This is a genomic window from Herbaspirillum lusitanum (assembly GCF_026127345.1).
Classification (GTDB): Bacteria; Pseudomonadota; Gammaproteobacteria; order Burkholderiales; family Burkholderiaceae_D; genus Herbaspirillum; species Herbaspirillum lusitanum.
Genome location: NZ_QXFG01000002.1, coordinates 57672 through 173014, shown reverse-complemented (window position 1 = coordinate 173014; position 115343 = coordinate 57672). Strand labels below are relative to the sequence as shown.

Annotated in this window: 94 protein-coding genes and 1 other RNA gene (2 of these 95 cut by a window edge); 34 read left to right on the top strand and 61 right to left on the bottom strand. The window is 61.9% G+C overall.

Features of this window, described 5'->3' with window-relative positions:
• The 4 genes from DXT88_RS01020 to DXT88_RS01005 form a co-directional block, all read right to left on the bottom strand.
• Positions 1-1010 carry the 5' portion of a TRAP transporter large permease gene (locus DXT88_RS01020; protein ID WP_265211083.1) on the bottom strand. Its footprint begins 901 nt before the window's first position, so the window shows 1010 of its 1911 coding nt (coding positions 1-1010); the start codon lies at positions 1008-1010; its stop codon lies off the left edge, out of view.
• A 37-nt stretch (positions 1011-1047) separates the two neighbouring features.
• Complete coding sequence (locus DXT88_RS01015) at positions 1048-2079, bottom strand: TRAP transporter substrate-binding protein (protein ID WP_265211082.1); 1032 nt, start codon at positions 2077-2079, stop codon at positions 1048-1050.
• 92 nt (positions 2080-2171) lie between these two features.
• Positions 2172-3050 carry an SMP-30/gluconolactonase/LRE family protein gene (locus DXT88_RS01010; protein WP_265211080.1) on the bottom strand — a complete coding sequence of 293 codons (879 nt, stop codon included), beginning with the start codon at positions 3048-3050 and terminating at the stop codon, positions 2172-2174.
• Positions 3051-3062: 12 nt separating this feature from the next.
• Complete coding sequence (locus tag DXT88_RS01005) at positions 3063-3890, bottom strand: NAD-dependent epimerase/dehydratase family protein (protein ID WP_265211136.1); 828 nt, start codon at positions 3888-3890, stop codon at positions 3063-3065.
• A 591-nt stretch (positions 3891-4481) separates the two neighbouring features.
• Between DXT88_RS01005 and DXT88_RS01000 the strand changes: the two genes are divergently transcribed.
• Positions 4482-4955 (top strand): nuclear transport factor 2 family protein, encoded by a 474-nt coding sequence (locus DXT88_RS01000; protein ID WP_016833790.1) that lies wholly within the window; start codon positions 4482-4484, stop codon positions 4953-4955.
• Positions 4955-5518 (top strand): TetR/AcrR family transcriptional regulator, encoded by a 564-nt coding sequence (locus DXT88_RS00995; protein WP_265211078.1) that lies wholly within the window; start codon positions 4955-4957, stop codon positions 5516-5518. Before DXT88_RS01000 ends, DXT88_RS00995 begins: the two co-directional genes overlap by 1 nt.
• A gap of 20 nt (positions 5519-5538) precedes the next feature.
• Here DXT88_RS00995 and DXT88_RS00990 read toward each other — a convergent pair whose 3' ends face one another.
• Positions 5539-6681: an enoyl-CoA hydratase/isomerase family protein gene (locus tag DXT88_RS00990; RefSeq protein WP_265211076.1), complete on the bottom strand. Its 1143-nt coding sequence runs from the start codon at positions 6679-6681 to the stop codon at positions 5539-5541.
• A gap of 74 nt (positions 6682-6755) precedes the next feature.
• Positions 6756-7088: RNase P RNA component class A (gene rnpB / locus DXT88_RS00985), an RNA gene on the bottom strand.
• A gap of 213 nt (positions 7089-7301) precedes the next feature.
• Between rnpB and DXT88_RS00980 the strand changes: the two genes are divergently transcribed.
• From DXT88_RS00980 to DXT88_RS00960, 5 genes are all read left to right on the top strand, one after another.
• Positions 7302-8462, top strand: coding sequence for a branched-chain amino acid ABC transporter substrate-binding protein (locus DXT88_RS00980; RefSeq protein WP_265211074.1), 1161 nt, complete (start codon positions 7302-7304; stop codon positions 8460-8462).
• Positions 8462-9643, top strand: coding sequence for a branched-chain amino acid ABC transporter substrate-binding protein (locus DXT88_RS00975; RefSeq protein WP_265211073.1), 1182 nt, complete (start codon positions 8462-8464; stop codon positions 9641-9643). The genes DXT88_RS00980 and DXT88_RS00975 overlap by 1 nt, the downstream gene beginning before the upstream one ends.
• Positions 9644-9831: 188 nt before the next feature.
• A complete protein-coding gene (locus tag DXT88_RS00970) occupies positions 9832-11100 on the top strand; it encodes a D-amino acid dehydrogenase (RefSeq protein ID WP_265211071.1) in 1269 nt (422 codons plus the stop codon).
• A gap of 98 nt (positions 11101-11198) precedes the next feature.
• Positions 11199-11954, top strand: a complete 756-nt coding sequence (locus tag DXT88_RS00965; protein WP_265211069.1) for an HpcH/HpaI aldolase family protein — start codon at positions 11199-11201, stop codon at positions 11952-11954.
• A 284-nt stretch (positions 11955-12238) separates the two neighbouring features.
• Positions 12239-12916: a hypothetical protein gene (locus DXT88_RS00960; RefSeq protein ID WP_265211067.1), complete on the top strand. Its 678-nt coding sequence runs from the start codon at positions 12239-12241 to the stop codon at positions 12914-12916.
• 45 nt (positions 12917-12961) lie between these two features.
• Here the strand turns inward: DXT88_RS00960 and DXT88_RS00955 are convergent, their stop codons facing one another.
• The 3 genes from DXT88_RS00955 to DXT88_RS00945 all read right to left on the bottom strand — a co-directional run bounded on the left by DXT88_RS00955 (position 12962) and on the right by DXT88_RS00945 (position 16857).
• Complete coding sequence (locus DXT88_RS00955; protein ID WP_016834221.1) at positions 12962-13969, bottom strand: aldo/keto reductase; 1008 nt, start codon at positions 13967-13969, stop codon at positions 12962-12964.
• Between the two features lie 76 nt (positions 13970-14045).
• Positions 14046-15050 carry an AraC family transcriptional regulator gene (locus DXT88_RS00950; RefSeq protein WP_265211065.1) on the bottom strand — a complete coding sequence of 335 codons (1005 nt, stop codon included), beginning with the start codon at positions 15048-15050 and terminating at the stop codon, positions 14046-14048.
• 787 nt (positions 15051-15837) lie between these two features.
• Positions 15838-16857 (bottom strand): LysR family transcriptional regulator, encoded by a 1020-nt coding sequence (locus DXT88_RS00945; protein WP_029363435.1) that lies wholly within the window; start codon positions 16855-16857, stop codon positions 15838-15840.
• A gap of 342 nt (positions 16858-17199) precedes the next feature.
• Between DXT88_RS00945 and DXT88_RS00940 the strand changes: the two genes are divergently transcribed.
• The 8 genes from DXT88_RS00940 to DXT88_RS00905 all read left to right on the top strand — a co-directional run bounded on the left by DXT88_RS00940 (position 17200) and on the right by DXT88_RS00905 (position 26460).
• On the top strand, positions 17200-18042 hold the full coding sequence (locus DXT88_RS00940) for an alpha/beta hydrolase (protein WP_016834217.1): 843 nt from the start codon (positions 17200-17202) through the stop codon (positions 18040-18042).
• A gap of 11 nt (positions 18043-18053) precedes the next feature.
• The gene (locus DXT88_RS00935) at positions 18054-19265 is read left to right on the top strand and encodes an efflux RND transporter periplasmic adaptor subunit (RefSeq protein ID WP_265211063.1); all 1212 of its coding nucleotides are present in this window, start codon (positions 18054-18056) and stop codon (positions 19263-19265) included.
• A 48-nt stretch (positions 19266-19313) separates the two neighbouring features.
• The gene (locus DXT88_RS00930; protein ID WP_265211062.1) at positions 19314-22538 is read left to right on the top strand and encodes an efflux RND transporter permease subunit; all 3225 of its coding nucleotides are present in this window, start codon (positions 19314-19316) and stop codon (positions 22536-22538) included.
• 29 nt (positions 22539-22567) lie between these two features.
• Positions 22568-24136: an efflux transporter outer membrane subunit gene (locus tag DXT88_RS00925; protein ID WP_321161086.1), complete on the top strand. Its 1569-nt coding sequence runs from the start codon at positions 22568-22570 to the stop codon at positions 24134-24136.
• A 42-nt stretch (positions 24137-24178) separates the two neighbouring features.
• Positions 24179-24358 (top strand): hypothetical protein, encoded by a 180-nt coding sequence (locus DXT88_RS00920; protein ID WP_265211060.1) that lies wholly within the window; start codon positions 24179-24181, stop codon positions 24356-24358.
• A gap of 36 nt (positions 24359-24394) precedes the next feature.
• On the top strand, positions 24395-24898 hold the full coding sequence (locus DXT88_RS00915) for a DUF1993 domain-containing protein (protein ID WP_265211058.1): 504 nt from the start codon (positions 24395-24397) through the stop codon (positions 24896-24898).
• A 275-nt stretch (positions 24899-25173) separates the two neighbouring features.
• Complete coding sequence (locus tag DXT88_RS00910) at positions 25174-25785, top strand: superoxide dismutase (RefSeq protein ID WP_265211056.1); 612 nt, start codon at positions 25174-25176, stop codon at positions 25783-25785.
• A gap of 36 nt (positions 25786-25821) precedes the next feature.
• Complete coding sequence (locus tag DXT88_RS00905; protein ID WP_265211055.1) at positions 25822-26460, top strand: DUF2325 domain-containing protein; 639 nt, start codon at positions 25822-25824, stop codon at positions 26458-26460.
• Here DXT88_RS00905 and DXT88_RS00900 read toward each other — a convergent pair.
• The 6 genes from DXT88_RS00900 to DXT88_RS00875 all read right to left on the bottom strand — a co-directional run bounded on the left by DXT88_RS00900 (position 26457) and on the right by DXT88_RS00875 (position 35271).
• Complete coding sequence (locus DXT88_RS00900; RefSeq protein ID WP_265211054.1) at positions 26457-27965, bottom strand: SulP family inorganic anion transporter; 1509 nt, start codon at positions 27963-27965, stop codon at positions 26457-26459. The two genes, DXT88_RS00905 and DXT88_RS00900, sit on opposite strands and share 4 nt — an antisense overlap.
• 242 nt (positions 27966-28207) lie before the next feature.
• Positions 28208-29830: a methyl-accepting chemotaxis protein gene (locus tag DXT88_RS00895; protein WP_265211052.1), complete on the bottom strand. Its 1623-nt coding sequence runs from the start codon at positions 29828-29830 to the stop codon at positions 28208-28210.
• Positions 29831-29863: 33 nt separating this feature from the next.
• Entirely contained in the window at positions 29864-30847 is a 984-nt protein-coding gene (locus tag DXT88_RS00890; RefSeq protein WP_265211051.1) for a M14 family metallopeptidase, read from the bottom strand.
• Positions 30848-30955: 108 nt separating this feature from the next.
• Positions 30956-32293, bottom strand: coding sequence for an MFS transporter (locus tag DXT88_RS00885; RefSeq protein ID WP_265211050.1), 1338 nt, complete (start codon positions 32291-32293; stop codon positions 30956-30958).
• Positions 32294-32583: 290 nt separating this feature from the next.
• Positions 32584-33498, bottom strand: a complete 915-nt coding sequence (locus DXT88_RS00880) for a LysR family transcriptional regulator (protein WP_016834204.1) — start codon at positions 33496-33498, stop codon at positions 32584-32586.
• A 132-nt stretch (positions 33499-33630) separates the two neighbouring features.
• Entirely contained in the window at positions 33631-35271 is a 1641-nt protein-coding gene (locus tag DXT88_RS00875) for a GAF and HD-GYP domain-containing protein (protein ID WP_407649249.1), read from the bottom strand.
• 429 nt (positions 35272-35700) lie between these two features.
• Between DXT88_RS00875 and DXT88_RS00870 the strand changes: the two genes are divergently transcribed.
• On the top strand, positions 35701-36474 hold the full coding sequence (locus DXT88_RS00870) for a 3',5'-cyclic-nucleotide phosphodiesterase (protein WP_265211048.1): 774 nt from the start codon (positions 35701-35703) through the stop codon (positions 36472-36474).
• A gap of 51 nt (positions 36475-36525) precedes the next feature.
• Here the strand turns inward: DXT88_RS00870 and DXT88_RS00865 are convergent, their stop codons facing one another.
• The 5 genes from DXT88_RS00865 to DXT88_RS00845 form a co-directional block, all read right to left on the bottom strand.
• Positions 36526-37278 (bottom strand): FecR family protein, encoded by a 753-nt coding sequence (locus DXT88_RS00865; RefSeq protein WP_265211047.1) that lies wholly within the window; start codon positions 37276-37278, stop codon positions 36526-36528.
• A gap of 23 nt (positions 37279-37301) precedes the next feature.
• On the bottom strand, positions 37302-41885 hold the full coding sequence (locus DXT88_RS00860) for a beta strand repeat-containing protein (RefSeq protein ID WP_265211045.1): 4584 nt from the start codon (positions 41883-41885) through the stop codon (positions 37302-37304).
• A 1-nt stretch (position 41886) separates the two neighbouring features.
• Positions 41887-43494 carry a ShlB/FhaC/HecB family hemolysin secretion/activation protein gene (locus DXT88_RS00855; RefSeq protein ID WP_265211044.1) on the bottom strand — a complete coding sequence of 536 codons (1608 nt, stop codon included), beginning with the start codon at positions 43492-43494 and terminating at the stop codon, positions 41887-41889.
• Positions 43495-44071: 577 nt separating this feature from the next.
• Positions 44072-46255, bottom strand: a complete 2184-nt coding sequence (locus DXT88_RS00850; RefSeq protein WP_265211133.1) for a CHASE2 domain-containing protein — start codon at positions 46253-46255, stop codon at positions 44072-44074.
• A 189-nt stretch (positions 46256-46444) separates the two neighbouring features.
• On the bottom strand, positions 46445-47695 hold the full coding sequence (locus DXT88_RS00845) for an Hsp70 family protein (RefSeq protein ID WP_265211042.1): 1251 nt from the start codon (positions 47693-47695) through the stop codon (positions 46445-46447).
• Between the two features lie 238 nt (positions 47696-47933).
• Here DXT88_RS00845 and DXT88_RS00840 point away from each other — a divergent pair, with 238 nt between their 5' ends.
• Together DXT88_RS00840 and DXT88_RS00835 are read left to right on the top strand one after the other, a co-directional pair.
• Positions 47934-49286: a sigma-70 family RNA polymerase sigma factor gene (locus DXT88_RS00840; protein WP_265211041.1), complete on the top strand. Its 1353-nt coding sequence runs from the start codon at positions 47934-47936 to the stop codon at positions 49284-49286.
• A gap of 85 nt (positions 49287-49371) precedes the next feature.
• Entirely contained in the window at positions 49372-51747 is a 2376-nt protein-coding gene (locus DXT88_RS00835; RefSeq protein ID WP_265211040.1) for a TonB-dependent siderophore receptor, read from the top strand.
• A gap of 48 nt (positions 51748-51795) precedes the next feature.
• Here DXT88_RS00835 and DXT88_RS00830 read toward each other — a convergent pair whose 3' ends face one another.
• The 4 genes from DXT88_RS00830 to DXT88_RS00815 form a co-directional block, all read right to left on the bottom strand.
• Positions 51796-53139 (bottom strand): sensor histidine kinase, encoded by a 1344-nt coding sequence (locus tag DXT88_RS00830; RefSeq protein WP_265211039.1) that lies wholly within the window; start codon positions 53137-53139, stop codon positions 51796-51798.
• On the bottom strand, positions 53136-53834 hold the full coding sequence (locus tag DXT88_RS00825) for a response regulator transcription factor (RefSeq protein WP_265211038.1): 699 nt from the start codon (positions 53832-53834) through the stop codon (positions 53136-53138). The genes DXT88_RS00830 and DXT88_RS00825 overlap by 4 nt, the downstream gene beginning before the upstream one ends.
• A gap of 9 nt (positions 53835-53843) precedes the next feature.
• A complete protein-coding gene (locus tag DXT88_RS00820; RefSeq protein WP_265211036.1) occupies positions 53844-54638 on the bottom strand; it encodes a MipA/OmpV family protein in 795 nt (264 codons plus the stop codon).
• A 167-nt stretch (positions 54639-54805) separates the two neighbouring features.
• Positions 54806-55510, bottom strand: a complete 705-nt coding sequence (locus DXT88_RS00815) for an SDR family oxidoreductase (RefSeq protein ID WP_265211034.1) — start codon at positions 55508-55510, stop codon at positions 54806-54808.
• 364 nt (positions 55511-55874) lie between these two features.
• Between DXT88_RS00815 and DXT88_RS00810 the strand changes: the two genes are divergently transcribed.
• Complete coding sequence (locus DXT88_RS00810) at positions 55875-57986, top strand: TonB-dependent receptor family protein (RefSeq protein ID WP_265211032.1); 2112 nt, start codon at positions 55875-55877, stop codon at positions 57984-57986.
• Positions 57987-58075: 89 nt separating this feature from the next.
• Here the strand turns inward: DXT88_RS00810 and DXT88_RS00805 are convergent, their stop codons facing one another.
• Together DXT88_RS00805 and DXT88_RS00800 are read right to left on the bottom strand one after the other, a co-directional pair.
• On the bottom strand, positions 58076-58315 hold the full coding sequence (locus DXT88_RS00805) for a hypothetical protein (protein WP_265211030.1): 240 nt from the start codon (positions 58313-58315) through the stop codon (positions 58076-58078).
• A 173-nt stretch (positions 58316-58488) separates the two neighbouring features.
• Entirely contained in the window at positions 58489-59346 is an 858-nt protein-coding gene (locus DXT88_RS00800) for an oxidoreductase (RefSeq protein ID WP_265211028.1), read from the bottom strand.
• 190 nt (positions 59347-59536) lie between these two features.
• Here DXT88_RS00800 and DXT88_RS00795 point away from each other — a divergent pair, with 190 nt between their 5' ends.
• Entirely contained in the window at positions 59537-60493 is a 957-nt protein-coding gene (locus DXT88_RS00795) for an AraC family transcriptional regulator (protein ID WP_265211026.1), read from the top strand.
• Between the two features lie 11 nt (positions 60494-60504).
• On the opposite strand, the gene DXT88_RS00790 is transcribed toward DXT88_RS00795, so the two are convergent.
• The 9 genes from DXT88_RS00790 to DXT88_RS00750 all read right to left on the bottom strand — a co-directional run bounded on the left by DXT88_RS00790 (position 60505) and on the right by DXT88_RS00750 (position 68598).
• Positions 60505-60801 (bottom strand): FmdB family zinc ribbon protein, encoded by a 297-nt coding sequence (locus DXT88_RS00790; protein WP_016834179.1) that lies wholly within the window; start codon positions 60799-60801, stop codon positions 60505-60507.
• Between the two features lie 89 nt (positions 60802-60890).
• Entirely contained in the window at positions 60891-62069 is a 1179-nt protein-coding gene (gene fmdA / locus DXT88_RS00785) for a formamidase (protein ID WP_265211023.1), read from the bottom strand.
• Positions 62070-62110: 41 nt separating this feature from the next.
• Positions 62111-63133, bottom strand: coding sequence for an aliphatic amidase (locus DXT88_RS00780; RefSeq protein ID WP_265211021.1), 1023 nt, complete (start codon positions 63131-63133; stop codon positions 62111-62113).
• 39 nt (positions 63134-63172) lie between these two features.
• A complete protein-coding gene (gene urtE, locus DXT88_RS00775; protein ID WP_016834176.1) occupies positions 63173-63862 on the bottom strand; it encodes an urea ABC transporter ATP-binding subunit UrtE in 690 nt (229 codons plus the stop codon).
• 31 nt (positions 63863-63893) lie between these two features.
• Positions 63894-64661, bottom strand: a complete 768-nt coding sequence (gene urtD, locus DXT88_RS00770; RefSeq protein ID WP_007884565.1) for an urea ABC transporter ATP-binding protein UrtD — start codon at positions 64659-64661, stop codon at positions 63894-63896.
• Positions 64658-65845, bottom strand: coding sequence for an urea ABC transporter permease subunit UrtC (gene urtC / locus DXT88_RS00765; RefSeq protein ID WP_265211016.1), 1188 nt, complete (start codon positions 65843-65845; stop codon positions 64658-64660). The genes urtD and urtC overlap by 4 nt, the downstream gene beginning before the upstream one ends.
• A 35-nt stretch (positions 65846-65880) precedes the next feature.
• Positions 65881-66798 (bottom strand): urea ABC transporter permease subunit UrtB, encoded by a 918-nt coding sequence (gene urtB, locus DXT88_RS00760; protein WP_016834173.1) that lies wholly within the window; start codon positions 66796-66798, stop codon positions 65881-65883.
• A 155-nt stretch (positions 66799-66953) separates the two neighbouring features.
• Positions 66954-68216 (bottom strand): urea ABC transporter substrate-binding protein, encoded by a 1263-nt coding sequence (gene urtA / locus DXT88_RS00755; RefSeq protein ID WP_016834172.1) that lies wholly within the window; start codon positions 68214-68216, stop codon positions 66954-66956.
• 19 nt (positions 68217-68235) lie between these two features.
• The gene (locus DXT88_RS00750) at positions 68236-68598 is read right to left on the bottom strand and encodes a hypothetical protein (protein WP_265211013.1); all 363 of its coding nucleotides are present in this window, start codon (positions 68596-68598) and stop codon (positions 68236-68238) included.
• A gap of 133 nt (positions 68599-68731) precedes the next feature.
• Here DXT88_RS00750 and DXT88_RS00745 point away from each other — a divergent pair, with 133 nt between their 5' ends.
• The 7 genes from DXT88_RS00745 (at position 68732) to DXT88_RS00715 (ending at position 77021) form a co-directional block, all read left to right on the top strand.
• The gene (locus DXT88_RS00745) at positions 68732-72196 is read left to right on the top strand and encodes a hybrid sensor histidine kinase/response regulator (protein WP_265211011.1); all 3465 of its coding nucleotides are present in this window, start codon (positions 68732-68734) and stop codon (positions 72194-72196) included.
• Complete coding sequence (locus DXT88_RS00740) at positions 72177-73202, top strand: response regulator (RefSeq protein ID WP_265211010.1); 1026 nt, start codon at positions 72177-72179, stop codon at positions 73200-73202. The genes DXT88_RS00745 and DXT88_RS00740 overlap by 20 nt, the downstream gene beginning before the upstream one ends.
• A 400-nt stretch (positions 73203-73602) precedes the next feature.
• Positions 73603-73890 (top strand): DUF4148 domain-containing protein, encoded by a 288-nt coding sequence (locus DXT88_RS00735; protein ID WP_016834169.1) that lies wholly within the window; start codon positions 73603-73605, stop codon positions 73888-73890.
• Positions 73891-74242: 352 nt separating this feature from the next.
• The gene (locus DXT88_RS00730) at positions 74243-75079 is read left to right on the top strand and encodes an ABC transporter substrate-binding protein (RefSeq protein WP_265211008.1); all 837 of its coding nucleotides are present in this window, start codon (positions 74243-74245) and stop codon (positions 75077-75079) included.
• Between the two features lie 81 nt (positions 75080-75160).
• Positions 75161-75913 (top strand): amino acid ABC transporter permease, encoded by a 753-nt coding sequence (locus DXT88_RS00725; RefSeq protein ID WP_265211006.1) that lies wholly within the window; start codon positions 75161-75163, stop codon positions 75911-75913.
• Positions 75913-76692: an amino acid ABC transporter permease gene (locus DXT88_RS00720; RefSeq protein ID WP_265211004.1), complete on the top strand. Its 780-nt coding sequence runs from the start codon at positions 75913-75915 to the stop codon at positions 76690-76692. Before DXT88_RS00725 ends, DXT88_RS00720 begins: the two co-directional genes overlap by 1 nt.
• Positions 76693-76763: 71 nt before the next feature.
• Positions 76764-77021 carry a hypothetical protein gene (locus tag DXT88_RS00715; protein WP_157137835.1) on the top strand — a complete coding sequence of 86 codons (258 nt, stop codon included), beginning with the start codon at positions 76764-76766 and terminating at the stop codon, positions 77019-77021.
• A 343-nt stretch (positions 77022-77364) separates the two neighbouring features.
• On the opposite strand, the gene DXT88_RS00710 is transcribed toward DXT88_RS00715, so the two are convergent.
• From DXT88_RS00710 to DXT88_RS00645, 14 genes are all read right to left on the bottom strand, one after another.
• Positions 77365-78762 (bottom strand): LLM class flavin-dependent oxidoreductase, encoded by a 1398-nt coding sequence (locus DXT88_RS00710; RefSeq protein ID WP_265211003.1) that lies wholly within the window; start codon positions 78760-78762, stop codon positions 77365-77367.
• Positions 78763-78781: 19 nt separating this feature from the next.
• Positions 78782-80242 carry an FAD/NAD(P)-binding protein gene (locus DXT88_RS00705; protein ID WP_265211002.1) on the bottom strand — a complete coding sequence of 487 codons (1461 nt, stop codon included), beginning with the start codon at positions 80240-80242 and terminating at the stop codon, positions 78782-78784.
• Between the two features lie 19 nt (positions 80243-80261).
• Positions 80262-81110, bottom strand: coding sequence for a TauD/TfdA dioxygenase family protein (locus DXT88_RS00700; RefSeq protein ID WP_265211001.1), 849 nt, complete (start codon positions 81108-81110; stop codon positions 80262-80264).
• Positions 81111-81126: 16 nt separating this feature from the next.
• On the bottom strand, positions 81127-82548 hold the full coding sequence (locus tag DXT88_RS00695; RefSeq protein ID WP_265210999.1) for an LLM class flavin-dependent oxidoreductase: 1422 nt from the start codon (positions 82546-82548) through the stop codon (positions 81127-81129).
• Positions 82549-82573: 25 nt separating this feature from the next.
• Entirely contained in the window at positions 82574-84040 is a 1467-nt protein-coding gene (locus DXT88_RS00690) for a hypothetical protein (protein WP_265210998.1), read from the bottom strand.
• A gap of 10 nt (positions 84041-84050) precedes the next feature.
• Positions 84051-85214, bottom strand: a complete 1164-nt coding sequence (locus DXT88_RS00685; protein ID WP_265210997.1) for an acyl-CoA dehydrogenase family protein — start codon at positions 85212-85214, stop codon at positions 84051-84053.
• Between the two features lie 41 nt (positions 85215-85255).
• Entirely contained in the window at positions 85256-86326 is a 1071-nt protein-coding gene (locus DXT88_RS00680) for an ABC transporter ATP-binding protein (RefSeq protein WP_265210996.1), read from the bottom strand.
• Positions 86323-87339: an ABC transporter ATP-binding protein gene (locus DXT88_RS00675; RefSeq protein WP_265210995.1), complete on the bottom strand. Its 1017-nt coding sequence runs from the start codon at positions 87337-87339 to the stop codon at positions 86323-86325. The genes DXT88_RS00680 and DXT88_RS00675 overlap by 4 nt, the downstream gene beginning before the upstream one ends.
• Positions 87339-88256 (bottom strand): ABC transporter permease, encoded by a 918-nt coding sequence (locus DXT88_RS00670; RefSeq protein WP_265210994.1) that lies wholly within the window; start codon positions 88254-88256, stop codon positions 87339-87341. The genes DXT88_RS00675 and DXT88_RS00670 overlap by 1 nt, the downstream gene beginning before the upstream one ends.
• A complete protein-coding gene (locus tag DXT88_RS00665) occupies positions 88249-89166 on the bottom strand; it encodes an ABC transporter permease (RefSeq protein WP_265210993.1) in 918 nt (305 codons plus the stop codon). The genes DXT88_RS00670 and DXT88_RS00665 overlap by 8 nt, the downstream gene beginning before the upstream one ends.
• Before the next feature lies 1 nt (position 89167).
• A complete protein-coding gene (locus tag DXT88_RS00660; protein WP_265210992.1) occupies positions 89168-90718 on the bottom strand; it encodes an ABC transporter substrate-binding protein in 1551 nt (516 codons plus the stop codon).
• Positions 90719-90823: 105 nt separating this feature from the next.
• Positions 90824-91771: a TauD/TfdA dioxygenase family protein gene (locus DXT88_RS00655; RefSeq protein ID WP_265210991.1), complete on the bottom strand. Its 948-nt coding sequence runs from the start codon at positions 91769-91771 to the stop codon at positions 90824-90826.
• A gap of 385 nt (positions 91772-92156) precedes the next feature.
• Complete coding sequence (locus DXT88_RS00650; RefSeq protein ID WP_265210989.1) at positions 92157-93923, bottom strand: diguanylate cyclase domain-containing protein; 1767 nt, start codon at positions 93921-93923, stop codon at positions 92157-92159.
• A gap of 81 nt (positions 93924-94004) precedes the next feature.
• On the bottom strand, positions 94005-94607 hold the full coding sequence (locus DXT88_RS00645) for a sugar O-acetyltransferase (RefSeq protein ID WP_050977701.1): 603 nt from the start codon (positions 94605-94607) through the stop codon (positions 94005-94007).
• Positions 94608-94929: 322 nt separating this feature from the next.
• On the opposite strand from DXT88_RS00645, the gene DXT88_RS00640 reads away from it, so the two are divergent.
• Positions 94930-96465 (top strand): FAD-dependent monooxygenase, encoded by a 1536-nt coding sequence (locus DXT88_RS00640; protein ID WP_265210988.1) that lies wholly within the window; start codon positions 94930-94932, stop codon positions 96463-96465.
• Between the two features lie 30 nt (positions 96466-96495).
• Here DXT88_RS00640 and DXT88_RS00635 read toward each other — a convergent pair whose 3' ends face one another.
• From DXT88_RS00635 to DXT88_RS00615, 5 genes are all read right to left on the bottom strand, one after another.
• A complete protein-coding gene (locus tag DXT88_RS00635; RefSeq protein ID WP_265210987.1) occupies positions 96496-99099 on the bottom strand; it encodes an autotransporter domain-containing protein in 2604 nt (867 codons plus the stop codon).
• A gap of 640 nt (positions 99100-99739) precedes the next feature.
• The gene (locus DXT88_RS00630; RefSeq protein ID WP_265210985.1) at positions 99740-100519 is read right to left on the bottom strand and encodes an SDR family oxidoreductase; all 780 of its coding nucleotides are present in this window, start codon (positions 100517-100519) and stop codon (positions 99740-99742) included.
• Positions 100520-100571: 52 nt separating this feature from the next.
• On the bottom strand, positions 100572-101399 hold the full coding sequence (locus DXT88_RS00625; RefSeq protein WP_265210983.1) for a DMT family transporter: 828 nt from the start codon (positions 101397-101399) through the stop codon (positions 100572-100574).
• A 74-nt stretch (positions 101400-101473) separates the two neighbouring features.
• Entirely contained in the window at positions 101474-102379 is a 906-nt protein-coding gene (gcvA, locus tag DXT88_RS00620; protein WP_265210982.1) for a transcriptional regulator GcvA, read from the bottom strand.
• A 106-nt stretch (positions 102380-102485) separates the two neighbouring features.
• Positions 102486-103460: a LysR substrate-binding domain-containing protein gene (locus DXT88_RS00615; RefSeq protein ID WP_265210980.1), complete on the bottom strand. Its 975-nt coding sequence runs from the start codon at positions 103458-103460 to the stop codon at positions 102486-102488.
• A 253-nt stretch (positions 103461-103713) separates the two neighbouring features.
• Between DXT88_RS00615 and DXT88_RS00610 the strand changes: the two genes are divergently transcribed.
• Complete coding sequence (locus DXT88_RS00610; protein WP_265210978.1) at positions 103714-106002, top strand: NADP-dependent malic enzyme; 2289 nt, start codon at positions 103714-103716, stop codon at positions 106000-106002.
• A 132-nt stretch (positions 106003-106134) separates the two neighbouring features.
• The gene (locus DXT88_RS00605) at positions 106135-107517 is read left to right on the top strand and encodes a hypothetical protein (RefSeq protein ID WP_265210976.1); all 1383 of its coding nucleotides are present in this window, start codon (positions 106135-106137) and stop codon (positions 107515-107517) included.
• 108 nt (positions 107518-107625) lie between these two features.
• On the opposite strand, the gene DXT88_RS00600 is transcribed toward DXT88_RS00605, so the two are convergent.
• A complete protein-coding gene (locus DXT88_RS00600; RefSeq protein WP_029363418.1) occupies positions 107626-107874 on the bottom strand; it encodes a DUF3297 family protein in 249 nt (82 codons plus the stop codon).
• A 165-nt stretch (positions 107875-108039) separates the two neighbouring features.
• Between DXT88_RS00600 and DXT88_RS00595 the strand changes: the two genes are divergently transcribed.
• Positions 108040-108483, top strand: coding sequence for a hypothetical protein (locus DXT88_RS00595; RefSeq protein ID WP_265210972.1), 444 nt, complete (start codon positions 108040-108042; stop codon positions 108481-108483).
• Between the two features lie 9 nt (positions 108484-108492).
• Here DXT88_RS00595 and DXT88_RS00590 read toward each other — a convergent pair whose 3' ends face one another.
• Both DXT88_RS00590 and DXT88_RS00585 read right to left on the bottom strand, forming a co-directional pair.
• A complete protein-coding gene (locus DXT88_RS00590) occupies positions 108493-109515 on the bottom strand; it encodes a TRAP transporter substrate-binding protein (protein WP_265210970.1) in 1023 nt (340 codons plus the stop codon).
• 34 nt (positions 109516-109549) lie between these two features.
• Positions 109550-110398: an alpha/beta fold hydrolase gene (locus tag DXT88_RS00585; protein ID WP_265210968.1), complete on the bottom strand. Its 849-nt coding sequence runs from the start codon at positions 110396-110398 to the stop codon at positions 109550-109552.
• Between the two features lie 219 nt (positions 110399-110617).
• Between DXT88_RS00585 and DXT88_RS00580 the strand changes: the two genes are divergently transcribed.
• Positions 110618-111544 carry a LysR family transcriptional regulator gene (locus tag DXT88_RS00580; protein ID WP_265210966.1) on the top strand — a complete coding sequence of 309 codons (927 nt, stop codon included), beginning with the start codon at positions 110618-110620 and terminating at the stop codon, positions 111542-111544.
• Between the two features lie 54 nt (positions 111545-111598).
• Here the strand turns inward: DXT88_RS00580 and DXT88_RS00575 are convergent, their stop codons facing one another.
• Positions 111599-111982 (bottom strand): nuclear transport factor 2 family protein, encoded by a 384-nt coding sequence (locus tag DXT88_RS00575; RefSeq protein ID WP_016834145.1) that lies wholly within the window; start codon positions 111980-111982, stop codon positions 111599-111601.
• Positions 111983-112211: 229 nt separating this feature from the next.
• Between DXT88_RS00575 and DXT88_RS00570 the strand changes: the two genes are divergently transcribed.
• Positions 112212-112730 (top strand): YgjP-like metallopeptidase domain-containing protein, encoded by a 519-nt coding sequence (locus DXT88_RS00570; protein WP_265210963.1) that lies wholly within the window; start codon positions 112212-112214, stop codon positions 112728-112730.
• 92 nt (positions 112731-112822) lie between these two features.
• Here DXT88_RS00570 and DXT88_RS00565 read toward each other — a convergent pair whose 3' ends face one another.
• Positions 112823-112972 (bottom strand): hypothetical protein, encoded by a 150-nt coding sequence (locus tag DXT88_RS00565; protein ID WP_016834143.1) that lies wholly within the window; start codon positions 112970-112972, stop codon positions 112823-112825.
• Positions 112973-113053: 81 nt separating this feature from the next.
• On the bottom strand, positions 113054-114592 hold the full coding sequence (locus DXT88_RS00560) for an FAD-dependent oxidoreductase (RefSeq protein ID WP_265210961.1): 1539 nt from the start codon (positions 114590-114592) through the stop codon (positions 113054-113056).
• Positions 114593-114642: 50 nt separating this feature from the next.
• Between DXT88_RS00560 and DXT88_RS00555 the strand changes: the two genes are divergently transcribed.
• Entirely contained in the window at positions 114643-115119 is a 477-nt protein-coding gene (locus tag DXT88_RS00555; protein ID WP_265210959.1) for a MarR family winged helix-turn-helix transcriptional regulator, read from the top strand.
• 136 nt (positions 115120-115255) lie between these two features.
• Here the strand turns inward: DXT88_RS00555 and DXT88_RS00550 are convergent, their stop codons facing one another.
• A protein-coding gene (locus tag DXT88_RS00550) for a transketolase family protein (RefSeq protein ID WP_016834140.1) crosses the window boundary here: on the bottom strand, positions 115256-115343 show its end. Its footprint extends 917 nt past the window's final position; only the last 88 of its 1005 coding nucleotides appear in the window; the start codon falls outside the window, past its right edge; its stop codon occupies positions 115256-115258.

The window sequence follows — 115343 nt, the reverse complement described above, 5'->3', positions numbered from 1 at the left end:
GTCTGGCGCACCGCCGGCATCAGGATGCCGCCCACCGCCGCGACGTCGGCCAGCTTGGATCCCGACACGCCCGAGAAGAACGCCATCGCCGTCACCATGATCAGGTTCAGGCCGCCGCGCAAGCGACCGAACATGCGCAGCAGCAGCTCGATCAGGCGCGACGACATGCCGTTGCACTCCATGACCATGCCGGCCAGGATGAAGAACGGCACCGCCAGCATGACGAAGTGGTCGCTGCCGGCCGCGACCTGCTGGGCGAACACCATCACCGACAAGGTCGGCTCCAGCAGGAAGAACATCAGCGCGCCGAAGGTCAGCGCAAAGGCAATCGGCACCCCCGCCACCAGGCAGAACAGGAAGCCGAACAGCAAGACGTGCATCGGCCGCAACGCATGATCCGGCCAGAACGTCTGCAACGCCAGCACGCCGCCGACCACCACCGCGCCGATCAGGCCCGAGACCAGCGCATGGCGGCCGAACTTCTTCAGCGCATGCGTGATGGCGAACACCGACAACAGCAGGCTGCCGACCAGCACCGGCAAGACGAAGATCGTCTGCGGCAGGCCCGACGGCGTGGTCTGGTCGTTGCTGATCTCAAGCAGCAGCCAGGTGGTGTAGGCCAGCGACAGCGAGACGAAGGCGATCACCCAGTCGCACAGCCGCAGCACGTACGGCAACCACGACTTCGGAAAAATGCCGCGCAGACTGTCGATGCCGACGTGGCGACTGCGGCCCAGCACGCTGGCGGCGCCAAAGAACACCAGCGTGATCATCAGGGCACGCGCCACTTCTTCCGACCATTCCAGCGGATCGTGCAAGGCGTAGCGCCAGATCACCGAGAAGAACACCACCAGCACGTCGACCGCCAGCACCGCCGCCGAGGCCAACTCCAGCACGCGTTGCAGGCGCGGGTAATCCACTGCATCGTTGGGCGACGCGTGCAGCGAATGGATCACATTCTCGGCTTCTGCAGCGTCCACCGGCGCCAGCGGCGCAGTCATCGTTTTCATCATGGATTCCTTTGGCTTCGCTCAGTTGCGCGCGTCATCAGCCGCGCGCAGCAACGATCTCGTCGACCACCGGCTTGACCGCCGGATATTGCGTGGTGAACTCGCTCCACAGCGGCGCGACGTCCTTGCGCAGCGCTTCGCGATCCACCGTCGACACGGTCAGGCCAAGCCCCTTGAGTTTTTCAAAGGCATCGCGCTCCATGTCGGCGGCGCGCTGGCGTTGATAGTTGGTCGCCTCGGCGGCGGCGTCGAGGAAAGCCTTTTGCAGGTCGGCCGGAATCCGGGCGAACGAGCGCTTGCTGATCACCGGTGTCTGCGGATTGTAGATGTGCTGGGTCAGCGCGCAGTACTTGGCGACTTCGAAGAACTTTCCGGCCAGCGCGGTCGGCGCATCGTGCTCGAAACCGTCGACCACGCCGGTCTGCAGCGAGGTGTAGATTTCGCCGAACGGAATCGGCGTCGGCACCGCGCCCATGTAGCGCAAGGTGCCGATGAAATTCTTGACCGGCAGCACGCGCAGCTTGATGCCTTTCAACTCGGCCACGCTGCGCACCGGATTCTTGGTGAACACATTGCGCGCCCCCAGCGAATAGGCCCAGCCCAGCACCTGCACGCCGACACGGTCATACATCATCTTGCTCAGGATGGCGCCGGCCTTGCCGTCCAGCGCACGGCCGGAATGATCCAGGTTGGCGAACAGGTAACCCATGTCGAGCACGCCGATTTCCGGCACGGTAGTGGACCAGATCGACGAGCCGGAGATCATCATGTCGACGCTGCCGATACGCACCTGATTGACGACGTCGGACTCCTTGCCGAGCTGGTCACTGGGAAAATAATTGACGACGATCTTGTTGCCGACCGCGGTCTTCAGGTTCTGCGCGAAGCGGCTGTACCAGACATAGTGTGCCGAGTTGGCGTCGAGCGGCAAGGTCGACGACATGCGCAGCGTGACCAGCGGTTTGTCCTGCGCGAAGGCGAGATTGCCGGACAGTCCGGCCGCTGCGGCGCCGCCGATGGCCAGGCCGGTCTTGAGGAATTGTCGTTTGGATGCGCTGGTCGTGTTCATCATGTCTCCTGTAGTTTTATGTGGGTCTACTTTTGGTGTATCTGATGCGTCTGATGCCGGTCCTTTGCTGCACGCTGCGTAGTCTGGCGGCGCTATCCTTTCGCAAACGGTGCGTCGCGCATGCCGGCGACGCCCGGGTTCAGCGTCCAGATGCGGCCCGCGCCGTCGTCGCCTGTCGGTGCGCCAAGACTGATGCTGGCGACGATCATGGTCTTCATGTCGTCGCCGCCGAAGGCGCACATGGATGGTTTTTTGGCGGGCAATTCGATGGTCCGGTCCAACTTGCCGTCCGGCGTGAAGCGCAGCACACAACCGGCGTCGTTGGCGCAAATCCAGTAACAGCCGTCGACGTCCATGGCCGCCCCGTCCGGACGTCCCCGATGATGATTGAGGTCGGCGAACACGCGCCGGCGTGAAGGCGTGCCGCTGTCGACGTCGTAGTCGAAGGCCCAGACCAAGCGTCTCGACGGATGCGAATCGGACAGGTACATGGTCTTGCCGTCCGGCGACCAGGCCAGGCCGTTTTGCACGATCAGGCCATCTGCCATCGGCGCCGACAAGCCCGCATCGTCGTAGCGATACAGCTTGCCGTCGGCGCGCGCCAGCGACATGTCGAGACACATCACCCCGCTCCAGAAACGCCCCTGGCGATCGCAACGTCCGTCGTTGAAACGCTGGTCGGCTTGCAATCCTGCCGGCTGCGCGAGCTTGCTCAATTGCGCATGGCCGTCATCCTGCAAGCGCACGCTGAAAATGCCGGTGTGCATGCCCGCGATCAAGCCACCGTCGTCATCGGGCGCGATGCACGCGACCATTTCCGGCAGTTGCCATTGTTGGCAGTCGCCATCGGCGGTCTGGCGGCAGATCAGCTTGCGCGGAATGTCGACCCAGTACCAGGCCGATTGGGCTGCGTGCCAGAACGGACTTTCGGCGACGTCGTAACGCTGATCGTTGAGCGGGAGAACTTGCATGGCGTGTGTTTTCTATTCGTATTGCGGACCGGCCAGGATGAACGGCCCGCCCTGGAAATTGCCGGCGTCGTCGGCTGCCGGCCAGGCGCCGCCGAAGGGGAAGCGTTCGGCAAATGCATCGGCGCTGTCCTGCGCCACGAAGCCGAGGTGGCCGGCCTTGCCGTTGTCCCACCAGGCTATGCGATTGTCGGAGACGCCGTAGACGATGGTGTGACCGACGCGCGGCGTGAACAGCGCGCAGCGCACCAGCTCGACGAAGTCGTCGTAGCTCAGGAAGGTCGCCAGCATGCGCGCGTTGCGCGGCTCCGGAAAACACGAACCGATGCGCAGGCACACCGTCTCCACGCCGAAGCGATCAAAGTAATAGCGCGACAGCGATTCCCCGAAACACTTGGTCAGTCCATACAGGCCGTCGGGCCGCAACGGACTGTCAGCGTCGATGCGCCGGGTGGTTGGGTAGTAGCCGACCGCGTGGCTGGAGCTGGCGTAGATCACGCGGCGGATGCCGCGCTTGTGCACGCCTTCGTAGAGGTTGTAGGTGCCCTGGATGTTGGCGTGCATCAGTTGCTCGAACGGCGCTTCCAGCGAACGTCCGCCGAAATGCAGCACGGCGTCGACGCCCTCCAGCATGTCGTACACGGCGGTCTTGTCGGCCAGATCGCAGGCGACGATTTCCTCACCGGACGCGGCCTCGCCGAGGTCGCCGATGTCGGACAGGCGCACCACGTCGGTCCAGGGTTTCAGCCGCTCACGCAGCACCCGGCCGAGATTGCCGGCGGCCCCTGTCAGCAGCAGACGTTTAAAGGGCCGTACCTGATCTTGCAAATCGCTCATGGTCATGCTCATGTCATGAATCGTCGCTGGTTGAACTGCCGACGCTGAGCAGACGGCGCGACACCACCCGGATTGAATCCGTGCAGGCGCGAAACGGCGCCGACTCAGCAAAGAAGGAAACAACAACACTTCGTGCGCCGTCATCGCGGCGCACGCAACTTCAGGTACTGGACAACGTAACAAGCAAGGCAAAAACAGTCATGGCGTGTCTCCGGCAGATCGTTATTTTTAATTGACAGTCATCGTACAACATGAAAATTTTGAACGCAAGGAGATTTATGGCGCTATTTTTTTCACCGCCAAGGCCACCCTACAGAGACAAGAGATCGCCTTGAAAGCCTTGCTGGGACTGTTATCCGGAAAAAGAATGACTTGCCTTAATGTCATCTGATGACTGATAACAATTTTCGCTCCTACGCCTTCCTGCAAAGTAGCCAAAGTACACAGTTCACCGCTGCCGGATGAAGCACAGTTCGACGCAGCGGCGATCAGGTTGATTCGGCTTGCTTCCGTGTCGAGGCCGCACTAGACTTTGTTTACCGATCGGTACAAAACCTTCATCCGCAGTCCAACTTCCATTCAACTACAGGTGTTCACATGACGACATCCCGCCCTCCGCTTCCGCCGTTCACACGCGACACCGCGATCCAGAAAGTCCGCGCCGCCGAAGACGGCTGGAACACCCGCAACGCCGAAAAAGTCTCGCTGGCCTATACCGAGGACAGCCGCTGGCGCAACCGCGCCGACTTCGTCCAGGGTCGCGCCGCCATCGTCGCCTTCCTCGGCAAGAAATGGGTGCGCGAGCAACAGTACCGCCTGATCAAGGAATTGTGGGCGTTCGAAGGCAACCGCATCGCCGTGCGCTTCGCTTACGAATGGCACGACGATTCGGGCAACTGGTTCCGTTCTTACGGCAATGAAAACTGGGAGTTCGACGAGCACGGCCTGATGCGCGCGCGCCATGCCTCGATCAACGACCTCCCGATCAAGGAGAGCGAGCGCAAATTCCACTGGGATCAATCGGCGCCGCGCCCGGCCGATCATCCCAGCCTGAGCGATCTCGGCCTGTAATGACGGCCAGATCGCAACGCGATGAACTGATTCCGGTGCTGGCGGAGATTTTTCGCGCCTACGGTTATGAAGGCGCCAGCCTGGCGCGCATCACCGAAGGCACCGGTCTCGGCAAAGGCAGCCTGTACCACCTGTTCCCGGGCGGCAAAGATGAAATGGCGAACGCGGTACTGAGCCACATCGACGGCTGGTTCCAGCGCGAGGTGTACGTACCGTTGCGCGAGAGCGCCGACGCCATGGCCGGCATCGATCGCATGTTCGACGAAGTGAAGCGGTATTTTCTGTCGGGCAGAAAGGTATGCCTGGTCGGCGTCTTTGCGCTGGTCAATGTGCGCGACCGTTTCGCCGACAAGGTGAAGAGTTACTTTGTGGATTGGGCGGCGGCGCTGCATGCGGCCCTGCAACGCAGCGGCTACGAGCCAGAGGAAGCCGCCGGTCTGACCGAGGAAATTCTGGCCGGCATCCAGGGCGCCTTGGTGCTGGCGCGCGCGGTCGACGATCCGCAGATTTTCGTGCGCACGCTGGAGCGCCTGCAGCAGCGGCTGCAGGCGTCTACGGTGTAATTGGAGTCAGAGAGGGTCGCTCAGACCAGGTCGGCCAGCGGATGCTCGCTCGTCGGCCACGGATCGGCGAAGAAACCATCCACCCATTGCGGCGTGGCGTCGGCCAGGCGCGCCGGATTCCATTTCGGCTGGTGGTCTTTCTCCATGATCAGCGCACGGATGCCTTCGACAAAATCCGGGCGCGCCGCGCAATGCAGCGTCACCACGAATTCCAGGCGGAACACTTCGGCCAGCGACATGTGGCGTACGCGCTGTTGCAAGGCCAGCGCCAGCGCAGCCGAACCGGGGGCGCCGGCGGTCAGCGTGGCGATGGCTTTTTGCAGCCACGGATTGTCGGTCTTGTGGGCCAGGATGGCGTCGACGATGTCGGGCACGGTCTGGCCGCTGCACAGCGCATTGATCAGATCGAAATTCTCGCGCAGCGCGGAAGGTGCAAATGTCACCTCGGCCGCGACGTCGCGCTCGGCTTGTTGCAATACGCGGCCGAGAACGGCAGCATCGTTGCCGTCGCCCCAATTTTGCAGTTGCAAGGCATCGATGACTTTTTGCTTGTCGGCGTGGGCGATGCGGTAATCGGCCAGCCCGGTGAACTTGGCGTCTTCGGCGTTCATCAGCGCGCCGGTCAGCGCCAGGAAGGCGCCCAGCTTGCCCGGCGTGCGGCTCAGGAACCAGCTGCCGCCGACGTCGGGATACAGGCCGATGGTGATTTCCGGCATGGCCAGGCGCGAGCGCTCGGTGACCACGCGGTGGCTGCAGCCGGCCATCAGGCCGATGCCGCCGCCCATGACGATGCCGTGGCCCCAGCACAGGATCGGCTTGGGATAAGTATGGATTTCGTAGTCGAGGCGATATTCGTGTTCGAAGAATTCAGCCGCATACTGATTGCCGCGGATGTCATCCCGCGCCGGCGAGGCGTGGTGCTCGCGCATGCTGGTGTAGATCTTCTGCAGGTCGCCGCCGGCGCAAAAGGCTTTTTCGCCCTGCGCCTGCAGCAGCACCATCGCAATGTCCGGATCCCTGGCCCATTGACGCAACTGCGGCGTCAGCAGATGCACCATGTCGAGCGACAGCGCATTCAAGGTTTTTTCGGAAGCCAGCGTGGCGACGCCGATACGGCGGCCATTCTGCGTGGCCAGTTCTTCAAACAAAACCGGTTGGCTCATGGGGATCCTGAAGTCTCTGATTTTTCACTGACCTCGCCGGCCTCGTGAGCCGGGAGATCGTTTTTGTATGAATTAAATGAAGCAAGCCGATAGGCCGGATTCTGTTACGACGGTTGCCCGTTATGACAGCCATTCCTCTAGGCGCCGGATTGCTCCGGCGCTCAAGCTCTCTACCCGCACGCTCCGCGAGCAACATCAACGCGTGCCTATTTGAGATTGCTCCGGGTGGAGGTTACCGCGTTTCACCGTAACTTAATACGCTCGTCTCTGTGGCCCTGTTCCTCGCCTTATACCGGCTTGCGCCGGCTTTCGGCGGACGGCCGTTAACCGTCACCCTGCTCTATGGAGTCCGGACCTTCCTCCCGCCATCGCATGACACGATGACCAGCGGCTGTCTGGCTTGCTTCGGGCGTCATTGTACCTCAGGCGCCGAGGTGGCCGGGAGCTTGCCTTGCAGCATGAATTTCGCCAAATAGTGGAAAAAATAGCAACACATCGAAAGAAAGTTTGCAGAAATTCAATGCTTGCACTTCAGAGTGGGAGCCTGGTTGTCGATAATCGAATCAAAACCTGCCTCCGGTAGCCGCTTCCAATGCTTGCTCCACGACAAGGCCGATACGATGAAAACAGCACGTCTTCGCCGCTGCTGCATTCTGCTCTGGCTGACCATGCCCGCCTGGCTGCCGGTGGCGGTGGGCGCGGCAGACATCACTGAAGTGCCGATCGGCATCGCCATGCCGCTGACCGGCCCGGCGGCGGCATTCGGCAAGAGCTTGGTGAACGCCGCTGAAATGGCGATCGACGACGCCAACCGGCGCCATCCTAAAGTCGCCGGCCGCGCGGTCCGCTTCAAACTGCTGGTCGTGGATGAACGCGGCAGCACGCGCACCGCTGCACTGGCGGCCAACTATCTCATCAAGCAGGGCGTGGTGGCCTCCATCGGCAACGGCAGCACCTTCACCACGCTCGCCACCGCCAGGATCTTCAGCGATGCCGGCATCGCCCAACTCGCCCCCAGCGCCAGCGCACCGTGGCCCGAAGGCGAGCGCCACACCACCTTCCGCATGATCGGCCATAGCGGCCAGGGTGCGCCGCTGCTGGCCGATTACCTGGTGGACAACCTGCATGCATTGAACGCCGCCGTCATCGACAACGGCACCCGCGCCGGCAACATGTTCGGCGCCGCTTTCAAGGAACGCTTCCAGGCGCGCAAGGGCAAGGTCGTGAGCAGCGACTCAATCCAGTTCCGCTCCTCGGATTTCAACACCATCCTGGAGGCGACCAGATTGAAGCGCCCCGACGTCATCTTCTTCGGCGGCCTGGCTGACCAGGCCGCCGCACTGGTGCGCAACGTGCGCCGGGTGGGCTTGCAGACGACGTTCGTGCACGGCATGAACGGCACCAACGGATTGAATTTCCTGCGCGACGCGGGCGCCGCCGCCGATGGCGTGCTGGCGATCAATCCCGGCATGCCCACCGACAAAATGCCGGGCTGGAAGAACTTTGAAAAGGAGTACCTGCAGCGCTTCGGCGGCAACATCAACGACTACGCGCCGATCACCTACGACGCTGTGCAGGTGCTGGTCGCCGCCGTGCGCGACGCGGATTCCTTCCTGCCCGCCAGGATCCTGGCCGCGCTGTACAAGGTGCGTTACAGCGGATTGACCGGGACCATTTCCTTCGACCGCAATGGCAACCTGCTCAATCCCATCTTCACGATTTACCAGATGAAGGACATGCACTGGCTACCGCTACAGACCTACGACGCCAGCAAATCATAATGATGATCATGATACTGACGACACTTTTGCGGCGTCATCGACCGACAGCAGTGCTGGGACTAGCCATGGTACTGGCGGGCCTGCTGACGGCCCCGCTGCAGGCCGCCAGCGACGTACGGCTGGTGCAGATCGGCTTCGCCGGCCCCTTGTCCGGCAGTTCTGCGCAAATGGGCCGGAGCCAGGTGCAAGCGGTGGAGCTGGCCCTGGCGGAGCTCAATGCACGCGGCATTTCCGTGGGCGGTCGGCCGCTGCTGTTCAAATTGCTGACGCAGGATGACCGCGGAGACATTCATACGGCAACGCTGGTGGCCAATTACCTGGTCAGATCCGAGGTCGTCGCCGTGATCGGCCATTGGAATACCGGCGCCAGCATACCCGCCGCCCGCATCTATCACGCCGCCGGCATCCCCCAGATCGCACCGGGTTCGACCGGCAGGCAATATACGCAAAACGGTTACGCCGACAGCTTTCGCATCGTCGGCCATGACGACGACGGCGGCCGTTACGCCAGCGCCTTTGCCTTGCAACAGCTCAAGGCCAGACGCATCGCAGTGATCCACGACGATACCGGCTTCGGCACCATGCTGGCGAACCAGTTCATGCAAGGCTTGCAGGACAAGGGCTCGGCCGTCGTGACGCAACAGACCATCAGCAGCAAGACTTCCGACTTCAATGCCGCGTTGACTGCAGTGCGCAACACCGACGCCGACCTGATTTTCTTCGGCGGCCTCGGACCGCAAGCCGCTGCGCTCAAGCCGGCGATGCGGCGCGCCGGCGTCAACGCCACGCTGCTGGCGGCGGATGGCATCGTCAGTCCGACCTTCCTGCGGCTGACGGGCGCCGACGGCGAGGGGACATTCGGCATCGCGCCAGGCCAGGCCCAGGAAAAAATGGCTGGCTGGAAAAAATTCCAGGACAAGTTCGCCGCGACCTATGGCGGTCCGATCGAACTGTTCGCACCGTTTGCCTATGACGCCGCATATGCCATCGCCGCAGCCATCCAGCAGGCCGACTCGCTGGAACCGCGGCGCATTGCCGCCTCGCTGCACCAACTGAAATACAAAGGCTTGACCGGAACAATTGCCTTCGACGGCGAAGGCAACCTGCTCAATCCGGCTTATACGGTTTACCGCGTGCGCGGCGGCAAATGGACACCGGTGCAAACCTTCGGCGGCAAATGATCCGATAGCAGGACCTCGCTCACGATGCCGATTCGGCATACGACAGGAAAACGGAAATTGCGTATAGTCGCCGCTATCATTGATCAGTATCGGCGACGACTATCCTGGCCGCGATTTTGCGGGCGCAAGCCGGCATTTAACAACGATAGCCCCGTGCCAGGAATATCTCCGCCCAACAGGAACAAGCAATGCAAATCTGCGTACTCGGCGCCGGCGTCATCGGCGTCACCTCAGCGTATCGTCTGCTCGAAGACGGCCACCAGGTCACCTTGCTCGATGCATGCGCTCAAGCCGGCGCCGGCACCAGCCTCGGCAACGGCGCCCAGCTGAGTTATTCCTACGTCGCGCCGCTGGCCGATCCATCGGTGTGGACGCATTGGCCGCACTACCTGTTCAGCGCCGATTCGCCGCTGACGCTGAAACCGAAGCTGGATCCTGCGCAATGGCGCTGGCTGATCAGATTCCTCGCCGCCAGCAACGCCGCGCGCGTGCAGCGCACGACCATCGAACTGCTGCAACTGGCGTTCTACAGCCGCGACGAGATGACGCACGTCCTGCAGGCTGCGCCAGTCGAATTCAACCATCGCACCGCAGGCAAGCTGGTGATGTACACCGATCCTGCCGGACTGGCGTCGGCGCGCAAGCAGATCGCCTTCCAGGCGCAGCACGGCTGCCAACAGGAAGTGATCGACGCCGCGCGCTGCCTGGAAATCGAACCGGCGCTGGGCAAGGCGCGCCGCAACTGGGCCGGCGGCGTCTATACGCCGAGCGAAGAAGCCGGCGACTGCGCGCAGTTTTGCCAGGCGCTGGTTGAGCGCATGCAGGCCAATCCGAACTTCCGCTTTCTGCCCTCCACCACGGTCACCGGCGTCACGCTGCGCGACGGCGCCATTCAGTCGGTCGGCACGGGTTCGGGGCCAATCGATGCCGACGCATTTGTGCTGGCGCTGGGCGCCGACAGTGCGGACTTCGCGCGCCGGGCCGGTTTCAGCTTGCCGCTGTATCCGCTGAAGGGCTACAGCATCACCGTGCCGCTCGACGACGCGTTGTCGCAAGCCGCCGCGCCGCAGGTATCGATCACCGACATCTCGCGCAAGATCGTCTATGCGCGCCTGGGCAACCGCCTGCGCGTGGCCGGCCGCGTCGAGCTGGTCGGCATGGACACAAGCATTCCGCAACGCGCCGTCGATGAACTGAGCAACGGCGCCGACGAGCTGTTCCCGGGCAGCATCCATGCCGGCAACGCGGCACGGTTGTCGCCGTGGGCCGGCTTCCGTCCTGCCACGCCGAGCGGCGTGCCGGTCATCGGTGCGTCGCCGGTCAGGAATCTCTATCTGAACATCGGCCAGGGCGCGCTCGGCTGGACGCTGGCTTGCGGTAGCGCGGCCCTGCTGGCGGCGCAGATCGGCGGACGCAAGACGGCGATCGACGACGCGCCGTTCCGTTACACGAGATAATTTCAGCGCCGCTCTCCGGCGATTCATCCGTTGCCCTGCATCATCGGCGGAATCCGCATACCATGTCCGGACTACCCAATAACGATATGGAGACCGGAATGCGGCAAAACCCCCTGCGCACCTTGTTCGCGCAAAAGAAACTGGCCCTCAACGGCTGGGCGTCCATCGGCAATTCTTTCCTCGCCGAAGTGGTTGCCGATTGCGGCTATGACGCCGTCACCGTCGACTTGCAGCACGGCCTGTTCTCGATCGAATCGGCGGTGCCGATGCTGCAGGCGATCTCCACCACCAACGCCGCGCCGCTGGTGCGCTGCTCCGAAAACGGCCTGGGTGAAATCAACAAGCTGCTCGACGCCGGCGCCTACGGCGTGATTTGCCCGCTCATCAACAGCAAGGAAGACGCCGAACGTTTCGTGCGCGCCTGCCATTACTCGCCTCGCGGCGGCCGCAGCTACGGACCGGCGCGCGGCGTACTGTACGGCGGTAAGGATTATTTCGAACACGCCAACCGCACCGTGCTCACGCTGGCCATGATCGAAACCCGCCAGGGCCTGGCGGCGGTGGAAGAGATCCTGTCGGTGCCGGATCTCGACGGCATCTTCATCGGCCCCAGCGACCTCGCCATCGAACTCGGCCTGACGCCGGATTCGTGGAGCGACGACAAGGTCGACCAGGCCATCAAACACCTTATTGAAGTCTCCCACGCGCGCGGCAAATACGTCGGCATCTTCTGCGGCTCGGTGGAAATGGCGGAACGCATGAAGGCCTACGGTGTCGACATGCTGACGCCGGGCACCGACGTGCAACTGCTGCGCGCCGAAACCAGCCGCCGCATCAACATCCTGCGCGGCTGACCCGATTTCCCTGCGGCCGCCGTCAACTCACGACGACGGCCGTCGTGGTTCCCGCAAGAACCCAAAAACTACCCCCATCTCCTCCCGATTCGATACGTTCGTCGTAAGACAAAGATCTTGCGATGGAAGTTATTTTGTTTTTCAAGCGAAAAACGGATTTTTGAGAATTGTCCTATTTAAGCGTCCTGCACTAACTCGCATAATCGTGTCCGCTACATCGATGAACGGCGCGCCCATCTCGGGCCGAAGCTGCGTCATCACAAGGGAAACGAAGGGGTAACATCATGACGCTATCCAGGAATAAAATCATTCTCGCCGCGGCGGCCGCGCTGGCGGCGAGCGTATTGCTCAGTACTTGCCGCGACCACGAACGCGACAGTGCGCTCGCACAAGCGGCCGCGACCGCGCCGGAAGAACAGCACAGCGCATGGGAGCGGATCAACGACAGCGACGCGCAACGCCAAGCCGAGCTGGCGTACCGCGCCTGTGCGCGAGAAGCGGCGCTGCGCCGGATGCCCGTCAGGGAGTTTCCCGAAACCAGCGAGCGCGTGACTTATCTCAATGAACACGGCAAGCGCATCAAGCGCTCGGAGCACGTCGGCGTCGCCATCGACAACATGCAGGTCGACAACGGCTGCGCCACGCAGATCGTGCGCAGCGTCAGCATCGACGTGTTGTCGGATCACGAATACGGCGGCCTGACGCCGGATGAAACCGGCCGCACCGTCGTCGACGATTCCAGCCGGCGCGCGTTGCCCGACGGCGAAGCGCGGATGCAACTGGCCATCAGCCGCAAAGCACTACCACCCGCGAGCTGCACCTTCACGCGCGACATCGGCATACAGAGCCATTTCATGATGCTGAATTTGTGCTGGCACGAAGAAAAGCGCGCCGAAGCGACGCGCCAGGAAGAAATCCTGCTGCAGCCGAAAAAAGCCGCACGACCCGCGGCCGCCAGCTGACACAAGCCTGGCAGCGAGCGGGGAAAATCCGAGGGTCGGTCCGACTTACTTGACCGCGACGCGGCCGAAGAACGGATAGCTCGGATCGTTATAACCCGGCGTCGATGAATGGCCCGGCGTCACCAGGCTGTCGATCAGCGCTTCTTCTTCCGCGCTGATTTTCAATTCCACCGCATCGTAATAATCTTCCATCTGCGCCAGGGTGCGCGGGCCGGCAATCACGCTGCTGATCGCTGAATTTGCCAGCACCCACGCCGTCGCAAATTGCCCCAGCTTGACGCCGCGCGCAGCACAATGCTGCTGCAGGCGCTCGGCAATGACCAGCGACTCTTCACGGAATTCAGTTTCGAGAATGCGCTTGTCGCCGCGACCGGCGCGCGTATCTTCCGCAGGCTTCTGGCCCGGCTTGTATTTGCCGGTCAGCACGCCGCGTGCGATCGGGCTGTACGGCACCACGCCGAGGCCGTAGTTGGCGCAGGCCGGCAGGATTTCCACTTCGGGCATGCGATTCAACAGGTTGTAATACGGCTGGCACACCAGAGGCAGCGGCACATTGTTCTTCTCGCACAGACGGGCGATTTCGGCGATGCGCCAGCCACGGAAATTCGACACGCCGAAGCCACGGATCTTGCCGGCGCGGATCAGGTCGCCCAGCGCCTGGATCGCTTCTTCCAGGTTTTCTTCGTGGTAATCGCGGTGCATGTACAGCACGTCGAGGTAATCGGTGTCGAGGCGGCGCAGGATGTTGTCGGTCTCCGTCACGATCCAGTGGCGCGAATAGTGCGACTGGTTCGGCGCGCCGGTCATGGCGTTGCCGAGCTTGCTCGCCAGCACCCAGTCACCGCGCTGGCCTTGCAGCAGCTTGCCGACCATTTCTTCCGACTTGCCCTTTGAATAGACGTCGGCGGTATCGATGAAGTTGACGCCATGCTCGCGCGCCGAGGCGACGATGCTGCGCGCTTCGTCGATTGGCGTCTGGTCGCCGAACATCATGGTGCCCAGGCACAAGGCCGAGACTTTCAGGTTGCTTTTGCCGAGGCGTCGATATTGCATGGAAGTCTCCGTTGGGAAGGTGAGCCTGTAAAGGAAGATGATTCTAGCCTCTTGCCGGGAATCGCGTCGGCGACTCCTACAGCGCCGGCGCCTCTTCTTCCAGCCAGCGCCGTTTGTCGCGCAGCGGCGGCGCGCCGAACATGCGACTGTACTCGCGGCTGAATTGCGACGGACTCTCGTAACCCACGGTCTGCGACGCCGTCGCCACGCTGACGTCGTCGGCCAGCATCAGCCGGCGCGCTTCCTGCAGGCGCAGGTTCTTTTGATATTGCAGCGGACTCATCGCCGTCACCACCTTGAAATGATGATGCAGCGACGACACGCTCATGTGCACGTCACGCGCGATGTCGTCCACGCGCAGCGGCTGCGCGAAGCTTTCCTTCATCATGCGGATGGCCTTGGCGATGCGGTTCATCTGGCTGTCCTGCAACACGGTCTGGCGCAGCAACGCGCCCTGGCCGTTCATCAGCAGGCGATACAGGATTTCACGCTTGACCATCGGCGCCAATATGGGAATATCGCGCGGCGTGTCCAGCAGGCGCAACAGCCGCAGCACCGCATCCAGCAGCGTGATGTCGAGACGGTTGACGAACAGGCCGCGCGACGCGTCCGAGGGAATACCTTGCGGCAGATGCTCATCGCCGATCAGCGAACCGATTTCGCGCGTGTCGAGATCGATGCGCAAACCCAGATACGGCGTCTCCGGACTGCTCATCGTCACCTTGCCCACCATCGGCAAATCCACCGACGACACCAGATAGTGCATGGGATCGTAATCATAGATGTCGTCGCCGACGAACAGGCGCTTGGCGCCCTGCGCGATCACCGCGAATACCGGTTTTTGCACCGCGTGCTTGGGCCCCTGCGGGTTGGTGATGCGATGCAGGAAGAAACCTTCGATGCCGGTTTCCAGCGACCCTTCGGCGCCTTCGGTCAGACGCGCAATCAGCGCGACCAATTCGCGCTGCGCCGCGCGCAGCCGCTCGTCGGCTTCAATGTCCTGGCATGCAGGCGCGGAAGACCCTGGCGCAGGTGCATCGGCGCTGTAGTCGATATCGGTCGGGGCGTCGTTCAGGTCCATGGTGGTTCCGGGCAGGGAAAGTCGAAGCAGCCAGCTTACTCCAGATTGCCGACTTGCCTGAATCTCCATCGCATCCGTCTGGAGAAATAGGCAAATAATCAGGAGAATTGGGTATCCGAGCAGGATCCGGCGATAGGATTTGCGCCAGACAAGAAGCCAGACTGCGGCGTAACGGGGCGCGGCATTGCATTTCCACTCCTCTGCGCATGACCAGCCAGAAAGCCTCATCCTGCCTGATGTAGCGCTATCGCCTTCCGTCCTGCTCATATTTGCATAAACGCCCGCTTTTTATCGATCATTCCGTCCGCAAGACGGCTCAACGCGAGCGAAATCAAATCCGAAAACTGCAAAAAACTGCCTGATTCCCCATCAGACTGGAGAATCAGGCAAATATTCAACATCTTTCAGCAAACAGAAATTGCTGCGCTGCGCGCATAATCTCTTCACGCCAAAACATACGATTCCACACGATTCAAACTGTCCGTCGTTCCGCTTTCCGGTTCGACCATGCACGACAGCGCTTCACCGGACCGTCGATCACCGGCGCGCACATTCGCGCTGCCGCCTCGGCTCTTCATCAACCTTCCAGACACCATCGACCGACGTTTTTCGCTCTTTCCGGCGGAAAGACGCGCTGCTTTCTTCATTCTGCGGCGTACGGCCTCGTCAATGTCCGGCCAACCAGGGATTCAACATGCAAGCGATCACGCACGTGAAAACAGCGACGCGCCTGATACCGACATCAGGCGGGCCGCTGCATGGAAAACCGAATCGACTGAACTGCGTCTTAGAACACGCTTTCGGCGATGTTGTGCTGTTCGATGACGGCGCGGATGGTGTTGCTCTCCGGCTTGCTGGTGAAATGAGATTCCTTTGCGTCGGCCGCAATGCCCATCTGGCAGCCCTTTTGCAGCGGGCAGGTGGCGAACAGTTCGGCGACCCAGTCGACGAAGGCGCGCACCTTGGGCGACAAGTGGCGATTGTGCAGGTAGACCACGGAAATCGCCATCGGCACCGGCTTCCACTGCGACAGGATCTCGACCAGACGGCCGTCTTCAAGGAACGGCTGAATCATGTACAGCGGCGCCTGGACCAGGCCGAACCCCTGCAGCGCGCAGGCGACATAAGCATCGCCGTCGTTGACCGACAACTTGCCGGCCATCTTCACTTCCCTGGCGACGCCATCGACCATGAAGTCCCAGTCGATGGTGCGGCCGGTGCGGCTGGAAAAATAATGCACCGATTTGTGATTCTGCAAATCCTCGATGGTGTGCGGCATGCCGTGGCGCTCGAAGTACGTGGGCGAGCCGCAAGTCACCGCCTGGAAGGTGCCGATGCGTCGCGCCACCATGCTCGAATCCTGCAGGTCGCCGACGCGGATCACGCAGTCGACCGCCTCCTGCACCATGTCGACCGGACGGTCGCTCATGCCCATGACCAGTTCGATGTCCGGGTACTTGGCATAGAAGTCGCACAGGTTCGGCAGCAACAGCAGCCGGCCGATCGAGGCCGGCACGTCAATGCGCAGGCGCCCCTGCGGGCCGCGCGTGACATTGCGGAACGAAGCCTCGGTCTCGTCCACCTCGGCCAGGATGCGCACGCAGCGCTCATAGTAGGCCGCGCCGTCGGGCGTCAGGCTGATGCGGCGCGTGGTGCGGTTCAGCAGGCGCACCTGCAACAAACTCTCCAGGCCCTGGACAATGGTCGTCACCGTCGTGCGCGGCAAATTGAGATTGTCGGCGGCGCGCGTGAAGCTGTTGGCGTCGACCACGGCGCTGAAGACCTGCATTGCTTGAAATCTGTCCATTCGATTCTCCATGGCAACTATTTTGCCGTTGCGTTTGTACAAATCACGTCCCGCGATTGTTTTGCAACAGCGGTAAAAGCGTGTTTTTTACTGCCAATTTGCCATCTTTTGCTGCCATTGGCGGGCTTTCTGAAGCTTATTGTCGACTATCCGAAAACATTGGAAAACCGCATCGGTATTGGTCGTGCATCGATTTACCTCAAACTAATTCGAGTATTTTACGCCTATTGTTCGAGCTCGGCGAACAGTGTTGTTGGATTTGCCTGCTTTATCCGTTCGCATGCTGTGGCGCACAATCCGCTTCAACTTAGCGAATCCGGCGTTAACCGCCGCCCAAATATCATGGAAGTCGAACAAGCTTCAACCGTCACCAACTTCACCGTCCCCGGTCCGATCGGCGCGATTCCCGTGCGCCTGTATCAACCGCAAGGCCGCGTGAAAAGCGGCGACCTGCAGGCGCTGGTGCTGTACTTCCACGGCGGCGGTTTCGTCTCCGGCGGCTTGGACGACGCCGACCTGCAAGCCCGCTACATCGCACAGCACAGCCGTGCCGTAGTGCTGTCAGTGGCCTACGCGCTGGCGCCGGCCAAGCCGTTCCCGGCCGCGCCGGAAGACGCCTACGCCGCCGCCTGCTGGGCCGTCAAGAATGCCGGCATGCTGCACATCGATCCGCACCAGATCGCCGTCGCCGGCGACGACGCCGGCGGCAACCTGGCGGCCAGCCTGACCATGATCACGCGCGATCGCTGCTCGGCGCCGTTCGTCGCGCAGGTGCTGATCAGCCCCATGCTCGATCCCAGCATGACCTTGCTGGGCGACGCCAAGCGCCTGAACTCGGACATGACCGCCGAAGCTTGCGCGCTGCGCTATCGCCAGTACCTGCCGCAGACCATGCAACGCCTGCACCCGTATGCCGCGCCGCTGGAAGCCAGCCGCCTGGCCGGATTGCCGCCGGCGTACATCGCCACGGCCGGCTGCGACGTACTGCACACCGAAGCGGAAAAATACGCCGCCTCGCTGATCCACGCCGGCGTGCATACACAGGTCGCGCGCTTCGCCGGCATCACGCACGATGCGCTGCGCAGCCATATTCCCTTGCTTAAAGAAATCGTCGAATTCCTGCGTCGTCGCTTCAGTGCTATCGCAGGCCCAACAAACCCTGCTTTCCAATTCCAACCGTCTTAATGAGGTCCATCATGTCCAGCAAAATCACATTGCGTCATCGCTACACCGTCACGGCAGCCGTGTTCGCCGTCATCGCCATCGCCGTCGCCGGCACCCTGTCCGCCATCGGCGTCGACTCCACCGCCAACGCGCAGCAAGCGCCGCAAGCGGCCGGCGTCGATGTCGCCGAAGTCGTCAGCAAACAGATCACCGACTGGCAGCAATATTCCGGTCGCCTCGAAGCGGTTGACCGCGTCGAGATCCGTCCGCTGGTATCCGGCACCCTCACCGCCGTGCACTTCAAGGACGGCGCGATGGTCAAGAAGGGCGACGTGCTGTTTACCATCGACCCGCGTCCTTACGCCGCTGAAGTCGCCCGCGCGCAAGCGCAACTGGCCGGCGCCGAAGCCCGTGCCGCCTACACCGCCTCGGATGTAGCGCGCGGTCAACGCCTGCTGGGCGACAACGCCATCGCCAAGCGCGACTATGAAGAAAAGCAAAACGCTTCCCGCGAAGCCGCCGCCAACGTGCAAGCCGCGCAAGCCGCTCTGCGTTCGGCCAGGCTGAACCTGGAATACACGCAAATCGTCGCACCGGTTTCCGGTCGCATGTCGCGCGCCGAAGTCACCGTCGGCAACATCGTCTCGGTCGGTTCCGCGACACCGGCACTGTCGACACTGGTGTCGATGTCGAAGATCTACGCGTCCTTCGACGTCGATGAACAGAGCTTCCTGAAGTACGTCAATCCGGCACGCGCCAAGGGCACCTCGGTCGCGGTATTCATGGGCCTGGCCAATGAAGACGCTTACTCGCGCGAAGGCAAGGTCGGTTCGATCGACAACCGTATCGACACCTCCTCCGGCACCATCCGCGTGCGCGCCGTCTTCGACAACGCCGACGGCCAGTTGCTGCCGGGCCTGTATGCGCGCATTCGCCTCGGCGGCGGCGCACCGCGGGATGCTTTGCTGGTTGATGAAAAAGCGCTCGGCACCGATCAGGACAAGCGCTTCGTGCTGGTGCTCGACAAGGACAACCACGCTACCTACCGTGAAGTCCGCGTCGGCGCCAACCAGGACGGCCTGCGTGTCATCGAAAGCGGCCTGAAGTCGGGCGAACGCGTCGTCGTCAACGGCCTCCAACGCGTCCGTCCGGGCGACACCGTAGCGCCGAACCTGGTGCCGATGGTGAAGGTTGCCGGCGCTGGCGGTACCGCACCGGCGGCCAAGGCCGATAAAAAAGCTTAACAAGATCGATCCAGAAGATCCGCATCAAATTATTAACGGGGAACTCCCATGAACATTTCTAAATTCTTTATCGACCGCCCGATTTTTGCGGGCGTGCTGTCGATACTGCTGCTGCTGGCCGGGGTGTTGGCCATGTTCCAGCTGCCCATTTCCGAATATCCGGAAGTGGTGCCGCCATCGGTCGTGGTGCGCGCGTCGTATCCGGGCGCCAATCCGAAGGTCATCGCCGAAACCGTGGCTTCGCCGCTGGAAGAGCAGATCAACGGCGTGGAAAACATGCTGTACATGCAGTCGCAGGCCAACAGCGACGGCAACCTGACCATCACGGTCAACTTCCGTCTCGGCGTCGACCCGGACAAGGCCCAGCAACTGGTGCAGAACCGTGTTGCGCAAGCCTTGCCGCGTCTGCCTGAAGACGTGCAACGTCTGGGCGTGACAACAATCAAGAGCTCGCCGACGCTGACCATGGTGGTCCACCTGATCTCGCCGGACAACCGTTACGACACCACCTACCTGCGCAACTACGCGGTGCTGAACGTGAAAGACCGTCTGGCGCGCATCCAGGGCGTCGGTGAAGTCGGCCTGTTCGGTTCAGGCAACTACTCCATGCGCGTCTGGCTGGATCCGAACAAGGTCTCGCAGCGCGGCCTGACCGCCAGCGACGTCATCAAGTCGATCCGTGAACAGAACGTGCAGGTTGCCGCCGGTGTGATCGGCGCCTCGCCAAGCTCGCCCGACGTGCCGGTGCAATTGTCCGTCAATGCGCAAGGCCGCCTGAAGAGTGAAGAAGAGTTCCGCGAAATCATCCTCAAGAGCGATGCCGGCGGCGCCATCACCAAGCTGGGCGACGTCGCCCGCGTCGAGCTGGCCGCGTCCGAATACGGTCTGCGCGCGCTGCTGGACAACAAGCCTGCGGTGGCGATCCCGATCTTCCAGGCGCCTGGCGCCAATGCGCTGGACGTGTCGACGCAAGTGCGCGCCGCGATGAAGGACCTGTCGAAAGACTTCCCGTCGTCGGTCGAGTACAAGATCGTGTATGACCCGACCCAGTTCGTGCGTGCCAGTATCGAAGCCGTGGTGCATACCCTGCTCGAAGCGATTGCGCTGGTCGTGATCGTGGTGATCATCTTCCTGCAAACCTGGCGTGCCTCGATCATCCCGCTGCTGGCCGTGCCGGTGTCGATTGTCGGTACTTTCTCGCTGATGCTGGGCTTCGGTTATTCCATCAACGCACTGTCGCTGTTCGGCATGGTGCTCGCCATCGGGATTGTGGTCGACGATGCCATTGTGGTGGTGGAGAACGTCGAACGGAACATCAGCGCCGGGCTGACGCCGCGTGAAGCGACTTACCGCGCCATGCAGGAAGTGTCCGGTCCGATCATTGCGATTGCGCTGACACTGGTGGCGGTGTTCGTCCCGCTGGCCTTCATGACGGGCCTGACCGGTCAGTTCTACAAACAGTTTGCGATGACGATTGCGATTTCGACCGTGATCTCGGCATTCAATTCGCTGACACTGTCGCCAGCGCTGGCTGCCATGCTGCTCAAGGGCCACGGCGCCAAGCCGGACTGGCTGACGCGTCAGATGGACCGCTTCCTCGGTGGTTTCTTCGTCCGCTTCAACCGCTTCTTCAACCGCGCTTCCGAAGGCTACAGCAAGGGCGTGACGGGCGTAATCTCGCGCAAGGCTTCCGCGATGGGCGTGTACGCCCTGCTGCTGGCGGCCACCGTGGGCATCGCCTACATCGTGCCGGGCGGCTTCGTGCCGGGCCAGGACAAGCAATACCTGGTGGCCTTCGCGCAATTGCCTAACGGCGCGTCGATCGATCGCAGTGAAGACGTGATGCGCAAGATGAGCGACATCATGCTGAAGGAACCGGGCGTGGACAGCGCGATCGCCTTCCCTGGCTTGTCGATCAACGGCTTCACCAACAGTTCGTCCGCCGGTATCGTCTTCGTCGGCCTGAAGCCATTCGAAGAACGCAAGAGCAAGGAACTGTCGGGCACCGCCATCGCCATGTCGCTGAACAAGAAATTCGGCGGCATCAAGGAAGCCTTCACGGCCGTGTTCCCACCGCCGCCAGTGATGGGCCTGGGTACGCTGGGCGGCTTCAAGATGCAGATCGAAGATCACGGCGCGGTCGGTTACGCTGAACTCGATGCCGCGGCACAAGCCTTCATGCAGGCGGCCAAGAAAGAACCTGCACTGGGTCCGATGTTCTCGAGCTACCAAATCAACGTGCCGCAACTGGACGTCGACCTCGACCGCGTAAAAGCCAAGCAGCTCGGCATTCCCGTGACCGACGTGTTCAACACCATGCAAATCTATCTGGGTTCGCTGTACGTCAACGACTTCAACCGTTTCGGCCGCGTGTATCAGGTGCGTGCCCAGGCTGATGCGCAGTTCCGCGCCAAGGCCGACGACATCGGCCAGCTCAAGACCCGCAATGCGGCAGGCGACATGGTGCCGTTGTCTTCGGTGGTCAAGGTCAAGCAGACCTTCGGTCCTGAAATGGTGGTGCGTTACAACGGCTTCACCGCTGCCGACATCAACGGCGGCCCGGCTCCCGGCTACTCGTCGGATCAGGCCGAGAAAGCAGCTGAACGCGTTGCCAAAGCGACCCTGCCACGCGGCGTGCGCTTTGAATGGACCGACCTGACATACCAGAAGATCCTGGCAGGCAATGCCGGCGTGTGGGTGTTCCCGATCAGCGTGCTGCTGGTGTTCCTGGTGCTGGCTGCGCTGTATGAAAGCCTGACCCTGCCGCTGGCCGTGATCCTGATCGTGCCGATGAGCATCCTGGCGGCGCTGACCGGTGTCTGGCTGACCAAGGGCGACAACAACATCTTCACCCAGATCGGCCTGATGGTGCTGGTGGGCCTGTCGGCGAAGAACGCGATTCTGATCGTGGAATTCGCCCGCGAACTGGAACTGCAAGGCAGCACCGTGATCCGCGCCGCCATCGACGCCAGCCGTCTGCGTCTGCGTCCGATCCTGATGACCTCGATCGCGTTCATCATGGGCGTGGTGCCGCTGGTGACGTCGTCGGGCGCCGGTTCGGAAATGCGCCATGCGATGGGTATCGCGGTGTTCTTCGGCATGCTGGGCGTGACGCTGTTCGGCCTGTTCCTGACACCGGTGTTCTATGTGCTGCTGCGTAGCATCGGCGGCGGCAAGAAACTGCACTCCGCACACAAGCATGAAGCGCCGCTGACTGCGGGGTCGCATGTGGACCAGCATGCTGCTCCAGCTGACTCGCACGATGGTCGTTAATCGCGGCCGATGAGCAAAGGAAAAATAACATGAACGCACTATCAATCAATAACCTCGGAGGCCTGGGCGGCAAGCTGCTCAAGCCGCTCCGGATCAGTTCCGCTCTGCTGGCGGCAATGCTGGTGCTGGCAGGCTGCTCGCTGGCGCCGACTTACGAACGTCCGGCGGTGAACACTTCGGTCGCCTACAAGGAAGCCGCCGACGAATCTGCCAACGCCAAGGCAGCTTCCGACTGGAAGACCGCGCAACCGGCGGAAGACCTGGCCCGCGGCGAATGGTGGAAGATCTTCAACGACGAAGGCCTCAACGCCCTGGAAGTCCAGGCGCTGGAAGCCAATCAGAACCTGAAGGCTGCCGCCGCCCGCCTGAGCCAGTCGCGCGCATTGCGCCAGGACGCCCGCTCCGGCCTGTTCCCGCAAGTCAACGCCGGCTTCGGCGCGACCCGTCAACGTCCGTCGCCGGCCTCACAAGGTCTGGCGCCGGACGCCAACACCACGCCGAACACCCTCTGGCGTGCACAGTTGGGCGTGTCGTATGAAGCCGACCTGTTCGGTCGCGTCGCCTCCACCGTGGATGCGGCCACCGCCGATGCACAACGCAGCGAAGCGCTGTTCCATTCGGTGCGCCTGGCGCTGCAAGCCGACGTCGCCCAGCAATACTTCCTGCTGCGCGAACTCGATGCCGAGCAAGAGCTGTACAGCGGCACCGTCGATCTGCGCACGCAATCGCTGAAGCTGGTGCAACGCCGTTTCGATGAAGGCGACATCAGCGAAGTCGACGTCGCCCGCGCCAAATCGGAACTGGCTTCCGCGCAATCGGAGTCCTTCGGCATCGCCCGTCAGCGCGCCAATGCAGAACATGCGCTGGCGATCCTGCTGGGCAAGACGCCGGCCGAGTTCGACTTCAAGCCGCAACCGCTGCAACGTTTGTCGATCACGATTCCGGCCGGCCTGCCGTCCGACCTGCTGGAACGCCGTCCCGACATCGCCGCTGCCGAACGCGCCATGGCGGCTGCCAATGCCCGTGTCGGCGTAGCCCGTTCGGCCTGGTTCCCGCGTCTGGATCTGACCGGCGGTCTCGGTTATGAATCGGCCAAGCTGGGCGACCTGTTCAACTGGTCCAGCCGCACCTTCCTGCTGGGTCCGCTGGTGGGCACTGCGCTGACCTTGCCGATCTTCGACGGCGGCCGCCGTGAAGCCGGCGTCAACCGCGCCCGCGCTGCGTATGAAGAAGATGTCGCCAACTATCGCCAGACCGTCCTCACGGCGTTCCAGGAAGTCGAAGACAACCTCGCCAGCCTGCGCATCCTGGGCGACCAGACCCGCGCGCAGGATGACGCGGTGTCGGCATCGAACCGCGCCGCCAGGCTGTCGCATGTGCAATACCGCGAAGGCTCGGTCAGCTACTTCAACGTGATCGATGCCGATCGCACCGTGCTGCAACAACAGCGTGCTGCAGTCCAGCTCGACGGCGAACGCGCCCGCTCGACCGTCAACCTGATCCGCGCACTCGGCGGCGGCTGGCATGGTCCGTCGGCGCCGACCGCAGCACAGGTCAACCCGCAGACAAAGAACGACGCTGCCGGCAACAAGATGTAAGTACGTAAGGGCGGTCCACTGCCATTGACACCGTGGATCGCCATGAGGTGTTTCGTCCCCTTGCCGACCGGAGCGGTTGCCCATGCCGAGCTGGTCGGCTTTTTTATTCCCTGCGGCGCTTTTGTGTTGTCCCTGCGTTGTCGTTACATTGTCTTTATGATGGACAGCATCAAGCAGCCGTTGTTGTTCCCTGTTGCCGTTAAAAAATGGCAGGCGTCGTGAACGTCGCCAATCATTTCATTCATTCCAGGAGTCATCATGTCGCTCACCATGCATCAGATTTCCATTCCCGTCTTCATCCGCGCGCTGAACAATCTGTCGACCTTGCTCAACAAGGCCGCCGCTCACGCCGAAGAGAACAAGCTCGATCCGGACACCCTCCTGACCGCGCGCCTGTTTGAAGACATGTATCCGCTTGCCGGCCAGATCCAGCGCGCCAGCGACGCCGCCAAGTTCGGCGCCTCGCGCCTGTCGGCGATCCAGCCGCCCAGCTTCGCCGACGAAGAAACAACCTTCCCGCAACTGCAGGAACGCATCGCCAGGACCATCGCCTTCCTCGAGACCGTGACGCCGGAACAGCTCGACGGCAGCGCAGAACGCGAAATCGTCATCAAGCTGCGCGGCAACGAGACCAGGTTCACCGGCCAGGCTTACCTGCTGACGTTTGCGCTGCCGAATTTCTTGTTCCACGTCACCACCGCTTACGACATCCTGCGTCACAAGGGCGTGAAGATCGGCAAGATGGATTACCTCGGTTTCTGATCGATACGCAGAACCAGTTTCATCAGTCTGAACAAGGAGCCGGCACATGCCGGCTCTTTTACATTGCGGCAGCGATTGCCACGCCCGGAAAATGGGCCTATGACATGTAGGGATATGGCTTCGCGGTTTTCCTCTAAAATCGACATCCTTCGTGCGCCTGCACCATCGCGGTCCAGGCCTTGCAAATTTTGCAAGCGATAGCGCCACCCATACGGCAGCCTCCCAGTCCATTCCGGCCCTTGCGCCGGCCATGTGATCCACAACCGGAGAGAACCATGCCATACAACCTTCCCGCCCTGCCTTACGCCTACGACGCGCTGGAGCCGCACATCGATGCACAGACCATGGAAATCCACCACGCCAAACATCACCAGACCTACATCAACAACCTCAACGCCGCCGTCGCCGGCACCGAGTGGGAAAAACTCAGCGTCGAAGAACTGGTGACGCGCGTCAAGGAGGTCCCCGACAACCTCAAGGCCGCCGTGATCAACCAGGGCGGCGGCCACGCCAACCACTCGCTGTTCTGGCTGGTCATGTCGCCGGACGGCGGCGGCAAACCCGAAGGCACACTGGCAGCCGCCATCGATGCCGAACTGGGCGGCTTCGACGTCTTCAAGGAAGCCTTCACCAAGGCCGCGATCTCACGCTTCGGCAGCGGCTGGGCCTGGCTCAGCGTCACGCCGCAAAAGAAGCTGATCGTCGAAAGCAGCGGCAACCAGGACAGTCCGCTGATGAACGGCAACACGCCGATTCTCGGCCTCGACGTGTGGGAACACGCCTATTACCTGCGCTACCAGAACCGCCGCCCGGAATATATCGGCGCCTTCTACAACGTCGTCAACTGGCCGGAAGTCGCGCGCCGCCATGCAGCAGCCTTGCAATAAGACAGCCGGGTTCACGAAGGAAAGGAGGACCGCTACATGACCATGCACATTCAGGATGTCGCGCTGCTGGAACAGGAGCAACGCGCCATGGTCTCGCACCTGGCGCGGGTACAGCGTCGCTGCAGCGCCGTGATCCAGGAGCAGGCCGCCGAAATCGCCTCACTCAAGGCGCAGACCATGCGCCTGCGCGCGGCCGTGATCGCGCGCGACTCGGCGGTGGCCTGGGCGTATGAAGACCGTGCTGCGCTGGAGGCGGCGATCCCCGACCTGCCGCAACGCGCGACGCTGGCGCGGCGGGTGAAGGAACTGAGCAAACGCCTGGAGGAGTTGATGCGGGAGAAATTGCTGCCGGTGTATGCCCCCGCGATTTCTTCGACGATGACCGGCGAACGGAAGAAGAGGGAATCAGCGGAGTCGGCGGAATCGGGCGAACTCTCAGGACTGGAAGCCGCCATCGTGGCGGCCGACCTGGTGATCTGCCAGACCGGCTGCCTGAGTCACGGCGCCTACTGGCGCGTGCAGGACCACTGCAAGCGCACCGGCAAGACCTGCATGCTGGTGGAACAACCGGCCAGCGTACGCATCGTGCGCATTCACCAGGACGGTGATGGCGGCAGCAGCAGCGGCAGCGCGCTGGAACAGCACGCCCCTGCGGATCTCATCCCCAAAGATTAACGACGCGCGCCGGCCATTTCCGGCTCGCCGACATCCATGCCCACACGCTGCAGCAATTGATGGCTGCGGCGTGACAACTGCGCCAGACGCAGGTGTTTTCCGGCGCGGGTGTAGCGCTCGGACAGCGCTTCCAACGCAGCGATGGCCGAATGATCGGCCAGATGCAGATGGCGGCAATCGACTACCACCCGTTGCGGATCCTGCGCCGGATCGAACAGCTCCTGGAAATGCGCGGTCGATGCGAAGAACAGCGTGCCATGCGGGACGTAGGTTTTTTCGCCATCACCGGAATCCTGCACCTCGGCGCGAATCTCGCGCGCATGCTGCCAGGCGAAATTGAGCGCCGCAATCACGATGCCGCACAGCACCGCCACCGCCAGATCCGTAAATACCGTAATCACCGTGACCGCGACGATCACCAGCGCATCGTTGCGCGGCACCTTGCCGAGCACGCGCAGCGAACCCCAGGCAAAGGTCTGCTGCGCCACCACGAACATCACGCCCACCAGCGCGGCCAGCGGAATACGCTCGATCAGCGGCGACAGGAACAGGATGAACAACAAAATCATCACGCCGCTGACCACGCCCGACAGCCGTGAACGGCCGCCCGAGCTGAGATTGATCATGGTCTGGCCGATCATGGCGCAACCGCCCATGCCGCCGAACAGGCCCGACACCACATTGGCCGCGCCCAGCGCCAGGCATTCGCGATTGGCCTGGCCGCGCGTCTCGGTGATTTCATCGGTCAGATTGAGCGTCAGCAGCGTTTCCAGCAAACCGACGATGGCCATCAGCACCGCGTACGGCGCAACGATGCGCAAGGTCTCCAGCGTCAGCGGCACCTCGGGAAAATGCCACATCGGCAGGCCGCCCGCAATGTGCGCCATGTCGCCCAGCGTACGCGTGGGCAAACCGGTCGCCTGGCTCAGCACGGCTACGCCGACGATCGCCGCCAGCGCCGGCGGGATCGCGCGCGTCAGGCGCGGCAACAGGTAAACAATCAGCATCGTCACCGCCACCAGCGCCGCCATGATCAGCAGCGGCGCGCCGTGCAGCCAGTGCGTGCCGCTCGCGTCGGTCTGTTTGAAATGTTCGAACTGCGCCATCGCGATCACGATCGCCAGGCCGTTGACGAAACCCAGCATCACCGGATGCGGCACCATGCGGATCAGCTTGCCCAGCCGCAGTGCGCCGAACAGCAGCATCAGCACGCCGCTGAGCACCACCGTCAACAGGAAGTATTGGGCGCCGTGCTGCGCCACCAGCGCCACGATCACCACCGCCATCGAACCGGCCGCGCCGGAAATCATGCCCGGCCGACCGCCGAACAGCGCAGTGATGGTGCAGATGAAGAAGGCGCCGTACAAGCCCATCAGCGGGTTGATCTGGGCCACGAGTGCGAACGCGATGCACTCGGGCACCAGCGCAAACGACGACGTCAGGCCGGCCAGCACATTGGCTTTGCCGTGCGAGAACCATTCGTCGCGAAAGGAAGTTGTATTCATTGGTCGTTATCCATAATCCGATGCCGGCGCGCACTTCGGTGTCCATGCAATATGCACACCAGCAACTGGAGAAACAGCGATGACGACCTGCAGGAAAGACGACGCCGGATAAAACGATGGGCGGCTTCAGGGAAATGGAGATGTCAGATTGTTGCGCAGAAGGCAAGGTGCAAACCGGACCGGCGCCCGCGAAATGCGGCGCCGATCCGCGCATTTTACCGCATCCGCGCCTTGCTCCGGCCTCACGCCAGCCGCGTCAGCGCAGGCGCAAGCGATTGCGAACCCAACGACGCCGCCGGACGCGCCCCATGATCGAGCGAAAACACGCTCACCAGTTGCGCCAGCGAAGCCGCCTGCGTCTGCATGGAAGACGCCGCCGCTGCGGCCTCTTCCACCAGCGCGGCGTTCTGCTGGGTCATTTCATCCATCTGGCTGATGGCGTGGTTGACCTGCTCGATGCCGGACGCTTGTTCGCGGCTGGCCAGGCTGATCTCGCCGACGATCTCCGCCACTTTGCGCACGCTGCCCACCACGCGCTCCATGGTGGCGCCGGCCTGCTCCACCAGCACGCCGCCTTCGCCGACCGTCCTGACCGAGTCGTCGATCAGCAACTTGATCTCTTTTGCGGCGGTGGCGCTGCGTTGCGCCAGGCTGCGCACTTCGCTTGCCACGACGGCAAAGCCGCGGCCCTGCTCACCCGCACGCGCGGCTTCAACGGCGGCGTTGAGGGCCAGGATATTGGTCTGGAAGGCAATCCCGTCGATCACGCTGATGATATCGACGATCTTGCGCGACGAGCCGTTGATGGCGCTCATGGTCGCCACCACGCGACCGACCACTTCACCGCCCTCGACCGCGATGCCGGACGCTGCCGCAGCCAGACGGCTGGCCGTGTCGGCGTTGTCGGCATTCTGGCGCACGGTGGAGATCAGTTCTTCCATCGCCGATGCGGTCTCTTCGAGGGCGCTGGCCTGCTGCTCGGTGCGCGCCGACAGATCGTGGTTGCCGACACTGATCTCGGCGGACGCCACCGCAATCGTATTGGTGCCTTGGCGCACATTGCTGACGATGTTGCGCAAGCTGCCGTTCATGTCGTTGAGGGACGACAGCAATTGCCCGACTTCATCAGCGCTCTTGCCATCGCCACCGCTGACTTGCGTGGTCAGATCGCCGGCAGCGACGCGGCGCGAAATCCCCAGCGCGGCATTGATCGGGCGCGTGATGCCCACGGTCAGATACCAGGCGCAGAAACATCCCAGCAACAGTGACAGCCCTTCCAGGATCAGCAGCAGGCGGCGGCTGCCGGCGGCGATGTCGTCGATCTGCTGCGTGGTCTTGTCGATGTCGCGCTGTTCCAGTTCCAGCAACTTGAGCATGGAGTCCTGATAGCTCCTGGCCAGCGGCACGAACTCCTGATCGAGCAGGCGATTGCCTTCCTCGACATTGCCGGCCGACTTCAGGTCGAGGATGCGATAGTGCGACGCCAGATAGACCTTGCGCCGTTCACCAATATTTTGGAACAGGGATTTTTCTTCATCACTGCTCAACAACTCGCCGACTTCCTTTTGCAGGCGCGTGGAGTTGTTGGTTGAGGCCTTGGCTTCATCGATGAAATATGTTTTCAAGGTGGGATCGGCGCTGCGCGAAATCGCGATCGTGCGCACGATGCCGGCGCGCAGGCTGCCGTACCAGCTCGAGATCAGGCGCTCCTTGCGGGCCGACTGCTCCACCATCGCACGCGTGACGTCCGACACCGCCTGCAGGCGCCAGATGCCGATGGCCGTGATGACGATGGACAACAGCATGATGGCGGCAAAGCCCAGTGTCAGCCGCTTGCCGATCTTCATTCTTCCCATGATGCGCATATTTCCCCCGATGAAGGTGACTGGCACGGCTGACTAGCGCGCGACGATGTGGCCCAGCCGCACCACGGTCACGCCAGGCCCGAGCTGGCGCAGCGACGGCATGACGATGACGCAGTTGTCGTACGGCGTGACGAATTCGCGTGCGCCTTCGCGGGCGATGACGGTGCCGGCCTTGGCGACGATTTCCATGCCGCGATAGTCTTCGGCAAATTCAAAATCGTAGGACGTCGCCACCACCGGCTCGGTCACGCGGATGAAGCGCTGCTGCGCCGGCGCAGTCGCCAGCATGAAGGCGCGCAAGTCGAGCTCGGCCATCACGCCGGTGGCGATCAGGAAGCGGCAGGCCGCATCCATCGCCACGTCCTTGCTGCGTGTGGAGAAGTGCTGGCCGGTCTCGATCAGCAAGGCATTCTTGGCGCTGCCTGGATCGCCGAAGCCGGCATAGTCGCGCATGCGCTTGCCGTTGGGATGACCGACGTCGATGATCACGTGTTCCGGCGCGCCGACCTCGGCGGAAAACTGAATACCTTTCTCGAGTGGACCGCTGACGATCAGCGGCGGCGCTTCTTCGTGCATGGAATGCAGGTCGAGCATGTAGTCGACCGTGTCGATGATGGGACGCAGCTGACGCGCGCGGCGTAGTTCGACACTGTCCTCGGCGCCGTCCAGGCGCGACGACGACCAGACACGGTTCATGTCTTCGTCAATGTAACGCGTCGCATCCGGGTTGCGTGCATCGAAGCGGCGATAGGCTTCGACGTTGGCGAAACCGAGCGTGATGCGTCCCTTCAACGGGCGCAGATCGGCCTGCAGCAGACGACCGACGGTGATGGCGCCGCTGACTTCATTGCCATGCATCAGCGCCATGATCATCACGTGCGGGCCGGCGACACCGCTGTCGATGCTGTGCACGTAGTCGATGCCGGTATTGCCGTGCTGCCATCTGGCGATGTCGGGAAATTCCACCTCGACCGGATAGTGTTTCAGTTGTGCGCGTACTTGTTCCAAGGTTTTCATGCGAGTGCTCCGGTGTCCAGGCTGACGATGTGAACGGATGCGCTGCTGCGCATCCGGCCTGAAGAATTGAAAATGAGTAAAAATAGGGAAATGAAGAAGGGGGTCCGCTTACGGCGTCGGATGGCGTCCCATGCGGCGGCCCAGCACGATCACTGCAACCAGGCTGATCAACGCGGTCGCCATGACGTAGAAGCTCGGCGCCATCTTGTTCTCCGTGGCGGCGATCATCCACGTCACGATCAAGGGCGAAAAGCCGCCGAACAAGGTCACCGAGAAGTTGTAGCTCAGGGCAAGGCCGGTGCCGCGCGTCTCCGTCGGGAAGATGTCCGACAGCATCGCCGGGATCGGCCCGAGACAGGCGGCGATCAGCACGCCCACGATGCCTTGCACCGCGATCAGCGTGGTCACGGTCGGCCAGGCGTTGAGCAGCATGAACAGCGGATACGAGGTCAGGCCGATCGATACCATGGCGATCGTCAGCACGCGGAAGCGGCCGTAGCGATCCGACAAGGTGCCGAACACCGGCGCCGTCAACATCAGCACCAGGCCGGTGATCAGCGCGCCGATGAAGGACGAGGTGGCGGGAATGTGCAATTGCTTGAGCGCATACGTCGGCATGTACAGCTTGTGCACGTAATTGAAGGCGGTAGCGCCGGCCACCACGCCGATGGCGAGCAGCAGCTTGACGCGGTCGCGCACCAGCACGAGCATCAGCGGCGATTTCTCCGCCTTGGCGACAGCTGCTTCGGCCGCGATCTTCTTGAACTCCGGTGTTTCATCGATCTGGCTGCGGATATAGAGACCGACCGGTCCCACCAGCAAGCCGAAGCAGAACGCCACGCGCCAGCCCCAGTCGTTGAGCTGCGCGTCCGTCAGGTTATAGCTGAGCAAGGCGCTGACGCCGGCCGCGAGCACCGTCGCCAGGCCTTGCGTCGACAACTGCCAGCTGGCGAAGAAGCCGCGTCGCCTGGCGTCGGCATGCTCCACCATGAAGGCGGTGGCGGCGCCGAATTCACCGCCCGTGGAAAAGCCTTGCAGCAGACGCGCCACGATGATGATCAGCGGCGAAGCGATGCCGATCTGCGCGTAGGTCGGTGCAAACGCGATCATCGCCGTGCCGACCATCATGATCAGGATCGATACGGTCAACGAGGCCTTGCGTCCGGCGCGGTCGGCATAGGAGCCGAGCACGATGGCGCCGAGCGGACGAATCACGAAGGAGATGCCGAAGGTGCCTACGCTGAGCAGCAGCGAAGTGGTCTCGTCCTGCGTCGGGAAGAACAGCTTGCCGATCACCACGGCGAAGTAACCGTAGATCAGCAGATCGTAAAATTCGAGCGCGTTGCCGATGCTGGCGGCGCAGATTTCCTTCCAGGGATTTTTGCGCTTGGCTGCCGTGGTTGCGGTGGCTGCGGACAGTGACGACGACTCGAATTCGGCTGACATGCGGTGACTCCCATTCTCTCTTGGCGCTACGCAGTGTTGCTGCCGGGGGCAGCCGTGTCTGCGTGCTTATTCTAGGTGGCTCGAATGCTGCGAGAGGTCTGGCGGGATGCTCGAAAATAGTGCGTGTTGTGCTCTATTGCACCCTATTTGTGAGCATCTTTCCAGACGAACCGACATGCGTTGCGAGAACTTTGACGGAGTATAGTGAGCGCGATTTTTTGCTTATTGCCGTTTCGGCACAGGCCTGTGCTTTTTGCTGCGGAGCGTGGCCGCAGCAAGCGGATCAACCCTCAGGAGCGGTCGATGGCATCCGAAGCGACGCCGTCCCAGATGGCATTGACCAGCGCATCGTCATTGCCGCGCACGCGGTACAAGGAAATGTCGAAGTTGACCCGCATCTCCGGTTCGCCGATGACCAGCAGGCGACGTTCGTTGACGTCTTCCTGCACCAGCCGCTGCGGCAACCAGGCGACGCCAACGCCGCGGCGGGCCATCTCGTGGATGGATTCGTAGGAGTCGGCTTCGTACACCATGCGCAGCGACACCTTCTTCGGCAAGCCGGCCAGATGCTTGGCCAGCACGCCGCGCAAGGTCAGCGATTGCGAAAAGCCCAGCCACGGTGTCGGGATCGCCGCATTGGCCGGCGCCAGCTTGAAGCGCGGCCGCCCCTTGGCGTCTGCGGCCACCACCGGCAGCAGGATTTCGCGCGCCAGCGTCAGCGATTCGTATCGCATCGGATCGATCAACAGGCGTGTGGTCGGGCTCGAATAGATCACCAGCAGATCGGCATCGCCGGCGCCCAGCCGCAAGATCACTTCCTGCGCGCCGCCGGTGCTGACCGACACCGGGAACGGACCGAAGCGCTGGTTGATGTTCTCGTACCAATCGGGGAAAAACGTGCGCGCCAGCGTGCGGCCGGTCGCCACGCGCAAGGTCTTCTCGGCCGGCCCGGAGCCGTCCTGCAATTGCGCCCGCGCGGCATACAGCACGTCGGTCGAATGCGTCGCCGCGTCGAGGAACAATTGCCCGGCCGCCGTCAGCGACACCGGATGCGTGCGCACCACCAGCTCGGCCCCCACCCATTGCTCCAGCGCCTTGATGCGGCGACCGAATGCCGGATGCGTGACGAAGCGGTTCTCCGCCGCGCGCGAAAAACTGCGCGTGCGCGCCAGTTCGATGAAGTCTTCCAGCCAGATCAGGTGCACCGTCTCACTCCTTGTTTTTTGCAGATTCTATCCGAGCGCAGCGTCGGCGGACGTCGGACGTCGGACACGCCTCTCCGTTCGAGGCAGGTTTCATGCCACGAACGGGGAAAGCGATTTCAGACGCGAGGAGAATTAAGGAACGAAACCCGGGATCTTGCTGTGATCGACGACGTCGATCTGGCTGGCCGGCATGAACTTGTCGGCGTATTGCTGGTAGACCTTGCTGCGCACGAAGACGTCGAACAGGTCCGGGTCGATGTGGTCGCGCAGGCGGAAGCCGCCGAGGATTTCGAGCGCCTCGCTGAGCGTGTTGCCCTTCTTGTACGGACGGTCGGCGGCAGTCAGCGCCTCGAAGATGTCGGCGATCGCCATCATGCGCGCCTGCGGCGACATCTGGTCGCGCGTGAGTCCCTTCGGATAACCCTTGCCGTCCATGCGCTCGTGGTGGCCGCCGGCGTATTCGGTGACGTTGCGCAATTGCTTCGGCCACGGCAGCGACTCCAGCATCTTGATGGTGACCACGATGTGGTTGTTGATGATCTGGCGTTCGGCGTCGTTCAGGGTGCCGGCGCGGATGCGCAGGTTGCCGGACTCGTCGGCGTTCAGCAGGTCCTGCATCTGGCCGTCCGGTCCACGCCATTGGCGCTTGGCGATTTCCAGCACGCGTTGCTGGTCGTCCGGCTTCATGCCCTCGCCGCCGACATTGCTCTTGCGCAGGAAATTGCGTTCGGCGTCGAGCGCCGCGCATTCACCTTGCAGGGCGGCGTCGAGTTCGGCGCTCTTCTGCGCCGTCAATGCCGCGCCGAGCGCGCATTTTTCTTTAAGCACGCGGATCTCGGCGTCGCGCTTGAGCACTTCATAGCGCGTGTCGACCAGGTGGATGCGATCGTAAATGGTTTGCAGCTTGGTCGACTTCTCGACGATGTGGTCGGGCGTGGTGATCTTGCCGCAGTCATGCAGCAGGCCGGCCACCCACAGCTCGCGGCGATCGCGCTCGGTCATCTGGAAATCCGCCAGCGGACCTTCGGTAGCCTGGTGCGAGGCTTCGGCCAGCATCATCGCCAGCTCCGGCACGTGTTCGCAATGGCGGCCGGTATGCGGCGACTTTTCATCGATGCCCATGTTGATGAGCTTGATGAAATGTTCGAACAGGTTTTCCAGCCGGTAGATCAGTTGCTGGTTGGTGATGGCGATGGCCGCCTGCGACGCCAGCGCTTCGATGAAGTATTGATCGGTCTCGGAAAACGGATGCGGCTTGCCGGTCGCCGGATCGATGGCGTTGACCAGTTGCAGCACGCCGACCAGTTCGCCTTCGTGGTCCTGCATCGGCACGGTCAGGAACGACTGCGAGTGATAACCGAATTTTTCGTCGAACATGCGCATGCCGGAGAAGTTGAAACCTTCGGCCTGATACACGTCGGGGATGTTGACCGACTTGCGCGTGTTGGCGGCGTAGGCGGCCACCGCGCTGAGGTTCTTGCTGCCGTCGGGGCTGGTCAGCTGGATGTTGGGGATGCTGATCTTCTGCGCGCTGCTGCCGCCCTGGTGCATGCCCAGCGTATCGTTGATCGAGATGTAGAACGCCAGGCTGTCTTCGTCTTCCACGGTGCGATAAAGCGTGCCGCCATCGGCCAGCGTGATGCTGCGCGCAGTCTGCAGGATGCGCTCGAGCAGCAGCGGGATATTGCGATTGGTACTCAGTTCGACACTGAGCTCGGTCAGCTTTTCCAGGCGGTGGGAAATATCGAGATGCTGGTTTTTCATGTTGTTCATCGGCTCAAGGAGACAGCTGGCCTGCATCGCATTGATCGATGCAGTAAAAAAACGCACTGGGCGATTCTGGAAAGATACGCTTCAATACTGACAACAAAGTGTCAAGCAGAGCATTTTTTCCCCGCTTGTTACCGTCACGAGACAGTACGCGCCCGCGTTAGCGATGACATGCGGAAACTCTGCGCCTCACGCGCCTGATCTGCGTCGGGTTTCCCTGTTGTTTCGTCGAAGCGATCCGTGCTTTTTATTGATTTAGGGTGACGGATAACTTACCATCGAAACTGTTGCATAGATTGCTACATTTCGATTTCGGAAGGCAATCTCTCAAGACAGAAAACAAGAGTGCAATCGCGGGGGACGCGGAACATTTCCGCAGGAACATATTCGTTCCGGGGTCGCAACCATCATCATTTCAATCTGGTCCATACGATGCGCGTAGAAATTCTCGGCTGCAGTGGCGGCATAGGCGGCAATACCCTTCGCACCACCTCGCTGCTGGCGGATCACGACATCCTCATCGACGCCGGCACCGGCGTCAACGACCTGCCGCTGGATGCGTTGGCCGCCATCGACCACGTCTTCATCACGCATGCGCACCTGGATCACATTGCCTGCTTGCCCTTCATCCTCGACAGCGTCGGCGACCTGCGCAACACGCCGCTGACCATGCACGCCACGCAGGCGACGCAGGACATCATCCGCAAGCACATCTTCAACTGGCAGATCTGGCCCGACTTCAGCGAAATCCCCTCGCCCGAAAATCCCTTCCTGCGCTTCAACACCATCGAGGTCGGCAAGTCGCTGGTCATCGGCGAACGCAGCATCACCGCGCTGCCGGCCAACCACACGGTGCCGGCGGTCGGCTATCAGCTGCAGGATTTGCGCAGCGGCGCAAGCATGGCATTCAGCGGCGACACCACCAGTTGCGATGCATTGTGGGAAATGGTCAACACCATCGACAAGCTGCGCTACCTGATCGTCGAGGCGGCGTTCCCCGACAGCGAGCGCGAACTGGCGGTGTTGTCCAAACATTTCTGCCCCAGCCTGCTGCTGGCCGACCTGGCCAAGCTCAGGAGCGATCCGGAAATTCTCGTCACGCACGCCAAACCCGGTCTGTCCCATCAGATCGAAAAGGAACTGCTGCAGGGCGCCGGCACACGCAGGATCAGCATGCTGCAGGCTGAGTCGGCGTTCGAGTTCTGAGCCGCTGCTGCAACCAGGATGCAGCCTGAGCAGCGCTCTTCTCCCGTATTTTTATTGCACCATGCAGGAAACCGACTTGGATGCGTCCACCGATTTCGAGCCGGGCGCATTCTTGCTGATCGATTGCGGCATGGTCACCGGTATGCCCCGCACCGGCGGAACCGGCATCGGCGGTGTATTAACATTGGCGACGTAGCCGAACTGACCGGCTTGGAACACTTGAGAACCGCTTGGGTTCGACAACACGATCGCGCCTTGCGCCACATCGACGTGCAAGCCGTTGGCCGGCGTTGATCCGTTCGGTGTCGGAACGCCACCGCAATCGTTCTGGCAAAATAGCGCGCCGAAGTGGGTGCCGCGTATACCAATGGTCGCCGTCGGCGTATCGAAGCTGACCGCATCATGGTTGCGCTTGCCGATCAGTCCCGTGACGGCACGCAGGCCCCCTTTGACCAGGCCGATGGCGACGTTGTTGCGCTCGGGCTTTTCGGCGTCGTACAGAAAACTCTTCACCACCATCTCGGACGCCGGGCGCAGCACGATCTCGGAGTTGTCCATGAACTTCACGCGGGCGTAGGTGTTCGACTGCGTGATCAGGGTATCGCCCTGCAGCACTTCCGATTTGGAACTCATGATGCGCGTGCTGCCGTCGGGATGGCGTGCGGTCAGCACGCCCGACAAATTGGTCACGGTGCCGACCATCTGCGCGTACGCCTGGCTACCCCAGCCCAGCAACAACATCAGGGCCAGCAGGCGCCAGAATTTACCCATGGTGCGATGTCCCGTTTGGATGGCGTGTTTCATTGTCGTGGTTCCTTGATACATCATCAGGTGCATACCGGCAGCGGCTTCTTCGCCGTGTTGGCGGTACCACCGGTAGCAGGCGTGCTGGTGCCTGTGTCGTCACCGCCGAAGGTGCCTTGCGTGCCGCCGGTAGTTTGCGTGTTGGCGGGGGTGGAGACCGAAGAAGTGGCTGGCGCGAACACCGGTGTTATCACATTGATGTTCTGCGCCAACGGCTTCTGCACCGTCTTGACGAGTTCCGACTTTATTGGCAAGGAAGGCGCTTCGATCAACTGACTCACCAGAGAAGGCGACGTCGAATTGATGAACTGAATCGCTACGGCAGGCGGCGTCGAATTGATGATCTGGTTCACTATAGCTGCCACCGGCACCACCGTACCGCTGGCGTCGGTGATGCTGACGCCGGGCGCGTAGGTCAGTACGCCGTTGGTCACCGTGAACAGCGCCGTGCCCGGCGCCGCAGTGGTGATGTTGGCGTTGATCGACATGTTGTTGCCGGCCAGCAGCGCGATGTTGCCGCCTGTGGAAGCGATCACGCCGTTGACGACCAGGTTGTCGCTGGCCGATCCGCTGTTGCCAGCCGTCAGGTTGATGTTGCCGGTGGCGCTGACGCCGCCTGCACCGATGGTCAGCGGGCTATGTGTTTCCAGATTCACGCTGCTGCCCGTGCCGGCCACGCTCATGAGGCCGCTGGTGTTGATGCCAAGCGTGGCAAGACGCACCGCGGCGGAGATCGGCGTGCCGCTCTCGGTCGGAATCGATCCCAAAAAGTCGGCGTCGCTGCCGATCGCCGCGGTCGCTGCGCCGCCGGTATTGACGATGTTGATGTTGCCGTTGGCGTTGCTGACGCCGTTGATCTTGACCACCGAGGTGTCGGCCGATTCCAGGTTGTTGACCAGCATGATGTCGCCCGAGACGCGGTTGTTGCCGGCAAAGGCGGCGATGCGATTGTTGCTGGACGTCAGCGTGGTGCCGGTGGCGGACGAGGTCAGCAATTGTTTGGTCACGTGCAGCGCAGTGTCCTGCTGCCCGACGCTTCCGGTCTGCGCTTCCAGCGCCAGGTTGCGCGCCGTGATGGAACCGACGATCAGGTCGCCGTCGGCCTGGCTCAACGCAACGTCGCCGGCGCTGTTGATGCTGCCACCATATTGCTGGAAGCTGTCGGTGACGTTCAGGATCGAAGTGCTGCCGCCGTTTAATGTCCCGCCCAGGGAAAGCGAGTACAGGCGTCCGGTGCCGAGCAGCGTAAGCGCACCGCCGCCGACGCTGAAATTGCCTTCGGAACGGATGGTGTTCACGGTCAGGTCGCCGGTCGTCATGCCGAAAGATCCGCCGGAGCTGACGGTGATTTTCTCCAGCGACTCGGGCCGGACGCCGGCGTACGTCGCAGCACGATCACTCGGAATAATGATGCTGTCGATCGCGGTCGGAATGTAATGCGACGACCAGTTGTTGATGTCGCTCCATTGGCTTTCCTGAAAACCGGTGTACGTGATCTCTTCCGGCGCCGACATGGTCAGTCGCAGCGCGTCGATGCCGCTCTGTCCGCCTTCCAGGTTGTAGCCGGCCTTGATCATGTTCTTGACTCCGCCCGAGGTGACGATGTCGCCCTCGACGTAGCGGAACGAACCGGAGCTGCTGGTCGCTCCCTCGATCGGCGTGAACGTGGTGCCGACGGCGGGTCGGTAGGTGTCGAGCAGCTTGGTGATCAGTGTGCCGCCCAAGCCCAGGGTGGATCCGAGGACGGTGATCTTGTCGTAATTCGTGGCGCTGGAAAAGTCGAGCTTCAGCGTGCCCTTGTTACCCAACATTAAATTGCCCAGGATGGACAAGGAGCCGACAGCATTGTCGCCGCCCGGCGAAAGGATGCCGTTGTTGGTAAATACGCCGCTGCCGCCGCCGACCGTGATCGAGCCGGTGCCGCTCACGGTGCCGCCCTCTTCATTGGAGAAACCGTTCGATGCCAGGTTGGCGCCGCTCAACAGCAAGCTGCCGCTGTTGCTGACCGATCCCCCGACCGTTACCGAGCCTCCCGATCCGAGCGTGACGATGCCGCTATTGCTGAACTGCCCCGCGTTGAGGAACGTACCGGTCCCGGACAGCAGCATGGTGCCGGTCTGGTTGTTCATCAGCGTGCCGCCGAGCGTGACTTCATTGCCCGCACCGAGGATGTTCAGCGTGCCGTCGTTGCCCCACAGACCGCTGCCGCTGATGGTGCTCGCCTCGCCGGCGGCGCCCAGGTTAAGCGTGCCGCCCTGCGCGTTGGTCGCGGACGAATTGGCCATGATCGAACCCTTGAGGTTCATCAGGCCGGAGTTGGTGAAGCCGTTCTCGAACGTGACATAGCCGGCCGAACCGTAGGCATTCAACAGGCCCTGGTTATTGAAACTGCCGCTGCTGATCTTGGACAGGTAATTCATGGTGAGCACGCCGCTCACCATGTTGGTCATGCCATTGACTGTATTGATAGTGCTGTTGGTCGTGATGAACGTGCCGGCGTTGTGGACGATGTCGGATGCGCTCAGGGCGCTGTCGCTCAAGGTGACGGAAGCGCCGACCGCATTGGTCAAGCCGTTCACGTTCAGGGTGGACGCGTTCAACGTGGTTGAGCCCAGGTTATTGAGCGTACCGGCATTCAGCGTCGATCCGTTGGACAGCGTCAGCGTGCCGGTGTTGGTGATATCGCCGGAGGTAATCCCGCCGCCTTGGAACACGCTGGTGAGATTGAGCGTACCGGCATTGGTCAGTCCGCCCAGCGCCCCGCTCACATTGGTCAGTTTCACCAGGCCGCCGACCTGATTGTCCAGAGCCCCGGTCGTAATCGCTGAATTCGAAATGTTCACCTCACCGGCATTTTTCAGACTGGTGAGATGGACGCTGGTGCTGTAATTGCTCTTGATCGTAGCGCCCGCCGATATGTTCAGGCTCGCGGCATTGAGCGTACTGCCGACGTTGAGGTCGATGGTGGCGCCGGCGTTGAGCGCGATCTTGCCGTTGCCGCTGCCGGCAACGCCTTCGTTGACGTTGATGATGCCGGTATTGGGAGTGATGGTTGCACCGGTGACTTGAACAGTGTGATCCCCCGTCGTGGCGCCCTGATAGTTGCTGTTCAGGTTCAGGCTCAGGCCATAGGTACCGGTACTGGTGATGTCGGCATTGATGAGGATGTTGTTGTCGGCGTTGAGCGTCAACGCCGATGCCGAGCCGGCGGTCTTGTTGATCGCCGCGTTGACGGTAATGTTGCCGCCGTTGGCTGCGCCGCCCGCACCGGTCGTGAGGGTAACGCTGTTACCCTGGTTGAGCTGGGTGACGATGGTGCCCGCTTCAATGGTGGCGCTGGAGCCGGTTGACGTGATCACATAGCCGCTGTTGCTGACAGCCGCGGTCCCGGTAGCCACCACGGTAAGGTCATAGGGATCGATCAGCCATTCACCGCCGGTGCCGACATCCGGCGCCTTGATCACATCCAGCGACCTCTTGCCGGAAGTTTCAACAAAACCACCCAACCCCGGTGCTCCGCGCGCCGAAACATCGCCGTCGATAAACGCCGCGCCGTCCGAATAGAGCACCACGCTGCCGCCTTTGGTGACGCCGTCCGCCGTGATCTTCGAACTGGCGGTCGTCGTCAACTTCTGAGAGGCGCGCAGGAAGATGCGGCCGCCTTCGCTGACCACGCTGCTGGCGTTGATGTTGCCGCTGTTGGTGACCAGGCCGGCAGCGATGCCGATGCGGCCTGCTTCGGCGGTGATGGCGCCCAGGTTGGTGACGCTGCCGGCGGCGCCGGTGACGCACACCGTGACGCCCGGCGTGGCGGTGTCGACCAGCTGCACGGTCTGGCCTGCTGCCAGCAGGACTTCGCCGTTGGGACTATGGATGATGCCGTTATTGGCGACGTTCGCACCGATCAGGTAGACACTGCCGCCGGTGGCGCTCTTGATGGTGCCCTGGTTGTCGATGTTGCCGGCATGGCCGTCGTCGGTAAAGTTCAGGCGACCGGCAAGGAAGTCGCTGTCGCGGATGTTGAGCGTGCTGCCGATGAAACGCGCGACGTCAACCACGCCGCCTGGCCCCACCATGAGGCCGTTCTGGTTGACCAGCATGACGGTGCCGTTGGACTTCAGCAAGCCATAAATCTGCGTCGGATCGGAGCCGGTCACGCGCGCCAGGAAGGCGTTGGCTGCGTTGGTCTGGCGGATATCGACAACGGCGTTGGCGCCGATGCTGAAGCTGGTGAAATTGCCAATGGCGGCGCTGGAACTCTGGTTGATGTTCAGCGTATTGCCGTTCTGCGCGATGGTGGCAGTGCCGGCGGTAATGACGCCGCCGGTCGGCAGTGTGTTGACACCGGGCGCAGCGGCCATGGCCGGCATGTTCCAGGCAGCGCAGATCGCCGCCGCCGTCACCGACATGCGCAGCGACTTGCCGAACATGGCGCGCCACGAACGTTGCAGCAGGCCCGTCAGCAAAGGCGGCATCGGCTTGCGCGGACGCCAGCTCATGGTCAGGCGTCGGTTGCCGACGCGCATGGTGACGGAAGCCGGCATCAGTTCGATGCGGTTGAAATCTTGCGCCGGGTTCGCCGGGCGCGCTTGGTTTTTTTCACTCATTTCAGAACCCCAGTGTCGCGCTGACATGCGCGTTCAGATCACCACGCTTTTCCGTACTCGACGTGCCGGGCACGCTCACGCGCGCCACGTCCAGTTTCACGTTGAAATCACGGCTGAAGGTGTAGCGTGCACCGAAGCCGATGCTTGATACCGTGACGCTGTTCACCCCGCTGCCGCCGCCGACATTGTTGTTGTAGCCGCGGCCGATGTCATGGAAGGCCAGCAGGCGCAGACTGCCTTTGGACAGCAGTTCCGGCGTATAGACTTCGGCGTTGACGATCACGCCGCCGTCGGCCGCCACTGCGCGCTCAGTGAAGCCGCGCACGGCGGAGGAACCGGCCAGGCCGAATTGCTCGGCCGAGACCAGCGCGTCCTTGGCGATTTGCACGGTGCCAGCCAAGCGCATCTGCCAGTCATTGCCGAAGGCCTTGAAGAACGACGCCGCGCCGCGCAGGATGACAAAATTGTCGACGGTGTCGCGGCCGGTGATATACGAGTAATGATCGCTGCGGCCATTCGCGGTGTAGGTCGGGCCAATCGCGATATTGCGCGAGATGCCGATGTTGTAGTCCACGTTCTGCGTGGCCGAACGCGTTTGTCCGCTGTAGGTCAGACTCAGCGGCATGGTCTTGTAAGCCACGCACGAACCGATGCTGTCAATCTGGATGCCGGCGAGATCGCAGCGCGAATCGATCTTCTTGTAGTCGAGACCGGCCACCAGCTTGCTGGTGAATTCACCTTCGCGCGCAAAGAAGTGATTCCAGCGCAAGCCGACCACGTCGCCCTTGCCGGTGAAACCGATCGCGCCGGTCGGACCACCAACGCTGCCCGGCGTATTGACGCTGGACTTGCCGTAGATGAATTCGATGCTGTCGCCGAGCGTGTACAGCGGAATACGATAGCCCAGCGAATACAGGTTGACCTTAACGCCGCTCGGGCTGTCAGGCGACGTGGTATACGCCAGCGTGCCGACCTGGTCGCGATCGAACAGATTGGCATGCTGGATCGCGATGCCGGTGCGCCAGTTGCCGGTGGCCGGCGCGCCGGTGTTGTCGAGCGTCATGAACACGCGTATCGGATTGTAGTCAGTCACCTTGACGTCGGCGTCGACCTTGCCTTCTTCGTCGCTGACGCTGAGCGCGACATTGACCTGCTTGGCCGGATTGTCGTTGCTCAGTTGCACGGCCTGCGAGATGGCGGTGAGGTTAGGCGACTTGCCGACTTGCAGTTGCGGCAAGCTGTTGCGGATGTTCTGTTCGCTAAAATACTTGTTGTCGCTGACGGTGATCTGGCCGATGACCGATTCGCTGATATTGATAATTACCACGCCGCTGGTCAGCTCCTGTTCGGGAACGTTGACCTGCACTGCGCTGTAACCGGCCTTGCGATAGGCTGCTTCCAGCGCTTCCAATGCTTGCTGTACGTCGCCGTACACGCGACCCGGACCGGTCAGCGGCGCGACGGCGCGCTGCAGCTCGGCCTCCGACAGCAGCGTATTACCCTCGATCTGGAAACGCGTGATGTTGAAACGTTCGTCGTCCGCCAGCGCGCTCGCCGCGACGACGGTCAACGTCATCCCCAATAGACATTGCATCAAACGATGTTTCATTTTTTTATGCTTGGTTCAGGACCGCGGCAGCCTGCAATCTGCAGACCGCCGTCGCCTCGATTTATCGTGAACTTCCCTGCCCTCTTGCATCGTGCGCATTCTTCATGCGCACCAACGCCCCTGCATTCCTCCGGTCCGGATCGTTCGCCTCGCACACACGCGGCGTACACGCGACGTACATGCGAGATACACGTCTACGCGATGCACACGCCAAACTGCCGGGTGCTTGCGCACGCGGCAGAATGTTCAGCGACAAAAACTATCCAGTGGAAAAAATATGATGCGATGACGATCGTCATCGCCGCAGCCGTAGCGTCAGGCGTTGTTCTTCTTTTTACGCACGCTGCCCGCTCCTGCGACGAAACCGCCAACTAAGCGCCACCCACCCCGACGGCGCTACATACCGGCAAGTATAAGATTGAGCCTATTGCCTGTCGACAAAAATCGCGCATATTCGGTGGGCGTTTTCGCTTAACTTGCAACGTGCTGCGGCTTTAATTTCCATGTGGAAATTTAATCGGAGGTTTTGCCCTGTAACGCGCATCCCGGGCGGCATTCACGCCGCCCACCTGCGTTGTTATTTTGTCTCGAAGGTGGTCACGCCATCCCAATCCGCGGGCAAAGGATGCTCACGGAAATAGGCGATGCGTTGCAAGTAGAGATCGTATAAACCATGCGGACCTTCTTGCTGCAAAGCAAGGATTTCCTGCTCGGCCTGATCCCATTGTTGCTGACGCACCAGCGCCAATGCAGCCGTCCATTTGTCGAGCGAGGCGCGTTGCGCGGGGGTCAGTTCCGCCGCCAGTCCGAGCGGTTCGAAGATCGGCACCGGTTCGTTCTTGCCCTTGACGCGCACGCTGTCCAGTTCGCGATAGGCGAACTCCGGCGCGGCGTCGCGCGTGGCTACGCCGACGAGTACGCCGACGCCGTAGACCTTGGTGATCGACTCCAGGCGCGACGACAGGTTGACCGCATCGCCCATCACCGTGTAGGCCTTGCGGATCTTGGAACCCATGTCGCCCACGCGCATGTTGCCGGTGTTGAGGCCGATGCCGATCTTCAGCGGCGGCCAGTTGCGCTTGGCGAATTCTTCATTGAGGACCAGGCAGCTTTGCTGCATCTTCAGCGCCGTCGTCACCGCGCGCGCGGCGTGGTCGGGCAACTCGATCGGCGCGCCCCAGAACGCCATCACGGCGTCGCCGATGTACTTGTCGAGCGTGCCGCGATTGCCGCGGATGTCTTCCGACATGGCGGTCAGGTAGGCGTTGATGTACTCGCGCAATTCATTGGGCTGCAAACCTTCCGAAATCGTGGTGAAACCGCGCACGTCGGAGAACATCACGGTCAGTTCGCGGCTCTCGCCTTCCATGTTGTAGCTGGCCGGATTGGCGGCCATTTCGGCGACCAGTTCCGGCGCCACGTATTCGCCGAACAGGTTGACGATGGCGCGGCGGTTGCGATATTCGAACAGGTAACCCCAGCCGAGATTGCAGATGAACAGCGCGGCAATCAGCAGCAAGGCGGTGGCCATCGGCAGCACCAGCCCGGCGCTGTCGTACAGCCAGAAGTTGAACGCGCCGACGCCGAATGCCGCGCCCGACGCCAGCAGGATCGACCACAACGGTCCCAGCAATGGCAGCAGCAGACCGAGCACCAGGCCAATCACGAGGATCTGCACGAGGTCGAAACCGACGGCAAATTCCGGCCGCTGCTTGAAGTCGCCGTCGAGGATGGAGGCGATGATGTTGGCGTGGATTTCCACGCCGGGATAATTCGGACTGACCGGCGTGGCCCGCAAGTCGTACAGGCCCGGCACGGTGGTGCCGACCAGCAGGACGCGCCCGGCAAGGTCGTTCTTGGGGATGCGGCCCTTGAGGATGTCGACCGCCGGCACATAGCGGAACGCGCCGCCGTGGACACCGCCACGACCGCGGTAAGTCACCAGCGTGGTCAGGTGGCGTTCGACCGGGATGAAGGTCGGACGCGGTTTGGTCTCGAGCGCAATCGATTCAAGCGCACCGTAGTCGCGCAACTGCTGGTCCGACATCACCGCATCCTGTTGCAGGAAGATCGGTTTCATGCGCGTGGCGCCGAGCGCCGAACGGGCGCTGGCCAACGCCAGCGATTCGTAGAAGTTGTCTCCCACTTGCGCAATCAGCGGCACGCGGCGGATCAGGCCGTCGTTGTCTAGCAAGGGATTGAAGAAACCGCCGGCTTCGGCCGCCTCTTGCAACTGCGGCAGGTTGGCGCCGTAGGCCTTCCAGTTGGTGGCGTCGAGACGGCGACCGCCGAGGCTGGCGAGGGTGAAGACCGGTTTCGGCAACTGGCCTTTGGCGATGGCGTCGGATTCGTTGGACAAGTTGTAGCCCATCACCACCGGACGACCCTGGATGGCGGCGGCCATGCGCGCATCGAAATCGAGTTTGGATTTCAGTGTCAGCAATTGCTGGCCGAATTGCGGCAGGCCCTTGAGCTCGCTGTGGGCCAGGCTTTCCAGCGTGGCGTAGCCGGAGCTGTTGTCGGGTTCGGCGAACAGGACGTCGAAGGCGACGGTCTGCGCTTCGTAGCTGTCGGTCATCTTGCCGATGAGAGCGGCAACGACGTCGCGGCTCCACGGCCAGCGACCGACTTCGGCGATGCTCTTCTCGTCGATGTCGACGATGACGATGCGCGGATCGGTCTCCACTTTGGCGATGCGCATGCGCATGTCGTAGAAGAACAGATCGATGCGTTCAGTCAGAAACGCCGGCAGCATGCCCATCACTTGCCCGCCCGCCAACAGCGTCAGTACCAGCGCCAACGACCAGCGCGCACCATGTTTTGCGAAGAGACGACGCACGGCTTCCCCCTGAGAATATTTTGTTGCGATGATGCCAGCACTACCGGCGAATCACAACGGAATTCCGTATACAGGAAGCGGCGCCAGCGCACCGTCAGTGGTGGAAACCGATCAAGAGAATTTCCGCAGGGCATCTAACGCCAGGCCGGCGCCGATGCTGCCGAACAGATCGCCTTCGACTTGTTTGGCGCTCGGCACCAGCGCGGCGATGCGCTTGCGCAGCAGGTGCACGCCGCTGGAGCCGCCGGTGAAGAACACCGAGTCGATGGCGTCGGCTTTCACGCCGGCGTCGGCCAGCAGCTTGCCAACGGTCTGCTCGACCGACGTCACCAGATGGTCGATGCTGGCGTCGAAGCCGGCACGGCTCAGTTGCAGGGTATCGGGCGGACGCAGGCGATCGAGTTCGAGCGTGAAGGATTCCTCCGCCGACAGGCCGATCTTGGCCGCTTCCACTTGCAGCGCCAGCCAATGGCCGGCGCGCTGTTCGACCAGGTCGAGCAGGCGCGCGAACTTGTCGCGCTCGGCGACTTCGCGATAGACGTCCTGCAATTGCTGCCAGGCCTTGCGCGTGTAGATCAGGTTGATGGTGTGCCAGGTCGCCAGGTTGAAGTAATAGCCCGACGGCACTTCGCTGTTGCTGGTCAGCTTGCTGCCGAGACCGAGCAGCGGCATGACGCTGGACAGGCTGAGGTATTTGTCGAAGTCGGTGCCGCCGATGTGGACGCCGCCGGTGGCGAGGATGTCGTCGAGGCGGTCGCTCTTCTTCGCGCGTTCGGGCGACAGGCGCACCAGCGAGAAGTCCGAGGTGCCGCCGCCGATGTCGGCGATCAGGACCAGCTCTTCGCGGGCAATGGTGGATTCGTAATCGAAGGCGGCGGCGATCGGTTCGTACTGGAAGGCGATGTGCTTGAAGCCGACCGCGCGCGCGATCTCTTCGAGCGTGTCTTGCGCCAACTGGTCGGCCTCGGCGTTGTCGTCGACGAAGTGCACCGGACGGCCCAGCACCACGCTGTCGAAACGACGGCCGGCGGCGCGCTCGCCGCGTTGCTTGAGTTCGCCGATGAACTGCGACAGCAAGGCGCGGAACGGCAGCGCGCGGCCGCCGACTTCGGTCTGGCCGTCGATCATGCCCGAGCCGAGCAGGCTCTTGAGCGAACGCATGAGCCGGCCTTCGTAGCCGGCCAGGTAGGTCGACAACGCAGCGCGGCCGTAGCTGAATTCATTTTCATCGGCGTTGAAGAACACCACCGACGGCAACGTCATCTTGCCGTCTTCAAGTGCGAGCAAGGAAGGTTGTCCCTGCCTGCTCCAGCCCATCGTGGAATTGGAAGTGCCGAAATCCACGCCGCAAGCGTCTGACATGCTTATCCCTGCCGTTTTTGCAAAGGCGCGATGATATAGAAAAGCACGGCGCGTGTCTGTAGTAAAGCGGATACCGGAAGCACGGCTTTTCGCAATGCGAGAAAATTGCCAAAACAACAAGCAAAACAATGTCATTTCCGCACCATTTGGCAGCATGAAATACACATCAAATAAAAATCATTATCATTTATAATTTGCAGCTCCCTCTTCCCGCCTCGTCTACGGTATGCGCCAAGACTTGCAAGACCTGCCTCTGCTGGATGCCCTGATGCGCCATTACGACGAACTCGTCGATCATGTGCGCAGGCGTTTCGGCGACAAGAATTTTGCGCATGAAGTCGTACACGAGGTATACATGCACGTGGTGCGCACCCGTCCGCGCGAACAGGAAGGCACGCCGCTGGCGCTGCTCAAGCACATCTCCACCTGCAAGGCGATCGACCTGCAACGCGCGGCCACCAGCCACAGCCAATGGCAGGAATCGGTCGGCGCCGTGCCCGACACCAACCTGCACCACAGCGACGGCGAAGAAATCCTGCGCGGCAAGCAATTGATCGATGCGCTCGAAATCGTCATCGACGATTTGCCGCCGCGCTGCCGCGAAGTATTCCTGCTGCACAAGCTGCAGGATATGTCGCAAGACGCCGTGGCGACGCAGTTGGGCATTTCGCGCAAGATGGTGGTCAAGCACATGGAGCGCGCGATGTCGGCGATCCGTCCGGTGTGGAGCGACGCCCATGCGGAGATCGGCGACGCCGCCATGCGCGAGTCGCTGGCGGCGCCGCTGCGCCCGCGCTTCCCGGCGCAGGAAACCATCGTGCGCGGCGCGGCAAAACGCCGCGCGGTGCGCAAGATCGCGACGATGGCGGCGATCTTGCTTCTGAGCACCGGCGCCGCATGGCTGATCGACCCGGCGTACGACACACGTCAGATCACTACTGCGGTCGGCGAGACTTCGATGCTGACGATGGCCGACGGCAGTCGCATCCAGCTCAATACCGACAGCGAACTGCGCATCGAATCGCGTCTCTTCTCACGCCGCATGACGCTGTTGCGCGGCGAAGCCGGCTTCGACGTCGCTCATACTTACCGCTCCTTCGTGGTCGAGGCCAATCGCACCACCGTGACCGACATCGGCACCGTGTTCGACGTACGCAACGAGGAAGACGGCGCGCGCGTCAGCGTGCAGCAGGGCGCCGTTGAAGTGCGCAGCGACAGCGGCCAGTCGCAGATACTGGCCGCCAACCAGGCACTGCGTTCGACCGCCGGCAAACTGGAACGCCTGGCCGATCCCGAGCCCGGCCAGAGCGGCGCCTGGCAACGCGGCAAGCTGTATTTCAACGGCACCCCGCTGCGCGAGGCGGCGGCCGACATGCAACGCTACCTGGCGCAACCCATCGTGCCGGCCGATGCACGCACAGGCGACTTGCGCCTGTCCGGCGAATACGACATCAAGGACATCGACGACCTGCTGCGCGTGCTGCCGACCATTTTGCCGGTGACGGTGAAACGCGGCGCCAGCGGCGTTGTCATTTCGGCTATCGCAGGCAATGCGGGGAATGCAGGTAACGTGATGAGTACGGTCAAATAAAAATAATTTTCATTCAGAGGTTCCCACGCAGCGATCTGGTTTCGGTAACTCCTATAAATAACAATCACTTTTACAGGAGTAGTTCATGCGTTGTGCCGTTCCGGAGGCAGGCCGTTCCTCTCGCCAGACATTCACACTCACACTGAAAGCAGGCGTGCTTGCCGTCGGCATGTCGCTGGCTGCAATGTCCTGGGCGCAATCTGCGGCGGTCGATCTCGACATTCCCGCACAGCGTCTCGACAGCGCCTTGCGCACTCTGGCGCGCCAGTCCGGAAAGCCCATCGTGTTTTCCACCGACATCGCCGAAACCCGTCAGGCGCCTGCCGTCAAGGGATCGCTGACGGTAGATGAAGCGCTGCAGCGCCTGCTCGACCACAGCGGACTGGAAGTCCGTCCGACCGCAGCCGGCGGCTACGCCATCACCGGCGGCAAAAGCGCCGCCGCAGAAAAGCTGCCTGAAGTAAGCGTGAGCGGTGCGCGTCCCTCGCTGTACGCCACCGACGGCGTCAACGTCGGCGCGCTGGGTTACAAGAAGCCGGAAGAATTGCCGTTCTCGGTCCAATCGTATTCAAGCGAACTGATCGACGCGCAAGAATCGCGCACGATGATGGACGTGCTCAAGAACGATCCGTCGGTACAGGACGCGACGCAGGCCGGCGCCTATGAAATGGTCCGCATCCGCGGCTACTTTTCCGACTGGACCAACACCGTGCGGCGCGACGGCATGTCGGTCGCGCCCTACTATGAAATCCCGCTGGAAAACGTCGAGCAGATCGATTTGCTGAAAGGCCCGTCGGGCTTCCTGTACGGCATCAATTCTCCGGGCGGCACCATCAATTACGCCATCAAGCGCCCCACCAGGGATCGCTTCACCAGCATCAAGACCTCGTTGCGCAGCGACAGCGGCGGCGGCACCTATGTCGCGCTGGACACCGGCGGCCCGCTCGACGACGGCCGTTTCGGCTACCGCTTCAACGTCGCCCGCGAACGCAACGGCGACTTCCACCACAACGGCGACACCTCGCGCGACTTCGTCAGCGGCGCGTTCGACTGGGCGATCAATCCTGATCTGCTGGTGCGCGCCAACTTTGATTACCAGGAGCGCAAGATTTCCGCGCAGCCCTCGATCGGTCCCTATCTCAACGGGCAGTTGCCGCCGGTCAGCAGCATCGATCCGCGCACCTTGCTCGGCCAGCCGTGGCTGCAATATGAAACGCGCACCTTCAACATCGGCGCCGACCTGCAATACCGCATCAACGACAAATGGAAACTGACCACGCGCGCGGCGCAATCGTATAACGGCCGCGTCGCCGCATTCCCCGACGTGTACAACGTCGCCGCCAACGGCAACATCCTGTCGGGCGACATTTACTACAACCCCAATCAGAGCTTCCGCGTGATCTCGACCGACTCGTACGTCTCGGGCGATGTTGAAACCATCGGCATCAGGCATCAATTGGTGACCGGTTTCTCGACGCGCAATTTCCAGGCGGTCGAATCCGGTTTCAAGGTGCTGCCCGACACGGTCGGCAACATCTACAATCCGGTGTTCACTTCGGCGCCGTCGAATCTGACCTACCCGAATCACAACAAATCGAAGAACTACCAGCCCAGCGTCTTCATCAGCGACCTGATGTCGCTGTCGGATCGCTGGGACGTGATGCTGGGCCTGCGCCATGTCCGCTACAAAAACGACAGCATGCCAGCCTCCGGCAGGAATACGTCGCAGACCGCCAGCATCAATGCGCCGTCGGCGGCGGTGACCTTCAAGATCGTGCCGGAACTGTCGACGTATGTGAGTTATGCGGAAGGTTTCGAGCAACCGGGTCCGGCCGGCTACGATACCAACAACGCCGGCGAAAACCTGCCGCCGCTGCAAACCAGGCAATATGAAGCGGGCGTCAAGTACGGCCTCAATCCGGACCTGATGCTGACCGGGGCGGTGTTCCGCCTCGAGAAGACGCTGCAATACGTGAACGCCGGCCGCTTCACCGTGCAAGGCGGCATGCAGCGCCACAGCGGCCTGGAGCTGACCGCCAACGGTCGTCTCAGCAAGCGGTTGTCGATCGTCGCCGGCCTGGCGTACCTGCAGACCAAGGCGGACAATCCTGCCGATCCGGCCATTGCCGGAAAACAGATCGCCGACGTGCCGAAACTGCAAGGCAATGTGTTCGTGGACTATCGCGTGCCGGGCGTCGACGGGCTCAACGTCAACGGCGGCATCTACTACGTCGGCCGCCGTCCGCTCAATACGCAGAACACGGCGTGGATGGGCGGCTACACGCGTTTCGACACCGGCGCCCGTTACGTCACGCGCATCGGCGGCTACAAGACCACCTTCGGCCTGACCGTGCAGAACCTGCTCGACAAACGCTATTGGGCTGCCGGCGACGCCGACATCAACGGCGCCTGGGCAGGCAAACCGCGCACCATGTTCCTCAGTGCGCAAGTGGACCTGTAGTCATGCCCGGCAGAGACCTCGGCAACAGATAGTCCGCAACATCCTCGCTTAGCCGAACACCACCCTGAAGCGCGCGCCGGGGACGGCGTTTTCGGCCTGCAGCGTCCAGCCGTGCGCATGCGCGATTTCTTCGCAGATGGACAAACCCAACCCGGCGCCTTCGTCGCGCCGATGCGCGCCGCGCCAGAAACGCTTGAACAATTGCGGCATGGCTTCGACCGGAATGCCGTCGCCGTAGTCGCGCACGGCGACCTCGCGAACACTGACGTCGACATCGACGGCGCTGCCGGGCGGCGCGTGGTGCACGGCGTTTTCGATCAGGTTGCGCAGCAGCACGAACAGAGCGCCGCGATCGGCCATTATCATTACCTTCATTGCAGGCTCGTCGTTGACGGCGCCGACGATATGGACTTCGCGCTGTTGCGCCAGACGCTCAAGTTGCGCGGACGCTTCGGCGGCGATGTCGTTGAGGTCGATCTGTTCCATCGCGTAATTCTGGCGCTCGCTGGCTTCTGCCAGATGCAGCAGCTGATGCACCTGGCGCGCCATGTGGTCGAGGTCGCGCAGCAAGGCGCCGCGATCGCCGCGGTCATCCAGTTCAATCTGGCCGCGCATCAAGGCCAGCGGCGTCTTCAGCTCATGCGCGGCGGTGGCGAGGAACTCCCGCTGCACGCGATAGCCGTCCTCAAGCCGCTGCAACGCCAGGTTGAAGGCATTGAACAGCGGCGCCAGTTCGCTCGGCACATCGTCCAGCGACAGCCGCGCGGACAGGTTGTCGACCTGGATCTGCCCGGCCGCAGCCGAGGCCTTGCGCAGCGGTTTCAGCGAGCGATGCAAGGTGGCGACAACGACCAGGCTGAACAGCAGCATGGCGACGACGGCGGAGGCGATGGCGATCTTCTGCGCCTTCTCGCTGTCGCTGCCGAGCATGATGCGATGCATGCGTTCGCTGCGCATCAGTTGTACATGGAAGGCGCGACCGTCGTGGGTGAACGGCACGGTCAGTACTTGCTGGCCTTCGCCGTTACTGACCACGCGAAAACGGCTGCGCTGCGGATTGAAGCTTTCACCGGCGGGTGCATAAGCGGTATCGGCATGGTCCGACGACAATAAGACGACGCCGTCCTGATCAAGCACGCGGTAGGCGGCGTCCTGCAACAGCACCGAATAGATGGCCGTCATTTTCTGACTCAGCCTGACGCTGTCGGGCATACCGGCGGCGTTGAAATGCACGCCTTCGACGATGCGCGCCGCATTGCGGTCGAGATCGAGATTGATCATCATGTCCGGGCCCCAGCGCAGCAACAAGGTAAGCACCAATACGACGATGCCGCTGATGCAGGTCAGCGCGATCGCCGTGGTGGTCAACAATCTTGAAGAGAGACTTTTCATGATTGCAACTGCTCTTGTCTGCTGCTGTCGAGCAAGGCGTAGCCATGGCCGCGGATATTGCTGATCTGCAGCGGCGATTCAATCGCCGCGAGTTTGCGGCGCAGGCGATGCAGCGCGACGTCGAGGGCATTCGGCGTGACCGGTTCCGACAAACCCCAGGCCGCCGCTTCCAGCGCGGTACGGCGCACCGATTTTCCGGCTGCGCGCACCAGCGCCAGCATCAGTTGCAATTCGGCGGCGGCCAGCGACACCGACTCGTCGCCCTGACGCATGCAACCGGCCTCGGGCTCGACGCGCAGGCCGGCAAATTCGGGCGAGAGGCTTTGCAGCTGGAGGGGACGGCGCATCAGCGCACGCACGCGCGCCACCATTTCTTCCATGGAAAAAGGCTTGGGCAGGTAATCGTCGGCGCCGGCTTCGAGACCTGCCACACGATCATGCAAGGCGTCGCGCGCGGTCAGCATCAGGCACGGCGTCAGGACGCCGCGGGCGCGCAACTGCCGCACCAGGTCGAGACCGTCGCCGTCGGGCAGGCTGCGATCCAGCACCAGCACCGGATACGCCATCTGCGTGCAGCCGGCGGCGGCGTGCGCGATGGTGGCGTAGACATCGGTCTCGATGCCGGCCGCGGCCAGGGCCTTCGCAATCAGCGCCGCCATGCGTTCATGATCTTCCAGCAGCGCGATGCGATTCATTGACCACCCTCAGAATTTATAAACATACCCCAGCCGCAGCGACGGCGAGGTGGAACGGTCGACCAGCGGGCCGTCGGTGATGCCGCTGCCGTAATGCGTTACGCCGAGGTCGAGGAACACCGACTGTGCCGTGGTCAGGCTGTAGTCGGCACGCACGCCGGCGTCGACGTTGGCGGTCGACTTGCCGTTGTAGGCCGCGCGCGCGGAGGTCGCTTCCGACGACTTCACGCCATAGTAATAGTTGACGTACTGGTTGTTCATCCACGTCACGCCGAGATGCGGCGTCAGGCGCACGCGCCCGGCCGTGAAGCCGCGCTCGGCGCTCAGTTTAACCGTTTGGCCGTTGCTGTTGCCCGCGGCCTTGAGCCACTCCAGCGTGAACTTGGCGAACGGCGCGCGCCACGTCGCGGTGCCGCCCAGGCGGAAACCATCCTTGCGCTCGTCCATGCCGTTGAGGATGGGTGCGTCGCCGGACTCGTAACCTTCGTTGGCATATTTGGCCCGCAACGTGAAATCGAACCGGCCGGCGCTGCCGAGCTTGAAATCCACCGCCGGGCCGGCGACGCGGAAGTAGGCGCCATTGTACAAAAGGATGGGCAGCGCCGAGGTCTTGGTGCCGTAGCCGCGATAGGGGCTGCGCTCGAAGCCGGCGCCGAGGCCGATGCCCCAGCCGGGTTCTTGCTGGCGGGCGACGTCATTGCCGCCGCCGGCGTCTTGCGTTGCGGTTTGTGCAGACGCTGCGCAGGCGCCGCCGAGGGTGACGCCAAAAACGATGGCGCGAAGGACAACTGTGGTGTGCCGCATGAAAACTCCCGGAGATCGTGATGGATGGAATGCGCCACGATCATCGGGCAGGCTGACTTACCGGTTACTTACCGGACTTCCACCGTTTTCTCCAAAGGAGATTTCCCAGCATTATGGATGGCAGCACCGCGAGTACGGCGGGCCATTGCACCATGCCGATTTCCTTCTTAGAGTGAACGGGTGATACCGCCGTCGATGCGGATGTTCTGGCCGGTGATGTAAGCCGCCGCGTCGGACGCCAGGTGCGACGCAAGCGCCGCGACTTCACTCACTTTGCCGTAGCGCGCCATCGGGATCAGTTCCTTGATGCCGGGTTTTTCCGGCAGGCTGTCGATGAAGCCCGGCAGGATATTGTTCATGCGGATGTTTTCCGGCGCGTACTTGTCGGCGAACAGCTTGGTGTAGGCCGACAGTCCCGCGCGGAACACGCTCGAGGTCGGGAACGACTGCGACGGCTCGACCGCCGAGAAGCTCGAAATGTTGATGATGGCGCCGCCGCCCTGCTGCTGCATCAACGGCGTCACCAGCCGCGCGCTGCGGACCACGTTCATCAGATAGACCTCCATGCCGAGCAGCCATTCTTCATCGCTGAGTTCGAGCACCTTGCCCTTGGGACCGTGGCCGGCGCTATTGACCAGCACGTCGATGCGGCCCCAGCGCGCGAGGCAGGCGTCGACCGCTTTTTGCAGGTCGGCGACCGAACGGTTGGAGCCGGTGACGCCGACGCCGCCCAGGCTGTTGCCGAGCGACTCGCCCTTTCCGGAGGAAGAAAGGATGCCGATGCCGAAGCCGTCGGCCGCCAGTTTTTGCGCCACGCCGGCGCCCATGCCGCTGCCGCCGCCAATGACGAGGGCTACTTTGGTTGTGCTCATTTGCTGCTCCGTATGGATGCGACCGGAGAACGATCCGATCAGAACGCGACAGCGTACACGATCACCCGGCTGTTTGCCGTACGCCCTCCTTTCCGGAAGAGAACGGCTCGGTTGCGGCTATCCGCAATTGACATTTTTGCCGGGCAATTTTGTAGATGATTTACAACGCTTGAAGCAAGCGTAGGCGGGTATTGGCTTTCAAGAGCCTATCAAGATGCATGTTTGGTTTGATCATGTAAATGTAAATGGTTATTATTCCCATCCGTTGCAGATGCTTGCGTTTTCTTTGCATGTATCCATCCGCGTCGGCTGAGGGAATCGCCGGCCCCTGCACTACTCGCTTTTTTACTTTTCAGAAATCACCATGACATCACTTCCGCTTCCTCGCGCCATTGCAGCGCAAACCCGCTGCGCCGCCGCCATCGCCGCTGCATTGATGACGCTTGCCGGCGCTGCCCATGCGCAGCAGGCCACTACGCCGGCCGAAACGCCGAATACGCTTGAGACTATTCAGGTCAGCGGCGACTGGCTGGGCAGCAATAGCCTGGATGCCAGCGTGAAGACCTTCCCCGGCGCCCGGACCGTCGTCAAGAAAACCGAGATCGAAAGCACCGGCGCCGTCAATATCGGCGATGTGATGCGTCGCATCCCCGGCGTGCAGGCGACCGACAACTCCGGCACTGCCGGCAGCGCCATCTCGCTCAATATTGGCGTACGCGGCCTGACCGGACGCTATTCGCCACGTTCCACCATTCTGCTCGACGGCTTGCCGATGTCCGTGGCGCCTTACGGCCAGCCGCAAATTTCGTTTGCGCCGGTCAGCCTCAACAATATCGAGTCGATCGACGTCGTACGCGGTGGCGGCGCCGTGCGTTACGGTCCGCAAAACGTCGGCGGCATCATCAACTTCAAGACACGTTCGATCCCGACCCAGGCAGGTCTGACCGCCGATGCCAGCATGCGTTACAACAGCTATGGCCAGGGCGGCTCCAGCAATCAGTACAGCGCCTTTGCAGGCACCCGGCTCGACAATGGACTGGGTCTGGCGATGCTGTATTCGGGCTCGGAAGGATCAGGCTGGCGCGACAACAGCAACGAACGCCTGAACGATTTCGCGTTAAAGTTCCGCTTTGAAATCGATCCGAGCTCCGAAATCTACGGCAAGGTTTCTTACTACGATGTGCTCTCGCGCACGCCGGGCGGCCTGACAGTCGCGCAATACAATGCCAATCCATTCCAGAACACGCGCAAGCACGACTTCTGGTCGGGCAACCGCAAAGCCATCGACTTCGGCTACCTGAACACCATTTCAGATACCCAGGAAGTTGAAGTCCGCACCTACTTCGTCGAAAGCTTCCGTCAAAGCGTACTGATCGGCAGTTCCACTACCAATTACCAGCATCAGCCGCGCGACTACCAGACCACCGGCATCGAACCGCGCTACACGCAACGCTTCGTGACCGGCAAGATCGCCAACGACGTGACCGTCGGCTATCGCTATATCGGCGAGCGCGGCACCGACAAGAGCTTCAATGAATCGATCACCACCGGCGTGAACGGCGCGGTGAGTTCGTTCAAGAACAGCACCGATGCGCATTCGGTCTACGTCGACAACAAGATCTCCGTCGGCGCGTGGCGCATCACGCCGGGCGTGCGCTACGAGCACATCAGTTCGACACGCGTGGATTCGACCACCAACGGCAAGTTTGAAGCCACCAACAACAAGCCGTTGCCGTCCGTGAACGTTGCCTATCTGTATTCGCCTGAACTGACGCTGTTCACCAACTACAACACCTCTTTCGGCGTGGTACAGAACACCCAGCTCAACTCGCTGTCGGCCACCAATCCGCTGTCGCCTGAACTGGCAAAAACCGTCGAAGCCGGTGCGCGCTGGAAGGGCAATAATCTGTCGGCTGAAGTCACCGTATTCGATATCCGTTTCGACAACCAAATCTCGCAAATTCCCGGAACCAATCCGGCATTGTTCCAGAACATCGGCAAGACCCAGCACGACGGCGTTGAAACGTCGATCGATTACAGCTTCGACAAGGACGGCGCATTACGTGGCCTGAACGTGTACGCAACCTATGCTTACACGCGTGCCCTGCAGCGATCCGGTACGACCACCGGCCTGGACGTGCCGTTCTATTCTCGCCAGACCGACACCATCGGCACGCGTTACGAAACTGGTCCCTGGGCATTCAATCTGTCGACCACCCATCAAAGCCGCCAGTTCATGGATGTCGCCAATACCATCAAGGAAAGCGCGGACGGCAGCGTCGGTGAAATTCCAGGATTCCGCACCTGGAACGCACAAGTCAGCTGGAAGATGCCCAATGCCAAGGGCTTCGATGTCTTGGCCGGCGTCAACAACCTGACCGATCGCCGCTATTTCACACGCAACATCGACGGCAATCCAGGACGCATGGTCGGCGCACCACGCACGATCTACGTACAAGGGCGCTACGCGTTCTAATCAGCGCACGAAAAATCGCCCCGCATTCCGGTCATGCAGTCGACCGGATGCGGGGCGATTTCTTTTACGCCAAGCCTTGTTGAATCAACTCAACGCCAGCCGCGATGCCAGCCGTATTGCGGATGGTGCCAGCCCCAGCCGTAGTGAGGGTGATAAGCCCAGGCATAACCGACGCCGGGCGAGGCATAGGCCGGTTCGACATACACCACCCCGGGCGGCGGCGCGACAGGTGCGGCATAGACGGGACGTACGCTCGGCGGCGTGACCACGCAGCCGCTGACGGCGACCACCACGGCCGCGGCAGACAACAGGCCTGCAATTCTGATCATTCGGATATTCATTTTTTCTGGCTCCTCGTCAGGAAAATCGGGAAGGGATACCAGCCTTGCATTGCTTTTCCGACAGCGTCGGATGCAATGAGGCTGCTGCTCTCTTAACGTGGACATGCAGGAAAATGACGACTGTAAAGTTGTATTAATCTGTAAGAGGAATCAGCAAATTGTCAGGTCGCATGCGGCTCGATATCGGTCGAACACGTCAGCGTCTCCCACTGCGCCAGCTCCTGCATCAACTCCGCCAGCTTCTTTCTGACCAGCCCCAGCGCATCGCTGCCCAGCAACAGATGCGCAGGCGGCGCCGGGCTGTCGACCAGCTTCAGCATCGCCCGTGCCGCCTTGCGCGGATCGCCGGTCTGCTTGCCGCTGCGCTCGGCGCGCGTAGCGCGGATCGGATCGAACAGCGCGTCGTAGTCAGCAATGCTGCGCGGCGAACGCACCATCGAGCGGCCCGCCCAATCGGTGCGAAACGATCCGGGCGCAACAGCCGTGACGAAGATATCGAAGGCCTTGAGTTCTTTCCCCAAGGTTTCCGAGATGCCTTCCAGCGCAAACTTGCTGCCGCAATAATAAGCAATGCCCGGCATCGTGATGAAGCCTCCCATCGAGGTGATATTGATGATGTGGCCGCGCCTGCGTTGGCGCATGAAGGGCACGAACCCTTTCGTCACCGCCACCGCGCCGAACACGTTGACGTCGAACTGGCGTTGCAATGCCTCCATGCCGGATTCCTCGAAGATGCCTTCGTGGCCGTATCCGGCGTTGTTGACCAGCACGTCGACTGCGCCGATTCCGGACTCCACCTCGGCGGCGATCCTTTCTGCGGCAGTAAAATCGGTAACGTCCAGCAGGCGTGCAAACGCCTGCCCCGGACGGTCGGAAAATTGCGCTTCGAAAGCGCGGCGGGCTTCTTCACTGCGGACTGTGCCGACGACGCGATGACCTGCGGCGACGGCAGCTTCGGCGAGCGCAAGGCCGAAGCCGCTGCTGACGCCGGTGATGAAAAAAGTTTTGGATGCAGACATGGCAATTCCTTTGCTGTGCGTGAAAAACAAGAACAAAAACCGACCAGGCCATTATCGATTTCCACGCACGCCGCGGCTGCCGGTTCTTCTCACATGTTTGCCTGATTCTCTGACGCCGCGATAAACTCAGCGGCAACTACATCGAAACAATGGCACAGTAGCTGCATTGCAAATTGCCGGATTCAATGACATGCCAACCTCCCCGTCACTCAGCCCGCCGAAGGAAGTCCGCCGCCGCATGGTTGAACTGCTGGCGGCGCTGACGCCGCTGGAAGGCTACAACCTGTCACCGCTGGCCGACGTGCGCTTCCTGCGTTCGAACCGGCCGTTGAAACGCATGCCGGTGCTGTACGAACCGGGCATCGTGATCGTGGCGCAGGGACGCAAGCGCGGCTATCTCGGTTCGGAAGTGTATTTGTACGACGCCCAGCACTACCTGGCGGTATCGGTGCCGGTGCCGTTTTCGATAGAGACCGACGCCAGCGAAAAGGAACCGATGCTGGCGATTTACCTGCGGCTGGATTTCAAGATCGCAGCCGAGCTGATGATGCAGATCGACGACTGTGCCGGACCCAGCGCGGCCAAACCGCGCGGGATGGTGTCGACGCCGATGGAGACGGAACTGGGTATTACCGTGCTGCGTTTTCTGGAAGCAATGAACGATCCGCTGGAAGCTGAAGTATTGGGACCGTCGCTGCGGCGCGAAATCTATTTCCGCGTGCTGACCGGTCAACAAGGTGGAACAATGCGCGCCGCGCTGACCATGCAGGGCCAGTTCGGCAAGATCTCCCGTGCGATCAGCATGATTCATCGCAGCTATGACGAAGCGCTCGGTATCGATCAACTGGCGAAGGAAGCCGGCATGAGCGTGCCGACCTTCCATGCGCATTTCAAAACGGTGACGGATACCTCGCCGCTGCAATATCTGAAATCGACGCGGCTGCATCAGGCGCGCCTGCTGATGCTGCGCAACGGCATGACGGCGGGCGCCGCCTGTGCGCAAGTCGGCTATGAAAGCGCGTCGCAGTTCAGCCGCGAATTCAAGCGCCTGTTCGGCCGCACGCCAGTGGAAGAAGTCGACCGCATGCGCAAGAGCTTTGCGCTGCCGCCGCACGAGGACGGCGCGCAGTTCGTTTCTTCACATTGATCGCGTGAACCTCAGGTCAGGCAAATACTGCAGCTGTGTCCCTTGCAGTTATGCAGCACGCTGCTGCGCCCCGCACCCGCATGCGCGCCGGGACCTGCTGCGCCCTGTCCTGCAAGTTGCTCGGCGCCATTGCGCGGACGCCAGCGTTGTGTCACCTGCACGCCGACGCGCGCACCGGTCAACATCGGTGCGGCAATGGTGTCCTCCTTGCAGTAGGGGCATGCGACCTGACCGTGCAAAGCCTGCATCTTGAGTAATTTTTCAAAGATGCCTTCGCAGTGGCTGCAGCGGATATCGTATAAGGGCATGTTCTGCTCCGGTATGGCGATGGTTCGGATAGACGGATTGCGGACGGAATGCAGCCTCCGTCCGCAACAGGGGCTAAAGGACTGAACGACTAGGGCTTTCGTCCCCAGTACGACTTGTCGTTCAGCATGCCTTTCGGCGTGATGTCCTGATCGAAGATCGAGGTCGGCAACGACACCGTACATGCGCAGTTCGGGATATCCACGATGCCTCCGATGCGTCCCTCCACCGGTGCGGCGGTCAGCAGCATGTAGGCCTGGCTGCCGGTGTAGCCGAAGTGGGTCAGGTAGTCGATCGCTTTCAGGCAGGCCTGGCGATAGGCGACGGTGGCGTCGAGGTAATAGTTGACGCCGTTCTCGACGCTGATGCCTTCGAAGGTCAGCCATTGCTCGTAGTGCGGCTTGACGATGCTCGGCATGAAGATCGGCGAAGTGATGTTGTACTTCGCCATGCCGCCCTTGATCAGGTCGAAGCCGACGTGGCTGACGCCGTCCATTTCAATCGCGCCGCAGAAACCGATCTCGCCGTCGCCTTGCGAGAAGTGCAAATCGCCCATCGAGAAGCCGGCGCCCTTCACATACACGGGGAAGAAGATCCGCGTGCCGGCCGACAGATCCTTGATGTCGGTATTGCCGCCATGTTCACGCGGCGGCACCGTGCGCGCGGCGATCCTGGCCATCTCGTCGAACTTGGCGCCGGTCAGGCCGCGCAGCACCGCGGTGCTCGGATCAGGCGGCTTGGCCAGGCCCTTGGCGGCCAGCGGCGCTTCGCGGCGATTCCATTCTGCCAGCAGATCGTGCGACGGCAGACATCCCATCAGGCCCGGATGCGTGAGACCGGCGATGCGCACGCCGGGGATGTGGCGCGAGGTGGCGTACAGGCCCTTCAGGTCCCAGATGGCCTTGTCGGCCTCGGGAAAATAATCGGCCAGAAAGCCGCCGCCGTTTTCCTTGGAGAACACGCCCGAGAAACCCACCGGGGTGACCGGCTTGATGTCGAGCAGATCGATCACCAGCAGGTCGCCCGGCTCGGCGCCTTCGACGTGGAAAGGACCGGTCAGCGGATGTGCGCGCGTGAGGTCGACGTTCTTGACGTCGGAGATATCGTCGGTGTCCTTGATCTGTGCATCGAGGAAATCCAGCGACTCGATCAGGATGGACTCGCCCGGCTTGACCGACGACAGGAAAGGCAGGTCGGGATGCCAGCGGTTGTGGCCGAGTTCAGGCTGCTCTGCCAGCGGTACGCCGGGCTTGATCTTGAAATGTTGCATGCGACTCTCCTTGTCGTGTGGAATAAGGGTGAATTGACGATTTATTCGTTGGGAATGCCGGGCACCGGACATTCCGGCGTGCCGGCGGTCTTGCGCGTGATCGCCTCCACCTGGGCGCGTGCCGCCTGCGGATCGTTGACCCAGGTCTTGTAGAAATCGAAGGGGCAATCGGCCACGCCCGCCGACGACTCGCCGGAATTGATCTTGCCGGTGTAGCCGCGGTGTACCAGCTTGAACAGATGGTTCTGCGACTGCCAGTTGCGGCGCGCATCGCGGATCGCGCCGACCGACAGTTCGGCGTACTGGATGCCCATCTCTTCGGTCTCGCATTCGCCCAGCGTGCGACCGTCGAAACCGACGATCGCCGAGTGGCCGAAATAGGAATACACGCCGTCGAAGCCGGCCGCGTTGGCCACGGCGACATAGACGTTGTTCATCCACGCCATCGCCTTGGACACCAGTATCTGCTGTTCCTTGGCCGGATACATGTAACCCTGGCAGCGCACGATCAGTTCGGCGCCCTTCATGGCGCAGTCGCGCCAGATTTCCGGATAGTTGCCGTCGTCGCAGATGATCAGGCTGACCTTCAGTCCCTTGGGGCCGTCGCAGACGTAAGTGGTGTCGCCCGGATACCAGCCCTCGATCGGCGTCCACGGCATGATCTTGCGGTACTTCTGCACGATCTCGCCCTGGTTGTTGATCAGGATCAGCGCGTTGTACGGCGCCTTGTGCGGATGCTCTTCGTGGCGCTCGCCGGTCAGCGAGAACACGCCCCAGACATCGGCGATGCGGCAAGCTTCCGAAAACACGCGCGTCTCTTCGCCGGGAATGCTGGCGGCGGTGTCGTACATTTCCTTCTCGTCGTACATGATGCCGTGCGTCGAGTACTCCGGGAAAATGACCAGATCGAGGCCCGGCAAACCTTGCTTCATGCCGATCAGCATGGCTGCGATCCGGTTGACGTTGTCCATCACTTCAGCGCGGGTGTGCAGGCGCGGCATCTTGTAGTTGACGACCGCCACGCCCACCGCGTCTTTACTGCTTGATATGTCTCCATGCCTCATGACGCCACTCCTTTTTCAAAACGGTTGCAGAACAACTTCTTAAACAGACAAGTACTTGCTGATGGTTGGCGCATCGACGTTGGCGCGCGTGTCTTCATAGACGAAGCGGCCCTTGTCGATGACCAGGAAGCGATCGGCGATGTCCAGCGTGAAGCTCAGCACCTGTTCCGACACGATGATGGTGAGCTCGCGGATCTTGCGGATTTCTTTCAGGCTGCGCGCGATGTCCTTGATGATGGACGGCTGGATGCCCTCGGTCGGCTCGTCCAGCAGCAGCACGCGCGGATTGGTCGCCAGCGCGCGTGCAATCGCCAGCTGCTGCTGCTGGCCGCCCGACAGGTTGCCGCCCTTGCGGCTGCGCATTTCGTACAGCACCGGGAACAGCGCGTACAACTCGTCCGGCACCTTGCCGCGCGCATCGGCGGCGAGACCGGTCTGTATGTTTTCCAGCACCGTCATGCCGGGGAAGATCATGCGGCCCTGCGGCACGTAGGCGACGCCGCGCGAGACGCGCTGGTGGCTTTCCATGGCGCCCAGCTCGACGCCGTCGATCTTGATGCTGCCGTCGCGCAGCGGCAGGATGCCCATCAGCGTCTTGAACAGCGTAGTCTTTCCCATGCCGTTGCGGCCCATGACGGCGACGATTTCTTCCTTCGCCACCGACAAGTTGATGTCGTGGATGACGGCGCTCTGGCCGTAGCCGGAGGCGAGATGGGATACGTTGAACATGGCTGGCTCCGAAATTGAATGAATGGCCGACTCAGTGACCTAAATACACGTCGATAACTTTGGGATCGGACTGCACCTTGTCCATGCTGCCCTCGGCGAGAATTTTTCCCTGATGCAGCACGGTCACCTTGTGCGCGATGCTCTTGACGAAATCCATGTCGTGCTCGATCACCACCACCGAACGGCCCTGGCTGATGCGGCCCAGCAGCTGCGCGGTCTTTTCGCGCTCGGACACGCTCATGCCGGCGACCGGCTCGTCCAGCATCAGCAGTTCCGGCTCCTGCATCAGCAGCATGCCGATCTCCAGCCATTGCTTCTGGCCGTGCGACAGCAGGTCGGCCTGGGTATACAAATGCTGGTCGAGGAAGATCTCCGCCGCCACCGATTCGACGCGCGCCACCACGTCGGCGGTGCGCTTGAAGGTCAGCGCGCCGAACACCTTGCGGCCGCGCGGGAAGGACATCTCCAGGTTCTCGAACACGCTGAGGTTTTCGTAGATGGATGGCGTCTGGAACTTGCGACCGACGCCGACGCGCACGATGGCGTGCTCGCTCATCTTGGTCAGCTCGTGATTGTTGAAACGGATGCTGCCCGAGGTGGCCTGGGTCTTGCCGCAGATCAGGTCCAGCACGGTGGTCTTGCCGGCGCCGTTGGGGCCGATCACCACGCGCACTTCATTGCGCTGGACATACAGGTTGAGCTTGTCGACCGCCTTGAAGCCGTCGAAGGAAACCGTCAGGTCTTCAATCGCCAGAACCGGGTGATCGGTCGATTCGAATCCGATGGGTGCGTTGCTCATTTGCTGGCCTCCAGGTTGGCGCCGTCGAGATGGATGTCGGTCGGATCGGTCTTGGCGGCGGCTTTCGGCTTCGCCGGTTCGGGCGGCGCCGCTTTCTTGCGCGAGAACTTCGCCATCAGTTTTTTCCCTTGCTTTTCGTACACGCCGGCCAGGCCGTTGGGGAAGTACATCACCACCGCGATGAACAGGCCGCCCATCAGGAACAGCCACAGCTCGGGGAAGGTCTCGGAGAAATAAGTCTTGCCGAAGTTGACCAGCAGCGTGCCGTACACCGCGCCCAGCAGCGACATCCGACCGCCGACCGCGGCGTAGATCACCATCTCGATCGACGGCACGATGCCGACGAAGGACGGCGACATGAAGCCGACCTGCAGGGTGAACATGGCGCCGCCGATGGCAGAGAACATCGCCGCCACGCAGAACACGAACACCTTGAAGCTGGCGACGTCGTAGCCGGAGAAACGCACGCGTTCTTCCTTGTCGCGCATCGCCATCAGCAGGCGGCCGAGCTTGGAGGTCAGGATGTAGCGGCCGAACAGGATGCAGGCGAACAGCAGGCCGGCATTGACGAAGTACAGGATCACCTTGGCGCTGTCGGTGCGGATATCCCAACCCATCAGCGTCTTCAGGTCGGTGATGCCGTTGACGCCGCCGGTCAGGCCTTGCTGGCCGATGATCAGGATCGACAGGATCGCGGCAATCGCCTGCGTCACGATGGAGAAGTAGACGTCGCCGACACGGCGCTTGAACATCGCCGTGCCGATGATCAGCGCCAGCAGTGTCGGCACCGCCAGCACTGCCAGCACGGTGAAGCTGAAGCTGTGGAAGGGCTGCCACATCGCCGGCAGCGAGGTGATCTGGTTCCAGTCCATGAAGTCGGGGATGCCGGGCGTGGACTGAATTTTTGTGCTGATCGGGTCCGAGGCTTCCAGCTTCAGGAACATCGCCATGCAGTAGCCGCCAACGCCGAAGAACACGCCCTGGCCGAGGCTCAGGATGCCGCCGTAGCCCCAGCACAGCACCAGCCCGACGGCGACGAAGGCGTAGGACAGGTACTTGCCGACAAGATTGAGACGGAAGATATCCAGGCCGAGCGGAAAGACCACCAGCAACAGCACGCCCAGTATCAGCAAGCCCATCAATCCGGACCTGCCTCCCAATAATTTTTCGTATGCTGCATTCATTGTTGAGCCTCGCTGAGGGAAATCTGTAAGACGATTCATTTACGTACACGCACCGAGAACAAGCCCTGCGGACGCAGCATCAGGATCAGGATCACCGCCGACAGCGTCAGCACCTTGGCCATCGAACCGGTCAGGAAGAACTCGGCAGTGGACTGCGTCTGCGCAATCGAGAAGGCCGAAGCGATCGTGCCGATCAGGCTCTGGGCGCCGCCGAACACCACCACCAGGAAGGTGTCGACGATGTACAGCGAGCCACTGGTGGGACCGGTCGAACCGATCGTGGTGAACGCCGCGCCGGCCACGCCCGCCACGCCGCAACCGAGGGCGAAGGTAGTGCGGTCGACCTTGCGGGTATTGATGCCGACGGCGCCGCTCATGACGCGGTTCTGCATGGTGGCGCGCACTTGCAGGCCCCAGCGCGAACGGAACAGCAGGATGAAGATGGTGCCTGTCAGCAGCAGCGTCAGCACCATCATGAACAGGCCGTTGATCGGGATGTCGATGTTCTCGGTCGGTTTGAATGAACCGAGCAGCCAGTCCGGCAAGGTCGCGCTGACTTCCTTTGCGCCGAAAATGGAGCGGAAGGTCTGCTGCATCGCCAGACTCAGGCCCCAGGTCGCCAGCAGCGTATCGAGCGGGCGTTTGTAGAGCCGGCTGATCAGCAGCAGCTCGGTCAGGTAGCCAAAGCCGTAGGCGACGATGAACGACAGCACCACCGCGCCGAAGAAATAGAACGGTTGCAGGCTGGGCGCATAAGTCGTGGTCAGGTGCGACAGCAGATAGGTGATGTAGGCGCCGATGGTCAGGAACTCGCCATGCGCCATGTTGATCACGCCCATCTGGCCGAAGATGATGGCCAGGCCCAACGCCATCAGCAGCAGCACGCAAAACACCGAGAGGCCGTTGAAGCCCTGCATGGCGAAGATGGCGAAAAATTCGGATAGAGAAACCATGTTGACTCCCGCCCTGGGTGATTGATAAGCAATGTCTGGGTACTTCAACTGTTCAACTTCAACTTCAACTTCAATTTCAACTGCATGGGCGGCAGCGCCCGCATGTCACTACAGACGCCGCCGCTTTGCTGCCAACAAAAATTACCGCCGGGTGATTATTGATAGCCCTTGGGGAAAGGATTCGGCTCGATCAGGTCGGATTCATAGATGACCTTGAACTGACCGTCCTTCTGCGCTTCGCCGATGCGGGTCTTGCTCCACAGGTGATGGTTGGCGTGGACCTTGACGTAGCCTTCCGGCGCGGTCTTGAGCTCCAGGCCCGGCGAGGCGGCGACCACCTTGTCGACGTCGAAGCTGCCGGCTTTTTCAACCGCGGCCTTCCACAGCCACGGGCCGAGGTAGGCTGCCTGCGTGACGTCGCCGATCACTGAATTGGCGCCGAACTTGGCCTTGAACTCGGCCACGAATTTCTTGTTGTTCGGGTTGTCGAGGCTTTGGAAATATTTCATCGAGGCGTAGAAGCCTTCGACGTTTTCGCCGCCGATGCCGAGCATTTCATCTTCGGTCACGGAGATGGTCAGCAGGTTTTGCGTCTTGGCGGTGACGCCGGCTGCTTTCAGCTGCTTGTAGAACGCCACGTTGCTGCCGCCGACCACGTCGGCAAAAATCACGTCCGGTTTTTTCAGCTTGATCTTGTTGATCAGCGAGCCAAATTGCGTATTGCCGAGCGGGTAATACTCTTCGCCGACCACCGACCCCTTGAGCACGTTCTCGATGTGCTTGCGGGCGATCTTGTTGGAAGTGCGCGGCCAGATGTAGTCGGAGCCGATCAGGAAGAAGGTCTTGGCCTTCTTCTCTTTTGCCACCCAGTTGAGGCCGGCCAGCACCTGTTGCGTGGCTTCCTGGCCGGTGTAGAACACGTTCTTGGATTGCTCCAGGCCTTCATAGAAGGTCGGGTAGTAGAGCAGGCCGTTGTCCTTTTCGAAGACCGGCAGCACGGCCTTGCGCGAGGCCGAGGTCCAGCAGCCGAACACGGCGGCGACGTGGTCGTTCTCGAGCAGCTTCTTGGCTTTTTCGGCGAAGGTCGGCCAGTCGCTGGCGCCGTCCTCCTGGATGATCTTGATCTTGCGGCCGAGGATGCCGCCCATGGAGTTGATCTGGTCGATCGCCAGGCGTTCGGCCTGGATCGAACCGGTTTCGCTGATCGCCATGGTGCCGGTGGCCGAGTGCAACTGGCCGACCGTGACTTCAGTGTCCGTGATGGCCAGCTTGGTGGTGTTGACCTTGGCGGTCGGGAACTGCTGCGCCATGGCCAGGCCGGGGAACGCCATGGCTGCACCGGCGGCGCCTGCGACGATGCCCATCATGATCTTGCGGCGTTGCGATGAAGGCGGTTTGGAAGAGGAACGGTGCGACATGCGGTACTCCTTTCGAGCGTTATTGGAAGTAATCGGACGTGGTCGTGTCGATCAGGCTGAATCGATTGAAACAAAACGAGGCGAAAGCCGGGACCGACATGCGAGTGTTCTCTCCCTCCCGCTGTGCTTCCTGCTCGTTCTGGGATGGAGAATAGGTTTTGCGGTGCGGCGCAACAATACGTTGTTTGACGTAAAACCCGATGACCGGTGGGCGTGATCCCTTGCGCCCGGTCGCACAGGTTTCGCTCGTGCACGGCATGGTATTGGTGCGTTTTCCGGCTGCAAGAAGGCGATGCCGGTGCCGTGTTTTGGTGAATCGGGAAGGAACGCCGGGGAAACACGCGGGGTGCAGGCGCGATGCATGCTTGTCCGCATACGTCATTTGACGTATGCCGCAGTTCGCCGATTGGTTTGAAAATTGCTTCGTCGGGAAGAAGTCGCGACAGTTGCACCCGGAGTGTCGGAGTCGCCGCTTTCACCCTCACCCCGGCATTGATCACCAACGCGAGCAAAAATTGACCAATCCCGCCATCCAACGCATCGTCAAGGTCCGGCGCGACTACAACACCTGGGTCGCCAACGAGACGCTGGAAGACTACGCGCTGCGCTATACGCCGCGCTCGTTCCGGCGCTGGTCGGAATTCCGTCTGGCCAATACGGCGCTGGGCGCGACCTCGTTCCTGGCGCTGGAGGCGATCAGCGGCGCCATCACCCTGAGTTATGGATTTACCAACACCTTCTGGGCGATCGCCTGCGTGGTGGTGCTGTTCTTCCTGACCGGGTTGCCGATCAGTTATTACGCCGCCAGGTACGGCGTCGACATGGACCTGCTCACGCGCGGCGCCGGCTTCGGCTACATCGGCTCGACCGTCACTTCGCTGATCTACGCCAGCTTCACCTTCATCTTCTTTGCGCTGGAGGCGGCCATCATGGCGCAGGCCATCGAAATCTATTTCGGCCTGCCGCTGGTCTACGGCTACGTGCTGTGTTCGCTGATCGTGATCCCGATGGTGGCGTACGGCATTACGTTGATCAACCGGCTGCAAATGTGGACCCAGCCGTTGTGGATCGTGCTGCTGACGCTGCCGTATATCTGCGTCCTCTATAAGGAACCGGATGCGCTCACCAACCTGATCACCTTTTCCGGGCGTGCCGAAGAAGGCGGTTCGTTCAACATCTATCTGTTCGGCGCGGCGGCGACGGTGGCGTTTTCGCTGATCGCACAGATCGGCGAACAGGTCGACTTCCTGCGCTTCCTGCCGGAGAAGACCCAGGCAAATCGCGGCCGCTGGTGGACCGCACTGCTGCTGGCGGGACCGGGATGGATCCTGCTGGGCGGCGCCAAGATGCTGGGCGGCGCGCTGCTGGCCTTCCTGGCCGTGCAACATGAAGTACCGATGGGCAAGGCGGTGGAGCCGACCCAGATGTACCTGATCGGCTATCAGTACGTGTTCTCCAATCCGGCGCTGGTGCTGGCTGCGGTAGCGCTGTTCGTGGTGGTGTCGCAGATCAAGATCAACGTCACCAACGCCTACGCCGGTTCGCTGGCGTGGTCCAACTTCTTCGCGCGGCTGACGCACAGCCATCCGGGCCGCGTGGTGTGGCTGGTGTTCAACGTGCTGATCGCGGTGCTGCTGATGGAGCTCGGCGTATTCAATGCGCTGGAACACGTGCTGGCGTTGTACAGCCTGGTGGCAATCTCGTGGATCGGCGCGGTGGTGTCGGACCTGGTGATCAACAAGCCGCTCAAGCTGAGCCCGGCGCATATCGAGTTCAAGCGCGCGCACCTGTACGACATCAATCCGGTCGGCGTCGGTTCGATGGCGATCGCCTCCATTCTTTCCGCCATCGCCATGTCCGGCGTGCTCGGCAAACTGGCGGCCGCGATGTCGCCGTTCATCGCGCTCGGCACCGCCATGCTGATGGCGCCGCTGATCGCCATCGCGACCAGGAGCCGCTATTACATCGCGCGCAAAGACACCTTGCCTGAACATCTCCATACGGGAAAAAATTCGGGTCACCAGCACGCCGCACTCGAATGCGTCATCTGCGGCAACCAGTTCGAGATGCCCGACATGGCGCACTGCCCGGCGTACCAGGGCGCGATCTGTTCGCTGTGCTGCTCGCTCGACGCGCGCTGCAACGACCGCTGCAAGACGCCGGCGGCGCGTTTGCCGAACCAGGTGTTCAGCACCTTGCAGGCGCTGCTGCCGTCGCGCTTCACGCTCAAGCTCAATACCCGCATCGGCCATTACCTGATCGTGTTCGGCCTGCTCTCGGGCGGGCTGGCGGTGGTGCTGTGGATGCTGTACTTCCAGCAGATGGCGGGCATCTCCGGGCTGACGCCGAGCGGTCCGGATTCCATCCAGAGCATTTTCATCAAGCTGTTCTGTACGCTGCTGGTGCTGATCGGCGTCGGCTCCTGGTGGCTGATCCTGACCAACGAAAGCCGCAGCGTCGCGCACGAGGAATCGGAGCGCCAGACCAACCTGCTGCTGCAGGAAATCGAGGCCCACAAACAGACCGACGCCGAATTGCAACGCGCCAAGGAAGCCGCCGAATCCGCCAATCTGGCCAAGAGCCGCTTCGTCACCGGCATGAGCCATGAGCTGCGCACGCCGCTCAACAGCATCCTCGGTTACGCGCAGATCCTGCATGTCGATGCCACCATCCCGCCGGCGCGCAAGGATGCCATCGCGGTGATCCGCCGCAGCGGCGAACATCTGCTGAGCCTGATCGACGGTTTGCTCGACATCGCCAAGATCGAAGCCGGCAAGATGCGCCTGGCCTCGGATGAGCTGGCGCTGTCGGAATTCCTCGAACAGATCGCCGGCATGTTCGCGCCGCAGGCGGAACAGAAGGGCCTGAGCTTCCGCTTCGAAAAGACCGGCCGCATTCCGCACATCGTGCACGCCGACCAGAAACGCCTGCGCCAGATCCTGATCAACCTGCTCGGCAATGCCGTCAAGTTCACCGACAGCGGCAGCGTGACGGTGCGCGTGCGTTACCTGCGCGAGATCGCCTACTTCGACATCATCGACACCGGCATCGGGATTGCCGACGATGACCTGGAACGCATCTTCCTGCCGTTCGAGCGCAGCAACGCCGCCAACCTGCGCGAAGACATCGGCACCGGCCTCGGCCTGGCGATCAGCAGCATGCTTACCCACATCATGGGCGGCGAGCTGGCGGTAAAGAGCAAGGTCGGCAGCGGCAGCAGCTTCCACCTGAAGATCTATCTGCCGGAAGTGCACGTGCCGCGTCCGCGCCTGAAGCTGGAAGACCAGATGTCGGGTTACATCGGCCCCTCCAAACGCGTGCTGGTGGTCGATGACCAGGCTTCGCAACGGCTGCTGCTCAAGGAGATGCTGCTGCCGCTGGGCTTCGAGGTGGTCGAGGCCGACGGCGGCATCGCCTGCCTGGAAGAACTGGCGCGGGGCATACCGGACCTGGTGCTGCTCGACATCGCCATGCCGCTGATGGACGGCTGGTCGGTGGCGCGCGCCATCCGTGCACGCGGCCTGACTCAGCTGCCGGTCATCATCGTCTCGGCCAATGCATTCGAGAGCGCACACGAGCGCAGCAACGACGGCGACGGCCTTGAGCCGCCGCTGTACAACGACTTCGTGGTCAAGCCGGTGTCGTACACCGAATTGCTGTCGAAGATCCGGCAGCAGCTGCGCATCGACTGGGTGTCGGCGGCCTTGCCTCCTCCCCTGTCTTCGGCGCCGGCGAAGGAAACCGTCGTCGCGCAGCCGATGATGCTGGTGCCGTCGCAGGAAAAGTTGCAGGCGCTGCTGGAGCTCGGCTCCATCGGTTACGCCAAGGGCATCCTCAAGAAGCTCGACGAGATGGAACAACAGAGTTCGGCTTACCTTCCCTTCACCACGGAACTCAGGCAACTGGTCAAACAGTTCCGCCTGAATGAATATGTCACCCGTATCAAGGAGATGATTCGTCATGATGTCAACAACGTTTGATCGGCATGTCGTCCTGATCGTCGACGACAAGCCAGACAACCTGGCCATGCTGTCCGACTCGCTCGACGAGAGCGGCCACATCGTGCTGGTCGCCACCGACGGCATCAGCGCGCTGGAGCGACTCGACTACATCACGCCGGACCTGATCCTGCTGGATGCCATGATGCCGGGCATCGACGGTTTTGAAACCTGCAAGCGCATCAAGCTGATCAAGAGCGTCAACCACGTGCCGGTGGTGTTCATGACCGGCCTGACGGAGACCGAGCACGTGGTGCGCGGCTTCGAGGTCGGCGGCATCGACTACGTGACCAAGCCGATCAAGCCGCAGGAAGTGGTCGCGCGCATCGGCGCCCACATCAAGACCGCGCGCATGATGTCGCAGGCGCGCGGCATGCTCGAACACGCCGCCCATGCCGTGATCGTCCTCAGCGGCAACGGCCTGCCGCTGTGGCAAACCAGCAAGGCTTCGCTGTGGCTGGAAAAATATTTCCCTGCCGGGGCCGGCGCCAATGCCACGCACAAATTGCCGATGATGCTGCAATCCTGGCTTAACGAAAGCCTGGTGCGTCAACGGCAAGGCAATGGCGACATCCGCCCGCTGGTCGTGACGCAAGGCGACTGCGAACTGCGCGTCGCTCTCTCTGCTGCGGGACAAGGACACGAGATCACCTTGCTGCTGGAAGAAAAGAATCTTGCCGCCGACATCGCTGCGAGCTCGTCGATTGCGGCGATGCGTCCGACGCTCGGCCACGACGCCTCAGCCAATCCGCCGGCGGGATGCTTTCACCTGACCCCGCGCGAAAGCGACGTACTGACATGGCTGGGCAAGGGCAAGACCAACCGCGACATCGCCGAGATCCTCGGCATGAGTCCGCGCACGGTGAACAAGCACCTCGAACACATCTTCGTCAAACTCGGCGTGGAGACGCGCTCGGCGGCGGCGGTGCTGGCGAGCAGCCTGCAACAGATTCCAACCCCGAGGAGCGGCGGCGGCCTCCTGCAGTAAGCGGCATCCGGCTCAACGCTTCTTCGCAGGCCCTTGAACACGGGGCGAAAAGTATTTCAGCGACCGCATTGAAACCGCCGGCGCTGATTCTGTATTCTCCTTTCCGGAACAATCGTGGTCGGCCTCTGAAAACGTGCACGAAAAATCGGCGGATTTATCCGAACAATACCGGTGATTATCCGTCCGCCATGAACAAAGGCCTTCAGTCAGACGATCTGTGTATATCAGTCATTCTCTTTTCAGATAACGCAAAAATAAGTGGTTGCAAAACAAAACTCTGAACCTATCTCGGTAGTGCGCCCGGCAGTACAGGAAATTTTCTTCACCAGATTTCTGCCGGCATCGCTGTTGTTCCAACCAGATACTTCAACTTAATTGCAACTTACTCAGAGAGAATAAAATGAACATCGCTAAAATTATCGCTGCTACTGCCCTGATCGCCGCCGCCGGTTCCGCACTTGCTGAAACCCCATATCCGCCACAACAAGCTTTCACCTCGACCAAGACCCGCGCTGAAGTCGTCGCCGAAGTGAAGCAAGCCGGTGGCGACCTGGGTCGTCGCAACTATCAGGACACCTTCAATCCTGCTCCTGTCGTATCGAACAAGACCCGTGCCGACGTCCTGGCCGAACTCAGCCAGACTCGCGGCGACGTCGCCCGCAACAACTACATCAACACCACACGTTGATCGACCGCTGCATGTCGATGACAGACAGTCCGCCCCGGCGCCACGCCGCCGCGGACTGAAGTTGTTTATTGAAGTTATTTAACTGACCGGCGAACTGCAATCTCTGCAATGACGCCGGTTTGTCGCGTTCTTCCCTCCTTATTTTCCTTCAACTTCCGCTGCTACCCCCACGCGTTTTTCCTGTGCCGTTTTCCGCATAAACAAAGCCGTAAATAGTCGTTCCCAGATCCCGTCACGTCTTCCTATACTCGCTCCCATTTGGTGCATCCGCGCCATCGGGATGTACGACCTCGCCGGCTACCCGCCTGCATTGACATGCATCCCCCATTTCACGACAACAAGGAAAATATCCATGAAATTGCGTGCTTCACTGCCCCCCTTTTTCTTTGCATCCGCCGTTGCACTGACCCTGCTGCCGGTCGCCGCCCACGCCGACAAGCTCGACGACATCAGGAAGGCCGGCGTACTGCGCGTGGCGGCTTTTGACGGCAATCCGCCGTTCGGCTACGTCGATGCGGCCAGCAAGAAAATCGTCGGCCTCGACATCGACTACGCCAATGAACTCGGCAAGAAACTCGGCGTGAAGGTTGAAATCGTTCCGACCAATCCCGCCAACCGCATTCCGCTGCTGTCGTCCAACAAGGTCGATCTGGTGTTCGCCAATTTCACGATTACCGAAGACCGCGCCAAGGTCATCGACTTCAGCATTCCTTACTTCGCCTCGGGCCAGCAATTCCTCGCCAGGAAGGGCGTGCTGAAGAACGCCGACGGCATCAAGGACATCCGCGTCGGCACCGACAAGGGCACCACCATGGAAACCACCCTGCGTGAAAAGTATCCCGACACCAAGGTGGTGCTGTATGACGACACCCCGCTCGGCCTGGCCGCGCTGCGCAACGGCAACATCCAGGCGTTCAGCCAGGACGGTTCCAAGCTGACCGCGATCCTGGCAGGACTGCCGGACAAGGACAAATACGAAATCCCGGCCTTCGCCATCTCGGAAGAATATGAAGGCGTCGGCGTGCCCAAGGGCGAAGCGCGCCTGGTTTCCTACCTGAACGATTGGCTGCGCGATCTCGAGAAGAACGGCACCGCGCAACAGATCTACGACAAGTGGTTCGGCCCGCAAAGCAAATCGCCGCTGCCGCGCCTGTTCAAGATCGGCGACACCAAGCTGCGCGACAAGTAAGCAGATCGCCCGCGATGAGAACCAGCCGCCCTGTGCGGCTGTTCTCGTTTGACTGCGCCAATGATTTCCACCGGTTCCCGAATGCTCTCCCATTTCGACACCAGCCAGCTACTCGCCCCCAAATACCTGCTGTGGATGTGGCACGGCTTCCAGACCACTTTGCTGCTCAGTGCCGCGACGGTGGTGCTGGCGACGCTGCTCGGCTTCTTCCTGGCGGCGGCGCGTGCAAGCGCGCATCCCGGCTTGCGCGTGCCGGCTGCGGCTTACACATCGCTGTTCCGCAACACGCCGCTGCTGGTGCAATTGCTGTTCTGGTATTTCGGCGTGCCCGGCCTGTTCCCCGAAGGCGCGATGGAATGGCTCAACGCCACCCACAGCATCCGCTTCCTGGGCGTGCTGACGCTGAGCTGGCCGTCGTTTGAATTCCTGGCGGCGATGATCGGCGTGGTGCTCTACTCCACCGCCTACGTCAGCGAAGAAATCCGCGCCGGCATGCGCGGCGTGCCGGCCACGCAATCGCTGGCGGGCGCCGCCATCGGCCTGACCCGCTTGCAGGTGGTGCGCTACATCGTACTGCCGCAGGCCGTGCGCATCGCGCTGCCGCCGCTGCTGGGCCAATACATGAACATCCTCAAGAACACTTCGCTGACGATGGCCATCGGCCTCGCCGAACTGTCGTACACCTCGCGTCAGGTGGAGGCCGAGACCTTCCGCACCTTCCAGGCCTTCGGCTTCGCCACGTTGCTGTACATCGTCGCCATCGCGCTGATCGAGAGCGTCGGCCACTGGCATCTGCAGGCGCGCCTCGCACATGACGGCAAGGGGAGGCATTGATGGAATTCTCCGTGCTGCTCGACAACCTGCCCTATCTGCTGTGGGGTTCGTACCCTGACGGACCGCTCGGCGGCGCCGCGCTGACGCTGCTGCTGAGCATAGGCTCGGCGCTGCTGTCGGCGCTGCTGGGCGTGGTGTTCGGCGTGGTGCTGGCGATGAGTAGCGGCGCGGTGCGCAAGCTGCTGACGCTGGCGCTGGGGTTCTTCCGCGCGATTCCCGTGCTGATGCTGATCTTCTGGACTTACTTCCTGCTGCCGATTGCCTTCGGCATTGACGTACCCGGCGTGCTGTCGGTGATGTTTGCGTTGTCGCTGGTGAGCGCCGCCTATCTGGCGCATTCAGTGGCGGCCGGCATTGCCGGCATCCGCAGCGGCCAGTGGGACGCCGGCCTCTCGCTCGGCCTGCCGCGCCTGCATGTGCTGCGCTGGATCGTGCTGCCGCAGGCGCTGCAGATGATGCTGCCGTCCTTCGTCAATCAGTGGGTGACGCTGATCAAGGACAGCTCGTTGGCCTACATCGTCGGCGTCGGTGAATTGTCGTTCGTGGCATCGCAGGTGAACAGCCGGCTGATGATTTATCCGATGGAGATTTTCATGTTCGTCGGCGCCATTTATTTCGTGTTGTGCTCGGCGCTGGAACAGTTTGCGACGTGGGTTGGACGCTACTTCCATCCTGAGGCAATCGCTGCACGACATGTGATTCATACACTCAAGAAAGAACCGGAAAACACGCTGCCGGAGACGTTGCCTGAAATCGCCTGGCGCGTCAGGAAAATGTGATACATTCTTCCGCTTGCTGTTCCCCGTTGTTGGTTACAATCGCAGCCCCCCCCCCATAAGAATAATCGACCATGAAATCGAACACACAGACATCTCACGCAACGATCTACGGGCAAGACATCAGCCTGGCGTGCCCGCATTGCGGGCAGCTCATGCTGCAGCTGTCGCCCGACGCCCGCCCGATCCAGGAAAAGAAGGTGGCCTGCCCATCATGTTGCAAACAAAGCAAGATGGCCAAGCTGAAGACCAGCAGCGGCGACACGTACCAGCTCTACATCCGCCAGATCGATCCGAATGCGCGCATCGGCGTGTACAGCTACAAGAAATAAATTATTTGCAAGACTGCGTTCTCACCGTCCTGCGCACCAAAACAAAAAGCCCCGCACGTTGCCGTGACGGGGCTTTTTTATTTGCGCAAAGAGGCCGGGCCAATTCCTGCAAATCTTTTTATATTGCAACGCCGGCAAGTGAACAGATTCGCTGAGGAGATTCGCGCGGCCCAATGCTATCTGCAAAGTGGCCGCGCATTGAATCCGCTCACCGAATCTGTTCACATGCTGGCGCTGTTGCGCAGGAGAAGAGAGAGTGAATTCACTATACCTTCCTCATCGCCGCACAGCTACGAATCAATCCGAGCATGCATGCGCGAATTTTTCATAACCGCATGCAACACTAGGCGGCGGCCGCCACCACCTCCGGCTTCCGTCCCTGCCGGAAGCCCGCCGCCGGATGCCGCGCAGGCAGCAGCGGCGAAGCGCCGCCCAGCTTCTCGCGCAGCGTGCCTTCCCGGTACGCGGTCTTGTAGCGGCCGCGTCGTTGCAGTTCCGGCACCACCAGGTCGGCGAAATCTTCATAGGCTTCCGGCGTCACCGCATAACTCAGGTTGAGGCCGTCGACGTCGGTGGCATCGACCCAGTGCTCGATGGCGTCGGCCACCTGTTCCACCGAGCCGATGAACAGCGGACCGCGGCCGCCGATGGCGTTGTGGCGCGCCAGCTCGCCGACAGTCCAGACACGGTCCGGATCGCCGATGGTGAAATTTTCCAGCGCCGAGCTGATGCCGGCGTCGAGCTTCAGGTAACGGATCGGCTCGTCCGGATCGTATTTGGAAAAGTCGATGCCGGTCCAGCCCGAGAACATCGCCAGCGCCGCCTGTGGATTGATGTAGTTCCGGTAGTCGCGGAATTTTTCCTGCGCTTCCTTCTCGCTGCGGCCGACGATGATGGTCGCCATCGAGAAGAACTTGATGTCGTCGGCGTGGCGTCCCGCCAGCACCGCCTGGCTGCGCGTGTCGGCCACCACCGGCGCAATCGTCTTGATGCTCGGGCCGCTCAGGTAGATGCATTCGGCATGGCGGCCGGCGAAGGCCTTGCCGCGTGTCGAGGAGCCGGCCTGGAACAATACTGGCGTGCGCTGGCGCGACGGCTCGGTCAGGTGTACGCCTTCCAGCTTGAAATATTTTCCGTCGTGCACGATCTTGTGGATCCGTCGCGGATCGGCGAACTCGCCGGTGGCGACGTCGCGCAGCACGGCGCCGTCTTCCCAGCTCGACTCCCACAGCTTGTAGACCACGTCCATGTATTCGTCGGCGATGTCGTAGCGCTCATCGTGGGCCGTCACCTTACTGTGGCCGAGTGCGCGAACGCCGCTGGTGCTGTGGCCGGTGACGATGTTCCAGCCGATGCGACCGTTGGTCAGGTGATCCAGCGTCGACATGCGCCGCGCGAACACGTACGGCGGCTCGTGGTTGGCGTTGCTGGTGACGCCAAAGCCGAGATGCCTGGTCGCGTACGCCATCGCCGAAATCGACAGCATCGGATCCTGCTTCGGCACCTGCGCGCCGTAGCGCAGCGCCGTGTCGAGATTGCCGCCGAAGACGTCGTTGACGCCGATGCTGTCGGCCATGAACAGCGCATCGATGAGGCCGCGCTCCAGCACCTTGGCCAGGTTGACCCAGTAGTCGAGCGTGTTGTAAGTCAGCGAGCGGTCGCGCGGATGACGCCACAGGCCCGGCGAGTGATGCACCGGACTATGCAGTGCGAAGGCGTTCATGCGGATTTCTTTTGCCATGATTTTTCCTTGAATGAAACTAGGCGGCGTTCAACGCCGCCGGATAATGTTGATTGCCAACGGCGTCAAGACGCGGCGCCAGCAACACTGCCTGGCGCAGCAATTCAGCGATGGTGCCGGACTCGAACAGCACGCCGCGCAAAGGCAGGCCGCTGGTAGAAATCAAGCTCGACGGCCGGCCGTCGGCGCCGATCACGGCGAGCGTCTGCGGATCGGCGTCGATGCCGAGGTTGAGCGCACTCGGCCGCACATAGCCTTTCTCCAGCAAGCGGCCCAGCAGCGGCTCGCCGCTGACGCGCTTCCACACGTATTCGAAGCCGGTGCAATTGATCACGGCGTCAGCCACCAGCGTCAGTGCCGGTTGCACTTGCTGCTGTCCGCGCAGACGCACCGCCACGGCGACCTTGCCGGCCGGCTCGTCATGCAGTTCGACCGGCGTGCCGGTGTGCACCTGCAAGCGACCGGCGGCGCGCACGGCTTCGAACACTGCCGCGCTTGGCGGCGGCACGCGATGCAGGAACATGTCCCAGTAAGCGCGTACATGGCGCATGAAGCGCTGGCGCTCGGTCAGGGCGGCAGCCTTCCACAGGCGCGTCAGATGCGGACGCACCGCCATCACCACGCGTTGCCAGTCTTCGCCGCTGTCTTTGGCTTTGGCGATCTGTTCACGCACGGTGCGCAAGATCGCGCGTGCGGTAGTCGGCGCGCCGGTGTCGGTCAGGAACTCGGGCCACGCCGCCACTTCATGGCGCGCCACCGGCACCAGGCCGCGGCGCGACACCACGTGGTACTTGCCGCGATAGCCGCGTGCCTCCAGCGCCACCACGGCGTCGATCATGGTCAGGCTGCTGCCGATCAGCAGCACGTCGGCGGCGCCCTTGAGCTTGTCGAGCGCATCCGGATTCCACGGATCAGCCAGGTAACGGCCGTCGTCTTCCAGCGACTGGGTGACGGCGAAGCCGGGACGCGCTTTGAACACGCCCGGCGCCAGCAGCAGATGATCGGCGCTGAACTCGCGTACCGCGTGACCGTTGTCGACCGTCACGCGTACGCGGCCGTGATCTTCGGTGACGTCGCTGACCTTGGCCAGGATGTGTTCGACTTCGACACCGGCTGCGGCGTCCTGGAGCGCCAGGCGCAACTCGTCGCGCAGGTAGTCGCCGAACATCCAGCGCGGCGCGAACGCCAGCAGCTTGTCGTCGAAGTCGTTCCAGCCGGAGCGGTCGGCGCGCAGCTGCAGCCAGTTGGCGAAATGCGCGGCGTCGTCGGGACGCAGGCTGAAAGCCTTGGCCGGGCCGTTGAGGCGGTGACTGAAGTCGGTGGTGGAATACGCCAGTCCGCGTCCCAGTTCGGGATTCGGATCGAAGATGCGGATCAGCAGCGGCGTCTGCGCCTGGCGCAGCAGGCGGATCGCGGCCAGCGTGCCGGCCATGCCGCCGCCGACGATGGCGACCGAGCGTTGTGTTGTGTGGTTGGACATGCGGCCTCCTGAATGGAATTTAAAACGGCTTGTCGCCCTTGACGGTCACGCGATAACCCGAGCGCACGTTGGGGAAGTAGTCCCACACCGCCAGATGCTGGGCGCTGCGGTTGTCCCAGAATGCGATCGAATCCGGCCGCCAGCGAAAGCGCACCTGGAAATCCGGCTTGGCCAGATGCTGGTACAGGAAGCCGAGGATCGCCGCGCTCTCTTCGCGCGAAACATTGTCGACGTGGGTGGTGAAATTGGAATTGACGAACAAGCCCTTGCGGCCGCTCTCCGGATGCGTGCGCACGATAGGATGCGAAGACTTCGGATAGACGCGGTCGCGGTCGTCGATGCCCTTGCCGCGATTGCGGCTGCGATACACCTGCTCGCCGTCGTGGGTCGCGGTCAGCCCCTGCAGGTAAGTCTGCAAGCCCGGCGACAACGCTTCATAGGCGGCATAGGTGTTCGAGAACAGCGTGTCGCCGCCATGCTCGGGCAAGACCTGCAGGTGCAGGATGCTGCCCAGCGGCGGTTCGGGGTCGCACGACACGTCGGAATGCCAGCGGTCGCCCGCGATGCGCACGGTGTTGTGATCCGCGTGGATGGGCAGGATTTCGGGATGACCTTCCGGACCGCGCGTATTGGGATGCACGTGCAGCTCGCCGAAGTAGCGGCCGAAGCGCTTGTGCTGCTCCAGCGTCAGCGGCTGATCGCGGAAAAAGATCACGAGATGGTCGAGCAGGGCCTGGCGCACTTCGGCGACCTGCTGCGGTTCCAGCGGCCGGGTCAGGTCGATGCCTTCGATCTCGGCGCCGATCAGCGGCGTGACCGGCTTGACCTTGATGGTTTCATAGCGTGTTGCAACTGTTGCGACTGTCATGAAGGTCTCCTTGATGTTATTCAATTTCCGCAGCGGCAGCGGCAATGTCTTGCGCCGCATCCGCACCGCGCCGGAACGCCGCCGCCGGATGCGTATCAGGCAGGCGCGCGCCGGCGCCGTAGAGTTTTTCGCGCAGGGTGCCGGGGCGGTATTCCGTCTTGTAGACGCCGCGCTTCTGCAACTCCGGCACCACCAGCTCGACGAAGTCGACATGACTTTGCGGCAGCAGCGTGTAGCTCAGGTTGAAGCCGTCGATGTCGGTCTCGTCCATCCATTCCTGCATGATGTCGGCGACCTGTTCCGGCGTGCCGACCAGCACCGGCCCCTTGCCGCCGATGGCGTTGTGCTGCGCCAGCTCGCCGATGGTCCAGACGCGGTCCGGATCGGCCACGGTGAAGCCCTCGATGGTCGACTGCATGCCTTCGCTCTTGCTGTATTGCAGCGGCTCGTTGACGTCGCGCCCGGCCAGGTCGACGCCGCTCCAGCGTGAAAACAGCGCCAGTGCGCCTTCCGGGCTGACGTAGCGGCGATAGTCGTCGAGCTTGGCCTTGGCCTCGGCCTCGGTGCGGCCGACGATCACGGTCAGCAACATGAAGAACAGGATGTCGGCGGGATTGCGGCCCAGTTGCGCGGCACGCTGGCGCGTGTCGGCGACCGAGGCGCGGATGATGTTCTTCGACGGCGCGCTGACGAAGACGCATTCGGCATGGCGTGCGGCGAAGTCCTTGCCGCGTCCCGACGAACCGGCCTGGTACAGCAGCGGCGTGCGCTGCGGCGTCGGCTCGCTGAAGTGCACGCCCTCGATCTGGTAATGCGGTCCCTCGTGGCGGATCACATGCACCTTGGACGGATCGGCGAATGTCTTGCTGGCGCGGTCGCGCTTGACGGCGTCGTCCTCCCAGCTGCCTTCCCACAACTTGTAGACCACGTCGAGGTAATCGTCGGCGATCTCGTAGCGCAGATCGTGCGGTTTGCTGGGACCGAGCCCGAGCGCCTTGCTGCCGGAGTCGCCGAAGCTGGTCACGATGTTCCAGCCGACGCGTCCCTTGGTCAACTGGTCGAGCGTCGACATGCGCCGCGCGAACAGATACGGCGGCTCATAAGTGACGCTGCTGGTCACGGCGAAGCCGAGATGCTCGGTGACCTGCGCCATCGCCGCCACCAGCAGCAATGGATCGAGGCGCGGGAACTGCAAGGCGCCGCGAATGCCGGCGTCGTGTGAGCCGCCATAGACGTCGTAGGTGCTGATGCCGTCGGCCCAGAACAGACCGTCGTACTTGCCCTGCTCGGCCACGCGCGCCAGGTTGCTCCAGAACTCCAGCGTGTTGTAGTCGAGCGACTTGTCTTGCGGATGCGACCACAAGCCCGGCGACAAATGACTGGGCGCAAACGTCACGAAGGCGTTGATCCTGATTTCCTTGCCGGTTTTTTTACTCATGTCATCCTCGTAGTGAAATTGGTATTCATGTCCACGCCTGCAGTGCTGCAAACCACGCCAGGCTCACGCCGTAACCGGCCAGCGTGAAGCGGCCGTTCCATTGCAGCGCGACGATGCGTCCCGGCACATCGGCCGCGCGCGCCATGATGGCGATGGTGGCGCCGTAAGGCGTGATGCCGCCGGCCAGCACCCAGCTCGACAGGAACACGAAAGCCAGCACCACCGGCTTCAACCCCAGCAAGGCCGGATCGGGAATCGCCGCGCTGACGATGCCGATGCCGACCACCGCGCCGACACCAAGCTGCGCCACCGCGATGATCGCCGGCAGCAGCAAGCCGGCCAGCAGCACCGGATGCAAGGCCGCCTGCGCCAGCACAGCCGGGATCGCCTGCAAGTGCAGCGCGTGGCCGAGCAGCGTGCCGAGCAAGGCGCCCGAGGCGATCATGCAGATCTCGGTGCGAAAGCCTGGGAAAATCTGGAACAGGCGCTGCCGCATGCGCCGCGCCGTGAGCGCCAACGCTGACGACGCACCGGCGCGCGCGTACTGGCGCAGCAGCCATAGCAAGGCCACCGGCGGCACCACCAGCATCACGCCGTCGCTGACGCTGGCATGCAGCAAGAACGCCGCCGTCAATGCTGCGGCGATGACCACTAGGATCAATGTGACAAAGCCGTTGACGGCGCGCCAGTCGGCACGCGGCGATATCGTTTTAATTGCCGCAGCAGTCTTCCAATGCACCCCGTCCAGTAACCAGCCGAGCAGCAGGTAACTCAGCGACAAGGCCATCGCGTACGGCAGCAATTCCTGCCAGTGCAAGGTCGGAACCGAGGCCAGCGCCACCGAAAAACCGATCGACAGCGGCGACCACATCGCCATCGTGCCGAAGCCGCGGATGATCGCGACCGACGATTCGCGCAGGCGCTGCGCCTGTAATTGCGCGTCGCCGCCGGCGGCCGCCAACGTGTTGCTGCGCCGGACCATGTTGCCCAGCAAGTTGATCGCGCCGACGTTGAGCACGATCGCCAGCAGATGCGTGCCGGTGGTCAGCACGACATAGCGGCGCGACTTCGGTTGCCGGATCACGGTGTAGCCGACGCGGCGGATCAGCGGCGAGGTACGCGCCGCTTCCACCATGAAGCCCATCGCCGCCAGAATCGCCGCCACCGTGGTCGAACGATCCAGTCCCTGCGCCACCACCTGCCAGCCGGACGGCCACGACACCAACGCCGCCAGCGCCAGCAGCAAGGTCAGCCACACGGTGGCCTTGACGATGCGCGCCAGCACATGCACCTCGCACAGCAGATACACCGTCAGCCCGAGATCGGCGGCGTAGCCGAACCAGATTGCCGGTTCGCGTCCCGCCAGCAGGTCGCGCAACAACACGCCCAGCGCCACTGAGCTCAGGGCCAGCGTCGACCACACTGCGCGCTTGCCGAACGACAGTCCGGGCAAGGAGGCGGTCAGCGGCAATTTGTCGGCGAGTCGGTTCACGGCAAGATGACTAACGCTGCAAGGTCGAGTCGAACTGCTCACCCAGTTCTGCCTGGCCGAGGATCTGCGCGGTGCGGTCGTGACCGGCATGCAGCACGTGGGTTTCCAGATCGCGGATATAGCGTCCCAGCGGATGTTCGTCGAACTGCGCGGTCGCGCCGGAGGCATGCACCACGGTCTGGGTCAGCTTGAAGGCAGCATGCGCCGCGGCCGACTTGGCGCTCATGGAAATCAGTTCGGACGCCACCACGTCGGATTTCTGCCAACTCTCGATGGCGACGTTGAACAGGGCGGCGGCGCTGTCGAGCGTGATGCGCATCTCGCCGGTGCGCAGCTGCGTAATGGCATTGGCGGCGCGGCCACGCCCCTTGATGTAGTCCAGATACCAGCCGTACAGACCTTCCGACGCGCCCAGGTAATTTGCCGCGAAACCAAGGTGATAACGGCCCTGCCAGCGACCTTTGGGATAAGAACCCGGCTCTCCCAGCACATGGCTGTCGGGCACGAATACATCATGCAGCGTGATCACCGAGCTGCGCGCGGCGCGCATGCCGTGTGGCTGGTACCAGTCGTCGCTGAGCGTGATGCCGGGCATGTCCGGCTCGAGGATCACCATCATGTGGTTCTTGAAATAATCGTCGACGCCGTCGATCGCCACGAAGGCGACGATGTAGTCGGCCAGCGGTCCGTTGGTGGCGAAATTCTTGACGCCGTTGAGCTGCCAGCCGCCGTCGACGCGCTTGGCCTTGGTCTGCATCACGTACATGTTGGTGCGGCCCGGCTCGCTGCCGACCGAGGCCAGCAGGCTGAACCTGGACGTCAGCGGTTGCAGGAAGCGTTCGCGCTGCTGCGGCGTGCCAAGTTCTTCCAGCAGCCACAGTGTGTGGTTATGCACCTGGTAACAGTGCGCGGTCGAACTGTCGCCGCGTGCGATGGTGCGCACCGCCTGCAGGAAAACGCCGGGATCGCGGCCCAGCAGACTGCCGTCGCGCCCCCCGTTGTTGCTGGTCGCCGCGGCGTGCAGCAGGCCCAGCTCATGGATGCGTGTGAGGTTCTCGACCGGTAGCTTGCCGTCGCGCTCGTGCGCGATGCTCCAGGCGCGGAAGTCGGTGCGCGCGAGTTGGTCGAGCGTGCGGAATTCATCGCGCTCGAGGATAGTGTGGGGGCTTGCCATGGGATCTCCTGATATGAATATGTGGATGAGCGTCGGTGCGCTTACGCGGCGATGGCGCTCGCGATGTCGGTGTTCTGTACCGCCGCCTCGGCGTAGTGGCAGGCGGCCCAGTGCGCCGGGCCGAGCTGGCGCAACAGCGGCTTGCTCTCGGTGCAGCGGCTGTCGGCGCGCGGGCAGCGAGGATGGAAGGGGCAGCCGGATGGCGGATTCAGCGGCGACGGAATCTCTCCCGTCACGACGTCGTCGTCGAGCCCGCTGTCTGGATCCGACACCGCGATCAACGCTTGCGTATAAGGATGGGCCGGACGATTGACGACCTGCTCCTTGCTGCCGATCTCCATGAACTGGCCGAGGTAGAGCACGCCGATCTGCGTGCTCATGTAGGCCACCACGGCAAGGTCGTGCGAGATCAGCAAGTACGTCAGCCTGAGTTCGGCCTGCACGTCCTTGAGCAGGTTCAGCACCTGCGCCTGGATCGAGACGTCGAGCGCCGACACCGGCTCGTCCAGCACCAGGATGCGCGGCTCCAGGGCCAAGGCGCGGGCGATCGCCACGCGCTGGCGCTGGCCGCCGCTCAGTTCGTCGGGTAGCCGCTCGGCATAGTCGGCGCGCAGGCCGACCCGTTCCAGCAGCTCGGCCACGCGGCGGGCGTAGGCATCGCTGTTGGCAAGCGCGGGGGCGTTTCCTTCCACGGCCGGCTTGCCGGCGTGGCGGCTCCATTGTTTCCAGCGCTGGATGCGCAATGGCTCGGCGATGATGTTGCCGATTTTCATGCGCGGATTGAGCGCGCCGTAAGGGTCTTGCAATACCGGCTGCAGAGTGCGGTAGCGCCACGCGTCTTCGCTTGCCGATGCCTGTGCGCCGAAGCGATGGCCGTCGATCACGACCTGTCCCGAGGTTGGACGCTCGGCGCCCATGATCAGTTTGGCGATGGTCGATTTTCCCGAGCCCGATTCGCCGACCAGGCCGAAGGTGCCGCCCTGCTCAATCGTGAACGATACCCCTGCCACCGCCGCCAGCGTGGCCGGACGCGCGAGGAAATGGCGGCGCACCTGGTAGTCCTTCTTCAGGTCTCTGACTTCGATAAAGACGTTTTTCAATTCATTGCTCATGCTGCCTCCAGCGGATACCAGCACGCCACCTGATGCTGTCCGTCGCTATCAGTGGCGGCCAGCGGCGGATACGATTCCTTGCACAGCGCTGCAGCGCGCGTGCAGCGCGACGCGAAACGGCAACCGCCGCCGTGCTGGCCGGCGGCCGGCGGCTGGCCGGGGATTTCCTGCAGGCGCGCCATGTCGGCGCTGATCTTCGGCGTCGCGTCGAGCAGGCCGCGCGTATAAGGATGCGCCGGCCTGGCGAAGATGCGCGCCACCGGACCTTGTTCGACGATGCGGCCGGCGTACATGATCGCCACCTCGTCGCAGAATTTGGACACCGTGTGCAGGTCGTGCGTGACCAGGATGATGGCGGTGCCGCGCTCGCGCTGGATTTCCTTGAGCAGGCGCAGGATCTGCTGGCGGATGGTGACGTCGAGCGCCGTGGTCGGCTCGTCGGCGATCAACAGGTCGGGTTGGCAGGCAACGTTGATGGCGATCGAAATGCGCTGGCGCATGCCGCCGCTGAACTGGTGTGGATAAGCCGTTGCGCGTTGCGCCGGCGCCGGGATGTGCACGCGCTTCATGACGTCGATGGCGCGTTGCCAGCGGTTGCGCTTGCTGCGCTCGCCGTGGTGGTATTTGAAGACTTCGCCGATCTGGTCGCCGATGCGGTAAAGCGGGTTGAGCGAGGTCATCGGATCCTGCAGGATCATGCCGATCTGGCCGCCGCGGATCTTGCGCATCTGGTCGGGGGATTTGGTGGCCAGGTCCTCGCCCTTGAACAGCACCGAGCCGCCGGTGACACGGCCGAATGCCGGCAACAGGTTGAGGATGGACAGACAGGTCATGCTCTTGCCCGAACCGGACTCGCCCACCAACCCCAATGTCGCGCCTGCGCGTAGGCCGAAGCTGATGCCGTCGACCACCTTGACGCGACCGCCCGGCGTGGCGATGTCGGAGGTCAGGCCGCTGACCCTCAACACTTCCTTGCTCAGGACTTCGCGATTACGGATATCCGCCGCGCCCATCAGTCCGCCTCGCCGATCAGGCGCGTTCCCGATCCTGCTCCATCACGTAAATGGTCGCCCGCCAGGTTGGCCGCCAGCACCGTCAGCATCATCACGATGCCGGGCATGACCGAGGTCCACCACGCGTGTTCAAGCTGGCCGCGGCCGTCGGAAATCATGGTGCCCCACGACGGATCGGGCGGCTGCACGCCGAGGCCGAGGAAGCTCAGCGCGGCTTCAAGAATAATGATCAGGCCGATATCCAGCGTCAGCAACACGAGGAAGGTATTGCGCACGTTCGGCAGAATGTGGCGCAAGGCCACCCGCAATGGCGAAGCGCCGGCCAGCCGCGCCAGCAGCACGTAGTCGCGGTGCTTGATGCTGAGCGCTTCGGCGCGGATCACGCGGGCGAAGCGCGCCCAGTTGGCGATGGTGACGACGATGATGACGTTGGCGGTATTGGGACCGATCACGCCAATCACCACCATCGCCAGGATCACCGGCGGCAAGGAATATTGAATGTCGGCCAGGCGCATCGTGACGCTGTCGATCCAGCCGCCGAAATAGGCCGACAGAATCCCGATCAGCGTGCCGCCGCAACCTGCCAGGAACACCGCGCAGAACGCGATGAACAATGACAGCCGGGCGCCGAACATGGTGCGGCTGAGGACGTCGCGGCCGAGCTGGTCGGTGCCGAACCAGTGCGCCGGCGATGGCGCCTGCAAGGCGCTGCCGAGGTCGATGCCGTTGGGATCAAAGGCGGTCAGCCACGGCGCCAGCGCAGCCGAGACGATGACCACCGCCAGCACCGCCACCGACAGATGGAACTGCCAGTGCCGCGTCCAGCGCAACCATGCGGGACGGGGCGAACGTACTGCAGGCACTGATGACTGCGACTGCGGCAGCGATGGAGCGTGTTGGATGATGGCGTCAGACATGGCTAATCCTCGGATCGATCAGGGCGTACAACAGGTCCACCGTGAAATTGATCACGATGAACAGCAAGGTGGAGACGATCACGGCGGCTTGCACCACGGTGAAGTCGAGCTGGTTGATGGATTCCACCATCAGGCTGCCGAAGCCGGGCCACGAGAACACCGCCTCGATCGACACCGCGCCGCCGATCAGGATGCCGAACTGCGACGCCGCGAAGGTGATCACCGGCAGCGCCGCATTCTTGAGCGCGTGCTTGAGCACCACCACGTGTTCCGGCACGCCCTTGATGCGCGCCATCTTGACGTACTCCGATTGCAGCACCGCGGTGAGATTGGCCTGCGTCAGCCGGCACAAACCGGCGGCTGAATACCAGCCCAGCGCGATCACCGGCAGCACCAGATGCTGCCAGCTGCCGTAGCCGCCGGTCGGCAGCCAGCCGAGGCCGACCGAGAACAGGCGGATGAACAGCAGTGCAAAGAAAAACGGCGGCGCGGCCTGGCCGAGCGCGGAAAAAATCTTCGAGAACTGATCGGCGAAACCGTCCTTCTTCACCGCCGCCGCAATGCCCAGCGGCACGCCCGTGAAAATCGCAAACGCCAGCGCGCTCAAGGTCAGCAACAGGCTCGGTCCGAGCCTGTCTCCGACGATGCTCAATGCCGGCACGCCGAAGTGGAAGGAGTTGCCGAAGTCGCCGCGCACGATGGTCGAAAGAAAGCGCGCGTACTGCACCGGCACCGGATCGTTGAGGCCGAGCTGTTCGCGGAACAGCGCGCGGTCGGCTTCCGTTGCTTCCGGCGGCATCATCAGGTGCGCCGGGTCGCCGACCATTCTCACCATGACGAAGATCAGCACCGACATCAGCAGCAAGGTGACGAGGGCGGAGCCGATACGGCGCAGCAGGAAAGCCGGCATGTTATTTCCAGCCTGCCGTGCGGAAGTTCAGGAAGCCGGAGCCCTTTTGCACATCCCACTGCACGCTCTTTTTCTTGGCGTAGATGTAGAAGTACTCCGACAGGAAGAAGCCGGCGGCGTCGTCATGCAGGATCTGGCCGACCTGCTCGAAAATCTCGCCGCGCTGCTGCGCGCCGGAGACGCTGTTGACCTTTTGCAGCAAGGCCTCGACTTCCGGATTGTTGTAGTTGGACCACGAGCCGTCCTTGGAGAACGCGCCGCCGACCGGATGGATCGGGTCATACAGGGCATTGGTGAATTGCGACAGGGCCAACGGACCGGAGGCGTGGGTATTGTTCAGGCGCTGGAAGGCGGCGTAGGTCAGGCGATTGAGCTTGACCTTGACGCCGATCTGGCCCCAGTAGGCGGCAACGGTTTCCGACAATTCTTTCGGCAGGTCGCCCTGGATGTTCAGCGTGGTTTCGAAACCGCCCGGATAGCCTGCCTTGGCCAGCAATTCCCTGGCCTTCTTCGGATCGTAGGGATAGGCCTTGATCGATTTCTTCGCACCGTACGGATAGTAGTTGGAGATGAAGGTGCCGAGCGGCTCGCCGACACCGTGCAGCACGCTCTTGATGATGGCGTTGGTGTCGATCGCATAGCTCAGCGCCTGGCGCACTTCACGCTTGGAGAACGGCGATGCCGGATCGTCGGTGTAGACGCGGATATATAGCGGCGAAGCCACCGGCGACGAAATCACGTCGAGGCCGGCTTCCTTCTTCAGGCGGTCGTAGTCGGGGAACGGCAGCACCACGGCGACGTCGATCTCGCCGCGCAGGATGGCGTTGACGCGACTGACCGGTTCAGTGATGGCCTTGAAGACCAGGGTCTTGATCTTCGGTTTTTCACCCCAGAAATCGTCGAAGCGTTCCAGCACCAGTTCGCTGCCGCCGGGCGCATAGCGCTTGACCTTGTAAGGTCCGAGCGAGATCGGCGCCTGGGCGAAGGCGTCCGGATTGGCCAGGCTGGCAAGGTAGTCGCCGGGCAGGATGTACAGGTAGCCGGCGACCTTGTTCTGGAAGGCGCCGTCCGGCACTTTCAGCTTGAAGACGACGGTGTAGGGATCCGGCGTCTCGATGCTGTCGACGATCGGTGCGAAGTAGGGACGGCGCGTGCTCTTGCTCTTGGGATCGAGGATGTGCTCGACCGAGGCCTTGACGTCCCTGGAGGTGAATTGTGTACCGTTGTGGAACTTCACGCCCTTGCGCAGCTTGTAGGTGAACACCTTGGAGTCGGGAGAAATCGTCACGCTGGTGGCCAGGCGCGGCACGATCTTTCCCTCCAGGTCGAAGCCGTACAGCGTGTCGTATATCTGCCAGCCGTAGCGCAGCGAATCGCCGCTGATGGTCACCAGGCCGTCAAGGTTCTGGAACTCCTTTTCAACGCCGACCACCAACGTGTCGCGGTCGACCGCCGGCTTGTCGGTGGTGGCGTGAACGACGCCGGACGCCAGTAGCGATGCGGCGAATACGCCGCCGGCCAGCAAGGCCTTGATGACTTTGGAAAACACCATGCAAAAACTCCCTCGTGACGCTGTCGCGCCCTGTTTGTTGTAGACAAATAAATGGAAAATGAACGGCAGCCCGCGCTCACGCAGGCCGTCGCCGATGACCTGGAGTTACTCGACGCTGTGCGCCGCCACCGGTTCGCCTTCGATGCTCACCGAGGGCTTGCCGTCCGGCCCGACCGGCACGTCGCCGACCAGCGTGATGCGGTACAGCTGGCGCTCGAATTCGGTGTCGTAAATGTCCACCGGCGCCAGATGAGCGGTGGAACGGTTGTCCCAGAATGCCAGCGAACCTTCTTCCCATTTGAAGCGCACGGTGTACTCGGGACGCACCACGTGTTCGAACAGCAGCGCCAGCAATTGCTCGCTCTCGCGTGGATGCAGGCCGACGATGTTCTTGAGGAAGGACGGGCTGACGTACAAGGCCTTTTCGCCGGTCTCGGGATGCACGCGCACCAGCGGGTGATGGCTGATCAGCGGCGTGGCGGCGACCTTGCTGACGAACTCCTGCCTGGCCTTGTTGCCTTCCGGCGGCGTGAACTTGTGTTCGCCCTGCAAGGTGTCGACGAAGGCGCGCAAGGCCGGCGACAGTCCGTGATAGGCGGCCACCAGGTTGGTCCACTGGGTGTCGCCGCCATACGGCGGAATCACCACGCCGCGCAGGATGGAGGCGGCCGGCGGATTGATCGCGGCGGTGACGTCGGTATGCCAGCCGGTCCAGGGACGCACCAGGCGCGCGCCGTCGAAGCGGCTCTTGAAACGGTCGCGACCGACTGAATAGACTTCCGGATGGCCGGGCTCGTAACCGAACACCGGATGTCCCAACGTGAGGTCGCCGAACTGCTTGCCGAAGGCGACGTGCTGGGCGTGACTCAGGTGCTGGTCACGGAAGAAGATCACTTTCCACTGCAGCAGCGCAGCGCGGATTTCGGCAATTTCTTCGGATGCCAGCGGACGCGACAGGTCGACGCCGGAAATCTCTGCGCCGATGTGCACGGCCAATGGCTTGACGCTGATGCGTTGATAAGTCGGGACGGTGTTATGAGTGATCGCGTTCATGGTTTCTCCATGCGAGGTTGCGCGCGGCAACGGGAATAATGGATTCATGGTCCATACTTTCAACGCAACGGATAACGCTCGCGCTCTTCAGGTATGGAGAAGTGCATCCCTACAGTCCGGGTAGGATGCGATGGGGTGAAGGCGATTATAGGAAGTGAAAATCGTCCGAGTCCAAGAACGATTTCGTATAACTTTAGAAGGGATTGTTGCGTTTCCTCCGATCCAGCAGAGGTGGTGCAGAAACGAATATGGGTATGCGGTTTACGACCTTCGCTTTGTTGTGGAATACGACGTTGCAGCAAGCTTTCTGCACATTAAAAAAGCGCTCCGGCGGAACACCGGAGCGCTTTTTATTCGCACATTTTTTCTGCAATGGCAGCGTTCATCAGCGACGCGGCTCTTGCCCTTCCTTGCGACCGGCCGCCTTGTCTTCATACATGCCCTGGTCGGCCAGCTTGATCAATGTCTCGGCGTCCTGCGCATCCTGCGGATAGAAGGCCACGCCGACGGAAGCGCCCACCGTCATGCCGTTGGCGCCTTCGACATCCTGCAGGCACACCAGCGGCGGCGCCAGCACGGCTTCGATTTTCCGGTGCACCTTGTCGGCAAAGGCGGCGTCGGCGATCCCCCAGAACACCAGCACGAATTCGTCGCCGCCGAAGCGCGCCACCACGTCGTCGTCGCGCATGACGGTGCGCAGGCGCTGGCCGACTTCGATCAGCGTGAGGTCGCCGTATTCATGACCGAGCTTGTCGTTGATCGCCTTGAAGCGGTTCAGGTCGATGAACATCACCGTGAACTTGTCGAACAATTCGGCGGCGCGGCGGCCGCGCTTGTGGACCGCCGCGTCGAGGTAGCGCAACACCGCCGCGCGGCTGGTGACGCCGGTCAACTTGTCGGTGCTGAGCTCGCTCTGCATTTCCATGAAGTTCTGCGCCAGCTGGCCGATCTCGTCGCGCCGCTCGATCTTCAGCGCGACGTTCATCTGACCCTTGCCAATGCGTGCCGCCGCGCGTGACAAGCGGCGCACGTCGCGCACCACCCACTGCACGACGCTGAGGCCGAGCGCCAGCGCGATGGCCACCGCCAGCACCGCGATCACCACGGTCCAGCGCGCGTTCTGGTCGAGCGTGTCGAGGAAGTCGCTGCGCGGTACCGCCACCACCGCGACCCAGGACAGGCCGGCGCCGTCGCGTACCCATGAATAGGCGGCGTAGGTCAGCTCGCCGTCCTGGCCGTTGAAGGTGAACGTGGTGTCGGCGCCGCCCACGTTTTCGATTTCGGCGAGATGCTTCTGCAGCGTTGAATAGGCGTTGCGGATGATCAGGCTCTGGCTGCTCTCGGCGCGCAGGCGGTCGATCTTGCCTTGCTGTTCGGTATAGACATTCTCGCCGTTGGAGGAAGCAATCAGGCGGCCGTTGGATTCCATGATGAAGACTTCGCCATGGCGGCTGACATGCAAGCCCCTGACGAAATCATTGAGCGCCTTGAGCGAAACGTCGGTGGCGACCACGCCTTCGAACTGGCCGTTCTTCGATAGCACGCGGCGCGCGCGCGTGGCGACCAGGTCCTTGTCCCAGTAGTTGATGTAGATGTCGCTCCAGACATCGCGGTCGCTGTGCCGGGCGGCGACGTACCACGGCCGCGCGCGCGGATCGAAGTCGGTGGCGTCGTTCTTCGGCATGCTGAGCTGGCCGTCGATGCTGGTGAAGCGGTAGGCACTGCGATAACCGGTGGTGGCGCGCTTGACGCGCAGTTCGGCGTCGTCGAGAGCGTAGCGGAACAGGCCGACGAAGTCGCCGCTGCGGTTGCCGTAGAACACGTAATTATTGAGTTCAGGATGCAGCGAAGTCGAAATCCAGAAGCGCGAACGCAGGTTGTCGAGGTCGGCGTTGAGATCGGTTGCCGCCGGCATGCCGCGCGGAAAGGCTGATTCCAGTACCGAGGCGGCGCCGTCGATGTGGCGCTCGACGGTCAGCGCCACGCGATCTGCAGTCTGGTCGAGCAATTGCTCGGCCACCGACACCACCGCATGCCGTCCGGCAAAATAAGAGAGCCCGCCGACCAGCAGCGAGACCAGCAGGATCAGTCCGATGAACGGCAACACCAACACCTTCGCCAGCGACGATGATGAGCGAAGTAGGTGGATCATGTGCCGTTCCTTGATTTTTTCTGCTTGTTTTGATGTTTCCGTCATCGCATGATCCCCTGCGGACGGTGTTCCCCTTTTGCTTTATCGGCTCCCGGGCGGGAAAACTGAAGCGGCGGCGCGTCTTTTTTCGCTGGCGATCGAACGAATGACTCTGGCCGGATTTCCTCCAACCAGGGTATCCGGCGGAACGTCCCGTGTGACGACCGAACCGGCCCCGACAACAGCGTTTTCGCCGACTGTCACGCCGCCGATAATCGTTGCGCCGGCGCCGATCCACACATTCTTCTCTATCCTGATCGGTTTTGCGACGACGCAATCACGTCTGCGGGAAGGCTCAAGCGGATGGCCGCTGGTGATGATGCTCACGTTCGGCCCTATCATCACATCGTCGCCGATGTGGACGCCGCCCAGATCATAGATGGTGCAATTCTGATTGATGAACACATTGCGGCCAATGGCGATATCTGTGCCGCCGGTCGTGTGAAAAGGCGGGATCAGATTGAAGCCATCGTCGACCTGCTTTCCGATAAGATCGCTGAAGACCGCGCGCACTTCTTCCGTGTCATTGAACGTCAGGCGATTCAGCGTCGCGGTGATTGTCATTGCCCTTTTCACGGCTGCCACCATGGCTGCCGATTCCGGTGTCCGCCTTGGAATGATCTTGATGCGGTCGTGGTTCGCCATTAGCTGGTTCCCTGGTGCACTGTTGGTTGAACATCCGGCAATTGTAGCGGCATGGCGCAAGACGTCCTTCATCCTCCAGATGCAGCCCATGTAAAAAATATTGCAGCTTGCACGTCGCCCGTCCGGCGGCTATATTACGCACGTCGAAAAAGGCAGACTTGGTGTGGTCCAGCCCAGGTCCTTCCGTCAACAAGGAAGCTCTGTCCATGCCCGTGCATGAGTCCCACGACGAACATCGGCGCCATCAGGCGCTTTCTGTTCGTCCGTGTGGTTCTCAAGACAACGAACCCGCCCCGGTCGAACGACCACCAAGGAGCCATTCATGCACGCGTCATCCCGTACCGTCGCCCCCTCCATCCATGATGTCATCGTCGCCGGCGCCGGTCCGGTCGGCTTGTTCCTGGCCTGCGAATTGCGTCTTGCCGGCGTATCGGTGCTGGTGCTGGAGCAGACCGACAATCCGCAATCTCCGCTGAAGCAATTGCCCTTCGGCATACGTGGCCTGTCGATTCCGACCGTCGAAGCCTTCCATCGGCGCGGCCTGCTGGACGCCGTCAAGGCGCCCTCGCCTGTAGCCAACGCCTCAGCCTCCACGCCGCATTGGATGCAACAACCACGTCGCGCCGGCGGCCACTTCGCCGGCATGCAGTTTTACCTCGATCAGGTCGATCGCTCGAAGTGGCCGACTCACCTTCCCGGTCCGACCGATGCCGGCATCGCCACCGACATGCAACACCTCGAATCAGTGCTGGCCGCACGCGCGCTAACGATGGGTGTGGAGATCATGCGCGGCGCCGGCGTGGATGGTCTCCGGCAGTCGGATGAACATGTGGACATTCACGCCGGCGGTCAGACGTTCCGTGCGCGCTGGCTGGTCGGATGCGACGGCGGACGCAGTACGGTGCGCAAGATCGGCGGCTTTGAATTTGCCGGCACCGAACCGGAGTTCACCGGCTACTCAGTTGAAGTCGCGTTGGCAGATCCGCAACTGCTGCCTCCGGGCCGCCACTACACGGCCACCGGCATGTATACCTTCCAGCCGCCTGGCACCGTCGCCATGGTCGACTTCGACGGTGGCGCTTTTCATCGCACGCAACCGATCACGCGGGAATATGTGGAGTCGGTGTTGCGCCGCATTTCCGGCGTCGATGCCCTCAACGTGACGGCGCTGAGGCTCGCCGCGACCTGGACCGACCGCGCCTTCCAGGCCGCGACTTACCGCGAGGGCCGCATACTGCTGGCTGGCGACGCCGCGCACGTCCACTCGCCGCTGGGAGGCCAGGGGCTGAACCTCGGCCTCGGCGACGCGATGAACCTCGGATGGAAGCTGGCAGCCACCATCCGCGGCGACGCACCCGATGGATTACTCGACAGCTATGAAACAGAACGCCATCCGGTGGGTACACGAATACTTGATTGGTCGCGCGCGCAGGTCGGCCTCATGCGTCCGGGCGAAAGTTCGCGCGCGCTGGCCGCCGTCATCCGCGATCTGATCGGCACACGCGACGGCGCGACCTATTTCGCCGAACGGGTCTGGGGCTTGTCGCTGCGTTATGAACTCGGTGACAAGCATCCGCTGGTCGGCCGCAGCGCGCCAGATTTCATGCTGGCCGACGGCAGCCGGCTCGGCGAGCATCTTCGCAACGGCAAAGGTCTGCTGCTGGATTTCGGCACTGATGCCTCACTGCAATCCACGGTGCGCCACTGGAGCGAGCGCATCACGTATTGCGCAAGCGATGCCGGCGACAAGCTCGGCCTGAGTGCGTTGCTGGTGCGGCCGGACGGCATCGTCGCGTGGGCCGGCGACGGCGCTGCGGATCCTGAGCAAGTTGCTCAGGCCGCTGCGCGGTGGTTTTGAAAGAAGCTGCAAGCGCTCTTTCAGATTCCCTCAACGCAAGGGCATATTGATCCCGAACAGGATTGACGAGTAGCGTCCCTGCCCGACGTTCAGATTGCTGCTGTAGTCGACGATGAAGGACGTACCGCCGGCCAGCAGCAGGCGCATGCCGATCCCGGCAGTCCAGTTGCCGGTGAAGCTGTCGTCCGAGCGGATCACATATGCCGGCCCCGACGACGCCAGGTCGGCATACGAAATCCCTGCTTCGCCCGCACCGGAAAACTGCCGACGATATTCGATGCGGCCGCGCGGCGTCCACATGCCGGCGCGGCTCAGGTACTGGCCTTCAGTGCGCAGGCCGAGCGTGCCGCTGCTGGTGCGCACGCGTTGCTTGAAATAGGTCAGCGCATTAGTGCCGGCGGCGGCTTCGGTGTATTGCCCCAGCGTGGTCGAGGCCAGGTCGAGCTTGCCGTAGGGTGACCACATCCAGCTGTTGCCGCGGAATTCATAGCCGCTCGACAGCGCGACGAACAGTTGATTGCCGCCGCGCCGGCCGGTGGCAAAGCTTCCGTCATCCGTCACATAGCGCGTCGAGTCGAAGTTGAGCACGCCGTAGCCGAGCATGCCGTCGACAAAGATATTTGGCGTCGGCCGGAAGCTGCCGTACACCGTCGCCACCACGCTTTGTCCGACGCTCTTGCTGCCGTTTTCGCCGATGTCGCTGCGGTCGCGGCTGTAGCCGGTGCCGGTGCCGATGGTCAGCTGATCGCTCAGACGATAGTCGGCGCCCATGCTGATGCCGTTGGTGGTGAAGCGGAAACCTTCCTGCTGGCCACTGGCGTTGCGCTGGCCGAAGTCGACCGTGCCGGCGATCCACAGCGACAACTCCTGCCTGGCGCTATTGGTGGTCTTGTTCGGCAGTTCAGGCAAGGCATCAAGATCCTTGCCGTTGGGGGTGAGCGGCTTCGCGTCGGACTTGCCGGCCTGACTCAGCAATGGCCAACCCACTTTGCGCATGCCTGTCTGCAAGGGTGCACCGACCACGCGATCGACTTCGTCCTCGTTCCATTGCGCCAGCAGCGGCTTGGCCGGCGCGACCGGCTGTGCAAATCCCAGGCCGAAACTGGAACGCGCCCAGCCGTCGCCGTGCAGGCTTTCCAGACGGCGACTGAAGTTGCCCAGCTGCGCCGTAGCGAAACGACTGGCGGATTGGCCGTGTGCCGCGACCAACCCCTTGACCTGGATATCGTTGGCGGCATTGGTGCGTGCGGCGACGGTGATGTTCACGATGACCGGTGCGGATGTGCCGAAAGCATTTGTCAGCGTATAGCTGAACTGCACGCTGCCGCTGAATCCTGCCGCCGCCGTATAGATGATGTCGGTACCGCTCACCACTGCGGAGCCGGATGCCGGTACGCCGGCAATCGTGACGGCCGTGACCGGACCGTTGGCGGCCGTCGCGCCGACGTGCAGCGTGACGGCTTGCCCGGCTTGTACGGTAGCGGTCTGGGCCGCTGAACTCGGTACGCCCGGCGACGTCACGGTGACGGTCACCGTAGCCGGCGCGGACGTGCCGCCCGGTCCGGTGATGGTGTAGGTGAAGCTGTCGGTGCCGACATAGTTGGCGGCAGGCGTGTAGAGCACGTTCAGCCCATTGACGATGGCTGTGCCGTGCGCAGATGCGCCTGCCGAAACCGTGGTGATGGCCCCGTTATCGTTGGCCGTGACCGGAATAGTCACGGCCTGATTCGCCGGCGTGTTGATGCTGTCGGCCACCGCCACCGGAACGCCGGCGCTGACGGTCAGCGTGAAATTCTGCGCCTTGGGGATCGGTGTCGGCATGCTGCTGTCGTTTGCCGATGCCGTCACGGAGAAGCTTCCCGCCTGTGTCGGCGTGCCAGAGATCGTCGCACTCGCCGACGTCGTGGAGAAGGTCAATCCCGTCGGCAAGCCGGTCACGGTGATGGCGCTGTAGGGTGCGGCGCCACCGCTCCAGGTCAGCGTCTGGGTATAGCTCGCACCTTGCGTGGCAAACCATGTCGTCGATGGCGTAATCACGATCGTTGGCGCACCGACAGTGACAGTGACGGTCGCTACATTCGACGTACCGATAGCATTGGTCGCCGTGTAGCTGAAGGTATCCGTGCCGCTGTAGCCGGGGGTCGGGGTATAGGTAAATGCGTTGACGCCGTTGGGTGTTGCCGTGCCGTGCGCCGCTCCCGTGATGATGTTCAGGGCAGTCGGGGTGCCGCCGGTAGTCGACGCCGGGATGCTGTTATTGCTGCTGCCGTAGCCGACCGCTGCTCCACTGTTGGCGGTCACCGGTGCACCCGCACCGACGTTGCCGCCGAACCCTTGCGCGCCGGTGAAATTGTTGCTGTCGGTGGCGGTAAGCGTGAACGAATATGAACCGGCGGCGGAAAGTATCCCGGAGATGGTGCCGGTAGCTGCCGCAAGGTTCAGGCCCGGCGGTAACGCACCGCCGGTAACCGCGTATGTATAGGGGGCAGTGCCGCCACTGGCAGTCGCCTGCAAAGTGGCGGCAAGCCCGCGCTGCAGATTGACGGCTCCGATCGATATCGTAATCGGCGGCCCGACCGCATAGGCCGGATTGAACCAGCTCGCCGGCATCAACAGCAGGAGTGACGTCGTCAACGCGATGACGCTTGGCCATGCTGCTTTTGCCGCGATGCGTGCACGTCGCCCAAGTGAGTTCAATAGCGATGGCAATACCAAGGTCAATCGCCACGACGAAAGAAAGCGACGTGCGGCGCCCTTGTTGCCGAGTTGAACATGCATTCCCCTGGATGATCGTTTTTGATTGTGGTTCATGTTTTTGTCTTGTAAGCGACAGCAGAAATGCGCGCTGCATAGCTGGTACAGGCTATAGAGAAACTCCCATCCGGTATGTAGCCCAAATGCGCTACACCGCTGGTGACTCTTGCCGGACAAATCGACGAAAAGCGATCAAGAAACCGACGGAAAGTCATGCCACGGATGGACGCTCAAAACCGGCCTCATTCGCATGCCTCTGTTTTGCGGGGGATACTACAGAGCCGCCAGCCTGCACTTGACCGCCTGTCTCACTTTTTTAAAATTTTTAATTATCAAATGGACAGGCAACGGATTTGCTTCGGCTGCCGCGTCAATTCTGCGGGACAGCTGACGTGAACGAGCGATGTCGCACGAAGGCGGCGGAGATGCGCGATAGTCTCAATTGCTGGCGATCTGACCGCGCTGCCAATGAGACAAATGAGGAAAATGAGGCGGCGGAGCGACTGAACGTGCCCGCAACCTACTTGCCGCCGGTGACGTCCAGGAAGGTGCCGGTGATGAAGGACGCCTCGGCGCTCGCCAGCCACAGGATCGCGCGCGCCACTTCTTCGGGCTGGCCGCCTCTTCCCATCGGGATCGAATCCTTGACGCGATCCACCCTCCCCGGCTCGCCGCCGCTGGCATGCATCTCCGTGTAGATGTGGCCGGGGCGAATGCAATTGACACGAATCCCCTCACGCGCCACTTCCTTGGCGAAGCCGGTGGTGAAGGTCTCGAGGGCGCCCTTCGAGGCGGCGTAGTCGACGTATTCGTTGGGACTGCCGAGCCGGGCCGAAGCCGATGAGATGTTGACCACCACGCCGCCGCGTCCGTTGTGACGCGTCGACATCCGCTTCACCGCCTGCTGCGCACAGAGGATGGGACCGATCGCGTTGACGGCGAAGATGCGCTGCATGCGCGCGAATCCGAGGTCCTCCAGCCGCGACTGCGGCGACAGCATCGCGGCGTTGTTGACGAGTACGTCGATGCGGCCGAAGCTGCGGTCGATCGCCGTGAACAACTGTGCGACCTGTTCAGGATCCGCGCTGTCTGCGCGCACCGCCAGTGCGCGACGACCGAGCGCCTCCACATCCGCCGCCACCGCGAGCGCGGCGGGCTCGTTGGAGACGAAGCTGATCGCGACGTCATACCCTTGGGCGGCTGCCAGCCGCGCGGTTGCTGCACCCACGCCGCGGCTTCCGCCGGTGATCAGGATCAGCGGCGCCTGTGAGTGTGGCTGTGAGCGTGAAAGGGTATCCATTTTCGTAAACCTCCATGTGATGGTGAAGATCGGGCGCGTGCATCCCGCGCCGTCAACCGATGATGATGGTGCCGGCGGCAATCACTGCGCACGCCAGCATCTTGCGAACAGTCAGTGTCTCGCCGAGGAAGAAGTAACCGATCAACGCCGCAAACAGCACGCTGGTTTCACGCAACGCCGACACTGCGCCCATGGGTGCGCCGGACATGGCGTAGATGACGATGCCGTAGGCCAGCAGCGAGACCAGGCCGCCCATGAAAGCCGTGCTGAATCCGGGCCGCATGGTGAATAAATGATTCGCCCCGCGCAGGCCGATGTAGACCGCCGGCATCAGCGCGCCCCACAAGGCGCACATCCATACCGTGTAGGCCATCGGCGCGCCGGACAGGCGTACGCCGATGCCGTCCACCACGCTGTAGGCGGCGATGAAACAGCCGGTCCCCAGCGCATACGGCAAACTCGGCACCGCCAGCTTGCGTCCGTTGAAGGCGAGCGAAATGATGCCGCCGGCCACCAGTGCGATGCCGAGCAGAGTGCTCATCGCGACCCGTTCGCCGGCGAAAGCCGATGCCGCGATGGTGATCAGCAAGGGAGAAGAACCGCGCGAAATCGGATAAGTCTGCCCGAGGTCGCCGGCACGATAGCTGCGCACCAGAAACAGGTTGTAGCCGACATGCAGCACCGCCGAAAGTACCGCATACATCCAGCTGGCCTGGGCGGGAGGCGCGAGGAACAAGGCGATTGCGAGGCTGGCCAGCGCCACCGCCAGGCACATGACCGTCATCGACCACAGCCTGTCGGCGCCGCCGCGCAGGAGTGCGTTCCAGCTTGCGTGCAGCAAGGCCGCAAAAAGTATCAGGGCAACGATGTGAAAAGGCATGCGCCATACTAAGCAAAGCGGCGCTGCGGTTAAAGCGAAGTCTCCTCATTGCGGCATGAGCAATTGCTCATGCTTCAGCGATAATTTTTCTCGGCTTCGCTCGATTCCGCCAGCAGCCAGTCGCGAAAACTGACGACGTGGGGCTGCGATTCCGTGCCTTTCGGACAGACAAAATAGTAGGCGACCGGAGACGGGAACGGCGCCTTGAACAACCGGACCAGGCTGCCGTCGCTGATCTCGGCTTCCACGTGGCCGCTGCGCGCCAGGGCAATCCCCTGCCCCAGCAAGGCCGCTTCGATGGTCATGTTGGTGTCGGCGAAGCGAACGCTTTCCTTGAGCGCGGACATGCTCACGCCCACCTGTTGGAACCAGAGCGCCCATTTCGGCACCAGATCGGCGCCGGCGCGCGTCAGCAGCGGGTAGCGCAATAACTCGGCGGGCTTGCGCGGCGTGCCCAGGCGCGCCAGCAGGTCCGGACTGGCCACCGGGAAAATCTGCTCCCTGAACATGAACTCCGAATGCAGGCCGGGATAATTTCCATTGCCGAAACGGATTGCCACGTCCGGCTCGGTGCTGGAAAAATGAATGGCCTTGTCGGTGGTTTCCAGCGTGACCAGGATCTCCGGATGCAGTCGGGACAGACCGGGCAATCTCGGCAGCAGCCATTTCAGCGCGAAGGAATAGGTGGTGCTGACCTTGAGCCGGACCCGGCCCTTTTGCTCGCGCAGATCCGTGAGCGTTGCCTCCAGGTTCATGAAGAACTCGCGCACGATCGGCGCCAGCGCCGCGCCTGCTGGCGTCAGGGCCAATGATTTTCCACGCTGGAACAGCTGCAATCCCCAGAGCTCTTCAAGATGCTTGAGCTGATGACTGACCGCGCTCTGGGTGACGTGCAGTTCTTCTGAGGCGGAGGTGAAGGTAGCGTGGCGTGTCGCCGCTTCGAAGGCGCGCAATGTGGCGGTGGGAGGAAGGTCTCTCATTTTTTCGCGAGCGGCCGGGAGATCGCCTGTCATGAATGAGAGCTCATGATAGAACATTTCCTACCTTGCCGGGATGCACGGCGGCACAGCACCGATTTCTACAGTCCTACGATAGCGACCCCGCGTACGTCTCCCGGCAAACGGCGCGCAAGGCTTCGGCGAACAACTGGTCCGCTTTGCGCTCGACGCCATCCGAGCGCCTGAACAAGGCGATCGGCGAAAGCGTCCAGTCAAACGAATACGGCACGATCGCCACACCGGCGACACGCACCAGCTCTTCCGCGATGTCGGAGGGCACGATCGATATCGCCCGCTCATTGGAGACGATCATTTCCCCGATCAGTTTCGCCGAGTAGCTCTCCACCACCGGCGCCGGAGGAACAATCCCCGCGCCGAGAAAGATATCGGCCACCTGCTCCCGCATCGGCGTATTGGGCGCGCCCAGTATCCAATCCAGCTCAACCATCTTGCGCCAATCCAGACGCACGCGCCCCAGTTGCGCCGCCAGGCGGCGACTGGCGATCAGTCGCGGCTGCTGACGGTACAGCACTTCGAAGCGAATATTCTCCAGGTTCACTCCGGACGACGCGCGTCCGATCACCAGATCGAGGGCGTGATCGCTCAATTGCGCCAGCAGCTGGTCGCTGGTGCCCTCATGAATGGTGACGGTCAGCCGCTGGTCGCCGTCGGGCCGGGTGCGCTGGATCGCGCTGGTCAGCAACTGTCCCGAGATGAAGGGCGTGATGCCGATATGCAGATGGCCGGCATGGCCGGACGTCAGCGTCTCGATGTCGCGCACCAGGTGGCGCAGATCGTGGACCATCGCCCCGGCCCGCTCCAGCACCACCTTGCCCAGTTCGGTGGGCGCCATGCCGCGTGCGGACCGATCGAACAGCGCACCGCCGAACATGCCTTCCAACTCGGACAACGCGTTGGTGATGGCCGGTTGCGTGCTGGCCATGTGCTCGGCGACGCGGGTCAGCGATTTGTGTTGCCGTATTTGCAACAACAAGAGCAGATGGCGCATTTTCAGGCGCGTGCTCAAGCGCCTGAGCAGCGCATTTGCGTCGAATACCTCCATCAGATCCCGGCTTTCATCATGAAAAAGTGATGCACACATAATAAAACAAAATGATCTTGATATACCTCTTCCCTAAAATCGCCTCAAGTCACTGCTTCAAGTCATTCTGTGACGAGCGCAAAAGAAAAGCGGTTTGAGCGCCAGAACAAGCAAAAACGCCAAGCCAATAAAAAAATGATGGCAGACCGACAACAGACCACCAACAACCTGCCGCCGGCAATCGCCCGGCGCACCTAGGAAAGAGGACGAGCACATGAACACGACAGACCGACAAGCCGCGCTGGATTACCACGAGTTTCCAACCCCCGGAAAGATCACCGTCAACGCCAGCAAGCCCCTGGTCACCCAGCGCGACCTGACGCTGGCCTACACCCCGGGCGTGGCCGCGGCCTGCGAAGAGATCGTGGCCGATCCGCTCAATGCATTCCGTTACACCGCGCGCGGCAATCTGGTCGGCGTCATCACCAACGGCACCGCCGTCCTCGGACTCGGCAATATCGGTGCGTTGGCCTCCAAGCCGGTGATGGAAGGCAAGGCGGTCCTGTTCAAGAAATTCGCCGGCATCGACGTCTTCGATATCGAGATCAACGAGACCGATCCGGACAAGCTGGTGACGATCATCGCCGGCCTGGAAGCAACCTTCGGCGGCATCAACCTGGAAGACATCAAGGCCCCGGAATGTTTCACCGTCGAGCGCCAGCTGCGCGATCGCATGAAAATTCCGGTGTTCCATGATGATCAGCACGGCACCGCAATCACGGTATCGGCTGCTTTCATCAACGGACTGAAAGTCGTCAAGAAGGACATCACCGAAGTCAAGGTGGTGGTGTCGGGCGCCGGCGCCGCCGCGTTGGGCTGCCTGGAGCTGATGATGGACCTGGGCCTGCCGCTGGAAAATATCTGGGTGACCGACATCGAAGGCGTAGTCTACGAAGGCCGCGCTACGCTGATGGATCCGGACAAGGAACGCTATGCGCGCAAGACCGACTTGCGCACGCTGGCGCAGGTGATCGAAGGCGCCGACGTGTTCCTCGGCGTATCCGCCGGCAACGTGCTGAAAAAGGAAATGGTCGCTACCATGGCCGCACGCCCGCTGATCCTGGCGCTGGCCAATCCGACCCCGGAAATCCTGCCCGAGGTCGCGCTGTCGGTACGCGACGACATCGTGATGGCGACCGGCCGCTCGGACTATCCGAACCAGGTCAACAACGTGCTGTGCTTCCCGTATATCTTCCGCGGCGCGCTCGACGTCGGCGCCACCACCATCACGCGTGAAATGGAAATTGCCGCGGTGTATGCCATTGCCGGGCTGGCGGAAGAAGAACAGAACGACGTCGTCGCAGCCGCCTACGGCAGCTACGACTTGTCGTTCGGCCCCGAATATTTCATCCCGAAACCGTTCGATCCGCGCCTGATCGTGCGCATCGCGCCGGCAGTCGCCAAGGCGGCAATGGAAGGTGGCGTCGCCACGCGTCCGATCGCCGACCTGGACGCCTACGTGGAACAGCTGCAGCAATTCGTCTACCATTCGGGCGCGTTCATGAAGCCCTTGTTCGCAGCCGCCAAGCAACGCGTGCGCGACGGCGACAAGGCCCGCATCGTGTTTACCGAAGGCGAAGACGAACGCGTGCTGCGCGCAGTGCAAGTGATCGTCGATGAAAAACTGGCGCGGCCGATCCTGGTCGGCCGTCCCGAAGTCCTGCTGGCGCGCATCCAGAAATTCGGCTTGCGCCTGCGCCTGGGACAAGACGTCGAAGTCACCAGCCCGGATTACGACGAACGCTTCCATCAATACTGGACCACGTACTGGGACCTGATGTGCCGCGAAGGCATCACCAAGGAAATGGCGCGCGTCGAAATGCGCCGCCGCCTGACGCTGATCGGCGCCATGATGGTGCGCCTGGGCGATGCCGACGGCATGATCTGCGGCACCGTCGGCGCCTATCACGACCATCTGCGCTATGTCGACCAGGTCATCGGCAAGAAACCCGGTGCGAACACCTACGCCGCGATGAACATCCTGCTGCTCGATCAGCGCACCGTGGCCCTGGTGGATACGCACGTCAACGACGATCCGAGCGCCGAGCAGATCGCCGAATTCACCATCGCCGCCGCGGAAGAAATGACCTGGCTGAACCTGGAGCCGAAAGCGGCGCTGCTGTCGCGCTCCAACTTCGGCTCGGCCAGCTCGGCCTCCGGCAGCAAGATGCGTCGCGCCCTCGACATCATTACCGAACGTGCGCCGACGCTCGAAGTCGATGGCGAGATGCATGGCGATTGCGCATTGGACGAAGCCCTGCGTCTGCAGATCCTGCCGAGCTCCCGGCTGAAAGGCTCCGCCAACCTGCTGGTGTGCCCGAATGTCGACGCCGGCAATATCGCCTACAACCTGCTCAAGACGGCCGCGGGCAGCAACGTGGCGGTGGGTCCGTTCTTGCTCGGCGTGAATGCGCCGGTGCATATCCTGACATCCAGCTCCACCGTGCGACGCATCATCAACATGGCGGCGCTGACGGTCCTGGACGCGAATCGTCCGGCGTGAATGCATCGCGGACCGGCCTTGTCGTCGCCATGAATTGCAATCGGCATTGAACATTCTTCGGTGCAGCGCGTTCATACCTGCTTTCGAGCGGGAAAACGAATGCCATTTATTGCTACGACAACAAGCTTATCCATGCGAAGACGCATGCAATCGCTGGCGGCGCTGATGCTGCTGTCCGCCTCCGGCGCCATCTCACCGGCCCAGGCGGCGGATGCGGATGCTGCGGGCCTGTGCGCACCCGATCTGAAAGTGGACAAGGAAAAGCTGGCGGCGCGCCTGCTTGCCGCCTATCCGGTAAGCACCGCCTATCTCGCTGTGGGAGAACACCCTGCGCCGCTGTCGTCATACCGGGCGCTGGCGTCATGGGTGCTCAAGAAACGCGCCGCCGGGAAATCCGCAGGCGGCGCCTGCACGGGCGACAGTTGCAACGCGGATCACATTGCCGATGACCTGCAACATCTGCTCGACGACAAGGACGCGCAGTTCAAACCGAGCGGTCGCACTAACGTCGCGTCGTTCTTCGACGCCGACAATCAGGGCAGTCTCGCCTGCGTGCACGGCAACGCGCAACTCAGCTTGCCGCATGCGGCGTCGGCGGCGACCATGACTGCTGCACCTGCACCTGTGGCTGCAGCCGCAGCAGCAGAACCCGCCACTGCTGCCGCTCCCGCAACAAACCAGCCGGTAACCCATGAGCCGGGCTGGATGGATCCGGTGCGCGTGCGCGGCAATCCCGATCAGTTGTCCATCGATCGCAGCAACCAGGCCGCCTATGCCTCGGTCGAGCGGGCGCATCTGACGCTGGCCAATGATGACGTGGCGCAGTCGCGCACCAACGACATCGTGGTGTTTGCCGGCTATTCCTTCGACAAGCGTCCGATGGATGGCAACGGCAGCACGTACGAGGCGGTGCCTTACGTCGGCTTCAAGCAGAACCGCGTCACCAATTACAACGGCGGCGCGATCACGGTGGATACCACGCGCACCGGCCAGGCCGGGGTGCTCTCGTCGTTCCACTTTGTCCATCCGGGATCGGCCAACACCGAAGACCTGACGGCGCGGCCGGACTATCTCGTCAACAGCTCCGACGGCAGCCGCCTGCTCACCGTCAACTTCACCTACACGATGGTGCGTCCCGGCATCCTCAACGACTTCATCCGCTGGAACAACGGCCTTGCCTTCAAGCCCATCCTGATCGGCCAGAGCCGCAACGGCACCTATCTCAATCGCGGTGAAGCGGCGGTCTACGAGCAGCATCAGGACTTCATCCGCCTCGGCGCGCAGGCCGGCTTCACACTGGCATCGACCAACCCGAAGCTGCCTTTCGACTTCACCACCACCTATACCGGCCTCAAGGCTTTGCAGGGCTCGCGCAGCATCCACTACTGGAAAGGCGCGCTGACCTACAACTTCAACCAGAACGTCGGCCTGAGCCTGGATTATTCGAACGGCCTGCTGCCGGACACCGGCGACGCCGAGCGCAAATGGGGACTGGGTATTGCGACCAAGTTCTGAGCCTGCCATCCGCGTCTGTCGGCGGCAGCAAAAAGGGCACGTGCAATTAACGCACGTGCCCTTTTCGCAAACGATCCTGAAATAAGAAATGTCGTTACGACAATATTGCTACTTGTAAAAAGCTTCGACCTTGCCCTTGACCTTGGTCAGCAGGGGATTACCTTTGCGATCCAGGGCCTTGCCGGCCGGGACTTTGATCCATCCTTCGCTGATGCAATATTCATCGACGTCGGTGCGCTCTTTGTCGTTGAGCTTGATGCCGACTTCGTGCTCGAAGATGGCGGCATTGAAGTGAGGGCTGCGCGGATCGATCGAGAGCCGGTCGGGGAGCGGGGGGCGTTGTGTAGTGTCGTTCATGGCGACAATTATCGACGATAAGATTGCGCAAAACAATTCTTTGTTGAGATCGCCGCATTTCTCCGGCGCCGCCGCCCTTTCGCCTCCATTGGCAAATTCTCCGAGGCGTGCCGGCGCTTGTCGGCTACCATTCCCTCTTCGACGACATGAAGAAGAGAAACAGCCATGGGCATACTTGACGATGCGATACGCGAGATAAGGCAGGAGAAACAGGCGGCGGCAGACGACGCCCGGCAGGCGCTGGAAGATTTCGACATGATCACGTCCCGCGCCGTTGACGCGGTGAAGACCACGGTCGCCGCGCTGCGGCTTGAATTGCAGGCGGCAAACTGGTGGAGCGATGAACTGCACGAGGATGGCCACAAGCCGGAATACCTGAGCCTGAGTTTTCGCGTACGTCGCCATGCGCACGCCCCTGAGTCTGCGGCCAACCCCGACTACGTCTATTCCATCAGATTCGACGCCCTGGGCGGCGCCATCCGGATAACCGATTCCATCGAGCCCTTGCTGGAGCCGCTGGAGTTTCGCGGCGTGGCCAGACAGGATTTCGGCGCGGATCTGGAGAGGGATCTCAAGTTTTTCCTGAAGGCGATTCTTTACAAGCATTGAAAAATCTCGTCAGGCCAGCTTCCCGGTGGTTGCTTCAAGCAGAGACCACGCTTCGTCGCCCATGCGGCGCTTCCACTCGCCATAGAAACCGGCCTGACGCAGCTTCTCCTGGAACGGCGCCCGATCGACCTTGGTGAACTGCACGCCTTTCGTCCCGAGATTGCCGGCGAGTTCACCGTTGAGCTTCTCGACATCCGTTCGCTGTTTTACGGCGGCTTCGTTCATCACCTTGACGACGATATCGCGCGACGCTGCCGGCAGCGACTCGAACGCCTTCCTGTTGGCAACCATCCAGAAACCATCCCACATGTGGTTGGTGTAGGAGAGGTGTTTGGATATCTCATACATCTTGGAAAAGTAAATGGTGGCCAGTGCGTTCTCGATGCCATCCGCCATCCTGGTCTGCAATGCCGAGTAGGTCTCGGCCCAGGGAATCGACACCGGCGCGGCGCCGAGCGACTTGAACAGCGACGTCCAGAGCGGGCTGGGGGGAACGCGGATCTTGAACGCCTTGAAGTCTTCGGGCGTGCGAATCGGCTTGGCCGAAGACAGCGCCTGACGGAAGCCGTTATCCCACATCTTGTCGAATGCGATCAGGTTGGATTTCAGAAAAGCCGCCTGGATGTGTTTGCCCAGAGGGCCGTCCATCGCCTGCCATACCTTCCCATAATCGGAGAAGGCAAAGCCGATGCCGTTGATTGCCGCCACCGGCACCAGCGACCCGAGGATAAGGCCGGACTGAACAAAAAAGTCAATCGCGCCGGCGCGCACCTGCGACAGCATGTCCGCGTCGGTGCCGAGCTGGCTGGAGGGAAAAATGCTGATGTCGACCTGGCCGTTGGTCTGCTCCCTGATCCTGGCGCTCGCCTCGGTGAGCCGCACATTGAGCGGATGATCGGCCGGCATGATGTTGGCGCACTTCATCCTGAACTGCGCCTGCCCCCAGACCAGGGAAGGAAATGCGAGCGCGGCCATTGAAGCGCCTGCTGCGCCGGCGCCGGTGATGATGAGCTTGCGGCGGTTGGTGTCCATCTTGGTGTCCATGTTTGTCTCCTCGTTCTTTTGGTCAGTTTTCAGCAAAGAAATTCAGGAGCGCATTTGCGATGAACTCGGGCTGCTCCTCCGTTACCCAATGTCCGCTATCGGGAATCAATCCGCCGCGGACGTCCTCCGCCACGCGTTGCAACGATTCAAAGGTTTCCATGCCGCGCCCGAATCCCTTGGCGCCGCCCAGCGCCAGTACCGGCATGCGCAACTTCCCGTCTTTCTGCAGCATCGCGTGGTTGTCTTCCGCGTCCCGGGGAAGCTCACGATAGAAGGAATACATGGCGCGCATGGCGCCCGGTTTGACATAGGTGCGCAGATACTCTTTGCGGTCTTCTTCGCTGATGCAGTTCGGCCGGTAGCCATAGTTTTCGAAGAGCCAGTTGATGATCAGATGTTCGCGATCCTGGAACAGCGCTTCCGGAAGATCCGGGGTGCGAAAAAACGAGTGGTGCCAGCGCCGGCCGTTTTGCGAAAAATCGGCGCCGTCGCCGGGAATCGCGACGTCGAGAATCGCCAGCTTCCTGACTGCATCCCGATGCTGCGCCGCCAGCGAGAACGCCGTCGGTCCGCCCCAATCATGTCCGACCAGATAAAAATCGCTGATGCCCAGCGTCGCCAGCAACTGCCACACATCGTTGGAAACGGTCTTCTTGTCATACCCCCCGGCCGGCCGGGATGAGTCGCCCAGGCCGCGCAAATCCGGCGCAATTACCCGATAGTGTTTTGCCAGATGCGGGATGACATAGCGCCATTCGTGGGATGTCTGCGGGATGCCGTGCAGCAAGACCACGGGGAATCCGCTGCCGGCAGTAACGTAGTGCAGCGTGACCTCGTCGAGGTCGGCAAATTGATGGCTGAGGTGCGTCACAGTGTCTCCGTGTCAGGGCAAAGGAAAAAAACAAGGCCAGGTAGCAGCGATCCGTTGCGGTCGCCGGGTCGGTTGGATTTTTCTTCTTGCCGCTTTTTCTTAAAAAGTGATAATCATCATAGATTGCAAATTTGCCGCTTGCTACGGCAGAAAATGGAAGATGGTTATGCAAATATGGATAACTGACGAGCCACGGACGAACCACCGACGGAGATGAAAGTGAGCAATTTCGATTGGGATGATTTCAGGGTATTTCTTGCGGCGGCGCGTACGCAATCGGGGCTGGAGGCGTCTCATCTGTTGAAGATGAGCCAGTCCACCGTCTCCCGGCGACTCGGCAAACTGGAGAAGGATGTCGGCTCGAAACTGTTTGATCGCAGCGCGCAGGGGTTGCGCCTGACCACCGCAGGCCATCATCTTTTCGAGCACGCAGAAAAGCTGGAAAGCACGCTTTCGGCGATCGAGTCGCAGGTGTCCCAGGGCGATCGCATGGAGCTGAGCGGCGAGATAAGAATCGGCGCCACCGAGGCTTTCGGCACGTTCTTCCTGATGCCGCATCTCTCCCATTTTTGCCAGCGCCATCAAGCCATCAGCATGGATGTCTTGCCGCTGCCGCGATCGCTGAATATTTCGAAAAGAGAAGTGGATACCTCGGTCGCGCTTGACCGCCCCAGGACCAACAGTTTTGTCACGCGAAAACTGGGCGAATATCGTTTGCTTCCTTACGCGACGCCTGAGTATCTGGAGCGCCATCCGCCGATCAGGCGCGTTGAGGATTTTCAGGATCACCGCTGGATCGATTTCGTGGATGACCTGCTGTTTTCGCCGCAGCAGTTCCACTTGCACAAATGGAGTTCATCGCTGCAACGCTGCCTGCGCAGCACCAGCGTGGTCGCTCAGGCGCAGGCGGTGAAAGCGGGCCTCGGCATTGCCATCATTCCCTGCTTCCTCGGCAGCGTGACGGACAACCTGGTGCCGATACTGCCGGACAAGGTCGACATCACCCGCTCACTGTGGCTGGTCGCTCCGCCGGAGCGACGCGAGCTGGCGCGCATCCGGGCGCTGTGGGACTACGTGCGCGATATTGCGGAACTCAATGCGGATTATCTCGATGGGAAAACGACGGAGATGTCTTGGTTGAAATAGACAGATTGAGGTGGATTGCTTGCCCTTCGTTGAGAGTACTCCGGGCAGCCGGATTCAATCCGGATTCTCGGTAATTGGCGTCCCCTGATGGAATACGATTTTCCATTTTCCGCCCGTCTTTTGCCACAGTGTCGTTCTACGGGTGAGCCTGTCGGGTTGTTGTAAAACATAGTTGAGTTGATAGAGATCTTCCGCCAGCCGGCGCAACTTGAACTCACTACAGACAAGATCGTCCGCTTCCGCGCTCTTGTATCTCTCCAGCAGCGTCTCTATGACGAAATTGCGATCATAGATATTGCCGCTTGCGCCGATCTCCCAAAAATCGTCCGTAGTCATGCCAAGGAGATCGTCGCGGCTGGTTCCGAATTCGCGGCGATGAAAGATGGGTTCGCGAACACGGAGCTCGGCAAGCACGGCATCAATTTCTGGTATCGACATTCATATTCCTTGCGGCGTCATCAATCAACTCTTTTCAGAATAGCATGCCGACCCTGATCAAAAAACACGGGATAAGGGCAAGCTGCACTCGTTCTTTTCAACCCGGAACGGCAGGCAGCAATGTCCTGATCCGATCAGACCACAGATACAACTTCCTCGATGCGTGAACAATGAGAAAATAGGCGTTGTCCAAAGCCACGTCGCAGCTTTCCCTTCACTCCCCCAAGCCATGTCATCACTGAAGTACCTGAGCGCCTATTCCGAACAGACGCGTGCACAAGTTTCGCAACTGATCGCGGAGGATCGCCTGCGCGACGTGCTGCTCAAGCGCTATCCGAAGACGCACGACCTGCGCACCGACAAGGCCTTGTATCAATACGTGCAGGAGTTGAAAACCGAGTTCCTGCGTAACGCGGAGCCGATCAACAAGGTGGAATACGACAGCAAGATTCACGTGATCAACCACGCGCTGGGATTGCACACGTCGATCTCACGGATTCAGGGCGGGAAGCTGAAGGCCAAGCATGAAATTCGCGTCGCCACTCTGTTCAAAGAGGCGCCGATTGAATTCCTGCGCATGATCGCCGTTCACGAGCTTGCGCATATCAAGGAAAAAGAACACGACAAGGCGTTCTACAAGCTGTGTTCGTACATGGAACCCGATTACCATCAATACGAATTCGATTTGCGCCTCTACCTCACGGAAATCGATCATTCCGGACGGCGCATCTGGGGTGCCGAAAAGTAGAGGTCCGTGCACGTTGTCCAGGAAAACTCCGGGACAACGCGCAACACCTTCGTGGAAACAGACACCGATAAAAAAGCCCGCAAAAATGGGAATCAGGCGCAGGCGCTGATTGTCTTTTCCTCGTTGTGCAGATCTTCTGCGTCAAGAAATTTGAAATGCTTGTCGACCGAAAAACAGGCCCACACGAGGAGCACGTCGAGAATGATGATTCCGATGCTGGTCACGCTGAGGCTGGAGCCCATGATTAAGTCCTTTCGGTCAAATGTTGCGGTGGGAAACGCTGCATTTGAATCAATCATACTTAACCGAATGTCTTGGTCATATCAGTCAAATCCTGATTTCCGAGGGGCAACGAGGTCCACGCCCCGCAGCGATACGCCGACGCGCTGCAAGTAGTCCTTCAACGACTCCAGATGGTCCGATGCGACAATCGCGCCGATATAACCATCCGGTCGCACCAACATCCACTCGCCGCGCTGAAGTCCATAGGCATCGTGGAAATGGCCGTCACAATCCACCAGATTTCCTCCAGGTCCAAAGAGATGAACCTGCATACCCTTGGCTTCCAGGGAGTGCAGGAGCGGTACGTGAAATCCGATCAATGTCCAGTGGGTGCCGCGGAACAGGTCGAAGAGACGCAGCGGCGTACCCGGGAGCGTCGCGACAGGAGCATCCGGGGCGCGGTCGCCTGCTCGCGGCCCGTGCTCGCGCACAGAGGTTTCCAATGCCAGCGATGAGCCTGGATAACCGAGGTCGAGTTGCTGCACTTCTCTTCCGCGACGCATTTCTCCCCGCTTGGCTTCCTCCAGCAATCTGGTCGACAAACCCAGCATGGATTCCGCGATCGGACGCCGCTCTTCTTCGTAGGTATCGAGGAGCGTTTCGTCGGCGCCGGCCAGCACGGCGGCCAATTTCCAGGCGAGATTGTAGGCGTCCTGAACGCTGGTATTGAGGCCCTGGCCGCCCGTCGGCGGGTGGACGTGCGCCGCGTCTCCGGCCAGCGAAACGCGACCGACGCGATATCGTTGCGCCAGTCTTGCATGCATCTGGAATGCCGATGCCCAGTGGACGGCGACAACCGGGATATCCGCGCGGCCGGTGCGTTCCAGCACCATGCTAGTCAAGCCCTCGGCCGAGAGGTCAGGCTCTTCGTCCCCTGCCAACGCCGCCTGCAATTGAAAAAGATCGGTTCCAGCCAACGGGCACAAGGCGATTTGCCGCTCCTGCGATCCACCGCTGAAGCGATGCCAGACGTCCCGGCTCAAGCCTTGCAAGGACACATCCGCGACCACCGCTCTCACCCCCAATGTGTTGCCGGGGAAGTCGATCTGCAGCAGATTACGGACAAAGCTGCGCCCGCCATCTGCGGCAACGGCATAGCGTGCCCGCAGCACTTGCTCCCCGCATTTGCCGGTGATCCGTGCGTTGACGCCTTGCTCCTGCGGCTCCAGCCCAATCAGTTCGCAGCCGAATTCCACCTGATGCCCGAGTTCGCCAAGCCTGGTCCGCATCGCCGCTTCGGTCAGAAACTGCGGCACCATCCAGGGCGTCAAATAGGGCTCCGAGGGCGTCGGCAGCCTTTGCTCGCTCGTCGGCGAGTCGCGCCAACTGCCGTCATCCTGGTACTCACGCTGCGGCGGATAGGGGGCGCCTGTCGCCATGATGGTCTCAAGGATGCCCAAGTCCTCAAAGATTTCCAAGGTGCGAGGTTGCAAACCCTTTCCTCGCGAGCCGTGAAAAGGGGCTTCCATTTTTTCGATGATGCGGAAAGAGACACCCCGTTGCGCGAGGACAAGCGCCAGCGTGAGACCAGTTGGGCCTGCTCCGCAAATCAATACATCTGTTTCATTGTTCATCAGCATTTTCGGCCTCATAAGTGTAATATGCACATAATCAAGGAGAGTGTATGCCAATGAATAAAAATGTGCAAGATACACATATATCGTCGCAACTCAAGATTCTGCATGGAGCGCTGATCAGTATCGCCAGTGCGATGAATCGGCCCCAGCGCGATGAGGCGATGATCAGGGAAGCCGGAATTCCTCTGGATCGGGCGCTGTTTCCTCTGCTCGTCGGAATAGAAAAACTCGGTCCCATCGGCGTAGTGGAGATCGCGGATCGCGTCGGACGCGACTACACCACCGTCAGCCGTCAGGTCTCGAAACTGGAAGAACTGGGATTGGTACGCAGGGAAAGCAGCGCGGCCGACCGCCGCATCCGCATGGCATCGGTCACCGCCAAGGGCAAGGCGATGACCGAGCTGGTCGACGCCGCACGCGAACGCATGGGCAGAAAAATTTTCGCATCCTGGGAACAAACCGAGATGGACAATCTGGTGCGCCTCATGCGCAAGTTTGCAGACGCCCTGGACAAGGTTGGTGAATCATGAGGTGGATGTTGCGCGCCCCAAGGCTGACCGTACAGGCTCAAGAGCTGCAAGGCGCGCAAGCTTCATCGCCGGGGCGTCCGCATGACGAACGCCCCGGGACATGGCCGAACTCCTGCCGCCAACCGGGACTTTAGCGTTATTTCAACCAGTCCCTGATGCGCCTGCTCAGCACTTCGCAGCTGATGCCGTAACGGTCATGCAGCGTCGGCAGCGCACCCGCGTCA

What these genes read in the sequence shown, in the direction of transcription:
- DXT88_RS01015 (WP_265211082.1), bottom strand. Translation starts at nt 2,079, where the DNA reads ATGAACACGACCAGCGCATCCAAACGACAATTCCTCAAGACCGGCCTG.
- DXT88_RS01010 (WP_265211080.1), bottom strand. Translation starts at nt 3,050, where the DNA reads ATGCAAGTTCTCCCGCTCAACGATCAGCGTTACGACGTCGCCGAAAGT.
- DXT88_RS01005 (WP_265211136.1), bottom strand. Translation starts at nt 3,890, where the DNA reads ATGACCATGAGCGATTTGCAAGATCAGGTACGGCCCTTTAAACGTCTG.
- DXT88_RS01000 (WP_016833790.1), top strand. Translation starts at nt 4,482, where the DNA reads ATGACGACATCCCGCCCTCCGCTTCCGCCGTTCACACGCGACACCGCG.
- DXT88_RS00995 (WP_265211078.1), top strand. Translation starts at nt 4,955, where the DNA reads ATGACGGCCAGATCGCAACGCGATGAACTGATTCCGGTGCTGGCGGAG.
- DXT88_RS00990 (WP_265211076.1), bottom strand. Translation starts at nt 6,681, where the DNA reads ATGAGCCAACCGGTTTTGTTTGAAGAACTGGCCACGCAGAATGGCCGC.
- DXT88_RS00980 (WP_265211074.1), top strand. Translation starts at nt 7,302, where the DNA reads ATGAAAACAGCACGTCTTCGCCGCTGCTGCATTCTGCTCTGGCTGACC.
- DXT88_RS00975 (WP_265211073.1), top strand. Translation starts at nt 8,462, where the DNA reads ATGATGATCATGATACTGACGACACTTTTGCGGCGTCATCGACCGACA.
- DXT88_RS00970 (WP_265211071.1), top strand. Translation starts at nt 9,832, where the DNA reads ATGCAAATCTGCGTACTCGGCGCCGGCGTCATCGGCGTCACCTCAGCG.
- DXT88_RS00965 (WP_265211069.1), top strand. Translation starts at nt 11,199, where the DNA reads ATGCGGCAAAACCCCCTGCGCACCTTGTTCGCGCAAAAGAAACTGGCC.
- DXT88_RS00960 (WP_265211067.1), top strand. Translation starts at nt 12,239, where the DNA reads ATGACGCTATCCAGGAATAAAATCATTCTCGCCGCGGCGGCCGCGCTG.
- DXT88_RS00955 (WP_016834221.1), bottom strand. Translation starts at nt 13,969, where the DNA reads ATGCAATATCGACGCCTCGGCAAAAGCAACCTGAAAGTCTCGGCCTTG.
- DXT88_RS00950 (WP_265211065.1), bottom strand. Translation starts at nt 15,050, where the DNA reads ATGGACCTGAACGACGCCCCGACCGATATCGACTACAGCGCCGATGCA.
- DXT88_RS00945 (WP_029363435.1), bottom strand. Translation starts at nt 16,857, where the DNA reads ATGGACAGATTTCAAGCAATGCAGGTCTTCAGCGCCGTGGTCGACGCC.
- DXT88_RS00940 (WP_016834217.1), top strand. Translation starts at nt 17,200, where the DNA reads ATGGAAGTCGAACAAGCTTCAACCGTCACCAACTTCACCGTCCCCGGT.
- DXT88_RS00935 (WP_265211063.1), top strand. Translation starts at nt 18,054, where the DNA reads ATGTCCAGCAAAATCACATTGCGTCATCGCTACACCGTCACGGCAGCC.
- DXT88_RS00930 (WP_265211062.1), top strand. Translation starts at nt 19,314, where the DNA reads ATGAACATTTCTAAATTCTTTATCGACCGCCCGATTTTTGCGGGCGTG.
- DXT88_RS00925 (WP_321161086.1), top strand. Translation starts at nt 22,568, where the DNA reads ATGAACGCACTATCAATCAATAACCTCGGAGGCCTGGGCGGCAAGCTG.
- DXT88_RS00920 (WP_265211060.1), top strand. Translation starts at nt 24,179, where the DNA reads ATGAGGTGTTTCGTCCCCTTGCCGACCGGAGCGGTTGCCCATGCCGAG.
- DXT88_RS00915 (WP_265211058.1), top strand. Translation starts at nt 24,395, where the DNA reads ATGTCGCTCACCATGCATCAGATTTCCATTCCCGTCTTCATCCGCGCG.
- DXT88_RS00910 (WP_265211056.1), top strand. Translation starts at nt 25,174, where the DNA reads ATGCCATACAACCTTCCCGCCCTGCCTTACGCCTACGACGCGCTGGAG.
- DXT88_RS00905 (WP_265211055.1), top strand. Translation starts at nt 25,822, where the DNA reads ATGACCATGCACATTCAGGATGTCGCGCTGCTGGAACAGGAGCAACGC.
- DXT88_RS00900 (WP_265211054.1), bottom strand. Translation starts at nt 27,965, where the DNA reads ATGAATACAACTTCCTTTCGCGACGAATGGTTCTCGCACGGCAAAGCC.
- DXT88_RS00895 (WP_265211052.1), bottom strand. Translation starts at nt 29,830, where the DNA reads ATGCGCATCATGGGAAGAATGAAGATCGGCAAGCGGCTGACACTGGGC.
- DXT88_RS00890 (WP_265211051.1), bottom strand. Translation starts at nt 30,847, where the DNA reads ATGAAAACCTTGGAACAAGTACGCGCACAACTGAAACACTATCCGGTC.
- DXT88_RS00885 (WP_265211050.1), bottom strand. Translation starts at nt 32,293, where the DNA reads ATGTCAGCCGAATTCGAGTCGTCGTCACTGTCCGCAGCCACCGCAACC.
- DXT88_RS00875 (WP_407649249.1), bottom strand. Translation starts at nt 35,271, where the DNA reads ATGAACAACATGAAAAACCAGCATCTCGATATTTCCCACCGCCTGGAA.
- DXT88_RS00870 (WP_265211048.1), top strand. Translation starts at nt 35,701, where the DNA reads ATGCGCGTAGAAATTCTCGGCTGCAGTGGCGGCATAGGCGGCAATACC.
- DXT88_RS00865 (WP_265211047.1), bottom strand. Translation starts at nt 37,278, where the DNA reads ATGAAACACGCCATCCAAACGGGACATCGCACCATGGGTAAATTCTGG.
- DXT88_RS00860 (WP_265211045.1), bottom strand. Translation starts at nt 41,885, where the DNA reads ATGAGTGAAAAAAACCAAGCGCGCCCGGCGAACCCGGCGCAAGATTTC.
- DXT88_RS00855 (WP_265211044.1), bottom strand. Translation starts at nt 43,494, where the DNA reads ATGAAACATCGTTTGATGCAATGTCTATTGGGGATGACGTTGACCGTC.
- DXT88_RS00850 (WP_265211133.1), bottom strand. Translation starts at nt 46,255, where the DNA reads ATGGGCATGCTGCCGGCGTTTCTGACTGAACGCATCGATCTGTTCTTC.
- DXT88_RS00845 (WP_265211042.1), bottom strand. Translation starts at nt 47,695, where the DNA reads ATGTCAGACGCTTGCGGCGTGGATTTCGGCACTTCCAATTCCACGATG.
- DXT88_RS00835 (WP_265211040.1), top strand. Translation starts at nt 49,372, where the DNA reads ATGCGTTGTGCCGTTCCGGAGGCAGGCCGTTCCTCTCGCCAGACATTC.
- DXT88_RS00830 (WP_265211039.1), bottom strand. Translation starts at nt 53,139, where the DNA reads ATGAAAAGTCTCTCTTCAAGATTGTTGACCACCACGGCGATCGCGCTG.
- DXT88_RS00825 (WP_265211038.1), bottom strand. Translation starts at nt 53,834, where the DNA reads ATGAATCGCATCGCGCTGCTGGAAGATCATGAACGCATGGCGGCGCTG.
- DXT88_RS00820 (WP_265211036.1), bottom strand. Translation starts at nt 54,638, where the DNA reads ATGCGGCACACCACAGTTGTCCTTCGCGCCATCGTTTTTGGCGTCACC.
- DXT88_RS00815 (WP_265211034.1), bottom strand. Translation starts at nt 55,510, where the DNA reads ATGAGCACAACCAAAGTAGCCCTCGTCATTGGCGGCGGCAGCGGCATG.
- DXT88_RS00810 (WP_265211032.1), top strand. Translation starts at nt 55,875, where the DNA reads ATGACATCACTTCCGCTTCCTCGCGCCATTGCAGCGCAAACCCGCTGC.
- DXT88_RS00805 (WP_265211030.1), bottom strand. Translation starts at nt 58,315, where the DNA reads ATGATCAGAATTGCAGGCCTGTTGTCTGCCGCGGCCGTGGTGGTCGCC.
- DXT88_RS00800 (WP_265211028.1), bottom strand. Translation starts at nt 59,346, where the DNA reads ATGTCTGCATCCAAAACTTTTTTCATCACCGGCGTCAGCAGCGGCTTC.
- DXT88_RS00795 (WP_265211026.1), top strand. Translation starts at nt 59,537, where the DNA reads ATGCCAACCTCCCCGTCACTCAGCCCGCCGAAGGAAGTCCGCCGCCGC.
- DXT88_RS00790 (WP_016834179.1), bottom strand. Translation starts at nt 60,801, where the DNA reads ATGCCCTTATACGATATCCGCTGCAGCCACTGCGAAGGCATCTTTGAA.
- fmdA (WP_265211023.1), bottom strand. Translation starts at nt 62,069, where the DNA reads ATGCAACATTTCAAGATCAAGCCCGGCGTACCGCTGGCAGAGCAGCCT.
- DXT88_RS00780 (WP_265211021.1), bottom strand. Translation starts at nt 63,133, where the DNA reads ATGAGGCATGGAGACATATCAAGCAGTAAAGACGCGGTGGGCGTGGCG.
- urtE (WP_016834176.1), bottom strand. Translation starts at nt 63,862, where the DNA reads ATGTTCAACGTATCCCATCTCGCCTCCGGCTACGGCCAGAGCGCCGTC.
- urtD (WP_007884565.1), bottom strand. Translation starts at nt 64,661, where the DNA reads ATGAGCAACGCACCCATCGGATTCGAATCGACCGATCACCCGGTTCTG.
- urtC (WP_265211016.1), bottom strand. Translation starts at nt 65,845, where the DNA reads ATGAATGCAGCATACGAAAAATTATTGGGAGGCAGGTCCGGATTGATG.
- urtB (WP_016834173.1), bottom strand. Translation starts at nt 66,798, where the DNA reads ATGGTTTCTCTATCCGAATTTTTCGCCATCTTCGCCATGCAGGGCTTC.
- urtA (WP_016834172.1), bottom strand. Translation starts at nt 68,216, where the DNA reads ATGTCGCACCGTTCCTCTTCCAAACCGCCTTCATCGCAACGCCGCAAG.
- DXT88_RS00750 (WP_265211013.1), bottom strand. Translation starts at nt 68,598, where the DNA reads ATGACGTATGCGGACAAGCATGCATCGCGCCTGCACCCCGCGTGTTTC.
- DXT88_RS00740 (WP_265211010.1), top strand. Translation starts at nt 72,177, where the DNA reads ATGATGTCAACAACGTTTGATCGGCATGTCGTCCTGATCGTCGACGAC.
- DXT88_RS00735 (WP_016834169.1), top strand. Translation starts at nt 73,603, where the DNA reads ATGAACATCGCTAAAATTATCGCTGCTACTGCCCTGATCGCCGCCGCC.
- DXT88_RS00730 (WP_265211008.1), top strand. Translation starts at nt 74,243, where the DNA reads ATGAAATTGCGTGCTTCACTGCCCCCCTTTTTCTTTGCATCCGCCGTT.
- DXT88_RS00725 (WP_265211006.1), top strand. Translation starts at nt 75,161, where the DNA reads ATGCTCTCCCATTTCGACACCAGCCAGCTACTCGCCCCCAAATACCTG.
- DXT88_RS00720 (WP_265211004.1), top strand. Translation starts at nt 75,913, where the DNA reads ATGGAATTCTCCGTGCTGCTCGACAACCTGCCCTATCTGCTGTGGGGT.
- DXT88_RS00715 (WP_157137835.1), top strand. Translation starts at nt 76,764, where the DNA reads ATGAAATCGAACACACAGACATCTCACGCAACGATCTACGGGCAAGAC.
- DXT88_RS00710 (WP_265211003.1), bottom strand. Translation starts at nt 78,762, where the DNA reads ATGGCAAAAGAAATCCGCATGAACGCCTTCGCACTGCATAGTCCGGTG.
- DXT88_RS00705 (WP_265211002.1), bottom strand. Translation starts at nt 80,242, where the DNA reads ATGTCCAACCACACAACACAACGCTCGGTCGCCATCGTCGGCGGCGGC.
- DXT88_RS00700 (WP_265211001.1), bottom strand. Translation starts at nt 81,110, where the DNA reads ATGACAGTCGCAACAGTTGCAACACGCTATGAAACCATCAAGGTCAAG.
- DXT88_RS00695 (WP_265210999.1), bottom strand. Translation starts at nt 82,548, where the DNA reads ATGAGTAAAAAAACCGGCAAGGAAATCAGGATCAACGCCTTCGTGACG.
- DXT88_RS00685 (WP_265210997.1), bottom strand. Translation starts at nt 85,214, where the DNA reads ATGGCAAGCCCCCACACTATCCTCGAGCGCGATGAATTCCGCACGCTC.
- DXT88_RS00680 (WP_265210996.1), bottom strand. Translation starts at nt 86,326, where the DNA reads ATGAGCAATGAATTGAAAAACGTCTTTATCGAAGTCAGAGACCTGAAG.
- DXT88_RS00675 (WP_265210995.1), bottom strand. Translation starts at nt 87,339, where the DNA reads ATGGGCGCGGCGGATATCCGTAATCGCGAAGTCCTGAGCAAGGAAGTG.
- DXT88_RS00670 (WP_265210994.1), bottom strand. Translation starts at nt 88,256, where the DNA reads ATGTCTGACGCCATCATCCAACACGCTCCATCGCTGCCGCAGTCGCAG.
- DXT88_RS00665 (WP_265210993.1), bottom strand. Translation starts at nt 89,166, where the DNA reads ATGCCGGCTTTCCTGCTGCGCCGTATCGGCTCCGCCCTCGTCACCTTG.
- DXT88_RS00660 (WP_265210992.1), bottom strand. Translation starts at nt 90,718, where the DNA reads ATGGTGTTTTCCAAAGTCATCAAGGCCTTGCTGGCCGGCGGCGTATTC.
- DXT88_RS00655 (WP_265210991.1), bottom strand. Translation starts at nt 91,771, where the DNA reads ATGAACGCGATCACTCATAACACCGTCCCGACTTATCAACGCATCAGC.
- DXT88_RS00650 (WP_265210989.1), bottom strand. Translation starts at nt 93,923, where the DNA reads ATGATCCACCTACTTCGCTCATCATCGTCGCTGGCGAAGGTGTTGGTG.
- DXT88_RS00645 (WP_050977701.1), bottom strand. Translation starts at nt 94,607, where the DNA reads ATGGCGAACCACGACCGCATCAAGATCATTCCAAGGCGGACACCGGAA.
- DXT88_RS00640 (WP_265210988.1), top strand. Translation starts at nt 94,930, where the DNA reads ATGCACGCGTCATCCCGTACCGTCGCCCCCTCCATCCATGATGTCATC.
- DXT88_RS00630 (WP_265210985.1), bottom strand. Translation starts at nt 100,519, where the DNA reads ATGGATACCCTTTCACGCTCACAGCCACACTCACAGGCGCCGCTGATC.
- DXT88_RS00625 (WP_265210983.1), bottom strand. Translation starts at nt 101,399, where the DNA reads ATGCCTTTTCACATCGTTGCCCTGATACTTTTTGCGGCCTTGCTGCAC.
- gcvA (WP_265210982.1), bottom strand. Translation starts at nt 102,379, where the DNA reads ATGAGAGACCTTCCTCCCACCGCCACATTGCGCGCCTTCGAAGCGGCG.
- DXT88_RS00615 (WP_265210980.1), bottom strand. Translation starts at nt 103,460, where the DNA reads ATGGAGGTATTCGACGCAAATGCGCTGCTCAGGCGCTTGAGCACGCGC.
- DXT88_RS00610 (WP_265210978.1), top strand. Translation starts at nt 103,714, where the DNA reads ATGAACACGACAGACCGACAAGCCGCGCTGGATTACCACGAGTTTCCA.
- DXT88_RS00605 (WP_265210976.1), top strand. Translation starts at nt 106,135, where the DNA reads ATGCGAAGACGCATGCAATCGCTGGCGGCGCTGATGCTGCTGTCCGCC.
- DXT88_RS00600 (WP_029363418.1), bottom strand. Translation starts at nt 107,874, where the DNA reads ATGAACGACACTACACAACGCCCCCCGCTCCCCGACCGGCTCTCGATC.
- DXT88_RS00595 (WP_265210972.1), top strand. Translation starts at nt 108,040, where the DNA reads ATGGGCATACTTGACGATGCGATACGCGAGATAAGGCAGGAGAAACAG.
- DXT88_RS00590 (WP_265210970.1), bottom strand. Translation starts at nt 109,515, where the DNA reads ATGGACACCAACCGCCGCAAGCTCATCATCACCGGCGCCGGCGCAGCA.
- DXT88_RS00575 (WP_016834145.1), bottom strand. Translation starts at nt 111,982, where the DNA reads ATGTCGATACCAGAAATTGATGCCGTGCTTGCCGAGCTCCGTGTTCGC.
- DXT88_RS00570 (WP_265210963.1), top strand. Translation starts at nt 112,212, where the DNA reads ATGTCATCACTGAAGTACCTGAGCGCCTATTCCGAACAGACGCGTGCA.
- DXT88_RS00565 (WP_016834143.1), bottom strand. Translation starts at nt 112,972, where the DNA reads ATGGGCTCCAGCCTCAGCGTGACCAGCATCGGAATCATCATTCTCGAC.
- DXT88_RS00560 (WP_265210961.1), bottom strand. Translation starts at nt 114,592, where the DNA reads ATGCTGATGAACAATGAAACAGATGTATTGATTTGCGGAGCAGGCCCA.
- DXT88_RS00555 (WP_265210959.1), top strand. Translation starts at nt 114,643, where the DNA reads ATGAATAAAAATGTGCAAGATACACATATATCGTCGCAACTCAAGATT.